This is a genomic window from Paenibacillus sp. FSL R5-0766 (assembly GCF_037971845.1).
Lineage (GTDB): Bacteria > Bacillota > Bacilli > Paenibacillales > Paenibacillaceae > Paenibacillus.
This window is the reverse complement of the sequence record NZ_CP150227.1, coordinates 3,805,964-3,921,306: the sequence shown is the minus strand read 5'-3', so window position 1 is coordinate 3,921,306 and position 115,343 is coordinate 3,805,964. Positions and strand designations below refer to the sequence as shown.

At 43.7% G+C, this 115,343-nt stretch carries 103 protein-coding genes and 2 pseudogenes (2 of these 105 running past the window's edge); 30 read left to right on the top strand and 75 right to left on the bottom strand.

The annotated features are described in order from the left end of the window. The 7 genes from MKY66_RS16760 to MKY66_RS16730 form a co-directional block, all read left to right on the top strand. Window positions 1-1,135 carry the 3' portion of a VWA domain-containing protein gene (locus MKY66_RS16760; RefSeq protein WP_256704320.1) on the top strand. It extends 89 nt beyond the left edge of the window, so the window shows 1,135 of its 1,224 coding nt (coding positions 90-1,224); the start codon falls outside the window, past its left edge; it ends in the stop codon at window positions 1,133-1,135. A 19-nt stretch (window positions 1,136-1,154) separates the two neighbouring features. After that, window positions 1,155-4,712, top strand: a complete 3,558-nt coding sequence (locus MKY66_RS16755; protein ID WP_076215350.1) for a DUF4132 domain-containing protein — start codon at window positions 1,155-1,157, stop codon at window positions 4,710-4,712. 4 nt (window positions 4,713-4,716) lie between these two features. Beyond that, on the top strand, window positions 4,717-6,549 hold the full coding sequence (locus tag MKY66_RS16750; RefSeq protein WP_076215347.1) for a hypothetical protein: 1,833 nt from the start codon (window positions 4,717-4,719) through the stop codon (window positions 6,547-6,549). Next, window positions 6,536-6,814 (top strand): hypothetical protein, encoded by a 279-nt coding sequence (locus MKY66_RS16745; protein WP_076215344.1) that lies wholly within the window; start codon window positions 6,536-6,538, stop codon window positions 6,812-6,814. The genes MKY66_RS16750 and MKY66_RS16745 overlap by 14 nt, the downstream gene beginning before the upstream one ends. A 220-nt stretch (window positions 6,815-7,034) precedes the next feature. Next, window positions 7,035-7,577, top strand: a complete 543-nt coding sequence (locus MKY66_RS16740; protein WP_076215341.1) for a sigma-70 family RNA polymerase sigma factor — start codon at window positions 7,035-7,037, stop codon at window positions 7,575-7,577. 13 nt (window positions 7,578-7,590) lie between these two features. Continuing rightward, window positions 7,591-9,006, top strand: a complete 1,416-nt coding sequence (locus MKY66_RS16735) for a DUF4179 domain-containing protein (RefSeq protein ID WP_076215338.1) — start codon at window positions 7,591-7,593, stop codon at window positions 9,004-9,006. Between the two features lie 97 nt (window positions 9,007-9,103). After that, window positions 9,104-11,611, top strand: coding sequence for a WG repeat-containing protein (locus MKY66_RS16730; protein WP_076215335.1), 2,508 nt, complete (start codon window positions 9,104-9,106; stop codon window positions 11,609-11,611). A gap of 155 nt (window positions 11,612-11,766) precedes the next feature. On the opposite strand, the gene MKY66_RS16725 is transcribed toward MKY66_RS16730, so the two are convergent. Both MKY66_RS16725 and MKY66_RS16720 read right to left on the bottom strand, forming a co-directional pair. Beyond that, complete coding sequence (locus MKY66_RS16725) at window positions 11,767-12,240, bottom strand: YbaK/EbsC family protein (protein WP_076215332.1); 474 nt, start codon at window positions 12,238-12,240, stop codon at window positions 11,767-11,769. A 54-nt stretch (window positions 12,241-12,294) separates the two neighbouring features. Next, window positions 12,295-12,852 carry an XRE family transcriptional regulator gene (locus MKY66_RS16720; RefSeq protein WP_076215329.1) on the bottom strand — a complete coding sequence of 186 codons (558 nt, stop codon included), beginning with the start codon at window positions 12,850-12,852 and terminating at the stop codon, window positions 12,295-12,297. Between the two features lie 424 nt (window positions 12,853-13,276). On the opposite strand from MKY66_RS16720, the gene MKY66_RS16715 reads away from it, so the two are divergent. The 5 genes from MKY66_RS16715 (at window position 13,277) to MKY66_RS16695 (ending at window position 19,167) form a co-directional block, all read left to right on the top strand. Next, window positions 13,277-15,076, top strand: coding sequence for an ABC transporter ATP-binding protein (locus MKY66_RS16715; protein WP_076215327.1), 1,800 nt, complete (start codon window positions 13,277-13,279; stop codon window positions 15,074-15,076). Further along, a complete protein-coding gene (locus tag MKY66_RS16710) occupies window positions 15,073-16,821 on the top strand; it encodes an ABC transporter ATP-binding protein (RefSeq protein ID WP_076215324.1) in 1,749 nt (582 codons plus the stop codon). Before MKY66_RS16715 ends, MKY66_RS16710 begins: the two co-directional genes overlap by 4 nt. Window positions 16,822-16,904: 83 nt before the next feature. Continuing rightward, window positions 16,905-17,867: an ABC transporter substrate-binding protein gene (locus MKY66_RS16705; RefSeq protein WP_256704319.1), complete on the top strand. Its 963-nt coding sequence runs from the start codon at window positions 16,905-16,907 to the stop codon at window positions 17,865-17,867. Between the two features lie 166 nt (window positions 17,868-18,033). Continuing rightward, window positions 18,034-18,483: a hypothetical protein gene (locus MKY66_RS16700; RefSeq protein WP_339805338.1), complete on the top strand. Its 450-nt coding sequence runs from the start codon at window positions 18,034-18,036 to the stop codon at window positions 18,481-18,483. 285 nt (window positions 18,484-18,768) lie between these two features. Beyond that, the gene (locus tag MKY66_RS16695; protein ID WP_083657309.1) at window positions 18,769-19,167 is read left to right on the top strand and encodes an RDD family protein; all 399 of its coding nucleotides are present in this window, start codon (window positions 18,769-18,771) and stop codon (window positions 19,165-19,167) included. 473 nt (window positions 19,168-19,640) lie between these two features. Here MKY66_RS16695 and ilvD read toward each other — a convergent pair whose 3' ends face one another. From ilvD to MKY66_RS16665, 6 genes are all read right to left on the bottom strand, one after another. Further along, window positions 19,641-21,332 carry a dihydroxy-acid dehydratase gene (ilvD, locus tag MKY66_RS16690; protein WP_017688240.1) on the bottom strand — a complete coding sequence of 564 codons (1,692 nt, stop codon included), beginning with the start codon at window positions 21,330-21,332 and terminating at the stop codon, window positions 19,641-19,643. Window positions 21,333-21,347: 15 nt separating this feature from the next. Continuing rightward, window positions 21,348-22,013: a GntR family transcriptional regulator gene (locus MKY66_RS16685; protein WP_076215316.1), complete on the bottom strand. Its 666-nt coding sequence runs from the start codon at window positions 22,011-22,013 to the stop codon at window positions 21,348-21,350. Between the two features lie 423 nt (window positions 22,014-22,436). Continuing rightward, window positions 22,437-24,413 (bottom strand): sigma-70 family RNA polymerase sigma factor, encoded by a 1,977-nt coding sequence (locus tag MKY66_RS16680; RefSeq protein WP_076215313.1) that lies wholly within the window; start codon window positions 24,411-24,413, stop codon window positions 22,437-22,439. Window positions 24,414-24,494: 81 nt separating this feature from the next. After that, window positions 24,495-24,890, bottom strand: a complete 396-nt coding sequence (locus tag MKY66_RS16675) for a hypothetical protein (RefSeq protein ID WP_339805327.1) — start codon at window positions 24,888-24,890, stop codon at window positions 24,495-24,497. A 35-nt stretch (window positions 24,891-24,925) separates the two neighbouring features. Next, window positions 24,926-25,147: a hypothetical protein gene (locus MKY66_RS16670; protein WP_143760380.1), complete on the bottom strand. Its 222-nt coding sequence runs from the start codon at window positions 25,145-25,147 to the stop codon at window positions 24,926-24,928. A gap of 330 nt (window positions 25,148-25,477) precedes the next feature. Beyond that, entirely contained in the window at window positions 25,478-26,023 is a 546-nt protein-coding gene (locus tag MKY66_RS16665; protein ID WP_076215307.1) for an XRE family transcriptional regulator, read from the bottom strand. Window positions 26,024-26,281: 258 nt separating this feature from the next. Here MKY66_RS16665 and MKY66_RS16660 point away from each other — a divergent pair, with 258 nt between their 5' ends. From MKY66_RS16660 to MKY66_RS16650, 3 genes are all read left to right on the top strand, one after another. After that, window positions 26,282-27,175, top strand: coding sequence for an MBL fold metallo-hydrolase (locus tag MKY66_RS16660; protein WP_076215304.1), 894 nt, complete (start codon window positions 26,282-26,284; stop codon window positions 27,173-27,175). A gap of 137 nt (window positions 27,176-27,312) precedes the next feature. Continuing rightward, window positions 27,313-28,203 (top strand): alpha/beta hydrolase, encoded by an 891-nt coding sequence (locus MKY66_RS16655; protein WP_339805318.1) that lies wholly within the window; start codon window positions 27,313-27,315, stop codon window positions 28,201-28,203. A 302-nt stretch (window positions 28,204-28,505) separates the two neighbouring features. Beyond that, window positions 28,506-28,955 carry a MarR family winged helix-turn-helix transcriptional regulator gene (locus MKY66_RS16650; protein WP_024634202.1) on the top strand — a complete coding sequence of 150 codons (450 nt, stop codon included), beginning with the start codon at window positions 28,506-28,508 and terminating at the stop codon, window positions 28,953-28,955. Window positions 28,956-29,064: 109 nt separating this feature from the next. Here MKY66_RS16650 and MKY66_RS16645 read toward each other — a convergent pair whose 3' ends face one another. From MKY66_RS16645 to MKY66_RS16610, 8 genes are read right to left on the bottom strand one after another with little or no spacing between them, the layout of a single operon-like run. After that, window positions 29,065-29,472 (bottom strand): hypothetical protein, encoded by a 408-nt coding sequence (locus MKY66_RS16645; RefSeq protein WP_052016867.1) that lies wholly within the window; start codon window positions 29,470-29,472, stop codon window positions 29,065-29,067. A gap of 15 nt (window positions 29,473-29,487) precedes the next feature. Beyond that, window positions 29,488-30,603: a GTP-binding protein gene (locus MKY66_RS16640; RefSeq protein ID WP_024634200.1), complete on the bottom strand. Its 1,116-nt coding sequence runs from the start codon at window positions 30,601-30,603 to the stop codon at window positions 29,488-29,490. A 31-nt stretch (window positions 30,604-30,634) separates the two neighbouring features. Beyond that, entirely contained in the window at window positions 30,635-31,348 is a 714-nt protein-coding gene (locus MKY66_RS16635; protein ID WP_024634199.1) for an aquaporin, read from the bottom strand. A gap of 16 nt (window positions 31,349-31,364) precedes the next feature. Further along, window positions 31,365-32,639 carry an RCCLKC-tail radical SAM protein gene (locus tag MKY66_RS16630; protein ID WP_076215300.1) on the bottom strand — a complete coding sequence of 425 codons (1,275 nt, stop codon included), beginning with the start codon at window positions 32,637-32,639 and terminating at the stop codon, window positions 31,365-31,367. A gap of 36 nt (window positions 32,640-32,675) precedes the next feature. Further along, complete coding sequence (gene arsM / locus MKY66_RS16625) at window positions 32,676-33,500, bottom strand: putative arsinothricin biosynthesis methyltransferase ArsM (protein WP_024634197.1); 825 nt, start codon at window positions 33,498-33,500, stop codon at window positions 32,676-32,678. Further along, complete coding sequence (locus tag MKY66_RS16620) at window positions 33,493-34,707, bottom strand: MFS transporter (RefSeq protein ID WP_076215297.1); 1,215 nt, start codon at window positions 34,705-34,707, stop codon at window positions 33,493-33,495. Before MKY66_RS16620 ends, arsM begins: the two co-directional genes overlap by 8 nt. Then, complete coding sequence (locus MKY66_RS16615) at window positions 34,704-35,972, bottom strand: ATP-grasp domain-containing protein (protein WP_076215294.1); 1,269 nt, start codon at window positions 35,970-35,972, stop codon at window positions 34,704-34,706. Before MKY66_RS16615 ends, MKY66_RS16620 begins: the two co-directional genes overlap by 4 nt. A 12-nt stretch (window positions 35,973-35,984) precedes the next feature. After that, window positions 35,985-36,287: a carboxymuconolactone decarboxylase family protein gene (locus MKY66_RS16610; protein WP_024634194.1), complete on the bottom strand. Its 303-nt coding sequence runs from the start codon at window positions 36,285-36,287 to the stop codon at window positions 35,985-35,987. Between the two features lie 383 nt (window positions 36,288-36,670). On the opposite strand from MKY66_RS16610, the gene MKY66_RS16605 reads away from it, so the two are divergent. Beyond that, a complete protein-coding gene (locus tag MKY66_RS16605) occupies window positions 36,671-37,186 on the top strand; it encodes an arsinothricin resistance N-acetyltransferase ArsN1 family A (RefSeq protein ID WP_024634514.1) in 516 nt (171 codons plus the stop codon). A 97-nt stretch (window positions 37,187-37,283) separates the two neighbouring features. Here MKY66_RS16605 and MKY66_RS16600 read toward each other — a convergent pair whose 3' ends face one another. From MKY66_RS16600 to MKY66_RS16555, 10 genes are all read right to left on the bottom strand, one after another. Continuing rightward, a complete protein-coding gene (locus MKY66_RS16600) occupies window positions 37,284-37,721 on the bottom strand; it encodes a dual specificity protein phosphatase family protein (RefSeq protein ID WP_076215291.1) in 438 nt (145 codons plus the stop codon). A gap of 27 nt (window positions 37,722-37,748) precedes the next feature. Continuing rightward, a complete protein-coding gene (locus MKY66_RS16595; RefSeq protein WP_076215288.1) occupies window positions 37,749-38,030 on the bottom strand; it encodes an adhesin in 282 nt (93 codons plus the stop codon). Window positions 38,031-38,048: 18 nt separating this feature from the next. Beyond that, window positions 38,049-39,830 (bottom strand): arsenical pump-driving ATPase, encoded by a 1,782-nt coding sequence (gene arsA / locus MKY66_RS16590; protein ID WP_076215286.1) that lies wholly within the window; start codon window positions 39,828-39,830, stop codon window positions 38,049-38,051. Between the two features lie 19 nt (window positions 39,831-39,849). Then, window positions 39,850-40,215 carry an arsenite efflux transporter metallochaperone ArsD gene (arsD, locus tag MKY66_RS16585; protein WP_076215283.1) on the bottom strand — a complete coding sequence of 122 codons (366 nt, stop codon included), beginning with the start codon at window positions 40,213-40,215 and terminating at the stop codon, window positions 39,850-39,852. A 58-nt stretch (window positions 40,216-40,273) separates the two neighbouring features. Next, window positions 40,274-40,693, bottom strand: coding sequence for an arsenate reductase (thioredoxin) (arsC, locus tag MKY66_RS16580; RefSeq protein WP_076215280.1), 420 nt, complete (start codon window positions 40,691-40,693; stop codon window positions 40,274-40,276). Window positions 40,694-40,718: 25 nt separating this feature from the next. Further along, window positions 40,719-42,014, bottom strand: coding sequence for an arsenic transporter (locus tag MKY66_RS16575; protein WP_076215277.1), 1,296 nt, complete (start codon window positions 42,012-42,014; stop codon window positions 40,719-40,721). Window positions 42,015-42,086: 72 nt separating this feature from the next. Then, window positions 42,087-42,413, bottom strand: a complete 327-nt coding sequence (locus MKY66_RS16570) for a metalloregulator ArsR/SmtB family transcription factor (protein WP_076215274.1) — start codon at window positions 42,411-42,413, stop codon at window positions 42,087-42,089. Between the two features lie 546 nt (window positions 42,414-42,959). Next, on the bottom strand, window positions 42,960-43,835 hold the full coding sequence (locus MKY66_RS16565) for an arginase family protein (RefSeq protein ID WP_076215271.1): 876 nt from the start codon (window positions 43,833-43,835) through the stop codon (window positions 42,960-42,962). A 55-nt stretch (window positions 43,836-43,890) separates the two neighbouring features. After that, the gene (locus tag MKY66_RS16560) at window positions 43,891-44,748 is read right to left on the bottom strand and encodes an arginase family protein (RefSeq protein WP_076215268.1); all 858 of its coding nucleotides are present in this window, start codon (window positions 44,746-44,748) and stop codon (window positions 43,891-43,893) included. Window positions 44,749-45,035: 287 nt separating this feature from the next. Next, a complete protein-coding gene (locus tag MKY66_RS16555) occupies window positions 45,036-46,142 on the bottom strand; it encodes an NADH:flavin oxidoreductase (RefSeq protein ID WP_256704317.1) in 1,107 nt (368 codons plus the stop codon). Between the two features lie 153 nt (window positions 46,143-46,295). Between MKY66_RS16555 and MKY66_RS16550 the strand changes: the two genes are divergently transcribed. Both MKY66_RS16550 and MKY66_RS16545 read left to right on the top strand, forming a co-directional pair. Beyond that, window positions 46,296-47,153, top strand: coding sequence for a LysR family transcriptional regulator (locus MKY66_RS16550; RefSeq protein WP_076215263.1), 858 nt, complete (start codon window positions 46,296-46,298; stop codon window positions 47,151-47,153). A gap of 399 nt (window positions 47,154-47,552) precedes the next feature. Further along, on the top strand, window positions 47,553-48,761 hold the full coding sequence (locus MKY66_RS16545; RefSeq protein WP_076215438.1) for an IS110 family transposase: 1,209 nt from the start codon (window positions 47,553-47,555) through the stop codon (window positions 48,759-48,761). A gap of 335 nt (window positions 48,762-49,096) precedes the next feature. On the opposite strand, the gene MKY66_RS16540 is transcribed toward MKY66_RS16545, so the two are convergent. From MKY66_RS16540 to MKY66_RS16530, 3 genes are all read right to left on the bottom strand, one after another. After that, window positions 49,097-50,500, bottom strand: a complete 1,404-nt coding sequence (locus MKY66_RS16540) for an NAD(P)-binding domain-containing protein (protein ID WP_076215260.1) — start codon at window positions 50,498-50,500, stop codon at window positions 49,097-49,099. An 80-nt stretch (window positions 50,501-50,580) separates the two neighbouring features. Beyond that, on the bottom strand, window positions 50,581-51,039 hold the full coding sequence (locus MKY66_RS16535) for a MarR family transcriptional regulator (protein WP_076215257.1): 459 nt from the start codon (window positions 51,037-51,039) through the stop codon (window positions 50,581-50,583). 65 nt (window positions 51,040-51,104) lie between these two features. Next, complete coding sequence (locus MKY66_RS16530; protein ID WP_076215254.1) at window positions 51,105-52,157, bottom strand: NAD(P)-binding domain-containing protein; 1,053 nt, start codon at window positions 52,155-52,157, stop codon at window positions 51,105-51,107. A gap of 240 nt (window positions 52,158-52,397) precedes the next feature. On the opposite strand from MKY66_RS16530, the gene MKY66_RS16525 reads away from it, so the two are divergent. After that, entirely contained in the window at window positions 52,398-52,937 is a 540-nt protein-coding gene (locus MKY66_RS16525; protein ID WP_076215251.1) for a cupin domain-containing protein, read from the top strand. Between the two features lie 91 nt (window positions 52,938-53,028). Here the strand turns inward: MKY66_RS16525 and MKY66_RS16520 are convergent, their stop codons facing one another. Further along, complete coding sequence (locus tag MKY66_RS16520) at window positions 53,029-53,571, bottom strand: recombinase family protein (RefSeq protein WP_076215248.1); 543 nt, start codon at window positions 53,569-53,571, stop codon at window positions 53,029-53,031. A 164-nt stretch (window positions 53,572-53,735) separates the two neighbouring features. On the opposite strand from MKY66_RS16520, the gene MKY66_RS16515 reads away from it, so the two are divergent. From MKY66_RS16515 to MKY66_RS16500, 4 genes are all read left to right on the top strand, one after another. Beyond that, the gene (locus MKY66_RS16515; protein WP_076215245.1) at window positions 53,736-55,199 is read left to right on the top strand and encodes a SulP family inorganic anion transporter; all 1,464 of its coding nucleotides are present in this window, start codon (window positions 53,736-53,738) and stop codon (window positions 55,197-55,199) included. Window positions 55,200-55,215: 16 nt separating this feature from the next. Then, window positions 55,216-55,635, top strand: coding sequence for a universal stress protein (locus MKY66_RS16510; protein WP_024634059.1), 420 nt, complete (start codon window positions 55,216-55,218; stop codon window positions 55,633-55,635). 170 nt (window positions 55,636-55,805) lie between these two features. Then, the gene (locus MKY66_RS16505; protein WP_256704322.1) at window positions 55,806-57,470 is read left to right on the top strand and encodes a ribonuclease J; all 1,665 of its coding nucleotides are present in this window, start codon (window positions 55,806-55,808) and stop codon (window positions 57,468-57,470) included. 3 nt (window positions 57,471-57,473) lie between these two features. Then, window positions 57,474-57,995, top strand: coding sequence for an NUDIX hydrolase (locus MKY66_RS16500; RefSeq protein WP_076215242.1), 522 nt, complete (start codon window positions 57,474-57,476; stop codon window positions 57,993-57,995). A gap of 135 nt (window positions 57,996-58,130) precedes the next feature. Here MKY66_RS16500 and MKY66_RS16495 read toward each other — a convergent pair. The 11 genes and pseudogenes from MKY66_RS16495 to MKY66_RS16445 all read right to left on the bottom strand — a co-directional run. Further along, window positions 58,131-58,778, bottom strand: a pseudogene (locus MKY66_RS16495) (hypothetical protein); the annotation flags it as partial. Between the two features lie 1,215 nt (window positions 58,779-59,993). Further along, on the bottom strand, window positions 59,994-60,572 hold the full coding sequence (locus tag MKY66_RS16490; RefSeq protein WP_076215239.1) for a hypothetical protein: 579 nt from the start codon (window positions 60,570-60,572) through the stop codon (window positions 59,994-59,996). Beyond that, complete coding sequence (locus MKY66_RS16485) at window positions 60,563-61,534, bottom strand: 3-oxoacyl-[acyl-carrier-protein] synthase III C-terminal domain-containing protein (protein ID WP_076215236.1); 972 nt, start codon at window positions 61,532-61,534, stop codon at window positions 60,563-60,565. Before MKY66_RS16485 ends, MKY66_RS16490 begins: the two co-directional genes overlap by 10 nt. Beyond that, the gene (locus tag MKY66_RS16480; protein WP_076215233.1) at window positions 61,527-62,477 is read right to left on the bottom strand and encodes a methyltransferase domain-containing protein; all 951 of its coding nucleotides are present in this window, start codon (window positions 62,475-62,477) and stop codon (window positions 61,527-61,529) included. The genes MKY66_RS16485 and MKY66_RS16480 overlap by 8 nt, the downstream gene beginning before the upstream one ends. 31 nt (window positions 62,478-62,508) lie before the next feature. After that, complete coding sequence (locus MKY66_RS16475) at window positions 62,509-63,321, bottom strand: ABC-2 family transporter protein (RefSeq protein WP_256704316.1); 813 nt, start codon at window positions 63,319-63,321, stop codon at window positions 62,509-62,511. 3 nt (window positions 63,322-63,324) lie between these two features. Beyond that, on the bottom strand, window positions 63,325-64,134 hold the full coding sequence (locus MKY66_RS16470) for an ABC-2 family transporter protein (protein WP_076215230.1): 810 nt from the start codon (window positions 64,132-64,134) through the stop codon (window positions 63,325-63,327). Beyond that, entirely contained in the window at window positions 64,131-65,120 is a 990-nt protein-coding gene (locus MKY66_RS16465) for an ATP-binding cassette domain-containing protein (protein WP_076215227.1), read from the bottom strand. Before MKY66_RS16465 ends, MKY66_RS16470 begins: the two co-directional genes overlap by 4 nt. Before the next feature lie 51 nt (window positions 65,121-65,171). After that, window positions 65,172-66,341, bottom strand: coding sequence for a radical SAM protein (locus MKY66_RS16460; protein WP_076215224.1), 1,170 nt, complete (start codon window positions 66,339-66,341; stop codon window positions 65,172-65,174). Beyond that, on the bottom strand, window positions 66,313-67,422 hold the full coding sequence (locus tag MKY66_RS16455) for a hypothetical protein (protein ID WP_076215221.1): 1,110 nt from the start codon (window positions 67,420-67,422) through the stop codon (window positions 66,313-66,315). The genes MKY66_RS16460 and MKY66_RS16455 overlap by 29 nt, the downstream gene beginning before the upstream one ends. After that, on the bottom strand, window positions 67,415-68,731 hold the full coding sequence (locus MKY66_RS16450) for a hypothetical protein (protein ID WP_076215218.1): 1,317 nt from the start codon (window positions 68,729-68,731) through the stop codon (window positions 67,415-67,417). The genes MKY66_RS16455 and MKY66_RS16450 overlap by 8 nt, the downstream gene beginning before the upstream one ends. A 1-nt stretch (window position 68,732) precedes the next feature. Beyond that, complete coding sequence (locus MKY66_RS16445; RefSeq protein WP_061828348.1) at window positions 68,733-68,981, bottom strand: phosphopantetheine-binding protein; 249 nt, start codon at window positions 68,979-68,981, stop codon at window positions 68,733-68,735. 112 nt (window positions 68,982-69,093) lie between these two features. Between MKY66_RS16445 and MKY66_RS16440 the strand changes: the two genes are divergently transcribed. Continuing rightward, window positions 69,094-69,939: a PIG-L family deacetylase gene (locus MKY66_RS16440; protein WP_076215215.1), complete on the top strand. Its 846-nt coding sequence runs from the start codon at window positions 69,094-69,096 to the stop codon at window positions 69,937-69,939. On the opposite strand, the gene MKY66_RS16435 is transcribed toward MKY66_RS16440, so the two are convergent. The 3 genes from MKY66_RS16435 to MKY66_RS16425 all read right to left on the bottom strand — a co-directional run bounded on the left by MKY66_RS16435 (window position 69,914) and on the right by MKY66_RS16425 (window position 72,907). Beyond that, window positions 69,914-70,051: a hypothetical protein gene (locus MKY66_RS16435; RefSeq protein WP_339805273.1), complete on the bottom strand. Its 138-nt coding sequence runs from the start codon at window positions 70,049-70,051 to the stop codon at window positions 69,914-69,916. The two genes, MKY66_RS16440 and MKY66_RS16435, sit on opposite strands and share 26 nt — an antisense overlap. Before the next feature lie 131 nt (window positions 70,052-70,182). Next, window positions 70,183-71,211 carry a hypothetical protein gene (locus MKY66_RS16430; RefSeq protein ID WP_339805270.1) on the bottom strand — a complete coding sequence of 343 codons (1,029 nt, stop codon included), beginning with the start codon at window positions 71,209-71,211 and terminating at the stop codon, window positions 70,183-70,185. 118 nt (window positions 71,212-71,329) lie between these two features. Further along, on the bottom strand, window positions 71,330-72,907 hold the full coding sequence (locus MKY66_RS16425; protein ID WP_076215206.1) for a glycoside hydrolase family 32 protein: 1,578 nt from the start codon (window positions 72,905-72,907) through the stop codon (window positions 71,330-71,332). Window positions 72,908-73,778: 871 nt separating this feature from the next. Between MKY66_RS16425 and MKY66_RS16420 the strand changes: the two genes are divergently transcribed. Further along, entirely contained in the window at window positions 73,779-74,777 is a 999-nt protein-coding gene (locus MKY66_RS16420; RefSeq protein ID WP_076215203.1) for a methyltransferase domain-containing protein, read from the top strand. A 414-nt stretch (window positions 74,778-75,191) separates the two neighbouring features. On the opposite strand, the gene MKY66_RS16415 is transcribed toward MKY66_RS16420, so the two are convergent. Both MKY66_RS16415 and MKY66_RS16410 read right to left on the bottom strand, forming a co-directional pair. After that, complete coding sequence (locus MKY66_RS16415; protein ID WP_076215198.1) at window positions 75,192-75,389, bottom strand: NAD(P)H-binding protein; 198 nt, start codon at window positions 75,387-75,389, stop codon at window positions 75,192-75,194. Window positions 75,390-75,428: 39 nt separating this feature from the next. Further along, a complete protein-coding gene (locus tag MKY66_RS16410) occupies window positions 75,429-76,118 on the bottom strand; it encodes an SDR family NAD(P)-dependent oxidoreductase (RefSeq protein ID WP_076215195.1) in 690 nt (229 codons plus the stop codon). 157 nt (window positions 76,119-76,275) lie between these two features. Between MKY66_RS16410 and MKY66_RS16405 the strand changes: the two genes are divergently transcribed. Next, complete coding sequence (locus tag MKY66_RS16405; RefSeq protein WP_076215192.1) at window positions 76,276-76,860, top strand: TetR/AcrR family transcriptional regulator; 585 nt, start codon at window positions 76,276-76,278, stop codon at window positions 76,858-76,860. A 704-nt stretch (window positions 76,861-77,564) separates the two neighbouring features. Here MKY66_RS16405 and MKY66_RS16400 read toward each other — a convergent pair. From MKY66_RS16400 to MKY66_RS16390, 3 genes are all read right to left on the bottom strand, one after another. Continuing rightward, window positions 77,565-78,560 carry a glycoside hydrolase family 43 protein gene (locus MKY66_RS16400; protein WP_076215189.1) on the bottom strand — a complete coding sequence of 332 codons (996 nt, stop codon included), beginning with the start codon at window positions 78,558-78,560 and terminating at the stop codon, window positions 77,565-77,567. A gap of 359 nt (window positions 78,561-78,919) precedes the next feature. Next, complete coding sequence (locus tag MKY66_RS16395; protein WP_076215187.1) at window positions 78,920-79,879, bottom strand: NAD-dependent epimerase/dehydratase family protein; 960 nt, start codon at window positions 79,877-79,879, stop codon at window positions 78,920-78,922. 37 nt (window positions 79,880-79,916) lie between these two features. Beyond that, window positions 79,917-81,107: a glycine C-acetyltransferase gene (locus tag MKY66_RS16390; RefSeq protein WP_076215184.1), complete on the bottom strand. Its 1,191-nt coding sequence runs from the start codon at window positions 81,105-81,107 to the stop codon at window positions 79,917-79,919. Between the two features lie 300 nt (window positions 81,108-81,407). Between MKY66_RS16390 and MKY66_RS16385 the strand changes: the two genes are divergently transcribed. Then, complete coding sequence (locus MKY66_RS16385) at window positions 81,408-81,608, top strand: hypothetical protein (RefSeq protein WP_036673648.1); 201 nt, start codon at window positions 81,408-81,410, stop codon at window positions 81,606-81,608. Between the two features lie 536 nt (window positions 81,609-82,144). Here MKY66_RS16385 and MKY66_RS16380 read toward each other — a convergent pair. The 7 genes from MKY66_RS16380 to MKY66_RS16350 all read right to left on the bottom strand — a co-directional run bounded on the left by MKY66_RS16380 (window position 82,145) and on the right by MKY66_RS16350 (window position 91,632). After that, window positions 82,145-82,906 carry an AAA family ATPase gene (locus MKY66_RS16380; protein ID WP_076215430.1) on the bottom strand — a complete coding sequence of 254 codons (762 nt, stop codon included), beginning with the start codon at window positions 82,904-82,906 and terminating at the stop codon, window positions 82,145-82,147. Between the two features lie 522 nt (window positions 82,907-83,428). Further along, window positions 83,429-83,869 (bottom strand): hypothetical protein, encoded by a 441-nt coding sequence (locus MKY66_RS16375; protein WP_076215182.1) that lies wholly within the window; start codon window positions 83,867-83,869, stop codon window positions 83,429-83,431. Continuing rightward, window positions 83,870-84,076 carry a helix-turn-helix transcriptional regulator gene (locus MKY66_RS16370; RefSeq protein WP_076215179.1) on the bottom strand — a complete coding sequence of 69 codons (207 nt, stop codon included), beginning with the start codon at window positions 84,074-84,076 and terminating at the stop codon, window positions 83,870-83,872. A 245-nt stretch (window positions 84,077-84,321) separates the two neighbouring features. After that, window positions 84,322-86,370 (bottom strand): glycoside hydrolase family 16 protein, encoded by a 2,049-nt coding sequence (locus tag MKY66_RS16365; protein ID WP_256704315.1) that lies wholly within the window; start codon window positions 86,368-86,370, stop codon window positions 84,322-84,324. A 153-nt stretch (window positions 86,371-86,523) separates the two neighbouring features. After that, the gene (locus tag MKY66_RS16360; protein ID WP_076215176.1) at window positions 86,524-88,065 is read right to left on the bottom strand and encodes a response regulator; all 1,542 of its coding nucleotides are present in this window, start codon (window positions 88,063-88,065) and stop codon (window positions 86,524-86,526) included. 3 nt (window positions 88,066-88,068) lie between these two features. Continuing rightward, window positions 88,069-89,886 carry a histidine kinase gene (locus MKY66_RS16355; protein ID WP_339805261.1) on the bottom strand — a complete coding sequence of 606 codons (1,818 nt, stop codon included), beginning with the start codon at window positions 89,884-89,886 and terminating at the stop codon, window positions 88,069-88,071. A gap of 93 nt (window positions 89,887-89,979) precedes the next feature. Continuing rightward, window positions 89,980-91,632, bottom strand: coding sequence for an extracellular solute-binding protein (locus MKY66_RS16350; protein ID WP_076215427.1), 1,653 nt, complete (start codon window positions 91,630-91,632; stop codon window positions 89,980-89,982). A 198-nt stretch (window positions 91,633-91,830) separates the two neighbouring features. On the opposite strand from MKY66_RS16350, the gene MKY66_RS16345 reads away from it, so the two are divergent. Continuing rightward, window positions 91,831-92,088: a GlsB/YeaQ/YmgE family stress response membrane protein gene (locus MKY66_RS16345; RefSeq protein ID WP_074095306.1), complete on the top strand. Its 258-nt coding sequence runs from the start codon at window positions 91,831-91,833 to the stop codon at window positions 92,086-92,088. Between the two features lie 214 nt (window positions 92,089-92,302). Here the strand turns inward: MKY66_RS16345 and MKY66_RS16340 are convergent, their stop codons facing one another. Beyond that, window positions 92,303-92,731 (bottom strand): MarR family transcriptional regulator, encoded by a 429-nt coding sequence (locus MKY66_RS16340; protein ID WP_076215171.1) that lies wholly within the window; start codon window positions 92,729-92,731, stop codon window positions 92,303-92,305. Window positions 92,732-93,012: 281 nt separating this feature from the next. Between MKY66_RS16340 and MKY66_RS16335 the strand changes: the two genes are divergently transcribed. Both MKY66_RS16335 and MKY66_RS16330 read left to right on the top strand, forming a co-directional pair. Further along, window positions 93,013-94,299 carry an IS110 family transposase gene (locus tag MKY66_RS16335; RefSeq protein ID WP_339807180.1) on the top strand — a complete coding sequence of 429 codons (1,287 nt, stop codon included), beginning with the start codon at window positions 93,013-93,015 and terminating at the stop codon, window positions 94,297-94,299. A gap of 410 nt (window positions 94,300-94,709) precedes the next feature. Then, window positions 94,710-96,020, top strand: coding sequence for an amidohydrolase family protein (locus MKY66_RS16330; protein WP_076216827.1), 1,311 nt, complete (start codon window positions 94,710-94,712; stop codon window positions 96,018-96,020). A 558-nt stretch (window positions 96,021-96,578) separates the two neighbouring features. On the opposite strand, the gene MKY66_RS16325 is transcribed toward MKY66_RS16330, so the two are convergent. The 18 genes and pseudogenes from MKY66_RS16325 to MKY66_RS16240 all read right to left on the bottom strand — a co-directional run. Further along, complete coding sequence (locus MKY66_RS16325; RefSeq protein ID WP_076216828.1) at window positions 96,579-97,865, bottom strand: diguanylate cyclase; 1,287 nt, start codon at window positions 97,863-97,865, stop codon at window positions 96,579-96,581. A 324-nt stretch (window positions 97,866-98,189) separates the two neighbouring features. Beyond that, window positions 98,190-98,843, bottom strand: coding sequence for a GntR family transcriptional regulator (locus MKY66_RS16320; RefSeq protein WP_047844352.1), 654 nt, complete (start codon window positions 98,841-98,843; stop codon window positions 98,190-98,192). Window positions 98,844-98,999: 156 nt separating this feature from the next. Then, window positions 99,000-100,004, bottom strand: coding sequence for a tyrosine-protein phosphatase (locus tag MKY66_RS16315; protein ID WP_076216829.1), 1,005 nt, complete (start codon window positions 100,002-100,004; stop codon window positions 99,000-99,002). A 47-nt stretch (window positions 100,005-100,051) separates the two neighbouring features. Further along, window positions 100,052-100,891, bottom strand: a complete 840-nt coding sequence (gene phnE, locus MKY66_RS16310; protein ID WP_076216830.1) for a phosphonate ABC transporter, permease protein PhnE — start codon at window positions 100,889-100,891, stop codon at window positions 100,052-100,054. Beyond that, a complete protein-coding gene (gene phnE / locus MKY66_RS16305) occupies window positions 100,888-101,679 on the bottom strand; it encodes a phosphonate ABC transporter, permease protein PhnE (RefSeq protein WP_076216831.1) in 792 nt (263 codons plus the stop codon). The genes phnE (MKY66_RS16310) and phnE (MKY66_RS16305) overlap by 4 nt, the downstream gene beginning before the upstream one ends. A 1-nt stretch (window position 101,680) precedes the next feature. Further along, window positions 101,681-101,947: a hypothetical protein gene (locus MKY66_RS16300; RefSeq protein ID WP_339807185.1), complete on the bottom strand. Its 267-nt coding sequence runs from the start codon at window positions 101,945-101,947 to the stop codon at window positions 101,681-101,683. A 33-nt stretch (window positions 101,948-101,980) separates the two neighbouring features. Next, window positions 101,981-102,447 (bottom strand): annotated as a pseudogene (locus MKY66_RS16295) (ATP-binding cassette domain-containing protein); the annotation flags it as partial. Between the two features lie 30 nt (window positions 102,448-102,477). Continuing rightward, on the bottom strand, window positions 102,478-103,398 hold the full coding sequence (locus MKY66_RS16290; RefSeq protein ID WP_256704378.1) for a phosphate/phosphite/phosphonate ABC transporter substrate-binding protein: 921 nt from the start codon (window positions 103,396-103,398) through the stop codon (window positions 102,478-102,480). A gap of 656 nt (window positions 103,399-104,054) precedes the next feature. Further along, the gene (locus MKY66_RS16285) at window positions 104,055-104,423 is read right to left on the bottom strand and encodes a hypothetical protein (protein ID WP_076216832.1); all 369 of its coding nucleotides are present in this window, start codon (window positions 104,421-104,423) and stop codon (window positions 104,055-104,057) included. 1 nt (window position 104,424) lies between these two features. After that, window positions 104,425-104,772 carry a YolD-like family protein gene (locus MKY66_RS16280; RefSeq protein ID WP_076216833.1) on the bottom strand — a complete coding sequence of 116 codons (348 nt, stop codon included), beginning with the start codon at window positions 104,770-104,772 and terminating at the stop codon, window positions 104,425-104,427. After that, window positions 104,769-106,007 carry a DNA polymerase IV gene (locus tag MKY66_RS16275; RefSeq protein ID WP_256704379.1) on the bottom strand — a complete coding sequence of 413 codons (1,239 nt, stop codon included), beginning with the start codon at window positions 106,005-106,007 and terminating at the stop codon, window positions 104,769-104,771. The genes MKY66_RS16280 and MKY66_RS16275 overlap by 4 nt, the downstream gene beginning before the upstream one ends. A gap of 294 nt (window positions 106,008-106,301) precedes the next feature. Beyond that, on the bottom strand, window positions 106,302-107,753 hold the full coding sequence (locus tag MKY66_RS16270; RefSeq protein ID WP_076216834.1) for a glycoside hydrolase family 1 protein: 1,452 nt from the start codon (window positions 107,751-107,753) through the stop codon (window positions 106,302-106,304). 20 nt (window positions 107,754-107,773) lie between these two features. Then, complete coding sequence (locus tag MKY66_RS16265) at window positions 107,774-109,639, bottom strand: beta-glucoside-specific PTS transporter subunit IIABC (RefSeq protein ID WP_076216835.1); 1,866 nt, start codon at window positions 109,637-109,639, stop codon at window positions 107,774-107,776. Window positions 109,640-109,786: 147 nt separating this feature from the next. Beyond that, complete coding sequence (locus MKY66_RS16260) at window positions 109,787-110,626, bottom strand: PRD domain-containing protein (RefSeq protein WP_076216836.1); 840 nt, start codon at window positions 110,624-110,626, stop codon at window positions 109,787-109,789. 244 nt (window positions 110,627-110,870) lie between these two features. Further along, window positions 110,871-111,410: an antiterminator LoaP gene (gene loaP / locus MKY66_RS16255; RefSeq protein WP_083657405.1), complete on the bottom strand. Its 540-nt coding sequence runs from the start codon at window positions 111,408-111,410 to the stop codon at window positions 110,871-110,873. A gap of 138 nt (window positions 111,411-111,548) precedes the next feature. Then, window positions 111,549-112,748: a cytochrome P450 gene (locus MKY66_RS16250; RefSeq protein ID WP_076216838.1), complete on the bottom strand. Its 1,200-nt coding sequence runs from the start codon at window positions 112,746-112,748 to the stop codon at window positions 111,549-111,551. A gap of 103 nt (window positions 112,749-112,851) precedes the next feature. Beyond that, window positions 112,852-113,367: an isoprenylcysteine carboxylmethyltransferase family protein gene (locus tag MKY66_RS16245; protein WP_083657406.1), complete on the bottom strand. Its 516-nt coding sequence runs from the start codon at window positions 113,365-113,367 to the stop codon at window positions 112,852-112,854. Between the two features lie 26 nt (window positions 113,368-113,393). After that, window positions 113,394-115,343, bottom strand: the final stretch of a protein-coding gene (locus tag MKY66_RS16240; protein ID WP_076216840.1) for an SDR family NAD(P)-dependent oxidoreductase. It continues 5,367 nt past the right edge of the window; only the last 1,950 of its 7,317 coding nucleotides appear in the window; its start codon lies off the right edge, out of view; its stop codon occupies window positions 113,394-113,396.

The window sequence follows — 115,343 nt, the reverse complement described above, 5'->3', positions numbered from 1 at the left end:
GGATCAACAGCCTGCTGAAACTTTAAATCGATGGCGTCTCATTCTCGGTGAATCAGCCGAAGAAGGGTTGTGTAATACAGACCAATACACTTCGGCTGAATTTCAATATACGGAAATCGATGAGATTTTGGGGTATCTCTATAACCGTGAATACGGTGAAGAACAAGGTTACCGAAAAGAGGGAGGACGCGGTGCGTCTAACTTGACTGTACCAAAATGGCTGCACAAAGTCAGGGACCTATTCCCCAAACCAACGGTCGAAATATTGGAGAAACAGGCGCTTGATCGTTATGGGCTGACAGAATTGTTAACGGACAAAAAGCTGCTTGAATCCCTTGAACCCAACATGAATCTGCTCAAGAATATTATGCAGTTCAAAGGACGGATGAAAGGTGAGGTATTAAAGAGCGCCAAGGATATCGTGCGAACCGTGGTTGAAGAGCTGCGTAGTAAGCTGGAATCTCAGACCCGAGCGAGTATCATGGGCAAGCGCAGTCGCTATACCTCGAGTTCAGTACGATCTTTGCGCAATCTGAATTTCAAGCGAACTATCACCAAAAATTTGAAGAATTACGATAAAAACAAGCGCAGGTTTGTAATTGATCGTCTGTATTTCGACGGGAATATCCAGCCCCATAACAAGTGGAACATCATCATTGGTGTGGACGAGAGTGGCAGTATGCTGGATTCAGTCATCTACAGTTCGGTGATGGCCAGCATCTTCTATCGCTTGAATGCGCTACGCACCCAATTATTCATATTTGATACGCAGGTTGTTGATCTGAGCGACAGACTGGAAGACCCCGTAGACGTGCTCATGAATGTACAGCTTGGCGGGGGCACACATATTACGAAAGCGTTGCGTTATGGCGAGACGTTAATCGATAATCCAGGCAAAACCATCTTTATTCTGGTCAGTGATCTGGAGGAAGGGTACCCGATTGCGCAGATGTACAAAGCCTGTAAAGATATCATCGATACAGGATGCAAGCTACTGGTTCTCACCGCGCTCGATTTTAACGGGGATTCAGTCTATAACAAACATGCCGCACAGACGTTAACGAATATGGGCGCACATGTAGCCGCAATTACGCCTAACGAACTCGCGGATTGGATTGGCGAGATCATCACTTAAATTCAAGGAGGAATGTGTAATGCTTACCGCAGACCGCGCAGTTGAAACTTTGGTGGAGAAATTCGCAGTAACTTGTTCAAACGAGTATTCATTAAAAACAGATCGCAGCTCCGAAATTATCGATTACGTCTTGGGAACGACAGACAAGTTCCCGGATATGATGGGAAATTCGAGTCATTATGTGTATCAAACGATTGATCTGCTCATGAAGCTTGCCAAAAAAGACGATGGAGATATCTTTTACCGTGCCGGGGCTATTGTGATATATCTGGAATCCAATTATTCCAAAAGAAATTCATGGAGAACGGATGCCTTTACTGTCTGTATGGGAAATGATTCCGAAGCTTACGGATTAAGCGGGAAGAGCAAAAGCGCTGATCGCATGGATGGATTGTTGTCTCGGTTGGAGAAGATCAAACAGTTTGCAGGCGAGAACGAAATTTTGACTGAATTAAAGAGTAAATTAAAGCGTGCCCAGTGGCTTTTTGATTCCAAAAAAGCGGACAGTCAAGGGGATTACCGGGATGTAATTAATGCATTAATGCTGCTGCAACTATATTCAAGACTCAGTGACACGGCTTCTCATCTTGCAGAGGTTCAATCTTCTGTTCAATCGTTACCAGTGTTGTTTCAACATGTGATGGCTAATGATGCAGATAAGTTGCGAGACGAGCTACATACGTTGATTGAACCTGTAGTGGTCAGTAATATTCAAGGAAAACATAACGGATCTTCCCAAGAATTGAAGGATGAATTCCTCAAGGAGAAGCGTAGTCAGCTCATAGCTGAACTGTATCCCAATACGTCTTTCTCTTCAAAAGAGCAATGTTCAAACACAGTATTCCATCAAACTATGATACTTGTGAGTGGTGCCTTGTTGTACCTGATTAACATTAGTGGAGGTAAACAACGGTTCCTTGATACAAATAGTGAGATTGGGCATGTTTTGCTTCACACAGTACATCAATTACATGAGATTTATCCACTTGAAGTTCGCCGTTACTTGCTGAGTATGGACCCTAGAGCCAAGAGTCCAAATGATCTGCTTGCTGGACTTGTGCCTCTGGATGAACCTTATCAGTTGGTTGAAATGTTGCGGGACGAGCTTAATTCGTACACGGTATCTTGGAACATGTTACAATCCGCGATCGCGAATCGTCCTGAACAAGCGATTCGAGCATACGAGATTATCAAACCGCCATTCCTCAAACTCTGCATTCAGAAATTCATGGAGGATCAAGGATTGACATTGCCTAATGCGGAGGGGTCACTGGAGCAAGCGGTATTTAACGCTCTTCGGCATCCTTTGGACGGGGGACGTCAAGGACTTGCGATTGCACGATACTTAAGTGGGGAAAACACCCTGGAGGAATACTGGGAGGACCCGAGTAGTCGCGGGTTGTTTAATCAATTGAATCGGGATAAGAAGCGTGTTCACAACCTCATTAGTATTAGTTTTCTGCCCTTGGATTCGGAGGCGATGCGCAGGTTCGCAATCCTGACCACTCATCCCGATTGGACACTGGATATTATCTCGGACATGTACAATTCATACGCGTTTAGTGGAGAGCAGCTACTTCAACGTTATGGGCAAGATCCTGAGGTGCAACGTGAGAAATTGCTAACCAGCCTGATCTCACTCAATGGCATGACCGACTACAGATACAAATCGATGCCGCATGACGAATACCGCCGAATCATTCAGCAGAATCTGGACTATGCACTGACACAGTACAAGAAACTGCCAACAGATACACGCATTTTAATTCTGGAGATTACCTTTGAACAGCGTGATGAGTTATCGAAGAAAATATTGGCTGAAGCGATTCGTGCCGGACTGCAGGATTCTTCCAAAAAGGCCAACGGCGTGGCGTTAGCGGAATTCAACCGTATTCCTGATCAGGACTTGTATACGCTCGTATACCTCTCGGAGAAAAAAGTGGCGATCAAAGAGATGGCTTTGACCGCGATCCGCAGTTTGGAAAACAGCAAGGAGCTGTATGGTGAGCTTTTGAAAAAAGAGAAGTCCGATGAGTGGAAGAGCTTGATCCAAATTCTGCTGGATACCGCAGATCTAAGTCCAGAGTATGCCCATGCTGCACTCGCTGATCAGGCGGATGCCAAAAAGTTGTCGAGACTGAGCTGGTTGTCCTTGAAAGATCTCACTTCACTGATACGTATTGAAGACAATCAGCCTTTAGATGACCGGATTAAACAGTATGCTTTGGTCCAATCATTGGATCATACATCCGGTCCTAATGAACGGTTGAATGAATTACGAGATTACGTAAGTGAGGCATCGCTCGCTCGTTTTGCAAGTGAATTGCTTCAGGTCTGGATTCAAGAAGGTGCCCCCGCGAAAGAAAAGTGGGTGATGTATGTTTCAGCACTCTTTGGCGATATTCAGATTGTGAATATTCTGGCTCCGCAAATTAAGGAATGGACAGAGAATAGCCGTGGCGCGATTGCAGCAGATGCTGTAAAAGTGCTCGCTTATCTGAAAGATCCATCCGCTCTTATGGCGATTGATAAAATCAAATGTGGCGTGAAGAACCGTCAGGTGAAAGGTGCAGCAGAAGAAGCGTTGCAGCTTGCAGCCGATAATATGGGGCTTACCTCGGAACAACTCGAAGATCGGTTAGTCACCACGCTTGGTTTTGATGAAAAAGGAACCATGCAGCTGAGTTACGGAGAGCGTTCCTTCCTTGTTAAGGTCAATGGGGACTTACAAGTCGTTGTCTTAAATGAAGAAACAGGCAAATCTGTGAAGAGTCTGCCTGCTCCTGCACAGAAAGATGATCCTGAATTGGCAGCGCAGTCCAAGGCACGTTTCACACAGCTGAAAAAAGATCTCAAATCCATGGTTAACATTCAGGCGCAGCGTCTGGAAGAGTCATTGTCCAAGCAACGTCTGTGGTCTGCCGATGAGTGGAAAGCCCTGTTTGTACAAAATGTAATCATGCAGAAATTTGCTGTTGGTCTGATCTGGGGAACGTATGAGGATGGCGCATTAATCAGCACGTTCCGTTATATGGAGGACGGCACCTTCAATTCCGTGGATGAAGACGAGGTTGATCTGCCTTCAGGTGCACAAGTCGGACTTATACACCCGTTGGAGCTGGATCAGGTGACACTTGAAGGTTGGACAACGCAGTTGGAGGATTACGAGATCAAGCAGCCATTCGAGCAATTAAATCGTGAGATTCACCAGCCAGAAGATGAGGATAAAACGAAGAATGAATACGATCATCTGCCCGAGTCTGATTTTTCACCAACGGCTTTCCCCAAAGCACTGGAGAAATACGGTTGGATCAAAGGACCGGCTCAGGACGGCGGCTGGTATCATGAATTTTATAAAGAGTACGGAGATCTTGTTGCGGAATTGCAGTTCAGTGGTACGAGCATCACGTATTACGAGGGATTGGATGACATTACCCTGGAATCCCTTCATTTCTTCAAACCGAATAACAAGCAATATTATTACTATGGTGACAACAAATCCATTGCTCTAGGCAACGTTCCAGGTCGCGTGTTCAGTGAAACGATCTACGACATTCTGAGAGCAACGGGGCGTTGATGACGTGAGTGGATTCAAGGAAAAATTCCGGATTTTTTCGAAGCTGTGTACGGAGGATTATCTGATCCGGTATGCCAACAAGGGGTTGTACAAAAGGTCTTTGAAGGAGTTGGACAATGGTGTAAGTGTATCGTACACATGGAATGCATCATCTGTGAGTTGTCAGCTCAGTGACGGGACACAATGTACGCTTGAGAATACACTAGATCATTGGGAATGCTCCTGCCCGGCCGATCATATCTGCAAGCATGTGCTGATTGCAATTCTGTATGATCAACGTGAATATACGGCAGAGGATTCAATGAATACAGACGATAAGCATGCGCTGGATAAGGGCTCAGGGATACCGGATAATAATCCGTTGGACGTACCAAAAAACGTATCAGTAACAGAATCAGCATCAAACTTAGTATCAAACGTGGATGATTCAAGCGAAAATCCGCATTCAGTTTCTCGTGAGATCGAGTCTCGCTTCCGCTGGATGACGGAGTCTGACCTTACTGTGTTAATTAAATCGTATAGTTCTTCCATGATTGAGGAAGTTGTTTTCCGACTGAGGTACCCAGAGGAAATTAAGATCATTGAAGATTCACTTCTTACGGTTCATCTGACCACCCAGAATATCGAGGTGTCTTTTACTGAGGAACCGAACCTTGCCAAAGCACTATGTAAGGTGCAGCAGACTGCTGGGAAAATGGCCAAGCTTGAAGCTCTGCTACGGTACCGGAACTTAAAAGGCCTGGATGATACGGATGCATTAAGTGGACGGGTGTACGAGGCCGAGTTCTCTCTTCAGACAGTGCAGGAATGTCGGGTTATGCTGGCAGGATTGTTGAAGACGGGACTGGCCCGCCTTCCTCAGTCCTATATGGCACAACTGGAGACTTTGGCAATTGCAGCTCATAGTGGCAACCTGCCTGATATAGAACGTAGTCTGCGAGGGATTCAAGGAGAACTACAGTTGTTTTTTAACAGACATATACGTTTCTCCATGCAATCCATGTTGGATCGGGTAAGCAAGCTGTATCTTGCACTCCGGGTTCTTGAAGAAGAACAGGTGTCTGTCATTCAGCAGAGTCAGCTCATTGGCAGTTTTCGAAGTAAATACTTTACGGTTCCTTCACTTCACCTGTATGGACTGGGAGCTGATGCGTGGGAGACACGATCCGGTTTCCGTGGAATCACCTATTATTTCTATTGTTTCGATGATGAGGAAATCTACACCTATAGCGATGTACGTGCTGTATATTATGATGATCAGCAGTTCTCATATACAGAGCATTATGGTGCATTCACACCATGGTTGCCTAATCTGACCTTTCGCCAGTTCGTGGGCGAAGAAGTTCAATTCCATTCCGTTAAAGTGAATGAAGAACGCCGGATATCTTCCGGGGAAGGTGCCAAACTTGCTATTTTGCCACGAACGAGTGTGGAAACGTTGAATCTGGGCAAAACCATGCAAGATGTAACGACTGTACTTCAAGAGGAATCGCGATCGTTCGACTTGTTTGCTGCTCCCAAAGAACGATTGGTTGTGATCAAAGTTGCTCGAATCGTGGACCATAACTTTGTCAAACAAACGCAGGAGCTTGTCCTGACGGTTGAGAATACCGAAGGGGAAAGACTGGCACTCACTCTCCCATATTCATCTGACTGGCAGGCGATGATCCAAAGACTGGAGTCAGGATATGGTTCCCAATCGCTTGAACACTTCTATGCCTTTGTGCGTGTGGAACCAAAACGGATTAGCCCAATCAGTTTCCTGAAGGGTCAAACGGTGCTCAGTCTGAAACTGGATATCGGTAATGGGAGGATGGGCAGACTTGGAAGAATATAATCAGTTCATGCAGAGAATTAACGGCTGGTCAGAAGAGTTGCTCCTGCGTGGGTTATCTCAGTTTACGATCCGGGATATTGAGGTACTTGAGCAGCTCACAGCGGAATCCTTGCGGTTGCAGATGAGTTTCCTGCATGAGTTGTTGAATCACCTCATCAAGGAAGGGCGTAGCGTGGCTCTTGGACAAGGTAATGAAGAGTTGCTGTTATTTCAGTATTGTCGTCTCACCCAATATGTACAATTGAGTGTGCAAGAAGAGGCGTAATATTGGTTAGTATTCCAAGCGAAGACCCATGAGAGCGATATGATGTAGTAAATAAGATGTATTATAGAAGATGAGAAGATTTGCAGAAGGCCACAAGGTCACTGCAAATCTTTTTTTATCGTGGAGTAAGTAAAAGTCATTTGTTAAACGAATATAGGTAGGTAGCACGGATCAATACGAGCATTCGTGATATGAGCATGGAAGGGAGGGATACATAATCGTGGAAGAAGAACAAATACGGAAGGCAGTAGTAAATCGTGATCCTGAAGCCATGGAATGGGTGATGAACCACTACGCAGGTTTGTTATGGAAGATTGCTCATTCCATCCTACATCATGCATCGGTAGAAGAGATTGAAGAATGTGTAGCAGATACATTTTTTGCTTTTTGGCAGAATCCGGATGCATTTCAATCTGGGCGAAGCAGCTTGAAAAATTACCTTGCAACGATCACAAAACATAAAGCGATTGATCGCTACCGGAAACTTAATCGAAGAACTGAGCTTACATATGAAGAGGAGATTCATTCGGTGCAAACGGATGATTTGTTGGTTCAGATGATCAGTAAAGAGACATATACGGAACTTAATCAAATGATTGAATCTTTTCCAGAACCTGAACGGGAGATTATGAAACGTCGGTTTTACGAAGGACAGAGACCCCATGAGATATCGGAAGCATTGTCCCTACACGTTAGGCAAGTCCATAACAAGCTTTATCGCTCCAGGCAACGATTGAGGACATGGTGGATGAACAGGAAATAAAGGAGGCGATCCAATGCGAAAATCCGACAAAGAATTCACTGAGCAGAACCTCTTTAATATTAAAAAGTTGTTCTATGATAAATTGGCCATGAATGAACCACCAACCGTTACGAGATCAGATTCATCATTATTACCACCTATATTATATCCATCCGCTCCATCTGCACAGACAAAGAAGTCCATGAATAAAAGAAAAAGGTATCGCAAAGCCATCTATATTCCTGTAACCGCTGCGTTATCGTTATGTCTTGTTACAGGTGCAGCTGCATCGGTGGGCATCATTGACCTGCCTTCTATTCTTCATTTTCTAGGTGCAGATCGGATTGGCATTCTTCAGCCTGTTCATCAGGTGAGTGAAGATCAAGGGATTCGAATGGAGGTTATAGGTGCTGTCAGGGACGGAGATACAACGGAAATCTATGTTTCTTTGTCAGATCTGACGGGTCAACGTATTGACGAGACGCTGGATGTATATGATTACAGGGTCACCGGAGGTAATGCAAACAACGCTCAGATTATTCATTATGATGAAGCTAATAAAACGGCTATTGTCCGATTTCTCATTCAAGGAAAAGTGAGCAAAAATCGAATTACCGTTCAGATTAATACGCTGATGTCCGGTACATCTCTTCAAGATGGTTACAACGTACAAGTGGACTGGGAGCAGTTGTTACATGAAAAGCAAATCAATAGCTATGATATCCTGGATCGAGATCGTATAAGTGGCTGGGGAGGTGAAATTGATATTCAAATGGAAACCGATCCAATTCCGGTATTGCATCAGGATGTAACGAATATCCCTGTTGAGGGTATTAATTGGGTGCATATTTCCAATATGGGTTTTGTGGATGGCAAGTTACACATTCAGATTAATCCGGATAATGAGATTGGCGAGTATAATCATGGATATTTCTACTTCACGGATGAGCAAGGTCAAAAGCTCGATATTCCCCAATATTCCATTAGCTACGGGAGATACATGAAAAATGGAGTAGACATTGGTGGGGATTACATTGAGTATGTGTATAATCTGTCCTCTGTTGACGAATTAGATAAGCTGAGACTTCAAGGCAGCTTTACGAGTATTAGTGAAGTTGTGCGGGGAAATTGGAAAACGACCTTTAACTTGAGTCAAAATGGTCTGAGTAAAACAGGAAACGTTCAGCTTGATGCAAATGGAGCCTCATTGGAAAATGTTACTCTTTCCTCGGTTGGCGTCACACTTACAGGTGAGGCACTTAGCAAGATTCGGATGGAGGATCTGAGTATTGAAGTACACCTGAAGGATGGGACTACATTAACCGCTGCATCAGGTTTCCTCCAGCTGGATCAGGATCTCATTAAGTGGATATCCCCTAAGACCATTCCGGTGAATGATGTGAGCTACCTGCTAATCAATGGAGAGAAAGTGATTTTGCAAGATAGATAATATAAATAGTAAAACTTATATAAAATGAATTACATGTCATATCCCGATTTATGACGCATACCATTAGGCGAATGCGGTCATAAGGGAGGAAACTGAGATGTCCATGAGCGAACCGCTGTTAACGCAAATTGTGAATCAACATATTCCGGCTGGTGCAACGGTCGTCACTATTGATAAACCTGTTCAACATCCAGCGATCTATGCGGCAGATCTTACCGGTGACGGCATGCCGGAGATTGCTGCAGTCTATCAGTTGAATGGTGAGCTATATTTGCTCATTCTGAAATTTGTTCAAGGGCATTGGATCAAGATGGCACTAATTAAGGGATTGGGGTATGGGGTGACTTTAATGACTGCTGCCCCTGTAACTTCAACGGCAAGGAACAATCTCATTATCGGTTGGCGGATTGGTTCTATTTGGTCTAAGCTTGCCGTATATGAGTGGACTGAATCAGGGCTCAAAGATCTGGCGCCTCACGATCTATATTATAGCTATGCAGAGATTATAGATATGCCTGGTACACATGGTCGAGATGGCAAGGTGGAGATTGCACTCTGGATTCATGATACAGGGGAAGCCTATCGTGTGGAGATTATCCGATGGCAGAATGGGAAATGGGTTCCTGCACCGGACGTATATGCAACCTATTATCCCAAAGTGGTGCAATATTACGAGCAACTAACCCAGCAATATCCTGATTATATCTTTTACTGGTATTACCTTGCGGATGCTCAGTACCATGCCGGCCAGTATCCGGCAGCACTCGTTTCCGTTCAGAAGGCACTCAGTTTCCCGGAAGCGTATCCTTCCAGAGAAGTATTACAAGAGCTGGAAAAGAAAATTGAGCAGGCGATGGTCCCTATAAGCCATGCCCGGGTAGCAACATGGTTATATCCAGTCTCCGTTCGAACCACGATTGGGACGCGTTGGGGGTATATGGATGCCCAAGGGCACATTCGGCTTGAGCCTGTACTGGATGACGCGCAAGAGTTTCAGCCCAATGGATTGGCTGTGGTTGTGAAGGATGGTCGTGCCGGCGTTATTAATCTTCAGGGGCAATATGTCGTTCAACCTGTATACGATTCCATCAATTCCTTTTCCGAAGAACGCGCAATAACAATTGATTCTCAAGGATTTAAGATGATTAATGAACAAGGTACGGTTCTGACCAAACGGGCGTACCCGTATATCTCGAATATGAACGACGGCCGAGCGTTGTTTTACGATTCAAATCCTGGTCAGGCAGATGGATCGGTGAGTCGGTATGGTTATTTGGATGCGTCGGGCAATGAGGTGATTCCGGCACAGTTCGATTCGGCGAATGATTTTCAAGATGGCAAAGCAGTTGTGCAGATTAAGGACAATGAATATGCACTCATTAATCGCAATGGACATCGGCTCGCAACATATCCATATGCCTATGTGGGACCACTAGGGGATGGGCTGTTGGCTTTTCAAAAAGAAGTATCGGGCAAATATGGGTACATCGACGAACGGGGTAATATTCGTATTCAGCCTAAGTTTTCATCGGCATTTCCTTTTAACGGCGGCCAAGCGATCGTTAATACAGCTGAGGATTACAAATCGATTTACGGTGTCATTAATACGGAAGGATCGTTTATCATTCAACCCGCGTTTAATGACATCCGCGAACTAGGCGAGCATCGTTATGCGCTGGGGCAAGCAATTAATCCGGAGCAGCCTTATATTGGCTCTGTATACGCGATTGCAGATACTAACGGTAGAAGGCTTACGGAGTTCCTATATCGCGAAGTAGGCAATTACAAAAACGGCCTTGCTTCCGCATCGGATGGAAGACAGACCTATCTGCTGGATCTGAGTGGAAGACCTGCCGCTGGGTATCCCCATGTTGAAGGTTCGGGTACGCTGGAGGTCGTGGCACCAGATCTGATTAAGGCATATGTAGATCAGCGCTTATCGTATGTGAATCGGGCCGGACAGATCATCTGGCGGCAAAATACAATCGTTCCACTTCATCGGCCGTACCGTGTACGCGAAGAGAAGTACAAACCAAACAGGGACTACCTCGTATATTATCCGCAGGTGGAGGGATTAACGAACCAAGCGGAGCAGCTTGCGCTGAATGCCAAGTTGAAGCAGCTCTCTCAGGTTAAACCGATTCCTGAGGATCAGCAGCTGGATTACACGTATACAGGGGATTTTGATATTACGTTTTATCAGCAGCAATTGCTGCAACTGCAACTCACAGGTTATAACTACCCGGCAGGTGCAGCGCATGGTATGCCTACGATGATCTATGCGATCATTAATCTGACGAATGGTCAGTTGTATGAGCTGAAGGATTTATTTAAGCCGAATAGCGACTACGTAAAAGTGTTAAGCCAGATTGTGGGGGATCAGATCAAAAACGATCCTCAATACTCGTATGTGTTTCCGGACACCTATACGGGGATTAGTGCGGATCAGCCGTTTTTTGTCACAGCGGAGGCTCTGCATCTCTACTTCAATCCATATGACATCGCTCCCTATGCGGCAGGGTTTCCAACGTTTACGATTCCTTTTGTCCAGATCAAGGACATCATTAATACAGAAGGTTCGTTCTGGAAAGCTTTCCATGAGTGATTGAGGGTACAGCCAACATTTTAACGAAAATATACGCTAGGGACGTTAAGGCGCAAAGACAGCGAATTTTTCCTGCTTTAAGCAAATGTCCGCTGATGCTTAGTGTATATAACAGTCAAAATGTTGGCGCTACCCCACATAGGAACTACTATAAATCAATCATTCCATCCTTTACATACATCAATCCACTCTGAATAACTAGAGTATTTTTCTAATTGTTTTATTGTAAGTTCAATAGCACTATTGCTACTCCCGCAAGCTGGATAGATTGTCTCAAAACGTTTTAGAGATATGTCTAGATAAACAGAAACATCATTTTTGATAGCAAATGGACAAACACCTCCAATGGCATGACCAACCATATCAATGGCTTCCTCAGGAGAAAGCATTTTTGCTTTTGTTTTGAAATACTCTTTGAATTTTTTGTTATCCACTTTTGCATCCCCGGCGGCAACTACTAAAACAGCTTGTCCATTCACCATAAAAGAAAGTGTTTTTGCGATTCTCTCCGGCTCACAACCTAATGCAGATGCAGCCAAATCCACGGTTGCACTAGATACTTCAAATTCAATAATTTGAGAATCCATACCATATTGTTTAAAAAAATCTTTTACTTTTTCAATTGCCATAATCATCACACCTCATTTTAAAATATTTTCTAGAAGATCATAGATGAAACTTGCCTATGTTCTTGGGTAAAAAATCATGTTGTAAATGACACATGGTTCTTGATAGAGATTATTATAGGAATGAAAAACATTAGCACGAAAGCGGAGTGCTTGATTTTCTTTTAGAACAATTGTTTTTGTGTTGACTACCATTTCTAACATACCTTGTACCACAAAAACATATTCTTCCACACCATCAAGGTGCCTTTCAGATGGATGGTGACATCCAGGATCAAATTCGATATAAAATATTTCAACGTTACGGGTAGGGTCAAAAGGAAAAACAGGAAATGCTCTCATTTTTCCATCATTTTCAATGATAGCGTCTTTGGACCGTGTATCAACCACATTGCACTCATCTTCTAGCTCTTCCAATAATAAAGATAAAGGAACTTTTAAGCCGACTGCGATTTTCCAAAGAGTTGTAATCGTTGGTGAAGACTGTCCTCTTTCAATTTGTCCAAGCATAGGCTTACTTACATCAGTAAGTTTAGAAACATCTTCAAGTGTAAGATTTCTAGTTGCTCGTATTTCTTTTAACCGTTCTCCAATAGTTAATACTGGCGATTGCATTGCATCACTCCTTTTGTATGTTATAACATTTTAAAATATAATATAACATACTAATAGTTGGGTTCAATAGGAGGCAGTTTAATGATGTAAGTAACTCCTTCACATATTTATCCATACTAAATGGAAAATATTACGGGAGTTACAGATCAAAGAAGTCATATTTATCTATACAATCAAAAACGAAAACTTTCTCCAACAACAATTTTTTTGCTTGGCGAGAATGTAACTCCTTCACCAGTCATTCTACGCGACGAGGTCATATGTCCAATAGGGCTTATAAGATGCTGTGAGACAACAATAATCCGTGATGAGGTATTATTGCTCCGTGAAGAGGTAGTGATCATTCAGGGCTCTATGAGATATTAATGTGCGTATATAACACTGTGTTATATTGAGAATGATTATTAATATCAGGAGGGGTGAGATGAACAACACGTCTGAAGTGTCCGAACTAATGCAAGTAACGAAGGAGCGCAAAGGTCTGCTGATTATAGCAAGTATCTTCTCGACCCTGTCGAGTCTGTTGCAGATTGTTCCTTTTGTCGGAGTGTATAAGATCGTTGAGGAACTGCTAACACATGCGGGGCAACCCTCTGCCATGGACAAAGATCTGTTGATCTATTGGGGGATCGTCGCATTCGTAGCCCTGATTGCAGGACTTATTGCACTCTATATCGGGGGGATGTGCTCACACATCGCTGCGTTCAACATTTTGTACCAGCTCAGAGTGAGACTTGCTGAGCATGTTGCCAAAGTACCCATGGGGTATCATACCCGGACGGCAACCGGTGAGCTGAAGAAGATCATCGAAGTTAGTGTGGAGAAAATTGAGAAGTTTATCGCCCATCAGTTGCCGGATCTGGTGAGTGCGATCGTTATTCCGTTAATGCTGCTGGGTTACTTGTTCTGGCTCGATTATCGGATGGCGCTGGCGCTGTTGGTACCAATCGGAATCGGGTTCTGGCTCCAAAGTCGCCTCTTCCGCAGCGAAAAAGGCCGTCAGGCTTATCGTGATTTTCAACTTGCCATCGAAGAGATGAATGCGACGGGTGTTGAATACGTGAGAGGTATGCCGGCAGTGAAAGTATTTGGGATTACAGCCGATTCGTTTCTGACGTTTAAACAGGCGGTGACGCGTTATCGGGATATTTCGTTGAAAATAACAGATTTGTGTAGAACCTCCTACGGGCTGTTTTTTGTAATCATGATCTCGTTATTTACCTTCATCGTTCCGGTGGGTATTCTGCTGTCGAGTGGAAATGCGGGGAATCAGTCGTTTGCGATCACGTTTATTCTGTTTCTGATCATTACCCCGAGTCTATCTGCTCCGTTATTGAAGTTAATGTATCTGGGCAGTGGGATGCGAGAGATTGTGGAAGGACAGAAGCGGATAGAATCGGTGTTTGCCGAGCCAGTTGTACATGAACCTGAGTTGCCCAAAGTTCCGGATACATATGAGGTTGCCTTTCGTCAGGTATCTTTTGCTTATGAACGTAAGGAGAGCGAAGCCTATAAACCTGTACTTGATCAGGTTGATTTTGTAGCCAACGCAGGAGAGATGACCGCACTTGTCGGACCTTCTGGTGGAGGAAAGTCAACCATTGCGAATCTATTACTTCGTTTCTGGGATGTACAGGAAGGTGAGATTACGATTGGTGGAATTCCGATTCAGGAGATGGGTACGGAGAAACTGATGGATACCGTGTCCTTTGTATTTCAGGATGTACATCTGTTCTACGATACGATTGAAGAAAATATTCGGATGGGCAATACATCAGCTTCACGACAGGACGTTATAGCTGCGGCTCAAACTGCTTGCTGTCATGAATTCATTGAGAAACTCGATGCTGGATATGACACCAAAATCGGAGAAGGCGGCACGTACCTGTCCGGCGGCGAAGCACAGCGAATTGCTATTGCACGAGCATTGCTCAAAAATGCTCCCATTCTGGTCCTGGATGAAGCGACGGCCTACGCAGATGCAGAGAATGAGCACAAGATCCAGCAAGGTCTAGCCCAACTGGTTCAAGGCAAAACAGTCCTGATTATTGCTCATCGTCTAACAACGATTCGTGCAGCCGAGCAAATACTCGTGATCCGCAAGGGAACGATTGCCGAGCGTGGGACACATAATCAATTGCGTGCATTAGGCGGAGTATATGAGCACATGTGGCAGGCCCATATCAGTGCGGCTTCCTGGAAGCTTGGGGGTGCAGTACGATGAAAAATTATTTATACAATATATCTGGCGGTAACCCGCGTAGTCTGCTTCCTTCGGTAATTGCAGCGATTCTGGACGGGATTGCAAAGATTGTTCCTGCGGCGCTACTTGTGGATATATTCAATACGATTTATAAGTCTTTCGCTGAACCGGACAAAGGACTGGATATCAACCGAATGTGGATTGTATGCTGCATCCTGTTTGCCTGGCTTCTGGTGGAGTATGCGGCTTACGCTTCACTCTATGATAAGACCTATCGGGCAGCATACAGACTTGCGGCCTCAGGAAGGTTGAAGTTGGCGGAACATATTCGCCATCTGTCGTTAGGATTTTTCGGAAAACGTGATCCTGGCGATCTGACAAATCTGATCTTGAGTGATTATGGTCAGGTCGAGCATACGATCTCTCACAATCTGTCACAGCTGATCAGCGCGATTGTGCTTCCCGTACTCGCTTTTGGCGGACTTCTGTTGGTGGATTGGAGAATGGCCGTAGCCATGTTTATTGCCGTTCCCTTAGGTGTAGCGCTGTTATGGCTTACGGATTCGATTCAGGCACGGCTGAGTGAGAACCATGTTCGGGCTAAAAATGAAGCCGCCAGTCGGCTGCAGGAGTATCTGAGCGGTATTCGTGAGATCAAGGCCCACAATATGGGGGGCAAACGTTTTGAGCGGCTGCGTCGTTATTTTGACGAATTGAAATCAGCTTCCATTCGGTTGGAAGGTATCATGGGACCGATGATTATGGGCGCGATGTTGCTTGCACGATCAGGTATGACGTGGATGATTCTAGTGGGCAGTTATTTGCTTGCAGGCGGTGAGTTGTCGTTACCGGTATTTCTGTTATTTTTGCTGGTAGGTACGAAGATATTTGAACCTTTGACGGTTGTACTGATGAGTTATGGGGAGATGCGGTACTCCGCGTATAGTGCAAGACGCATTATGGATGTGCAGCAGGAGGCCCCGATGGCAGGAAAGGGAGATGTACAGCCTAATCAGGCGATTTCGTTCGACCAGGTGACCTTTGGATATGATGCTCAGCAGCCGGTGTTGAAAGACTTGTCGTTTACGATTGAGCCGCATACGATTACTGCGCTGGTTGGCCCATCCGGTAGTGGTAAGAGTACAGTCACACGTCTCATTGCCCGTTTCTGGGATGTACAGAAAGGAACCATCCGCATTGGTGACAGACCCGTTGATCAGATGAACCCGGAGAAGCTGTTGCAGGATATCTCAGTGGTCTTCCAGGACGTATATCTGTTCCAGGATACAATCGGCAACAACATTCGTGTAGGGAAGAAAGACGCTACGCAATTCGAGATTGAAGAGGCAGCACGCAGAGCTTGTTGTCATGAGTTTATCTCCGGTCTGCCTCAAGGGTACGATACGCTCGTTGGCGAGGGTGGATCGACGTTATCTGGTGGGGAGAAGCAACGGATCTCCATAGCACGTGCTTTGTTGAAAAATGCATCGATCGTTTTGCTTGACGAAGCCACCGCTTCACTTGATCCGGAGAACGAAGCCGCGGTGCAGCAAGCGATTAATGAGCTAGTCGCGGACAAGACGGTTATTTTGATTGCACACCGATTAAAGACCATTCAGAATGCCGATCAGATTATCGTATTGGACCAAGGTCAGCTCGTAGAGCAGGGAACACATGCGCAATTGTTAGATTATTCAGGCATCTACGCTCGTCTGTGGCAATTACAACAGGATGCAGAAGGCTGGCAGGTAAAAGTAAACGGATAATGAGTTCGATGAGATAGATAAAGTAACTGAAGCAAATAAGCCTAATGTGGCTAATGAACTGACATAAAAGGAGAATGACAACGATGTTTAAACGAATTCCTGTATGGATTGCACTATGCTGTATGCTTACCTTGGCGGCCTGTGGAACGACTCAGACCACCAGTGAAGTGGCCAGCTCCTCAGAGGGAACCACACAAGCAACGACCAAATTGATTACTAACCCGAATGGAGAAGAGATTACGATCCCTTTGAATCCAGAGCGCATTGTTGATCTATCCGGCTCTACAGAAGAACTGTTGATCATTGGGAAAACACCTGTGGCCACAATGAGCGCGGATTACGGTAACCCGGAGCAACTCACGCCAACGATTAAGGATCAGCTGAGTGCAGATACCGCTAATCTGGGCTGGTATGGTTCACCGTTCAGCATTGAAGCTATAGCGAGTGCCAATCCGGATCTAATCATATTGGGTAAGGATTTTAACATGGATCAGTATGAAACTTTATCCAAAATTGCGCCTACGATTGCATTGCCATACTCCTACTATGATTGGAGAGAACGCCTGACATTCTTGGCAGATACGTTTGGAGAAGAAAGCAAGAAAGATGAATATCTGGCCAAGTATGATGCGAAATCTGCAGAGTGGAAACAAAAGCTGGAGGCGGCTGTACATGGTGAATCCTTTGCCGTAATTGAGACATATCCAAACAACCTGGTCATCTATTCCAATAAAGGGGCAGCTGAGATGTTATACGGTGAATGGGGCCTGAAGCGCACAGAGGGTATCCCTGATCCAGAGGGCTGGGGAGGTAAACAGATCGCACTGGAGGCTCTGGCTACCGTTAATCCGGATCGTCTGCTATTGATGGAGAATAGTGAGAACAAGATGGTAGACAGCAAGGTGTGGAATAACATGAACGCAGTGAAGAATGGCAAGATCTATAAAATTTCTAATGTCGATAATTATAATTATTCGTACACAGCGATGGGGAGAATGGAGCTTATGGACCGTTTGGGTACGATGATTCTGGAAGGACAGAAGTAGTCGTTGAATTATAACAATTCATGATGGATTAACTTTAACTTTTAACAAAACTTAATAACGCCTATGTGTAATTGTGTAATTTGTTCGAAATCATGTAACTTGAGCGGTTCTGGCTGCGTTTAGACATTGGGGTGATCTGATGTTGGTGAACGCAGTTCAACGGTACATGGTATTAGGACTTATATTTATAGGGATAAGCTTGACTGCATATCTCGTTCTTGAAAGGGGTGAAGGGTACCATATTACAACGACAGAGTATTACGGCTTACGCAATGCAGGGGGAGTAATATATATATTGTCGCTCATCCTGGGATTCGGTCACTATTTAGTCGCTTTTTATGTTGTTATTATTAGCCCGATCTCATGGCTGCTGCGGAAATATGTGTGCTTTCCTATGGTGAGAACTTTCATCTATATGATTGGGTTTGGATGGGGCGGGCTGTGGGTTTTTGATATCATGTACAGTCCATATTTCGTGAAAGGATACTATCTGAACCGAATGACATCGATATGGATATTTGCCATCGCCGGTTTAGTTTATGCCATTGTGGAGAATAAGATTTGGCGAAGAGGGCATGCAGAACGAACAGAAGGCTACTTAACAAATGTTGAGTAGCTTTTTTGGTTTACATAATTATTATGGTGTTTTTATAGGGGACTCAGTTAGAAAGGATTATGTAAGAGTAAGTAGTGAACATGAACAGCGATTAAGTTAATTCGATAGTTTGTTATGAAATTCACAAAGGGTGCAAGTAAAATGAAATAGGAGTTTTATCGTAAAAAGGTAAAATTTTCTGTTATACTATTTGAGTTGTGTACATAAAGTTAGATATTTTAATGAAGGGAGTTCATGAAGTAATTTAGCCGTTTAGTTTAAAATTGTAGTTTGGAGGAAAGCATTTTGTATAAAGCAGGTTTTTGGATTAGATTAGGAGCAGGTGTATTGGATAGTCTTATTATTTCAATTCCGTTAGTGATTATTGCAGGTGTGCTGACGGGTAACTTTGATGCGGATGAGCCGATTGCCAAACTACTTAGTGCGTTATACTCAATTTTATTACCAGTTTACTGGTATGGTCGAACCATAGGAAAACGTATATGTGGAATTCGAATACGCCAATACGATACACACGAACCGCCAAAAATTGGTACAATGCTGATGCGAGTTGTTGTAGCTGGACTTGTGTACGTATTAACTTTGGGTATCGGAGTTATTGTGAGTGCTTTTATGGTCGGTATGCGTGAGGATCGACGTGCAATTCATGACTTTGTAGCAGGAACAGAAGTAGTTTGGGATTAATTCGAAGATTATAAAGAATTGGCTGAACAGGGGTAAAATCACTGTGCAGCTTTTAAAATCATTAGTACTGTTTCACAAAACTCGTATTTTGTACATATGTATATAGGCCTTTCTTACGTCTGGCGATATACGATTAAACGATGTTCCGGTGCAGGAAATTTACTCCATCCAAACATTCCTGCACTAGCCGGAACCTGCCTGCTATTCGTAGCGAACCCAATTAATGAAAGTCGAGAAACGGTACAAGCAAAAATACACCCCCTAGAATTTCATCGGCTAAACTCAGGGGTTTTTCCAATGTCTATTTCTAGGGGGTGCACTTCATTTTCGAATGATGAAACTAAATTCTTCATCTTTTTCTTGCGACATTCTTGATCTCTAAAGCTGGCGTTTTTTTTGTTTAGCACGCTTCATGCATTCGTTGTAGTAGCTTCTCCCCTCCCATTTTATATGTAGCATCAATGTTTAATTGTCTATTCCATCAAATCTGTTACTGCACCTCTTGAAGCAGAGGAAACTAATTTAGCATATTTGGCAAGTACACCGGATTTCACTTTCAGTGGCGGTTGTACCCAAGCTTGCGCTCGAGCGGCCAACTCTTCTTCTGGCACTTCAACCTTAATTTCCTGAATGTCGCTATCAATGGTGATAATATCTCCATTTTGGAGCAAAGAGATCGGTCCACCTACTTGTGCCTCAGGGGATACATGGCCGACTACAAATCCATGCGAGCCACCCGAGAACCTACCATCTGTTATGAGAGCAACTTTTCCCCCGAGACCTTTTCCTACAATGAGTGCTGTAACGGAAAGCATCTCAGGCATACCTGGTCCACCCTTCGGTCCACAATAGCGTATGACCAATACGTCCCCTTCTTGAATTTCATCATTCATGATCGCTTCTGTCGCTTCATCTTCGCTATCGTACACCTTTGTCGGTCCGGAAAACTGTTGTATCTTCATGCCTGACATTTTGGCAACAGCGCCTTCAGGAGCTAGGTTTCCTCGAAGCACAACCAGTGGTCCATTTGGTTTAAGCGGATTATTGAGTGGACGTATAATCTCTTGATCATTCTGTAGTGGAGCAGCTTCCGCTAAATTCTCCGCCAACGTTTTACCAGTTACGGTGAGGCAATCCCCATGAAGTAATCCCTCAGCGAGCAATAGCTTCATTACCCCGGAAACACCACCAATATCATTCAAATCCTGCATGACATACTGACCACTTGGCTTCAGATCTGCCAAATGAGGAACACGCAAGCGAATTCGTTCAAAATCATCCAAGGTTAAATCCACTTCTACGGAGTGCGCAATAGCTAGCAGATGGAGAAATGCGTTGGTTGATCCCCCTAGAGCCATAACAACGGTGATCGCATTCTCAAATGCTTTCTTCGTCATAATGTCTCTTGGGTAGATTTCCTGTTCAAGAAGTGAGATGACCTGCTTACCGGCTGCTTCGCATTCCAATGCTTTATCCGCTGAGATAGCTGATGTCGAAGAAGAACCAGGCAAACACATACCCATTGCTTCTGCAGCTGCGGCCATCGTATTAGCGGTATACATCCCCCCACAAGCCCCTGGACCTGGACAAACACTGCATTCGACCTTATGCAATTGTTCGTCTGTTATTTTTCCATCTTGATATTGCCCAACGGCTTCAAAAGCTGAAACGATATCCACTTTTTTACCGTCGAGATTACCAGGTTGAATGGTTCCTCCATATACATAAACAGAAGGAATATTCATCCGTCCAATAGCCATCAAACATGCAGGCGTATTCTTGTCACACCCACCGATTGCAACAACGCCGTCAAAACGCTCGGCTCCGGTCACAATTTCAATCGAATCAGCTATAGCTTCCCGACTTGGTAGCGAGAACAACATCCCGCCATGCCCCATCGAGATCCCATCAGAAACGGTAATCGTATTAAAAATTAGTGGGGCACCGCCGTTATTACGTGCGCCCCGCTTAGCTTGCACCGCTAAATCATTGATGTGCATATTACACGGTGTTACTTCACTCCACGTACTTGCTATTCCGATCATTGGCTTTTTAAAATCCTCATCTTGAAATCCAACTGCACGCAGCATCGCTCTGTTCGGTACCCGGTTAGCACCTTCACTGATTACCTTGCTTCGAATGCGAAGATCTTTTTTATTTTCCATGTTTCTTCCCTCATTTCAAAGTATTTTGTTCAGTTCCTGCATCGGTCGAATAAAATTTTGTTTCATTAAATTATGGGCATCGTTGCTATTTTTGCCTTCAAAAGCTTTAATAATCTGATCATGTTCTTCAACTGAAGCTAGTGTAGCCGTAATAGGTTGTTTTAAAAATACGTATTTAAATCGCCTAATGTGAATCTGAAGAGATGTATTAAATGTAGCTACATAAGGATTATCTGAGAGCTCCACAATATAATTATGAAATTGCTCATCCACCTCCATAGCCTGATAAACTTGTCCATTTTTAATAGAACTTGCGAATTCCAAATTTATGGATCTTAGTTTCTCGATCTGTTCTGGAACAATAGTTTGGGCGGTGATTTCAGCAGCTAAGGCCTGAAGAGCAGCCATCGTTGAATACATCTTAAAAATATCGTTTTTCTCAATATTCGTTACTTTTGTTTCTTTTCCTGGATGCATGGACACGAGGCCTTGAACTTCGAGTAACTGAAATGCCTCCCGAATCGGTGTCCGGCTGACTCCAAGCGATTCAGCCATTTCCGCATCAATAAGCTTTTCACCTGGTTGCAGTGTTCCATCAATGATCCATCGCTGAATCTGAGAAAACGCTCTTTCTTTTGCGGACATACGGACTGGTAAGGAAAAATCTTTAGGAATTGGCATTGTTTTCATCCTCATTACAATTATTCTTGTATGCAATATATCGCATACACGATCGAGAAGCAATTATTATTTCATTTTTTACTCGCTCCATTAAGTTTATCGAGATCACTACCTGTTTTTATTGAGAGTTTGAGACAAAAAAGAGAACTATAATTTAAAAGTCTTTCTTTGAGAAATGTTACATAAGTAATATATTTTAATGTGAATGTTCTTATATAAAATTATTTGGTACTAATGAGGGCTTATGTACTTTTTATTTAGTACACATCTAATCGGCAATCGGACGATGTTCTTGTCCATTACGGTAATCGGTACAAGTTCTTGTCCCTCGACATGAGTTTGTAGTTTTAACTCCCACCCCTCCGTCGTATAATCTATCTAAAACGCCGAACTCATATTCCGAGTTCGGCGTTTTTAAGTTTGTCAGTAAAAAGTATTTTCGTATAACTTCCCCGTATGTGCATCAAGCACTTCGGGCGTCCGCTCGTGCTCGCTACCAATCATTCGATACACTAGTTCGTACGGGGCCTCTTCCGCCCTAGTATTGTGCATCCGTTCCCATTGCAGACGCAGCTTGGCCTGTGCCGTCCATCGGAGGATGGCTGTCTGGGAATCAAATGAAGGCATGGTCTCCAGCTTCTTTAACTGTTCTGGCCTTATGGAGGGGGACATCAAACTTTTAACCCTCCCATTAGAGCGGTCAACAGCTAGTTGATAGCATTCATCCCTGACAGATACGTCTTGAACATATACACCAAAGCGAATGATTTCCAAACGATCTTTGTCGTCGGTCTCTTCAGTTAGAAGCTTGAGATACGGCAACATTTCGGCTGCTAGTCCTCGGACATAGTCCATAGCTACTTCTATACATGCGTCTCGATCCCAGGTTAATGGAGCTAGTTGATCTGGCTTACCATGCGAAACAAAGTCAATCAGTTGTCCGGTTTGGCTGTCTACTCGCGCCTTGACCGCTCCCTCCATCTGATCAGCCCAATAGGCCTTCCAAGACCGGTCATTCTTGGCTGGACGCTCTTCATTCTGTTGCTTCCACACCATCAACTTGGTGTTCGAGCCAATATTGTCGTCTTGTACTAACTGAAATTGGTCGTTGTCTACGCCAATCCACTCTTCTAGGCTTCGTGCGGGCGGGAACTCACCTGGCCACTCGTCCAGAGTTCTTGGGTCAGAGGGGACAGCTTCTGCCCTATAGGCTGTCGGAACTTCCTCCTGTGATGATGCACTATAGATTAGTCCTCTACTTCGGGGGGCGTAAACCAGATGGACCTGATCGTCACCATCCGTGTACACGGCTTTGTCCAATACGCAATATTCCACATGTAGCAAAAAATTCGCCTTCAGACACGCCATCTGTTCCTCTTCTGGTGTGATCATGGTTGGGAGTGCTTGCCCTGAAACGGTTCCGTAGTACCTAAATCCGACCACGCGACCGCTGGGGTGAACCATAATCAGGCATCCCGTCTCAGGAAGCGGCAGCCCCATCGCCTTCTGCTGTCGTGTGTACCCAAACATCCCTTCCATCCACTCCATCCCACAATACGGAAAATCACGCAGTGCGCCGGGATAATGATCTTCCAGGAATTGCTCTGCCTGCTGTTTGAGCTCCTCCTCAGATATCCGTGTCTCGTTGTCCAATGAGGCCCAGGAAATGGCATAGTCTAGCAAGTTGCCGTCCCTGGAGAGCGTGGCAGAAACGGCGTCATCACTCCCCGTTTTAACCCATAAGAATCCCGCTTCTCCCTTCCTTGTTCCCCTCATGGTGTTCTCTTGATAGTCATTGACGATCAAATCATAATCCGGTGAAACGGCAAACTGGTGCTCTGCCTGTTGTCTTAACTGCAGGCGTAATGTATCCAGGTCTCGTTCGAGAAAATCTTGAGCCATTTCGTTGCGCAAATGTTCCAGCCCCTTCCGTAATTGTGTTTTTACAGTACCTAATGGCATATCCAGGAGATGGGCGATTTGCTGCTGGGTCAGGTCCTTCTTATATTTTAAGAACAGGAGCTGACGCAGCTTCGGATTCAGACTGGCCAATGCACGCTCCAGATCCAGGGTTTGATCGATATCATTAACGACCAATGGCTCTTGCGCCTGCGGGTCTTCGCTCAGGTGAACACGCTTGGATTTCTCCAAATGATTGAGCGCCCGGTTCACCACAATTCTGGTAAGCCAGCTCTCAAACGCTTCGGCTTGCTGCAGCGTTCGCAGTGACTCATAAGCCTTAACCAGGGCATCCTGAACGATATCCTCCGCATCTTTGGACTCCCGTACATAATGGCGAGCCACTCGGTGCAGCTTATCCGTTCGATCCTTTATAAGAGAAACGAAGGCATCGTGATCTCCGTTTTGTGCGGCGTTGATTTGTTGCTGTGCATCGATCATTGTCGTTCACCTCCTGTTATATAGACAGCTAACTCGGGGGTTTGGATTTAATAAATGTAACATTATTCTGGAACTGACCGATCAAGTGACCGTCCGCATGCGGCAAGCGAAGAACTCGCAGTCCTTTCCCCGTTCGATCCCCCGGTAGTCGATGGCCCGAGCGACATGGATTTCTTTCTCAATATCCTCATGGGTTCCACGCCCTTGAACGTACACCAAATCATCAATCTTCCATTGTCCATCTACTAATTTGGCCTTAATGATATAAGCTAACGTACTAATATTGGTTTGGCCTTCCTGATCGGTATTCTCTACCTCGATATCTGCATTCCACCATTGTTCCTTGATTCCTTCCTTCTGCGGCTCCAGCTCTACATTGGTCATTTTGGTTTTGACGATCGTTAGCGTTCCGCGGCGCTGTTTTTGCTCTAATGCTTTATAAAGGTTTTCAGTCAGATACGGCTTTGAATTCTTCAAAAAATCATCTTTATCATTGAACGGTACGTACAACTTCAGAAACTCCGGAATAAACTTTCTGATTGAAGTGGTGCGTTATCGACAAGATCGTTATCAGTATCGGCACTATCCGTGACATCGTTATCCGAAGCATTCAGGCTTTCATTCTCTAATGCTGCTGCGGTACTTGTATCTCTGCCGCTGCTCTCCATACTATCTACAGCTGCTGTTAGTTGGTTGTCCGCCCGAATATATCTCTTGTTTATAGTTGTTCCCAAATAAGTGCATATGCTGATTATTTAGATATACACCTAATCGGCAATCGGTACAAGTTCTTGTCCTTAGCTTGGGACAAGAACCTGTACCGATAAAATAATAAAAAAGCCGCTAATATAGCGACTTCAATGGGAATATGTTCTTGTCCCTCGACAATGTAATTTTATATTCGATTTCTACAACTTCCATTCATAGCTTTCGATGCTTCAACTAACGTTCCCAGTTCGTTCATTTTTATTTCTGAAATTCCTTTCCATTCCCAAGTGTCTATATCTTTGCCATTATGTAAGTGTTTTTAGCAGACTTACTATCTTGACATTGTCGGTTTGGTTTTAAAAAGTTGGAGGCGTCGACACGGCAATCACCAAGGTCTCACCTTTATATATATTCTTATAGCTATGCGGTGTCTTGGCATCGAAATATATACTATCCCCCTCTTCTAACGTATATCGATCATTCCCAAGCATGAACTCCAGGCAACCAGAATGGACATACACAAACTCCTCTCCTTCGCTGTGTCCTACGCCAACATCACCAGAAGTCGCCCCTTCTTCAAGCACCCCCCAGATTGGTCCCATCTTATTTTTACTTCCCTCGCTAAGGGAATACCATGTAATACGTGAGCCTTCAGAATGTACCAACGGTTTACGTTCGTCTTTTCTCACAACGATGCTTTGTTCTTTCTCTCCAAATAGATCAGTAAAATTCACGTTTAACGCATTGGCAATCCTTTTTAGGACACTTATCGACGGATTTGCTTTGTTCCGTTCAATTTCGCTGAGAAAAGAGACTGAGATAGATCCTGCTTTTGCCACTTCTTTAAGAGTTAATTTCTGCTTTTTGCGGGTATTTCTAATGACCTCGCCTATAGAATTCATCTTTCATGTCTCCTTCACATTTGAATTTTTTTCGCTCTCAGCGAAATTTATAATTTGATAATAATTAAAATATCTAGCAATAGCAAGCTTTCTTACGGTGGTTCAATTTCGGTGTAAAAACGTTGATTTAAGAACATTATTGGATTAAGATTTTAACAAGGCTGATGTGCAAATACGTTCCCGGGACATGTACACATAATTCTTTTTAAATATAGAATTTCATTTTCAGCGAAATTTTGAAGGAGGGCGATGAGCTATATGACTAAGCTACCTAAGATTTACACCGTAGGCGATACTACGGTTACCCGAGTCACCGAAATGGTAATCAGTGGTGTTCCACCAGAAATTTATTTCCCAGGTACGTGGGATCCCTCTGTATTAGAAGAGAATCAACAATTCTTCCCTGAGGGCTTGCTTGACGAAAATTCGCAACTCATCGTGAGTATTGGCACCTGGGTCGTGAAGACACCCCATCATACGATTCTTATTGATACAGCTACAGGTAACGATAAAAACCTGCCACTAAATCCGGATCTTGCCAATCTGCAGCTACCTTATCTCGAGCGACTTCAAAAGGCAGGCGTTACTCCAGAAGAAGTCGATTACGTGTTACTAACTCATTTGCATGTGGATCACGTGGGTTGGAATACGAAGCTAGTTGACGGTAAATGGATACCTACATTCCCCAATGCCAAATACGTATTTCCTATTAAAGAACAAGAGTATTACTCCAGCGAAGCGAGCCATAACAAAGAAAATGAAGCAAATTTCAATGTTTATGAAGAGAGTGTACTTCCTATCGTTGAGGCAGGCTTGACGGAAACTATCGGTCCAGAAGGCGGAAAGTTACTAGATATATTTACATTCATTCCGACTCCAGGTCACAGTATCGGACAAATGTCTATTCGTCTTTCATCGGGTGGTGAAGAAGCTTTGTTCGGCGCCGATATCATGCATCACCCATTCCAAGTTATGAGACCGGATTGGAATTCTATGTACTGTGAATTTGGCGATCAGGCCCGAATTTCACGCCGCTGGGCTTTGGAATATGTTGCCGATCGTCCAATTATCTATTTCAGTACGCACTTCCCAGAGAGTTCAGCGGGATACGTCACCCGAAGCGAAGACGGTTTCAACTGGCGCTTTATCTAATACTTTGAAAAGAGGCGAAAAATATAATGTCTAACAACACATTCAACAAATCTATCTCCATCGTATCTGAGAACTTTAACATAGCTAGCGATACGCCTGGTATTGAGCTATCGGTCCTTAATAAACGTCCTGCATCTATGACTGTCTTCTCTAATGAGAAAACGATCGTCATGGTCCACGGTGCTACTTATCCAATTGGCAGCCTATATGATGTTGAGCTAGACGGTTTCACCTTCCTTGATTACCTCGCAAGTCACGGTTATGACGTCTATGCAGTAGATGTTCGTGGCTATGGTGGATCCACAAGACCGCCAGAAATGGAGCAACCTGCTGATCAGAATCCTCCGCTTGTCCGTACAGAAACCGGAGTTCGTGACTTTGGCTCGGCCGTAGACTTCGTCCTAAAGCATCGAAATCTATCGAAGGTCAATGTACTTGGGATGTCTTGGGGCGGTACAGTGGCTGGGGCATATACAAGCCGTAATAATAACAAAGTGAACAAGTTAACCCTTATTGCTCCTCAGTGGCTGAGCAACAAACCAATCCCTATTGATACAGGCGGCCCGCTTGGCTCTTATCGCCTTGTGCCCGCAGGTACTACTAAAGAACGCTGGTTAAGTGCTGCTCCTGAAGGAAAACGTGACAGCTTGCTCCCTGAGGGTTGGTTTGAAAAATGGGTTGAAGCAACGCTGGCCTCTGATCCTAATAACAAGACCGTACACCCTGAGCATATTCGCGCTACCAACGGACCGATTCTAGACATACGTGAATATTGGACGGTTGGCAAAGCCTTCTATGAACCTAAAGATATCACCGTACCCGTACTCCTCATTCATGCGGAGTGGGATATCGATGTACCATTAGATTTGGCACAAAACTTCTTTACTTCCTTAACTGGAGCTGCTTATCGCCGTTGGGTGGAAATCGGAGAAGGTACTCATATGGTACTGCTCGAAAAAAATAGAGTTCAAGCGTTCCAAGCTGTTCAATCATTTCTAAACGAGAACTACACACCAGCGGGTCAATAACGACGCGATTAGCGGATTTTAATACAATCTCACACCCGCAGCTTATTACTGCGGGTTCGTCTCATGAATCTCTAAGTTAAGAAGTCCTAATGCAGTGATTAGTGGGAAAAAAGGGTATTTTCCCTACGGAACTTTTTTTATGTAAAGAAGTTTTATATTTGGGCTCGTTACTATTCAACTCATTTTTGTATATCCGACACGTTGACCTTCCCTCTCCTCAATTTATTCAACTAACGAAAATCCAAATATACAATTGTGATTTTGCATGCGTTAAGATATAACTGAAATGAGGTGAATAAAACATGGAAAATGTACGCGAGTTGTTCCAAATCATGACCAGACGGTTTGGTCTGCTCAATAAGAATTGTTGTACCGTGGGAGCTATTGATGTATCGCCGGCCCAAAGTCATATATTGTATGAGGTAGATCGTCAGCACAATCCCTCCATGCAACAAATTGCCGACACTTTAGGAACAGATATTACAACCTTCAGTAGACAGGTTCAATCCTTGGTGAAGCTTAAGTTACTTAACAAAACACCAGATTCTACAGATAGACGTGTATATCTACTCTCACTTACAACCGAAGGGAAGTTTGTTGCAACCACTATTGATCAGCAAATGAGTGCCTATCTAGATGAAATCTTTTCGCATATGAGTGGATTTGAGAAGGAGATGGTGATTAACTCAATTAAACTGTTGAATAAAGCAATGCTTCAATCTGATAACTGTTGTCAACCTGTGAAGGGATAAACACACAATCTAACTCCTCCTACAGTGACAGATTTTTTAAGATATCTATTATCTGGCTTATGTTACATACAACAAAAGACCACCGAGGTCTCTCGGCGGTCTTCATACATTAATGTAGTGTGTATTTGGAACGTAAAGCTTTCTCGAGATGTTCATATTCAACCTGTTCCGCAAAACTCATAAGCTCACCATTAATGACAACGGCAGGTGTAGCAAACTCGATGAGCTTATCTGACTGTATATGTGCAAAACCTCGCTCTTCGAATAGAGATCTTAACTTCCGTTTTGCAAGCGCTCGATCCATAGGTAGGGAATAATCATACACATGAATAGTTAGCTCGTTTTCAAATGTCTCTTTTAATTTCTGCTTAATCTCAGTATATATACTCAAAGAAGCGGAATAGTCAGGCGCAGAGCAACAATCAGCAGCTTCTACCCCGTCTTCATCGCAACAATCAGTTGTTTGCTGACTATTTATATTTGGAAAGAGTTCGATAGAGTTTTTTGTATTCAACATATGTTCCTCCTCACTTTAAGAAGTTACTTTCATCCGATGAGTCGGTTGTGGAGGCAATGGACTAAAACATTCGTGGTACGTTTGATCCCAAACCGTTCCCAGATTCTGATCAATGGAGGCAATCGCATCCGATACGACTAAGTCCAGAAGTCCCGGTGAAGCTTCAATCCTAATGTTCAGAACGACCCGGTACTGATTACCCATTTGTGAGTAGCTATTGGTGTATATAGGTGCTGCACCTGTTTGAACAACACTTGCTTTGACATAGCCTGTATCATTACCAGCATGTACCTTCAGATGCGCTACGGCCATCTTTTCCCTCAAAAAATGCCCGTTTAATTTACTTAAAAGTCCATCTACCCACTGCTGAGGATCGAATGCTTTTCCATCCGGATGCTTCACGTCACCCAGCATATTCATCCACGCAAGCTTGGCTTCGCCTTCAGCATATACACTGTAATCAATATCCAAAAGTTTGTGACCGCTTGGAATTGTACTATTCCATAAATCGAGTAGAGGGGCTAAGTTAACACCTGTAGTCGCTGAGATCGGCTGTATGATTGAATTCGGATAGCGTTGATGAAGATACGTGACCACTCTATCCATCTCTTCTTCCGTGTATTGATCCAGTTTATTTACAGCAATAATATCTGCCTCGGCCAACTGCTTCTCAAAAATATAACTAACCGATTGAGAAAATAGAAGACGTCCTGCTTCTTCCTCATTTAATTCAGCCAACAATCTAGCCGGATCAACCACAATAGTCAAGGGTACCGTTGTGAACTCGTTAGCATAATTTTGTTTTAAGGGCTGAATGACCGTTGCAGCGAGATCCGTACAACTACCAACGGCTTCACAAATGATGTAATCCGGTTTCTTTTCTAAAGTAAGTTGGTTCAAATGTTCATACAAGTCTTCAAACCGACAGCAGAAACATCCCCCTGTTACTTCTTTGGTTTCCAGTCCACTGATTTGTGCGAGTTCCGTATCAATTAATTCTTTCCCTTGATCGTTAGTAATGATGGCGACCTGCTTCCCCTGCTCTTGTAAAACTTTGGCCATTTGTATCATTGTTGTTGTTTTCCCCGCTCCTAGGAAGCCACCTAACAACACCATTTGGACCTTTTTCATATAAACGCTCCTCCTCTTTCATTCAAAATGGTTATTCGTGAAGTATTCTGTAGACATAAGCAGCCGTGATCGCGCCCATGGTTGTCCATACGATATATATCCATAAAAACTCCAAGTGTCCGGAGGCCAAAGCTGGGCCTAAAGATCGTGCAGGGTTCATAGATGCCCCACTTACAGGACCTCCAAACATCGCTTCTAGAGCGACTGTTCCTCCTATAGCGATTCCAGCGAATGATTTTGATGCTTTTGCATGGACAGCAGAACTTAAAATGACCATCATTAAAATAAAGGATAGAATGAATTCCAAAATGGCACTTTGCAACCAGGGCCCTGAAGGAAGCGTTGCCCCCAATCTCCCTACATTACCAAACATAAATAGTAAGGTAAGGCTGGCTGCATAGGCTCCAACACATTGTATGAAAACATAAGAGAAGGCTTCAATCGCTGTGATTTGTCTTGAGAAATAAAAAGCGAGGGTGACTGCCGGGTTAAAGTGAGCACCTGATACATGTCCAAAAGCATAAATCAAAGCCATGACCACAAGCCCAAACGTTATAGCTACCCCGATATGTGTTAATGTTTTTGTAGTGGTATCTACTACTACCGCACCTGTGCCGGCAAATACTAAGAAGAAGGTTCCAATAAACTCAGCTATCCATTTTTTTCGGAGATCAAGTAGTAAAGAACTGCGACTGGTTTCAAAGCTCAATAATGGAAAACCATCTTTGACTTCTGTCGCATTCAAATGGTTGTCCCCCCTCTTAACATTTTAAACAACAGCGTTTAAAAATACCGTCTTCAGGAACAGTAACGATCTCTTGAAATAGTTCATCCATATCGGGGTTAGGGTGTTTCCATTCGTAATAGAACTCATGTTCAATCAGATCAAGTGTTTGTATAGAGGCTTGTCTCAGTAAAGGGGAGCCCTTATATAGGTACAGTCTTGTTTCATATTGTATGGGGTCAATGATGCTCTTCAGGTCATTATCATCTACAAAAGAGCGGAAAGTTGTTAAATCTTCTGTATTGGTCCAGGGGTTGAACATGATAAAGGTTGGATTGAGTGAAATCTCGATGTGGCGGAGATATGCAATAGCCTGTTCGATATCTTGAATAGAGGTGTCCTTGGCTACGGCATCCAGTACAACTTCCGATGGAAATTCTAACGCGGATGTAATGAACTTAACACCGAGCCCTTTCATTTCAGCTAATGTTTCTTTATTTTCAAGAATATGATCTACTCGGGTAGTGAAGTCGTAAGTGAGATCTGGAAATTCCTCATGTAACTGACGCAATATCTTGATACCGTGGTATTTTGCATTAAAGAAGTCTGCATCAATAAAGGATAAGTGCGTCATTCCCCCTTCGACAAGGTTTCTGACATCCTGTAGTACAATCGATTCAGATACCAGGATGACTTTACCCTCATAGGCAGCATATACCGAGCAATACAGACACTTATGATGACACCCGCGTGCGATTTCAGTGGAGCCCACGATCTGCTCTGTGCCTAATAGTTTGTTGATTTGCTTCTGAGGATACTTGTAGAGCGGCGGAAGCATATGCCGTGTCGGAACGCTTAAATGATCTCTCGACATATACGGATGAATTTCTTTACCCTGCAGAGCATCACGTCCGATGAGAACCCCATCCAGGGTACAATCAGTGTCTCCAGACAGATACTTTGCAAGATTGACCAAAGGTCTCTCCCACTCTCCACAAACGCAGGAATCACTATACTTCCCGGCAAGTCGGCTGGCATTAATAGTTGCATGCTGACCAAAGTACGTAATATGAGCCTTCGGATTAACCTGACGAATGATTTGAGTTAGTTCAGTGGCCGCTTGAACAGCATCAAATAATGGAATGGAAATGGCGATAAGCTCTTGATCCAGAAATCGTCCTTCATCAATTCCTTCGACATAAGTATCAAGCACAGACACATCGAAATCTGCATGTAATAAAGCGGTCAAGGCTGTAGCTACCGTCATCGGTTGATAGCCACCTTCAAAGTTAGAAACCAACAGGACCTTCATGAGCCTTCCTCCCTATCTTTCAAGGTTCTTCTTCGGTTAAACTTTCGTGGCTTTAATCAAGTAATAGCCTACTTTTTCTTCTAAAAAATGATGGGCCTCAGCATGATCCTGCTGAAATTGCAGATATTCATCTTTATACTCTTCACTCGATTCCATCAGCTCACGATATCGTTTGTTTTTGTCATCTGTAAAATTGATAACTTCCAAATCGATATACCCCGCTTCTTCAATTTGGGCAATGTTCTCGCTTAACTGAATACTCCCAGCGCGGCAACCGCTAACCAAGGACAAATCATTCTTGATGGAAGACGGGACGGGTGCATAAGAAACAAAATCCGTGTAGATAAAGGTACCCCCAGGTGCTAACACACGTGTAATTTCCTGGATGGCTTTAATCCGGTCAGGCACCAGATTCAGAACACACTCACTGTATATCAAATCAAACTGGCCATCCATATACGGAAGCGACTGGACATCGGCAACAAAGAAGCCCAACTTTTTACGAAACCCATCTGGAAATTGGGTGCTTTTTTCCCTGGCACGGGCAATCATGTTCTCACTGAAATCTACACCAATAAATTGCTTTCCATCTTCATGTGACTCCACCAAAGAGAGCAGTGTTGTTCCCATGCCACAACCGATATCGAGAATTCGCTGTTTATCTGAAGCAAGAACAAACTCTTTAATACGTTCTGTAGGTCCGGACGGAGAAAATTTATCCGTTCCTTCCGAGTAGTTACCTTCACCTTCAGCTACAGAGTTATAAAAGTCTTTGATTGCTTGCGTTGCTGCATCCAATTCAGCTGGACCAGGTGAGCAGCAGTTTGAAACATTGGAAACTACCAGTTCTTGATTAGACATTTGTTATTTCTCCCTTCGAGATGCTTTGTATTTTTATGGAACGGACATAGGCAGTCCATAATACATAGAAAACAAGAGTGCCTAGAATCCAAAGGAAACCTGAGAAATAGAACGTAGTGTCAATTTGAAAAGTGTCCATTAGAATGCCAGATGTCAGCGGACCCACAATCATTCCCAAGCTTGTCGCAGAACCCAAAAATCCCATCGTCGCCCCCATTCCCGCCTCTCTTCCCAAAACAGTAGACAATGCTGAAGAGGAAGCCAGTGTGACTGCCGACGTTAGTCCGGTTCCAATCATCAGTAAAGCGATCGTCCAAAGCGAATGCATAGAGGGAAACATCATTAAAAGAATCGTGGTCAACATAGCTGAGATAAGAATTAACTTCATTTTATTAAAACGGTCAACCACCCAACCTAGCGGTACCTGTGTTGCACCTATTATGATGTTGTTTAAGGCAATTAAAAAACCGATCATCAGGGCATTAAGCCCTCTGCTTTGGGCGTATAGGGTGAAGAAGGAAATCATGAACATGGAAAGAACAGCTACAATGACATTGACGGAGGACAATGCTAGAATCCCGGGATGTCTCCAGGGAGATCGTTTCAGATGAGTACGCTCTGAATTGGTTTCGTTAAGATCAGCCACATTGGTTTCTTTCTTCGCCCTTGATGAAGGTAAAGCAAAGACAATAACTAAGGCGATGACCGCAAGGCCGAGTAAGGAGAAAAATGCATTCTGTGTCCCGTACTGAACTGATATATATCCACCGAGCAAGGGTCCCAACCCATTTGCCAAGAAAATAGCAGTGTTGTATATCCCCATATACTTGCCTTCTTGCCCTTTAGGGCTGATTTCGCCCATGTAAGCCATAGCCATAGGTAGCATCATGGCTGATGCTACGCCATGAAGTAACCGCGCCCCTAGAAGTCCCGCTATACTACTTGCTAATCCATAACTTAGTGCGATAAAGGGATAAAGTATCAGGCTATAGATTAGGATGGCTTTAGGTCCTTTTTTATCTGCCAATCTCCCGATCGGTGTACCAATTAAAAGACGAACTACGTAAAATCCGCTGTACAACGTTCCGACCCACAAACCGGTTGCCCCTAAGTTTTTTGCATAAGGAGCTAGTAGTGGTGCTACAATCCCGGTACCTACGACTAATATAAAGACAGATAAACACAGGAAAATAATATTCTTTTTCATATGACACCCATACGTTTATCAGTGGACGAAGGCACCTCTCCATCTTGATCCTTTGTTATGAAAAAATGCATGGCTTCTTTTGCGGTATTCAAGACTTGAGATGCATGCTTACCATCTACACCATGAGCTATCATATAGCCCAAACGATTATAGTTGCTCTTAGTCATCGTTACGTAATCACCATTTTGAACAGAGATCTCAACTTGCTTTATTCCTTCAATTGATTGAGCTGCGTTCTTGTTCAATCGAACATTTCCATCTTGATTCGCAAGTAAAAATTGAATTTGGGCTGAATCCGTGATGGGTATGTCCCTAGGAGCACTTGCAAAGGTTCCCCCCGTAACAATATGAAATGCCAACTTACGCAGATCATATCCGGTAACAGCATGAACCAAGTTGTGAATTTGATCTCCGCCCACCCTCGCATTCACCTCGATTACTTTGGGTCCTTGAGGAGAAAGCTTAACTTCAGTGTGGGAGACAATATAATCTACGCCTAGGACCGCCAAAGCCTTAATAACGACCTCTTGAATCAGGGTAGAATCCTGTTCTGATAATAGAGCGGGTACCAAGTGTCCTTCTTCAATTAATGCGGATGTATTTTTAGCGGTAATTGCAATGATATGTGTGGTTCCATTGATCGTACATGACTCAACACTAAATTCAGGTCCATCGATGTATTCCTCTACGAGAATATGCTTCTCTAAAGGTTGTCCAACCCAGTTTAGAGCATTAGTGCTAATAAGTTCAGCAGCACTCCATGCTTCTTCTAACGTATTACATTTTTGTACCATATGACTGCCCGCATCATTAGAAGGTTTTACGATAACGGGTAACTTCATTTCACTAAGGATGTGTAGTATCTCTGCAGGTGTTTGGATTAAAGCGTATTGGATGGGGGATACCTGGTGTTTGGTTAAACATGCGCGGGTTTGTGCTTTGCTGCGGCAATTTAAAGCGGCCTGTGAAGATAAGTGGAATTGCAGACCCAAGGCCTCGGCTATTTTCGCACCTAGAACGATGCGATATTCATTATTCGTATACACAGCAACAATAGAAAGCCGTTTAGATATTTCGATTGCCTTAGCGATTGCCTCTTCTTCCTGATTCAAATCCATTTCAAAAGGGAAATCTGCAATCATGGCATCTTCAAAAGGTATCTTCGTATTCATGAGAACCACCTTATAGCCTTGTTCCTTTATGAAAAGGATCTCCTCAACATCATCTCGCCGACCAATAAGCAGAACTACAGGACGATTCACCATTTTAATCCCTCCTTATCTGCAACACTCGGATTGGGAACTCTGTGGCAAGATACCTTCTTGAGTGGAGGTTTCATTGAATAATTTCTTTGTTTTGGCTACGGCGATGATACCGGCAACTTGTCCAATTTCTTCGTTCGTAATGAACTCTTGCTTAGCAGAAATAAGTGCCTTCCTCAAATCTTCTTGATCTCCGATGATCATCGCACTTGTTAGTTCAACTAATGCTCGATCTCTGGGTGAGAGGTACTCCGCTCTTAGAGCTTCTTCCACAAAATCAGTATACTTCCGATGTAGCTCAGGCAATAATTGGAGCATTTTAAATTCACCTCACGATAGAATGGTTAGTACATTTATATCAATCTATCCTTATGTAAAGACAGACATGATAACTCACTTATAATAGTTGTTTAACGCAAGTAATTACACGCCTTGTTATATATCACATTTAAATGAATAAGAGACACACATTGAATACACTTCATTATTTATGGCTTAATTCACATTAAAATAAGGATACAAAATACATTTACTTGAATAATTTTCCTTTATTATATTCTGATAATTTGCAAATAGCAACTTTATTTTTCGTTGTTCAACATTGAATTTAAGTGTTGATTTCCAAAAACAGTCATGCTAAAGTCTGTTCATGAATTCATTATTTACTTACAATAGATAGTTAAAAAGTGAGGGATTCTTATATGCAAATGGTATCTATCCGCCAAGCCAAAGTGAACGATTTAAATAGTATATTGGGCATCTACAATCAAGGCATTGAAGATCGAATTGCAACGCTAGAAACGGAAACGAAAGATATGATATACATACAAAAATGGTTTAACCAACATCAAGGGAGACATGTCGCATTGGTAGCAGAGGTATCAGAACAAGTTATTGGATGGGCTTCGTTAAATCCGTACTCGCACCGCTGTGCTTATCACGGTGTCGCTGATTTGTCGATATATATTCATAGAGAGTATCGTGGAAAAGGCATTGGAAATGCGCTCCTTTTAGAGTTGGAAAATGAAGCGAGGAAGCATAACTTTCATAAAATTGTGTTGTTTACCTTTCCCTTTAATAAGGCTGGGCAAGGATTATACCAGAAACTGGGGTATCGAACTGTAGGTTTTTTTGAACAGCAAGGTATTATGGATGGCGAACTTATTGATATTATGATTATGGAAAAACTCATTCACCAAGCTGGAATGCACGGATAAAGGGATGAAAACAACGCTCTTCAGCGACTACTAAAAAAAATGATAAAGGGACGTCGTCATTGTGTATGACAACGTCCCTCTATTAAAAGAAATAATATTAACTATTATTTGCTTCATACATATTCTTCAGTACATGACGCATTTCAGGCTTGATTGAAATGTCCGGACGTCTCTCCATTGCGAGTTTTTCAGCTTCTTCAACTGTAGTAGCTTCACCCAAGTTCATCAAAAGAGCTGTAGCTACTGTACCCGTACGGTTCCGGCCACCAGCACAGTGAAAGAATACTTTTTTACCTTCCTGAACAGCTTCAGTCACGGCTTGAATAGCGGACTTGATGGATTCTTCCTGATCATTCCGATTTTCAACAATTGGATAATGATGTCGGTGTGCTGAATCTGGAAATCCTTCTTGTGCCTTACCATCATCTCGGAGATCAAATACCTCAGTTACACCTTGCTCCTTAATCGCACTTAGAGCAGCATCTGCTCCCCCAATATATACTTTACCTTTAACCAGTTCATGATAGTTAGACATCGTTATCCTCCTCTTTTCTAATTGTGCTTAACAGCAACTTGAGCCTCCACTAACGACGAGTCCAAGTCCATCGTCGTATTGTTCCACATCCAGGGTGATTGATTTTACGGTAGCTACTATCTCAGGATCAACAGCTACGCGAATCGCATTTATTTCCTGTACCACATCATTCTCATCAGGATCAGCGAGCCCTAGTTGATAACTGGGCCCACAGCACCCTCCGCTAACCATGGCAAATCGAAGCGTATGCACGCCTGCTTCTCTCATCATTTCTACAATATAGGCTTTTGCTCCATCGGTAATCACCATCGTCGATCAGTCTCCTTTTTATACTTCATTCGGGCTTGCTACTTCAGTCCAGGTCTTTAGACTGTCATAACCAACAATCTCTTTGGATTCCCAAGGAATAATTACGGTGTTTCCCTTCGAAGCTTTATGAATCTGCTGAATCCATTCCTGCTCAGCGATGGCCCGTCCGCTAAGAATGGGGTCCATGGTGTCTGTCACGGCAAAACTTTGATTAATAGTCCACCACCTGGTTGGTATACTGGCCCGCTGCAAGTCCTGTTCCAAACGAAAAGCCTCATAATATGGTGTAGCCTCTGCGAGTGTAACAATCACAACACTTGTTTCATTCGGATCACGAAGTCGTGGTAACAAATGCTGAACCGCAGCGGGTATAGCACCTGCTGAACGTGCAATCTCTTTGTGGTACTCTTCCGTTGCATCGAGAAGAAGTAATGTGTGTCCTGTTGGAGCTGTATCAATAACCACAATCTCATCGCTGCTTCGTTCAACCAGATTGGCAAATGCACGAAAAACTGCAATTTCTTCTGTACAAGGGGATCTTAAATCTTCTTCCAGGTAAGCCAGACCATCCTCATCCAAAGAATCCTTGTTCTGCTCCAGGACTTCCTGTTTATATCGTTCCAGTTCGACCTTCGGATCGATACAACTCACGGTGATGTTGTCCGTCTCTTGTTCGAGCACATGACTCAGATGGGAAGCGGGATCGGTAGTGCTCAGATGTACCTGGTGACCTCTCTCTGCCAGACCAACTGCAATAGCTGATGCAACTGTTGTTTTGCCTACGCCGCCTTTTCCCATGGTGAAGATCACTCGGATCCCCTTGTTCTCCATATCATCTATGAGATGTTGCAAGGGGAAAACCAACGAAGGATTTACATTTTTCTCTTGGACCAGCCTAACCTCCGGGGCATCGAAGAAATGACGCAAATGCTCAATGCCAGTGATGTTAAATGGCGCTAGAGGAATTTGATAGATTGGAAGCTGCTGAACGGCTTCAGGAAGCTTCTCCAATGCACGTACCTGTCGACCGTAAAAAGCAGAAGAAACCGTATCCTGCTCCATAACCGAAGAAAGCATCCCGTTCACGATCAACAACTGATTCTGAATACCGATCTCTCCAAGCTCTTGCGATGCCCGCGCAGCTTCTTTCAGCGGAGAATCATCCGGACGAGTGACCAGTACAAGTGTCGTTTCATTGGAATCAGACAAGGTCTGGACGGCATCCTCATATAATGTTTTTTTCGCTTCCAGACCGGCAAGCGGTCCCAGACAGGAAGCCCCATGTGTACTTTCAGATAAAAACCCGCTCCAGGCGGTTGGCAATTGCAACAAACGCAGCGTGTGCCCTGTCGGAGCCGTATCGAACAAGATGTGATCATACTGCTCTCGCAGTTCTTGATTAGTCAGCATGGAACTGAACTCATTAAAGGCAGCTATTTCAACCGTGCAGGCTCCAGATAATTGCTCTTCCATCGTCGCGATCACTGTGTCTGGAAGCACGCCGCGGTATGGCCCAACCATCTCAGCTTTGTACTCGTTAGCAGCAGTTTCAGGATCGAGATTGGCGGCATCCAGATTGTTCATTCCAATTACAGGTACGGGGTGATTAGAAAGCTCCATACCAAAAACATCCTGTAGGTTAGAAGCCGGATCGGTGCTCACCAGCAAAACACGCTTCCCCGAATCGGCAAGAGATACAGCTGTCGCACAAGCAGTGGACGTCTTCCCTACGCCCCCTTTACCAGTAAAAAACAGATAAGGGGTCAGCGACATGGATTTCGGTTCAAATCGGTTTAACATGTTGAGAGGACCTTCTTTCCTATAGCTCGGATTTAGTTTTGACCTCAAGACGTATTCTCGGCTTAGCCACCAGTTCTTCTTCCGTCAGACCCGTCCATTGAACGAATTCTTCGTTCCTTGGATAACCACTTTCCTTTACCACTTGACCATCTACAATGATAATGGGCAGCACTTGAGGACCCTTTTCAGCCAAAAGCTGTCCTACGAGCGGACTTGCCACAAAAGCATCAGGTTCACTGGATAAGTTATAACGAGATACCTGAAACTGTTTCTTTTGCAAATTATGGACGACAGCAGATACACGAATCAGTTCCGGATCAACACTTGGACCACATACGCCAGAAGAACAACACATCGCAGGATCGTAGATCTCCATTGTTTTCAAACCAAACACCCCTCTCGAAATTAGAAAAGCCGGGAAACATTCTCCCGGCAGGTTTGTATTATTTGCCGGTTTCAGCGAACGTTTTAATGCGCTCCCCAATCTGGTCACGAACCGTTTGGAATACAGCCCATTTCTCTTCATCTGTACCTTGCGCTTTGGCAGGATCATCGAATCCCCAGTGTTCCCGCTTGACATGTGGTGGTGTCATTGGACATTTATCCGCGGCGTCTCCACACAATGTGACTACAAAATCAGCATTGTTCAACAACTCCGAATCAATGATATCGGAAGTTTGAGTGGAAATATCCAGGCCAACTTCCTTCATGGCTTCCACTGCTTTTGGATTCAGACCGTGTGCCTCGATGCCTGCACTATAGATGTTCCAGTCCTCACTTAGATATTTCTTGGCCCAGCCTTCGGCCATTTGGCTCCGGCAAGAATTGCCTGTGCATAGGAAGTACAGTGTTTTTTTACTCATGTTCATCGTCTCCTCGTTGTTTGAATTATATAATGCTTAACCACAGATACAGACCCAATAGCGTAATAAGCAGAGTCGGAACGGTGATAATGATACCTGTCTTAAAGTAAGTGCCCCATGAGATTTTGACGCCTTTCGTGCTAAGCACATGAAGCCAGAGCAGCGTCGCCAGTGAACCGATCGGGGTAATCTTGGGACCCAAGTCTGAACCAATAATATTCGCGTAAATGAGCGCCTCCCGAACCGTTCCTGTAGCCGTTGTTGCATCAATGGCAAGCGCATCAATTAGCACGGTAGGCATATTGTTCATCAGAGATGAAATAATTGCCGCAATAAAGCCCATACCAATCGTTGCCGCAAACAATCCTTGATCCGCCACAGCCTGAATGACTACGGCCAGGAGATCCGTTAAACCCACGTTACGTAGACCATAAACCACGACATACATGCCGATGGAGAAAAATACGATGGCCCACGGCGCTTCTTTGACCACCAATGTAGTCGGTACAGCAGAACTGCGGGAAGCCATGAACAGGAAGAATATAGCGACAACACCTGCTACAAGAGATACGGGAATACCGACGAATTCACTGGTGAAGTATCCAATGAGAAGAACACCCAACACCACCCACGACAACCGAAACATTTTCATATCCTTAATGGCAGTTGCTGGTGGTTTCAATTCGCTCGCATCAAAGCGTTTTGGAATACTTTTTCGGAAGAAGAGATACAATACGCCGATACTCGCCACCAGTGAGAACAGATTCGGAACAAACATCCTTCCTGCGTACTCCATGAACGTAATGCCAAAGAAGTCAGCAGATACGATGTTGACCAGGTTACTTACAACCAGTGGCAAAGAGGTCGTATCCGCAATAAATCCGCTAGCAATAATAAACGGAAACACTTTTTTCTCATCGAAATTCAGTGCACGTACCATGGCTAGAACAATCGGCGTCAGAATCAGTGCGCCTCCGTCATTGGCAAAGAAGGCAGAAACCACAGCACCCAAGATCGAGACGTAAACAAACATCCGGACACCATTTCCGTGAGCAGCCTTGGCCATATGTAAGGCAGCCCACTCGAAAAATCCGATACGATCCAGAATTAACGAAATCAGAATGATTGCTACAAACGCAAGCGTGGCATTCCAAACGATTTGCGTCACATCCCAGACGTCTTGGAGATTGACCACACCCACAAGTAAAGCAAGAATTGCTCCGCCGCAAGCTGACCAACCAATGGACAGGTTTTTAGGCTGCCAGATGACGAGGACTAACGTAATTAAAAAGATAATGCAGGCTAACAGCGTGGAAAACAAAACCCTCCCCCTCTTTCAGTTCCTCTAAATTTATATTTGTATATAACAATATACTTATATAATGAATAAAAATTAATTACAAACGGATGTAAAGTTCTCTTTATTTAAGGACTTAAGGATCGTTGCCGTGTCCGGCATTAGTTCCAAGACAGATTTAATATAGGGTGTATTCTCTACATTTAAAGAATAGTATACCCATTGGCCACGTTTACTTTCTTTAACCAAGCCTTGATCCTTCAGCTTGCGCAAATGCTGACTAATTCCAGGTTGTGACATGTCTAAAATCTCTACAAATTCACACACGCACCATTCACGTTCTTTGAGGAGTGTAAGTATAGTAAGACGTGTTTTATCGCCCAGCAATTTAATCTTATCCGCTGCTTCTTGAATAGAATCCATATCACTTCCTCCTTTCGTTAATATAAGTGCATGCTTATATTATAATATAAAAAAATTGAAGTCAACATTTAATTCGAATTAACCTAAAATGAAACTTAACCCATAAGTTTGCCATTTGGCACGCTTATGCTTCCAAAAACTCATGCCTAACTTATACTTCCAATACACCCCTCTACAAACACACATTCCTATTTCGCTTTGAAAAGTATAAAAGTGCCCGTTTCAGGACCTTTTTGAATGAAAAATCACTAAAAATATCGGTTGCAGGAAGTAGCACCTTCAAAATGTACAATTTGAGTTAGTAAGTTTAAATTATGGTTTTAATGAAATCTTTAAAGTCAAAGAAGCCAACCACTATTACGATTGACTTCACATGAATTTATTGAGCTATCGTTTCCCGTTAGTTGAATGGTCGATTTCAATTAAACCTACTTTTTTGTTAAATACTTCAACGTTTTCTGTTCTTATGAAGCGAAGCCGAAAGTTCTCCTCAAAGGAAATACGATTAAAACAGGAGAACTGCTTTAAACTTCTCTTTCTACCTTCTTACAATTTTTGTTTTTTCAACAATGGCAAGTTATGAAGCATCTTTGAAAGCGAAAGTGCATCCCAAGGTAGATGTTCCGTAATGCCTAGCCCGACAACATCAAATTCATTGTTTACATCTTGTATTAAACGAGTCACGGACTGCATGGATGAACGTTTCAATCCTTTGCGTACATACTCCTCATAACGATCTGGCCTAGCTATGCCTTGGGAACGGAATTCGTGCATATCTAGCACGTCCAAATCAAAATGAATGGCAATTCGGGAAGCGCCCGTTGCACGCAAAGCAGCTATCACTTTTTCGCTAGAAGAAGCAAACTCCTCTGAACTTACATTAGGGAAATTAAATTTTTTATAAACGTAAGGTGATTTTTCCTTCTCATCGTTAATTCCTGCGAAGACTAAACGACTCGGGTCTACTTTGGAAGAAACCAATGAAGCTAGGTCGGTGTCTCCTTCTCCGAGAAGAGTAGCGAGGATCATCGCATGATAATGTGAGTACAATTCTGCCGTTTTAATATCCGGATGGGCATCAATCCACAATATCGCTAAATCTTCTTGATATTTTTCAGCGAGATAAGCGAACGGGGCAAGCTCAACGCTGCAATCTCCCCCTAGAACGACTACTCGTTCAGGATTTCGATTCTGGAGAATAGTTAAAGCTGAAAGGGTCTGTTGCATAATTTGATTTTTTGCTACAATTCCATCCTCTTTTTTATCAATTGTAGGGTCTGTAGAAATTGGAACTTCAATAGTTTCATCATCCGAAACCGGTGCAAGCCATGCGAGAAGCTGAGCTCCAAAGTGATACGAAATGTTATTTCCGCCCTGCCATTGAGGCATGATCAACCGCAACGTTTTTTCTTCATTGTCCATAAAGTGCCTCCAATTTGCATTTTGAGTTTCAAGGTTGCACACGTCGCTGGGTAATTTAATTGAAAATAGATATACCATTCAATAGACTTTTTAAATTCATTGAGTCCCAAGGCATATGTTCGGTAATTCCCAGTCCTACTACCGTTGTTTCTTGGGATACCGTTTGAATCAAATTATTCAGTTGCGGGAAGTGCATTTTTCCCATTGGAAAGTCAATCGGTTCTTTTAAGTCAGGGTTCGCAAAAAGCAAAGACCGGAATATGCTTGGATCAAGAACATCCAAATCAAGATGAATTGCCAGATGCTTAATGCCCTGATCAACTATCCATTCTGTGATAGCCTGAGGCTTGTCCTGCAGTTCTTTTGTACTTGCAGTCTTGATCCCAAGCCTTTGAATCATTTCGGTTTCATGAGCGAACGTTTCTTCCAGTCCTGCAATAAAGATGTTGCCTGGCTTCAAAGGTACTTTGACTTCACCTGCGAATTCCGTGTCTCCTTCTCCTAAGAGATTACCCAACACCATGGTATGACTATTTGCGAATTCCTTCGGAGTCGAAATATCTGGATGGGCATCGATCCAGAGTACACCTAGTTCCCCATTATATCGTTCATTTAAATAAGCAAAAGGAGCTTGCTCAACCAGGCAATCACCACCAAACATAATAATGCTTTCTGGCTGATAGGCAGCGATGATTTGTTGAGCAGACTTCAATTGATTTATAACGTGGGCTCTGCCTCGGATTCCATTCTCAACTTCTAGCCCCATTTCGTCAGGCTCATACACTGGAACTTTAATGAGCGGCTGATCATTTTGTGGTGCCAACCAAGCAAGAAGCTCAGCGCCAAAAGAATAATTTGGGTTATCTCCACCTTGCCATTGCGGCATTAGTAGACGAATAGTATGTGCAGACATGTGTTTACTCCTTTTCTTTAAAACAGAATAGCTCTACGTTATCACGAATAAAAAAGTACTAAAAGTACGCACTTATTAGATAGCTACTATCCTAAAAGGTAGTGTATCTCCTATTAAGCAAAGAAAATCCGATGGTAGTCGAATTTTCTTTGCTTAATTTTTATAGACGCTCACTCTGATATGGTCTGAATATGCATTCTTAATAGGGAAGTCAGTCTATCCACGTTTACAGTTGTCACTTGAGTTTGTCCCTTCCAATAAAAGAATGCTGCTTAAAACAATGTGGGTTACCAGTTAGCAAGTATCTCATAATCTTTAATCGTTGCGTCAGGTCTTAATACTTTGTCCTGATCCAGCTCGGCTATCGACTTTCCTTGTTGGACTCTTTCAACCCAATCATGATTAGCCAAAGCTCCTTTGCCTAATGTTACGAGATCCGCCTGATCATGTCCGATGATTTCGGATGCCTTTGAAGGGCTCTCAAGTTGACCATTAGCAATAATTATCGTTTTTGCATATTTCTTTGCAAGTTCCACCAGTGAAGGTCCTCCCTTCTCAAACGCAGGTTCCCAAGCCTTATATTCGGTTACATGAATGTAGTCCAACCCGGCTTTTCTCAACTGGCCGAAAATGACTTTAGCATCTTCCTCTCCGCCGGCCCATTTATGAGCATAATCATTGACTTTGGCTTGAGATATCCGAATGCCTATTGTAAATTCTGGACCGACTGCTGCTCGAACTGCCGTTGATATCTCAACGAGAATCCGTACTCGATTTTCCGTCGTACCTCCATACTCATCTGTGCGCTGGTTGGTATAATCCGTTAGGAATTGGTCCAATAAATATCCATTTGCTCCATGAATCTCTACTCCATCAAACCCAGCCTGTTTGGCACGCAATGAAGATTCAATAAACCCTTGAATAACCTGCTCAATGTCTTCTTTTGTAGCAGCTCGTGGTGTAGAGAACTTGTCAGAACCGCCATAGAAAGATAACGGCTCCCCTTTAGGGAGTACTTCAGAAGGTGCAAGGTTCTTGGATTTAAATCGATTACCTTGCGAAAGCGCTCCTGCATGCTCTAGCTGAACAATGATTTGAGCACCAGCTTCATGAACAGTATCTACAACTTTTTTCCAGGCATTTGCTTGTTCTTCATTCACTAAACCAGGTTGGTTAAAGTAACACTGACTATATAGCTCATCCGTGTAAGTTCCTTCCGTAATAACAAAACCAAATCCTCCACGAGCAAAAGAAGCATAATATTCAGCCATTTGATCTGTAGCCAAACCTTCTGGTGTTGCACTAGTACGTGTCATCGGAGCTACTCCCACGCGATTCTTTACAATAGAATTCCCGACCTGAACATGTTCTAACAATTTATGATGTTGATTCACTCTTAGCATCCACCTTTACAAAGTTTTGTTGCTTATCTTGATTTATTCTTTTCGAACAAGTAAATTATAAAACAACTAATTTGATCGGTAAAATTGATGTTATCGAATTAAATATTCAATAAAATTGAATCATTATAACGAAAGGATGTAATTATGGAACTTCGTCATCTAATTACCTTAAAGACCATCGTTGAAAAAGGGGGATTTAAGAAAGCAGCTGATCAACTAGGTTATGCTCAGTCTTCTGTCACAACGCATATTAAAGAATTGGAAACTGAACTTGGAAAACCTATCTTTGATCGCTTGGGTAAACAAGTCGTTCTTACTCAGTATGGTCATCAATTCCTGCCGTATGCTTTAAAAATCATTGAGTTGTACACTCAAGCGCTCACTACAAATAATGAGCCAACTGGTAATTTAACACTCGGTATCTCGGAGTCTTTAATGATCTGTCGTATTCCTTCACTTTTAGTGGAATACAGACGAAAATTCCCACAAGTAAACCTCACTCTCAAATCACTTGATTACCAAGACGTTACTCAAGCTGTGCAAAGTGGTGAAATTGACCTCCTCGTCGCTCTAGAGAAAGATGGATGGAATTCGCCAGAATTACATTGCGAGCGCCTGATTCGTGAAAGAATGGTTGTAATTAGTCCACCACAGAAAATGGAATCCGATAAAGGAACCATGTTATACACCGAACGAAGTTGCAGTTATAAATCGGTGTTTAGAAACTATATTGATTACAAAAATATTGATGTTAAAGATAGTTTAGAATTCCAAAGTATTGAGGCCATTAAGCAATGCGTTAAGAGTGGGCTTGGCATATCTATGGTTCCTTATTTCTCTGTCAAAGAAGAATTAAAAAACAATAAACTTCAAGGTGAAGAAGTTGAACCAGATCGTCCCACAATATCCACCTATCTGGCATATCACAAAGATAAATGGATTTCACCGGCAATGGACCAGATGATCCAATTGATTAAAAAACATGCAGAGAATTGGGCATAATTTAGCTCGAACTGAAAAAAGCCAAGCTATCGCTATAGATAGCTGGCAATGTTCTTCTTCAAATAATTTTTTCAAATCAATGCGTAGCAAATACTTTCAAAACTATTTTCGACTTAAACACTCATGATACCACAATAAACTAACCTGCCCGTTCGTATTATGAGATCAACCAGTTCTTTCTGGTTGATCCTTTTTTCATTTGTATAGAGGATTAAGGTAGCCCGGTCGAACGTACCTGCCCGTGGGACTTGATCCCGAGTGCTATAGTGTTCGCCCTACTTGTCATGACCATGATTGAGGCTGGTTGGGACGTAAGATCCCGTATAACAAGCGATGCTATGGAGCGACAAGAAGAACCTTAGGGATGCCGGTGAATCTAAACTTACAGGGAGAGATGAAATGAATCCAGTTGTCGGTCTAGATATTTCAAAAGAAGAAAGTCATGGACAAGCCTTTTTAGCACGCGGAAAGCCTTTCAGAGGGACGTTCCACTTTGAGCACACTCGTGATGGTCTAGCCATTTTACATGAGGTTTTGAAGGATGTTGAGACTGTATCCAAACTTCGTCCTCTGCTTATTCTAGAAGCAACCGGCCATTACCAAAGTCCCGTTGTTCAGTTCTTAGAAGAACATCACTACATTTACATTGTCATTAATCCGCTCATCTCAAATCGGCTTAGAAAGTCTCAACTTCGTAAAGTAAAGACGGATGCTGCGGACGCTTACCTACTAGGAGAGTTGTACTACAAGGAAGAGTTTGAACCTTTTAAGATAAGAGGTGTGCAACTTCTCAATCTGCGCTATCTTACAAGACAGTATGAGTCCCTTTCAAAGATGTGTGTACAGACGAAGCTGCAATTCCAAGCCGTTTTAGATCAGGTTTTCCCAGCTTATAAAGGCGTCTTTGGAGCTATGTATTCCCGTATTTCACTACGGTTTTTAAGTGATTTTCCAACCTCATATTCAGTTTTGCAGACGGATGAAATTACACTCAAAGCTAAGATGAAAGAACTGCTTTCTTCGAAACGGGGGCGTTCTGAGGGCTGGATTAACCAACGGGTTCAGCGACTGCTACACGCGGCAAAGCAAAACCCATTTCAGCAAACCATGTATGCAAGCCACTTAATCAATTTGAAAGTTCTTATTACCCTTATTCTTCAGTACCAAGAGCATCTTGCTGAACTGGAACAGAACATAAATGCTCTGGCTGAAGAAATTGAAGAGTATGAATTAATTCAGTCGATTCCCGGTATTGGGCATAAAATTGCTGCAACAATTTTATCTGAAATTGGAGAAGTCGACCGATTTGATCACCCAAAAAAGCTAGTGGCTTTTGCAGGCATTGACCCGAGTGTCTTTGCTTCGGGTAAATTTACAGCAACTCGAAACCGAATCACGAAACGCGGTTCTAGGCAGTTGCGTTATGCCCTGGTAATGGCTGTCCAGTGTGGGCTTATACGCTCCCGAAATATACGAATCAAAGCGTTCTATGATCGCAAGAGAGCAGAAGGCAAACCACATAAAGTAGCTCTAATCGCATGTGCGAATAAGCTCGTCCATTGGCTCTATGCAATCTTGAGAAACAAAAAGGAATTTCGTCCAATTTAAAAGATTGCTATTGGAATAACCTTCCAATACACGACGGAAATTGGAGGGTTATTTGGCATGCTCGTTTTTACTATACCACATGATTTAGTATCATTTACTGGTAATCTTGACAAGCTATTAGCTGGTATAGTTTAATGAAAAGCCGTCCTAGTAGGGACTCACGGCAACTTTATGCTTCCAAATACATTTAAATATCACGAGTAGACCAAAATTCTAAGCATTTTCTGACATACTTATGGGTAAATATCTGATCCTTTTATGGGTTAAGTCTCATAAAAAAGCGTTGGTTCAAATTAGAACCAACGCTTCGGGTGTTCGTAAACTCTCTTCCATTTTCAATTGGTACAAGAAGGACTGCAATCACCCTTTTCCTCAGCTACCACCTTCACTTGCTGGAGATTGACACTGCATACACCGGTCTCCGGTAGATCCAGCTCTACTTTTGAAGCCGCCTCTAGGTCACCCGCCAGAAAAGCAACCACCGAACGAACCTGTTCGTATCCAGTAGCCATAAGGAAGGTAGGTGCACGTCCATAACTCTTCATACCTACAATATACAACCCTTGTTCCATATGACGAAGCTCTTTCTCACCATGTGGACGAACGGTGCCGCAGCTATGAACATTCGGATCAATTAATGGTGCCAGGGTTTCGACACTTTCGGTAATCTGGTCAATGTTAAGCCTTAACTCTCTTAAGAAGGTAAAATCGGGTCTGCTACCTGTATTCACAATGATCTCATCCACTTGAGCTACTTCATGAATTACACCACGTTGCTCTCCAATGATGGTAACTTGATCGCCATTCTGCTGAAGTTCCTGAATATGAAATGGCGTTATCACGTTGACCTTTCCTGCATCAACGAGTTGATGCATTCGACTTCCTAGCTCACCTCTGGCTTCCAGTTGATCATTCGCTTCTCCACCATAAGCTTCCTCTACTTGATCTCTTCTCATCAACCAGGTCAGTTTTGTACCTGAATCCATTTCTTGCAGACTGGATAGATCAAGTAACGTATTTAAGGCTGAATGGCCGCCACCTACGACAGCAATATGTTTACCCGTATAGCGCACTTGATCGGCCCCAAGTACATCCGGTATACCATAGAATATCTGTTTATGAAGAGATTGCTCCTGAGAAGTCAGTACTCCGCTTGAAAGCACCGGATTTGCTTTTCCCCAGGTTCCCGAAGCGTCAATGACAGCTCTCGCCTCATATTGTTTGGCCTTGCCTTTTTCTTCTACATAGATGACAAAAGGTTGTTGTTCTCTACCGGGTGTTTTCATTTTATCTGTATTTTTGCGACTGATCCCAACAACACGTGTATTCAAATGAAGATCGGAGTTTATCTCGGGTAACTCAACGAGTGGTCGTAAATACAGATCACGCAGCTCATGTCCCGTCGGTAATTCGTCTGGAGATGGGGCAATCCACCCATTCTTCGTCAACAACCTTTCTGCTGCTTTATCTACGTTATACTGCCATGGTGAAAATAGACGAACATGGCCCCACTTGGAGATATTCTCACCTACTTTGCTCCCCGCCTCAAAAATGATAAAGGATTGGCCAGCTTCAAGCAGATGTGCTGCTGCTGCCAGACCAATAGGCCCAGCACCAATGATGGCTACAGGTAAATGAGATAGCTCTCCTTGGTGTACAGGCTCTTGAAGAGAGATCTGGTTTTCCGTGAGCGTAGGTGCACAACAGGACTCGACTTGTTTGAATTCAATGTTTTTCATTTCAAACGACCTCCAGTAGTTAATTGAATATATTTGCAAATTACAAGTATTAGAGAAATGTAACGGGGTAATAATGCTCATTACCCCACTGGCGTACAGCACATTTTCGATTTTAACATACTCTCATTAAGCAGTTTAACAGATTGCATAACGATTGCTTTTTCTGTATCGGTCATGAAAGAAAAAACCTCTTCCAGATGTGTATTCATCCGATGATCTATAGCTGTCGCTACAAACTTCCCCTCTACCGTCAATCTCAGAATGTATACTCTCCGATCTTCAGGATGAGGTGTTTTTAAGACCAGGTTTTTCTTAATCAATGTCTGTATTTGACGACTAAAGGTTGTAATATCCATGGCTAGCGTTTCGGCAATTTGTTGCATAGATGGCTCATGTTGATGGTTAATTTCATATAGGATATGACTTTGGATTAGTGATATTTCCTGCTCTCCAACCGTGCAACAATTTTTATCCAGCAAGCCGAAGCGACGTACCATGATCTGTAATAACTCTCTTGGGTTTTGGTTATCCGGCAACATGATCACCTCTTGGTGTCTATTATAAACATATTATTTGTATATTGCAACTATCGTGCATTCTTCTGCTATTTCACATTGTTTTGAATATGCTTAACGACATAATCAGCATCTGGTCCGACACCCCGAAGGGTCGCTGATGCAAAGGAGCGCTGTCCAGATAAACCTACAAAATAAAGTCCAGGAATCTTCTTGCTGATCCCGTTCTTTTGCTCGGGTTCGCCTTGACCATCCAGTCCACCTAATGCATCAATATAAGAAACGTTAGAGCGATATCCTGTCGCGAAAATGACGGTTTGGACCTCTTCTCGTGATCCATCAGACCAGATCACCCCACTGTCATAAAATGCGGTGAACATTTTCTTTTGTTTCGGGTTTCCCGCTTTAAGTCGCTGCTTATATCCCTCCAAATCCAGAACGGATGACCCGTTTGCAAATGACTTCCCAAATTTCCAAAACGAATCGATCCCCGTTAACTTAAACCAGAAGTGAATATCCTGGCCCAAGAGACGCTGTGGAATTAGTGCTACTGGTTCTCTCACAGCAAGTGTTGTTTCAGCTACTTCGGATAGTTCCATCGCAATCTGAACCGCGGAGTTTCCTCTCCCTACAACAATGACCGATTGATTATGAAAAGGGGCCGGTGTTCGATACGTCGCGGAATGTAAGATTTCCCCCTCAAATTGTTCATCGCTTGGAATCGAAGGGGTATAGGGCCTGCTAAACGATCCTGTTGCCGAAATCAGATTGCGAGCCACGTATTTCTCTCCACTTGAAGTTGTTACTGTAAAAACGCCAGATTCTTTGGATACTTGATCTACACGGTTGTTATAAACCAAAGGCAAGTCAAAATGAGTAGCATAGTCTTTCAAGTATTGAATAACTTCATCACGATGAGGGTATCGATCTCCTGGAGAATCTATCGAAAGCCCAGGCAGAGAAGAGTACTTGGCAGGTGAGAATAACTTCAAATTATCGTAATACTGTGGCCACGCCCCTACCGCTTCTCCTCCTGCCTCCAGAATCAAAAAAGACAGCCCTCTCTTTTTCAAATGATAACCGGAAGCAAGTCCTGCCTGACCTCCACCAATAACAATGACATCCCAGAGTGTTGGTTCCATAACACATCTCCTTCAAATATAGTTAGAGTAATTTCCTTCTTACAAGATATGTACTCGTTTAGTATATTTATTTATTTGCAAAATGCAAGTGTTTTTCTTCGGTGACTAGTTATCTCATCTAAAAACCTACCCTGTGAGTGTTCATGTAGGCTCATGCCCATTATTGCAAATGTTGTATACCTTTATATAGGCGGCTGCATAGGTTGTGAGTAGACATTTCACCAAAGAAGGAGAATGAGCATGTACCCTAAATTATCAAATCGAAATCAATGGCATAATCCAGTGCCTAACATCCGGAATAACAACGGACAGGGCCTCACCCCTCCGTATTGCCATGGAAATGTGAACCTTAGTCACCCTGGTGGAAATTTAGAAATAAAAGATTATGGACAACAACCACTTGTAATCAATATTGATCAAGCCACAAAGTATAATCAAAATTATCGTACGGCTCTATGGACAGGAAAGTATTTTCAAGTGACTCTGATGAGTATCCGTGTTGGCGAAGATATCGGTCTGGAAGTCCACCCGACAACCGATCAATTCATACGGATTGAAGAAGGTCAGGGACTTGTCCAAATGGGAGACGAGAAAGACAAATTGAATTTTCAAACGATGGCCTGTGAGGACTATGCCGTTATGGTGCCTGCTGGAAAATGGCACAATATCACCAACACAGGCAGTATACCACTTAAAGTGTACGTGATCTATGCGCCGCCTGAGCATTCTTATGGGACAGTGCATGAAACGAAAGCCATTGCCATGTCTTCTGAAAGTTAGTTGATCGTATTCTAATGCTAACCAATTTTAATACAAAAGCCTGATTTCTCTTCATTCGTCGTGGAGAAAATCAGGCTATTTCTTAATTTAATTACTTATCGAGATATCGGTACAACGTTGTTTTGCTAATACCTGTTTCTTCACGAATTTCAGCAAGACTGTACTCTTTACTTTCATACATTTGTATCGCCTTCATCACATTGCCATCTAATTTACGAGGACGACCTAACTTCATCCCCTTTTCCTTCGCTTCATCCATTCCTTTTTTCGTGCTTTCACTAGTTAAATCTCCTTGGAAATCAAGTAAAGCCTTCACATGCTCCAGAAAAATACGACCAGAACTGTCTTGGGTATTCAAATTTTCATTCAGAGAATACAGATGAGCCTCTCGCTTTTGAAATTCCTTCAGCAGATCGACAAGATGTTTTGTAGAGTCAGCTAAGGAGAACAATCGAGTAACAACGACGACATCTCCTGCTTCGAGCTGGTTCATCATGGCATTTAGCTGCGTTCTTTGCTTTGCAGATGAATGTTCTTCCTTCAATATTCGATCACAGGATTTCCGCTTTAAAATTTCGTGTTGATTTTGACAATTCGGGTCATCCTGTGAAGGTCTCATATAGCCAATAATCATGTTAAAACTCCTAACTGCAACTGACATTATAAAATTATAACACAAAATAAGAACCAAAATGGTTCCTTTTTGGAACTCCCTGTGATAAGATCAATATACTTCAACCGGATATGACTTTTAGTCGAGTAAGAGTCATAAAAAAAAGATAAGGAGTGGAAGTACACGTGATTGAACGGATTAAGACAGATTGGTTCTCTAATATTCGAGGGGACATATTAGCCGGGATAGTAGTGGCATTGGCACTCATCCCCGAAGCCATTGCATTTTCTATTATTGCTGGTGTAGATCCCATGGTGGGTCTGTATGCATCGTTTTGTATTGCTGTCATCATCTCATTTATTGGTGGCCGACCAGGGATGATTTCTGCTGCTACAGGTGCCATGGCCTTACTAATGGTTCCTTTGGTCAAGGAACATGGCGTTCAATATTTACTGGCTGCCACCATTCTTACTGGCGTTATCCAATTGCTTTTTGGTGTATTCAAAATCGGGAAACTTATGAAATTCATCCCGAGGGCTGTCATGATCGGCTTTGTGAATGCTCTCGCTATTCTGATATTCATGGCACAAGTTCCCCATTTTGTAGGCATATCCACGCTGACCTACATCTTCGTTGCAGTTACCTTACTTATTGTATATGTTTTGCCCCGATTCTTCAAAGCCATTCCAGCACCTCTTATTGCCATTGTGGTTTTAACCGCAACTGCCATTTGGGGTAACCTGGATTTGGGAACGGTTGGAGAGCTAGGTATTATCACACAATCTCTTCCCTCATTCTTTATTCCCGATATTCCTTTTAATATCGAAACATTACAAATTATATTCCCTTATTCTATTTCACTGGCTATTGTCGGATTGGTCGAATCTCTCTTGACCGCTTCCATCGTGGATGATATGACGGGAACGAACAGTAACAAAAACAAAGAAGCTCGCGGACAAGGAATTGCCAACGTCATTACCGGTTTCTTCGGCGGAATGGCAGGCTGCGCCATGATTGGACAGTCTGTGATCAACGTCAAGTCTGGCGGACGAGGAAGGTTATCTACGCTCGTAGCTGGCGTATTCCTCATGTTCCTTATCCTTGTACTTGGCGGTGTCGTTGTTCAGATCCCTATGCCTGTACTCGCCGGGATTATGATCATGGTAGCCGTCGGAACGTTTGACTGGTCTTCCTTCTCTTATCTCCGTAAAGCCCCAAAAAGTGATGCACTTGTTATGCTAGTCACCGTTATTGTCGTTGTAGCGACCGATAATCTTGCATTGGGTGTCATTGTCGGCGTCATTCTTAGTGCGATATTCTTCGCTTCCAAAATCTCAAAGGTTAAAGTGAGGCATCTCTCCACGGAGAAAAACGTAAGATTTGATGTGACGGGTCAATTATTCTTTGCATCAGTGGAAGGGTTTATCGAGGCTTTTGACTTCGAGATTGCGGATTCGGAAATTGTCATTGATTTCTCGAATGCACACATTTGGGATGATTCAGGTGTAGGCGCTGTCGATAAAGTGGTCATAAGATATCGGGAGAATCATAATCGTGTCACGATTAAAGGACTGAATACGTCAAGTGAAAAACTCGTAAATAAGTTAGCGGTTTATCAAGATCCAAATGCACAATTAAAATCACATTAAGGTAGGAGAGATGAACATGTATCAACATATTCTACTTGCTGCAGATGGTTCTAACAATGCCATTCGGGCAGCGAAAGAAGCCGCTTATATTGCGTCCTTAATCCCTGATGCTGAGGTCGAGATTCTATTTGTTGTAGACCTATCCAAGGTCAAAGATGAAGTGCTCCATTCTCAGAATCATGAGGAAATTGAACTGAAACGTAAACAGAAACTTATGCCTGTTCAGCAAGAACTTACAGAGAAACATGTGAACTATCGAGTTACCTTCGTAAATGGAGATCCTGGTCCTACGATTGTTGATTACGCGAATAAGAACAGCGTTGATCTGCTTATTATCGGAAGTCGGGGACTGAACTCCTTACAGGAATTCGTACTTGGAAGTGTGAGTCATAAAGTTGTTAAGAGGGCTCATTGTCCAGTTATGATTGTGAAATAGATGATGGATATGAAGCATGGGGCCTCTGCAATTGCAGAGGTCTCGCTTCTTTTTCTAAAAGGAAATAGATCATTTAAACGTTGACTGGAGGAGAGAATATCTTGGAACACTCCAAATTAAAGACTCAAAAACCACAAAAAACATCACGCTATCTTCCTCCTGCTGTACGTATTTTTGCGCTTGGAGGTCTCGGGGAAATTGGAAAGAACATGTATGGGATCGAATACAAAAATGAAATCATTTTGATTGACGCAGGTTTGAAATTCCCCGATGCCCATATGAATGGTGTAGATTACATTATTCCTGATATACGTTATTTGCTGGACAAGCCTCAACAGATCAAAGCTCTTTTCCTTACCCATGGACATGAAGATCATATTGGTGCTGTCCCCTACTTGCTCAAACATCTTTCCTTTCCAATCTATGGCGGTGCACTAACGATCGGCTTGGTCAAAGCCAAGTTGGAAGAGCACAAGTTAACGAATTCAGTGGATTTTCATATCATTCAGGATCACGAACGCGTGTCATTTCAGCATCTTTCTGTTCATTTTTTCCGAACAATACACAGCATACCCGATGCTTTTGGTATCGTTGTAGATACACCCTATGGTTCTATTGTGCACACAGGTGACTTCAAATTTGATATGACACCTGAAGGAAAGACAGCAGATCTTCATAAAATGATGCAGTTAGGTGAAAAAGGCGTGCTTGCTTTGCTGTCTGATAGTACCAACAGTGAACGTGAAGGTCAGTCCCTTTCAGAACATACAGTGGGTAAATCTGTTTTGGAATTAATCCAGCAATGTGAAGGCCGAGTTTTGTTTGCGACTTTTGCGTCCAATGTTCACAGGTTACAACAAGTTATTCATGCTGCTTCAGAGTGTAATCGGAGAATTTTAATACTGGGCCGCAGCATGGAAAAAATATTCTCCATTGGCCAAGAACTTGGACACCTTCATATACCTCAAGGTATGCTAATGGATATGAAGGAAATCCACACCACTCCACATCATCAAGTCATCATTTTATGCACGGGTAGTCAAGGAGAGCCTAATGCAGCATTAACCCGTATTGCATCCGGCTCCCACCGTCACGTTCAAATATTCCCAGGAGATACGATTGTCTTTTCATCTTCTCCGATTCCTGGTAACGTCATTCAAGTCAATCGAAGCATAGATATGCTGATGCGTTCTGGAGCCGCTGTCCTCTACGGAGCAGAGTATGACATTCATACTTCCGGGCATGGATCACGTGAGGATTTAAAACTGATGATACGGACCATGCGCCCGAAATATTTCATACCGATCCATGGAGAATATCGAATGCTGGTAAGCCATCAAAAACTAGCTGAGCAAGTTGGAATACCCTCCAACAGAATCTATGTATTGAATATTGGAGAGCCTCTCCTCATTACTAAATATCATGCTCGAAAAGGAAGAAATCTCCCTTCGGGATCGTCATTTGTGATACGTGGTAAAGTTGAAAATCATGAGCCTGAACTCATTGATGAACGCAATAGATTGGCTAAGGATGGTGTACTTATTGTCGCACTTGTCTTAAACAATGAGACATGCCAAATGATATCAGGGCCTGACCTCATTAGCCGAGGGTTTGTCTATGTACGAGATGCTAACAAACTGATGAAAACAGCAGAATCACAATTGAAATCCGCACTATATGGACTAGAGCAGAAAAAAGAAGCCAGCTGTGAGATCTGGGAACATAAAATCTCAGAAGTACTCCAGAACTTCTTTTACTCACAATTACAACGTACTCCTGTGATTTTCTCTTCCATTCATAGCGTTTCACATCCTACTCAAGTAAAGGACGACTAAACAATGAGAATGATTCAAAAGTTAATTCATCCCGATACACCCGCCCTAAATGGACGGATTTTTGAACGAAAAGCAGCACGTGGCATTATTATGCGTGGTTCTGAGATTCTTCTACTCTATACCCGTAGATATAACGACTACAGTTTTCCCGGAGGTGGTGTGGAAGCGGATGAGGACCTACTTCGTGGGCTAAGAAGAGAAATTGCTGAAGAAACCGGAGCTACCCAGGTGGAGGTGACAAGCGAGTTCGGCTACATTGAAGAGTATCGTCCCCATTACAAACCCGAATATGATCTGATCCATATGTTATCTTATTATTATGTTTGCAACATTCATGAACAGCTTGGAGAAGCCAAACTCGAAGATTATGAAATGAACAATGGGATGTCTGCCGTCTGGATCGACATTCATCAGGCCATTAAGCATAATCGGCAGGTAATATTGAATAAAGAGGCTTCCATGGGATTTTCCATTGAAAGAGAGACGATTGTGTTGGAGCTTATTGCGTCTGAATTAATCTTTTAGTTTAGAATATTAGATTCGCAATGTAATTTGTAATGGCCCCGTATTCATGTCCTCAACCAGGACAAGCACATGGGGCCATAAAATTAAACTAACCTGTCTATAACGAACTATCTAATGAAAGTCCGATAAAATTATTTAGAGTTGAAGCCATCTAGTTACATCTTCAGATATAAGACCATTCTGACGATGTGTGACAGGCATTTCACTAATTTGTAGCAAAAAATAACTATCGTGTGTACGTAGACACTCAAGAAGGTACTTATCTAACAAATCAATATCATCAGCTGTTTTAATTAAATACACTCTGTCATGAAGATGTTTGACCTCAAACAGATGTTCAAGATGAAAGTTAATACACTCCTCGGTCCATCCTTCATTTTTAGGCTTGTAAGAAAACAAGTAGAGTTTAGATATGATAATCAGCCCCCTTTTACTCTTATAGTCCGCCTTTCTTTTGAAGCAGTTTCCCTTACGTGGCTTAAATAACACCTTTAACATTGGTGGCGCTATTAAAGTTGTAAGTATGACCATTATAAAAACTGAAGTGAAGTATTCAGGTAAAAGAAGCCCTTCTTGTAAACCAGTTGAAGCAATACCGGCAGCAAATGAACCGACTATACCGGCCATCCCCATCAAATCCATAACGCGAGGAACTATAAACACCCCTGCAACAAATACGCCTATGAAAAATAGCACTTTCTTTCCTACTAGGAGTACTAAAGTTACATCCTGACCTGTACCCAAGAAACTCATCATAAATGCCAAAAGGATAACGACTAAAATTGATTAAAGCCAAATACCATTATAAATTCCATTCTATCTACTCCTCAACAACAACAGATCAAACAATGCGAACGCGTTCCCTAACATAATAATAGACCTAAAAACCTAGGTCAATATAGCTTTTAAACCGCCATAAACAGTCCTGTAAACCTTATAATAACCATCATTAATATGTATACGTACTTTTTATATAAACCTTGAAAATAAGCATCAGGGATGTATTTTTGGTATGTAAAAGTAAACATAATAAACGAGGAGAGGATCATATGTAATCAAACTCGTCCTCATGGTACAAATAGCTTCGCTGAAATCCGTCCTTTTGAATGGTGGGTAATCTGGCTATCTTGTTCTGTCTTTATTTGTTTCGATATTATCGATTGCGCTTTTCATCCTCTCCAAACCAATCCATCGTTCTCCCTCCCTTCGAGTTAAATACTATCGTAAATAAAAAAGACTTTCCGTGTATTTCCTGCACCAATCGGTAATCGGCTTAAGTTCTTGTCCATTCCGGGACAAGAACTTAAGCCGATAAAATAAAAAAGCCGCTAAATAGCGACTTCAATGGGACTATGTTTTTGTCCCTCGACAAAGAATGACACAAGAAAATATCAAAAAAACTAGAGTGATAGTGATTTTTGTAACTGTTTTATTGGTGTTTTAATATGCTCAAGCTAGCGCAGGCTTCCCTGGAATTTTTTTCTACTGGTCTCTCATAATAACCTTACTTCAATAGCGAGAACGATGCTCTACCAGAAGATACCACACATTCTTAGTCGGTACTGCTGATTAATATTTTAATCGACATGGTACCATGTTCTTAACCTTTCCAGCAAATACTAAGTTCTTGCGTTAGGTCCGAAAAACCGAAAAACCTATTCTTGATACAGAAAAATCGTTATTCAAGCGAAGTTTTATATTTATGTGGCTTTTATCTCGCCATGGAAGTTCCATCATGATGCTATTTAGATATCTACCTAATCCGAAATGACACAATGTTCAAGTCCTTTTCGGCAGAGGAACCAAGTTCTTGTCCCTCGACATTTGAAGTTAGACGCTGCCGCCGAGATAATTTTCTGAGAAGAGTTTAGTGTAATTCCATCTGTAATACTCTGCGCAATGTAAAATGCCGCCATCATCTCGAGGTCACGATGGAGCCCATGAAAAAAACAAACATTCTCCTATATGGTCTTGGTAAAACTGAGCGGGTGAAGGGAATTATGTCCGTCGCAACTTCAGTTGGCTTGCGCCGAAGACTCCAGCATCGAACGTGACGACTTCCATCTCCGGATCGCTTGTAAACTCCGGGTGGTGCAGCCCAAGCTTTAGAATCGGTTCAACTGCACTTTTCGCTCCAGCTTTAACGCTGGTACCTGGAAGCTTACGGCAGCTTTCAACTCGATAATCCCCGGCCATAGTCGATACACCGATCAATGCGATCATACTCATGTAACTCCCTTGTTTGTCCATATGATCCGGAATGAATGAGTCGGCAATGACGCAAAGAGCATGATTTTTTGTACCGCTATTGAACATCCAGTCTAATAATGTTAATGCATTATATAGAGAAAGGCTACCCGACTGCCCGACGGAAATGGGCATAACCTCATTTAGCCCTAATTCTTGTCTCAGTTTAGCACAGCCATTAACACCAGTTTCCAAGTCCGTCTGATGACAGTAACAGAGCAAGTCAATTCCTTCGGTCCAATTCCTATTCGTTTCAATTAGATCGGTTATCCGTCCCCATGGCATTTCAAATCTCAAAGCTGCCTCAGCATGATGAAATGTCAAATACATAGCTCGTTCACCTTCTTGGAATACCGATGAATCGCACAACCGTAATAGCCTCCGAAGCCAACGGAAATCGTCATATACAAGTCCCCTTCTTTCAAGAAACCTGAACAGATAGCGTGATCGATATTATTTAGGATATCGGTGTTATGAATGTGTCCGTCCTTGGAGAGGGTTAGATTGTAGAAGCGTTCCAGAGACACCCTCAGTACTTGAGCCAGCATACTCCATACGTGTAGCCCCAAATTGGTGCAAAAGATCACGGCGATCTGAGCAATGTGAATACCGGACTCGCTTAATGCTGCTTTTACTGCCTGTCTGACCCCTAAATAAAACGTTGAGTAATATAATTGAATACGATCTGGATCCAGATCGTATACGAGGCCGTCGACTCTCATAACCGAAGCAAGTGTCTGCTGTCCTTGACGCTGCCCCTTCATATATAAAGCAGCACTCGCGCCGTCACCGAACACCATGAACGGATCGCTCCGTTCATAAGAATTCATAGCTCTGTCGGCAGTGATGAACAAGATTCCTTTACCTTGCTGACACGGGGCCATGAAGTAGTTCGACGCCAGACTCAACGATAAGTGCATCGTGGAACAAGAATATTCCTCCAAAGGGATAAATGGGACTGTCTCAAGGGCGAATTCATCTGCTAGGCGATCAAAAAGATTCCGTTCACCGTTTTCATTATTCGTTACACTAGCAAACATGACTGCCGCGATCTGTACATTCATTTGCAGAGCCCGGTGCAAAATTGGCCTACACACGGTAGCAATCATCTGTTCCAATTCAAGTTCCTCTTCTATGGGCACCAGCTCAAAGCCTTTGTTCAAGTATTCGGAATCGCTCATTCGAAATTCAACGCCGTCAGCCTTCACCTGCTGAATCGCTTTCGTGACATGGATACGGGACTTCGGGAGATAGACGGAATAATCGACGATCGTCAAGTGGTTCTCATACATTGTGATGAGGCTGCTTTCGGAAATGCATGATCTTGTACTGGCGTTCCCCGCTCTTCATTTCATCGTACAAGGACGTACCTGGCACACCCATTGTTTTCCAAATCGCAGTATCCATCTGACCTTCAGATCCAAAAGCGGCTATGCGATTTTTTAGAACTTGATCACTTGAAAGCAAAACTTCCCCCGTGATATCACGTGATATAAGCAGCTCGAAGCCCAGTTCAAGCAAATACCGTTCACCATTGTCAAACTTCCAGGTTGGCAAATCGTCCGCATAAACAAAAGTCCCGCCCGGTTTCAGTACCCGGAAGACCTCGTCATAAAAAGACTTAATCGACGGATATAGATCAGACGCTTCCATGTTGAGGACAAAATCACAACATGACGAACCGATAGGAAGCCTCTCGGCGTCCCCAACACAAAAATAGGCATTTGGGAAACGGTTGGTCAATTGGCAAAATGCAATATTGGCTTCGGTCAGATCTAAGCCAACAACGCTTCTCACACCGTAACTTCGACAGAGCTCTCGCACGCCTCCCCCCCTGCCACAGGCTACCTCCAAAATGTTCTTATCCTCGAGATATAAACCATCCAAGCACTCCTGCAGAAGCCGGATGGAGTTTCGATTGACACTTGCTGGTGCCTGGTTGAACTCGGAGGCGAACCCCCAATTGATAAATGTCGAGAAGCGGGAAAAGCCACTCTCGTCCAAGGACCGATTATAGTTAGTGAACATCTTCATGATATCTTTTTTGAGGACTGCAGTTTCCCCGCTTTCCTGCCCTTGCAGATCAGCCAGCATAAACGGAACACCACCATCACCGAAGAGATAACTGACCGCGCACTCCCCGCACACCAACACTTGATCCGATGTGTTTAGCTTTGACTTGCAAAAAGGACATACTAAGGAAATGCCGGTTGCCGGCCAACGAAGCATATGCATGTCATTCCTCCCTCAATTAAGCTGTCAGCCTTTAGCCGCTTGCACTGTTATAATTACGTATTGCCCGATTCCAAACGAAGCGAACGATTACAAGGAGCACGATTGGTGCGATAGCGCCCCATACCGCCAAAGCAGGTGTCAGCTGATTCATCACCATCATAGGCCCAAAATTCGTAATGACGAGAAAAGGCAGCACATACACGCCGATTCGTTGGATGAAACGTGAATAGATCGGCATTGGCATATTGTTGGCGTCCCAAATAGAATAGAAAATTCCCGCCAGTCCTCCCGTATTAACAAGCCAGAAGGATAACAAAGCTGGGATGAACATCAGACAGTAAGTAATGATCAACGCTGTCCCCAAGTAAAACAAAAATGAGAATAAACTCCATGCCGTTACGGGAATATTTAATGCATTCCAACTGATCACAACCATCGTTCCACCCGCGATGAAATTCGGAATTGGCATCCCAAGATCGATGTATCGAAGCGAAACCAAAAACTGTAGTGAAATTGGCTTAACCATGAGTAGATCCAACGTCCCGCTGCGTATATACTCGGATACCCTCACGAAATTAGGGAAAAACAGCCCGGAATAGAGACCGGTCATAATCGTGTATGTGCCGACAAACATCAAGATACCATCAGGCGTGATCGATCCGATATGCAAGTCCGTCTCATAAACTACTACGACGTAAAGCAGCTTGGCAAACAAGTAAGCGATTTCCACAGCAATCCCGAGTATGAAGTTCGTCCTGTATTCCATTTGAGCAATAAAGCAGTTCTTAATGAACAAAAAGTAAATCATTAGGTAGTTGCGAAGCGTTACCAGCCATCCTCTCACCGGTCAGCCCCCCAATCCGAGATACTTCTTCATACCGGCGCGCCATACGATCCGTGAAAAGGCAAGCAGCGCGATCATCCAGAAGAACTGCATCCCGATTCCTTGTACTGCCTCGTCCATTGACAATCTGCCATTAATAACATTCGCTGGAAAATGGATCGTATACTTGAACGGCAAGTAGTCTAAAATCTTATTTATGGTCTTACCAAACACCTCAATCGGAAAAACACCACCACTTAAAATGATGACAAATAAGCCGGTCATTTCAAAAAAATAGGAGATTTCAGACAATATAAATGCAACAGCCGCGAGCGTATAAGAGATAAGAAAGTTTAACAACAAAGACAGGACCATTGACACCATAAAGAGTAGAATATGTGCCAAGGGAATCCGTATACCATAAGTTCCGGTCAAGTAAACGAGTGTAAACAGCAAGATACATAGCATGGCTGAAAAAAAGAAAATCTTTTGCCCCAGCATAGTAAATAGCTTTAGAGCGAAAAAACTGACCGGTTGAACCAAATATTTATTCAACCCACCATCCTTGATCTCGGTGGCCACGTTTTGACCTATATCCGTTGTCACAATTTTTGTCACGATGGCTGCCGTTATCGTGTATAAAATCATTTGGCCGTAGGTATATCCGAAAAATTCCGACGATTCTGATCTTCCATAGACCGCTGTCCAAATATAATATTGGATCAGAATCGGAAAGAATGCACTGATCAAGGAAAAGAGAAAGTCAAGTCGATATTCGAGTGAAGACTGAACGCCTAACTGGAACACGCGTCCGTATTTGGGAAAGGCATTCATCCGGATACCCGATCATCCCGCTGATACAAGGATACAACGACTTCCTCGATAGGAATATCTTCGATCGTAATATCTTCAATCGGGTAGTGTTCAAGCAAATCCCTGGAAGCCATGCTAATGCGCTCCTTACTTATCTCCAGCGTGGCATGAAATCCGTCCGATTGACGCACCTTCCCGTACAACTGCAGCTGTCCAGTCGCTACGTGTTGCTTAAATTTCAACTGTATGATTTTTGTGTCGTTCAAGACATCGTCGATTCGCTTCAGATCCCCGTCGAAGACGAGCCTGCCATCATTGATAATGATCGTCCGCTTGCACAGATCCTCGATGTCCTTCATGTAATGACTTGTCAAAATAATCGTTGTCCTATGCTGTTCGTTGTAATACTTCAAAAACTCCCGCACCTTTTTCTGTGTAACAATATCGAGTCCGATCGTCGGCTCATCCAGGAAAAGCAGTTTCGGTTTATGAATAAGCGCCGCAAGGAGCTCCATCTTCATACGCTCACCTAGCGATAAACGCCTTACCTGAACATTCATAATGTGCTTGACGTCCAACAGTTCGATGAGTTCGTTCAGTGTTTGTTTGTAATGCTGATCGTCAACCTGATAGATATATTTGTTTAGCAAAATGGATTCCGCCGCAGGCAAGTCAACCCATAGTTGACTCTTCTGCCCCATTACAATAGCGAACTGCTTCTTGAATTCCTTATTTCGCTCATAAGGCTTGAAGCCCAGTACAGTAAGTTCGCCGCTAGTTGGATGTAAGATGCCAGAGAGCATCTTTAGCGTCGTCGTTTTGCCTGCCCCATTAGGCCCAAGGAATGCAACCATTTCCCCCTCTTCGATCGAAAAGGAGATATTTTTCACCGCTTCCTTCGTCAAACTTTTCCGATAAAAGAGGTTTTTAATGGAATGAAGCATTCCGACCTCTTTGGTGTAATAGGTGAAGTTTTTAGCTAACTGCACCACTTGGATCGCTGTCAATTGCGCTCCTCCTTAACAATGAAAATCGAACTAGAAGGTGGACGATAACGTTTACCGGCCATAATGATAAAGTAACCCGCATCGGGAACAGACCGGCATCAGTCCGCAAGCTAATACCTCTCGGTGTTTGGCAAAATTTTCTCCCTTCCAAACCTCCTTCACATCCACATCACTAATGTTGCCGACCGCCATCTCAGGAAAGAACTTGCACGGAGTGACGTTTCCGCTCGGCAATACGTCCATTCGGGTGGAGATCGCCAAGCATTCCTTCCGCTTCATCCCGGTTCTCTGCACGCCAGTGACAAAATCCTCTATCTCGTCTTGCTCCAATGCGGGCATAAATCGAACCCGGCTTCCCCATGTTTGCTCGGAGATGCGGAGAACCTCCTCCTTGAGTGCCCCCACCTTCTCGCCGGAGATATGATAAGTGAATGAATTCCAACTGCAGCTACCCTGACGGATTGGATCCAGCCAATCAAACTCTTTGATGAAGAAATGGTCCATCTCCTGAGCAGACTCAGGTGCGATATACCACGGATATACAAAGTAGACCGAATCCACGCCCATCTCCTCGAAAAACTTCATAAAATCAAACATTTTGGGAATCATGAGATCATTCATCGTCAAGCTGACGGATACTCTGCCCTTGAAAATGCCCTGACGCTGCAACTCCAGCAGACGTTCTATGGCACTAACCACCTTTTTGTAGGTCCCTCTGCCCCTAATCGCGTCGTTCTCTGCCTCGAATCCCTCCAGACTGGCTAGTACGACAAGTCCCTCACCAATCTTAAGCAGTGAATCTAACTTTTCCTCCAGAAGAATCGCGTTAGTACAAATCGTCGTCGTACGCTGATCGCGTTCCAGCAGATTCGCAATCTGATCGAACTTGCTATGGTACAGCGGCTCTCCGCCCCAAAGATAAACTTTCGACTTCTTCTCATGGGTGAAGGCAAGGAGCTTATCGACCAACGCGACATCGATTTCTTTACCTTGCTCCTCCTTGGACATGTCCCAGTGAAAGCCGTCCGCGTTCCACTCGTAGCAATGCTTGCAACGCAAGTTGCACCCGTTGTTCAGCTTGATCCCGATATCTTCCGGGATCTCCATCGCATAGCGACTATCGGTCGCTCGAAGCCGACTGACCCGGGACATATTCATAATTGTACGCTTCAGATCGTTAAACACACGCTCATCAAACTTCCGACTCGTTTTGGGTTGCATAATGTACACCTCCATAAGTTTTGCAATGCTCGCGGGCTTGTAGTAGGTTACAATGAGCACGTTCCAATATCTCGATGTTGAATCCCTGCATCTTCCAATCCGTAAAGGACACGCCAAATCCTTGCTTAATCCAATAATCAGCATTGGCGGTTTCGTGTCTTCCAAAGGGTTCAAGAAAAACCATAGGCGTCGCAGCGGCGAACGATTCCATCAAGGAATAGCCACCCGGCTTACTGACAATGGCTGTGCAACGGCGAATTCGTTCAAATAGCAGGGGAACAGTTCCGCTGTCTAAGTAAATGGGAGTCTCTCCATGTTGGATCTGAGCAAATGGAGGAAAACCGAACTCCCCCCGTCTATTCCTCAGCCACGGACTCCACGAGGGGTCGTTCCGATAATAGCAAATGCGTGGATCAGGCTGGATATCCTCGTCAAAATAAGCCAGAACATCCAGCTCCATACCGCCTTCAAGCAGGTCTCTAACAGCCTGCGGGTAGGTCCCAATCCCCCAGCCGCCACCATGGACCACCAACCTCTCTTCTCGCTGGCGAAACGGGATCGGTGCTTCGTCCGTCATCGGAAGTTGTAATTCAAAACGCTTCTTGGTCGGTTCGTAAAACCAAATGTGGTTGTACCGCTCGCTTCGAGATCCATAGACCAAATAAGATGGCGAAAGCGCAGCATCGAGATGAAGCATGTCGACCTCGAGCCGAGTTCCAACAAAGCGTTCATATTGTTCCAAAATCGGGATCCAGAACCCAGTCAACGCAATGAACGACGTCCGGCGCTCACGGGACCAATCTTCCAGCAGCAGCTGTACCTTGGTGGGATCCAGGCAATCTGAAATATCGCGAGCCAACTCCACACTCTTCCGAGCGATAGCGAAATTATCATGAAAGGCTTTACGATAAGCCGGCACTTTGTTCTTTACGCCGTCGACATACACATTTTCGAGCACACAGACTTCGTTTGAAATGCCGGAACGCTCCAGGTAAATGCCTAGCTGTACGGCGGGCATGTACACACCTAGTGAGTTACCGGATCCAAGTATAGTGACACAAGGCTTCAAATGACTATCCATACCACTTGCCTCCCTGGACTTCAAAACGTTCCTTTAGCTTGTCGATTAAACTTTTCTGCTCCTGTACATCTCGCGCGATTACAAACAGATAAAGCCTACCCTTGATGAAACTGCCTTCGCTTAATGTCTGTGGGTAATCTGATTCCCCATAGCCAGCAAACATGCACGCCGGGGAAAGCGGGATGATGCCCCCACCGGTATGATTAGGGTATAAAACGCCGTCATCATCCAGCTGCCGCAGCCACTGCCCGTAATCAAACCGATGGCGACTGCCTACCGTTCGGAACGTAAATGTCCCGTGCTTCCCATTTTCCAGCCGTTCGCCCAGTCGATGACTGACCAGTCCCATCGATTGACGGGCATTGATTTCTACAATCGGCACGATTGTGCCGTCCTTTAGTATCATGGAGTCTACACAAACATGGCCGAAGTACCTGTCCTTGTATAGTGAGGAAGCAAGCTTCTCAATGACATCGAAATAACCGTTCCGTATTAGCGAATGACTGTTCTCCTCCTGCATCACTTGTGACCCCACATAAGCAAACTGTCGATTGATGATTTGCTGCAAGCCGATGATCTGGTACGACCCGCTCTCATCAATTGAAAATTGGCAGGAAAAATCATATTCCACGTCAAGGAACGGCTCGACAAGAAACGCCGTTGAGGAACCAGCTTGCTCTTGTTTGCGCAAATAGCTTACTACACGTTCCAAAGATGATAGGTTTTTAAACAACATATTGCCTTTTCCAGCTACGCCAAAGGGGTCTTTTAACAGGACCCCATTCGACAACCCCATAAGCTCTCGCCCTACTGCAGCCAATTCATCCGCGCTGAACACTGGCTGGCTATAGGAGCTGCCCAGAAGTCTCTTAGCAAGATCGGCAGAATACAACTTAGAATTTACTCGTTTAACATCTTGAAGGGTGGGCAGTTTGTTCGAATAGTTGTACCTGTCGAGAAGCTCGTGAGCGTAAGGTACGACTGAAAAGGGAGTCATTTCACTAAACTGCTTCAGCCTCTCGTCGGTCTCTGGAACTTCGTACAGAGCACGAAACAGATTTGGTTCATGGCTTGGGACATTCGCACTAAGCTGTTTAAAATGAAAGCCGATGTGCGCCAAATAATCCATGTGCGCCTCATCCATCTCAAAGCGGGTCAACAGTGTGTCCTCCGGGCCACATAAGGAAGCCAGCAATTCATCCATAGCCATTACGACCCGCGACCGTGAAGGATCAGGAATAAAAGGCAACCTGCTACTCCCTTCTTCACGCCAATAGGTTTCCGAATCAAAAGTGCTGGCAACCAACATACTACCCGACCTCTTGATTCATGCCTTTTAGGAATGCCATGAAGGCACCGATTGAGCGCAGACAAGCCAAGTCCAGGTCCTCGTAAACGATCTCCACCCCAAAAGCATCTTCAACGCCGAGAATAAACGTTATCATCTGTAGGGAATCTAACTCGACGTCGTTAATCAGGTCGCTCTCCATTGTGAGAGTTTCACGAAGCGAGTCATCCTCGAGCACAGTTGCAATGATATTTTTTAATGTTTCAAACATAAACGTCATCCTTTCAATTTGCAGTCTCGATTTTTATTTAATCCCAAATAGTTAAATAAAAGGTATAATAGTAATATATTTCTTATTGCTGTTAAAGGGAGGTCTTGAAGCCTTGAATCACCACTGTCTGTTTGTCTCCGCCCATCTGGACGATGCTATTATTTCTTGCGGCGATTATATCGATTCGCTTGTTCGTGCTGGCTATCATGTGACCATAGCAACTGTTTTCACTGGTACTGGCACAGATCTATCCTTACTTGCTCGCATCCTGCACAAAAAGTTCGGACTAAGCTCCGACGTGATGAAGGTACGGCGAGAAGAGGACATTAGTGCATGTGATCTTCTCGATGTGGACACGATTCATCTGGACATGCAGGAATGTATCTATCGTAAAGATCGCAGCGGTGCCCCCTCATATGAAAAGCTGGACGATCTGTTCCGTAGTGACTACGAGACCGAGCTGGACGTGATTTCTGAGGCAACAGAAGTACTTTTGACACGACTCTGTCTTACGGACTACGATCATATTTATATTCCGCTTGCAATCGGCAGACATGTGGATCACGGTATCGTGCGGGTTGCGGCCGAACAAGCTGTACGAAGTATTAGTAATCTGGAAGTCTCTGCCCGTTTGATTTACTACGAAGATCTACCGTATCTAAACTATGGTCAAGATATAAAATGGGAAATTGACCTAGCCCGGAATCTACATCCAGTCTACATTTCGCTTCCCAAGTGCAGTTTGAAACAGAAGACTGCGGCCATCCTGGAATACCGCTCCCAGATCCGTCTATTATGGCACTCCCGATGGGAGATGCTTAGACAAGTGATTCAACATTCGCATTCGTCCCGTCCGCCAGAGCATCAGCCTGATCCAAACTCATATTGCTTCAGACTGCATGTTGTGAGTGTGCATGATCAAGTACCGCTTGCTATAAGCATTCCTGGTGACTTTTAATAAGATCAGCCAAGTCGCTAAGGGTTAGATGACTGCCTGTCATATTACCTACCAGTTCGTCCGGGAGCTCTAGACCGAATTCGGCTTCGAGCTCCACGACGAATGTAATCATCTGCATAGAACTCATTTGGATCCATATCTCTTTAAGTAACGAATTAGCGTTTATGCGTTGTTTGTCGTAGTCTGGAATCTTTTGATGAATAAGGTTTTGGATGCGTTCCAAACAGGGTTGTTTTCTCAACATTAGACCTCCTCCTCTACGCCCATTGGAGTTATGTTGGACACAAGGCTCAAGTTGTAGATCATAAGTTCAATAGCCTCGCGCTCACAGGCTTGAATACGCCTAATTAACACTTCCACTGTTTTGAGGTTATCTTCGTTTTTCGTCAGTGAATATTTGATAATCAAATTTCGCGCTAATAGGGCATCGTCGGCAATCGTCTGATAGCGAACCCTGAGCTGATTACTTCCCCTTAGAACACCAGTTTGATTCATGAAGTCAATTCGTTCCAACATCAAGATCTTGTGATCATAGATCACTTGAAACGGGCGATTATCTTCCTCAATTTGTCCACTGCGTATGCGGGTTATATCCAAAATCAGCTCGTCATACACACGAATTCCACATACACATGGATTTGTTATATAACCCAACTCTCTGTATTTGTCGGCGGGATTTTCTCCATTTAAATAGTCCTTAAGGTGCTCAATAACATAGTTTAGATTAAAGTCATAAGCTGCTCGCTCGTTGAACTGTAACAGAGAGAGACCACCCTTCCACGCATACAACCAATCTCCATCGTCATCGATTCCCTCGTAGGCACGTCTCATTTGCTCAAATGTGATTTCGTTAAATGAGTATTTACCCCCCTCGAATGTAAAATCGGCGATATGAAATATGTCCTTCTCCTCGTCATAACCAAAAATAAATGAGTCATGTGAGAAGAAAGTTTCAATATCCAAAAACTGCGCGTGATCAAGAAGCAAATAAATATAATTATTCATGTCTATACAATCCATCAGAAAAGTACATATATCCTTGTTGAAATTTCGGACCAACTGACGACTTAAATGTTGGCGAAGCAGCCAAGGACAAAATTCAAAGGTAGGAGTACGGTAGAAGTCCACGTAGGAACTTCCCTCATTTAAATTTAAGGTGAGCTGGAGCGGAATGAAATGTGTCATAATCCACGGCTTTGCTTGCGGGTAATTGGCTAGGACGGCAAACGTATTTGCCTGCCACTGCCACGAGGTGACGGCCGGATACTGCATCGGTAATATCTTGGATCGCAATTAGGCACCCCCTTGGTAGATTTAATTAGTTTTGGACACCAAGTTCAGATCCAGGTGCCCAAAATCGGGAAGTAACCATTCGTCGATTCAATAAAATCTAAACAGTTCTATTTTCCCAAATGCTTACCAGATCATTGATTTGAAGCGACACGACCTTTAGTTCTCCGCCAAGGGAATAGAGTTCTAACCCTCTACTTTCCAAGTCAGGGAAAATCATGTCTGAAATAATTGTTTCTCCTTTATTTCCGAAGACCTCCACACTAGACCAATCAACGTAAATGCTCAACTGTATCCGATCATGCTCTGGCTTCATAGGAGCCTTATGTTTTGCAGCAAAATCGGGATGAAAATCAGTGGCATTGGACTTCGTCCGATCGACAAACAACTCCTCATTCAAGACATCATATCCGATGATTGTCTCCTGAGTGGAAGAGGAAGACTTTCGCACCTTGAACCCAAATTCCACGGCAGTACCGATTTCAAATTCCGCAATAATTTCCACCTTTGCAGCAGAGATAGCAGACAAAACGTTCATATCTGGTTTAATCGTCAAGTCTTGAAGAGACAACAAAGTTGTTTTTCTTAGCTGACTTAATTCACTTATGGGTGTTTGAATTAAGCGAATTCCCTCCGAAAACTTCCTAAGCTTTATCTCTCGGGGGATTGACATGTGTCCACGCCATTCCTTTGAAGGAAGAGCTGAAGCATAACGCCAGTTGTTCATCCAACCGACCCAAATCTTTCGTCCATCTTCTTTCGGAATACCATCCCAGGTCACGGCCGCGTAAAAGTCAGATCCGTAATCTACCCATCTGATAGCCTCTAAAGATTCCAACGTATCATCTGGTGTGAATGAACTACCATCAAAGTTCCCTATGAAATACATCATGCCAGAACCGCCTGCCGGTGGTTCTGAATCGTTTGGATTCACACCATTTCTATCCCCGACACTTAGCATCAGAACCCACTTAGTGATATTGGGATCCTCATCCACTTGGATTTTAAATACCTCAGGACATTCAAATATCCCTCGATGGATACCCGGAATATCGGAACCGAAATCGCTTGCAAAAGACCATTCCTTCAGATTCGAAGACGTGTAAAATTCGACGCGGTCTCTTACGGCAAGAACCATAACCCACATTGACGATTCTTCATGCCAAAACACCTTCGGATCACGAAAGTCTAGCGTTTTCGTTGGGAACAAAACAGGGTTACCTTCATATTTTATCCAAGTTCGACCTTTATCCCTGCTGTAAGCGATGCTCTGCACCTGTGGTTTGCCGGGCTGAGCCACGTTGCCCTCATTCGTATAAATTGCAACTAATCCTGATCCTTCTTCGCTGAAAAAACCGCTTGTGTTGTTCTTATCAACCACTGCACTTCCCGAAAAGATTGCTCCGTCTTCCCCCGGCGGGATAGCTGGTGGGAGTTCCTCCCAGTGTACCAAATCCTCACTTACCGCATGCCCCCAATGCATATTGCCGAAGTCAGGCTGCGTATCATGTGGGGTATGTTGGTAGAACAGATGGTACTCACCTTCATAGTAAACCATGCCGTTAGGATCATTCATCCAATTCTCCCCAGGTGAATAATGAAATTGGGGCCTATATGTCTCCCTGTAATACAGATTTCCTGATCCTTTTCTGCTGCTAATATCATCTGATAAGTGCATTTCGTTAATGTTGCTCACGCTCCTTTGGGTTTAAATAAGATCCATATTAGACTTGATTCAACTCGTTCGGGACAGATTAAGTCCACCTTTCTAAAGAAGCAACCAAGAAAAACTACAAGAGCACCAAAAACAACATGCCCATATTTAACAAAATAATCCACGTGTGTACAAATGTCAAACTATTTTTTTACATTAACATTATTTTTTAAATAAAAATAAACTTTTTAGTTTACATATGCACAATTTTATAGTGTTTCATCTGAAAAAATCCATTTTTATTTGAGTTGTCCTTTCGCATTTAATTATTCAGTAAATAAAATGTAAACTATTGAATACCCAAATGTACCACCACGTGCGAGGTCTACTAAACAATATGATCCATCATGGTGGACACTTCGCTGATTTTGGAGTTCATCGCGTCTAGGGTAAGGTGATATCGTTGACGAGGTGGCTCACTACAGTCTTAATACAAAAGACACCAAAAACCAAATTACGGTTTCAGGTGCCTTTTGGCTTTATGCGTTTGTGCTTTGTAATGCTTTTATAGCCAGTCCCAACCCTCCGCAATGATTTAGAGGTCATTTTTTTCATTGTTAAAACTCATTATATTTTTATCTATCAAATCCTATCCAATAGTAACTTTAAATGGTGCAATGTTCTTGTCCCTCGACACGTTGGCAGAGATTATTCATCACTATTCTAAATTATAACTGGAAACATATGTATGAAAGTTGTATATTAAATCCATATTCTTGAAATTAAAATGGGGAGTAAAGATTATGCTTCTTCTGGTAAGTGTCCGTTTGATATGGAGTAAGACGATAAATAATTATAGCAGCGATAGCGGCTAAAACGATGAGGAGATGTAGATATGAAAACGACTTGGCCTTTGTCCGGTATTACCCTGGTATGCACTGAATGCAAGAGTGATCTTTATGAAGCGGACAACTGTTTGATCTGCAAGACCTGCGGCCTCGAATACGCCTGGGAAGAGGGTCTCGCAAGTATGTTAATTGACCGTCCTGTAGCGGAGAAGCTTGCCGAAGGCGCGGCGCAAAAGGAAGCGATCATCGGCATGTTTGACTCTATTAACCAATCGCTTGAGGAGAAAAGACTGTCCAGATTTTCCACCTTTATTAACTGGGGTTATGCATCCGATAACGAACTACCGGGCGGCCTTCAAGGTATTAACCACAGCAGTATCCAGCTGCTTCGCGAAATTATTGGCGGCCTGGATGTTTCAGGCAAGGATATCCTGGAAATCGGTTGTGGACGGGGAGGCAACGTGAGCGAGCTATGCAAAAACTATGGGACCGGCAGCGTGGTCGGCATTGATCTGACACCGTCCAATATTCAATTTTGCCAAAGGAATAACCGATATGAGCAGGCTTACTATTGTATTGGCGACGCGGAGCAGCTGCCTGTTAAAACGGAAAGCTGCGACATTGTGCTGAACATCGAGTCCTCGCATTTGTATCCTCATATTGAGCTGTTCTTTACGGAGACCTACCGTGTATTAAAGCCAGGTGGGACATTTTTGTACGCGGATATTATGAGCGCTTCCGACGTGCCACACTATGAAGAGCAGTGGCAAAGACTAGGCTTTCACACCTCTTTGATCCGGGATATTACAGGCAATGTATTACAATCGGGAGACGATGCTCTGGAAACCCGCCTGCACGCGCTTAAAGGCTCCTTAGAAGGGGAAGATCGAGTATGGGAATGGCTGGAGGCACCCGGCACGCAAAATCATACCGATATGGTCGCAGGTAGAAGAGTATTCAAAATTGTCCATTTGGTGAAGATGCCTCCGGCACCGAAGGAGAGCCTAGCTATGGTTGAAGGAGGAGCAGCGGTGAGTAATGCTTGACCATTAACAGACGTTAACTGGGCGTGTCCGCAGTGCAAGCATACGCTTGTAAAGAGGGAGCTCTCATTCGACTGTACGTCATGAGGCGAAAGCTACCTCATGACCGCTGGCTCGATTCTATGGATCTCGTTCAGATAAGCCAATCCGTCGAGTTGATCCTGCGTAAACCCTCCTTGCGAGGCCAGCGTAGCCGAGGCCGCCGATGCGCGTTCTGCCGGATAAACCGGTACGATGACCGTAAGGGCCAGAACCGCGGAGCGCAGACAGGCTGCCCACCTGCGCTCCGATCTCTGGCCTATCCCCCAATTCGGCCTGCCCATTATTGAACAAAAGCAGCCGATCATATTGAACAGCTGCTTCTTTGTATTTTGAGTTATAGTTTCCTGTTAGCTTAATCTCTAGATTGCCTTAGGCTCAAAGTGGAGCTAACCGATTTCTTGCTTTTTCTCGGGATGAATCGAGATCTTTAGCCATTTTCATCTGAAGATGTTCAAGCTTTTGTGGATTGCGAGCATAAGCCGTTACGAAGTGTCCGTGCTCAAGCGCCTGACGGACGATTTCTCGTCCGGTTTTACCCGTACAGCCAAATACTGTGATGTTCTTGTTATCCACCTCCACATCTCTGCAAAGAAGCAGAAATCATCACCAATGTTAAAACAGAATGGTTTCGGGGGTAACACCCTTAGGATACTCTTCTTCCCATACGTTTTTCTCTACATAGGCCTGGTACCACATCTCGGCAATTACATCCGGATCATTAATTGCGCCAGTACCTGACTCCTTGATCAATAAACCTAAAGAGCGGTGGCCCACAAAAATCCCTTGAGCAGACAATGAAGTATGAAGATTAGCAACATAATTGCGTAACCCTGAAAGAGCAATACCGATATTCCCCATCATGGGCACAGGGTACATGGCGGATAATCCTGAGGTAAAGAGCAAGGCTCCCTCTTTCCTGGCGAGCATATCAGGGAGAACAGCATTGACTACATGGATGGCACTAACCACATTCGCCTCAAATGCGTCCCTGGCGTTCTCCGCCGTTAACTCCAATACAGAAGTGGGAGGATAATTGCCTGCTGTTGGACTGAATTCCAACACATCAATCAGACCATACTTTTCTTTCATGTTGGTCATAGCCTGTTCAATCTGTTCCTTGTTAAAAATATCTGCTACGAAATAAGATGCCTCGATACCATCCGCTTTCAGTTCATCCACCATATCTTGCAGCTTTGCAGCATTTCTTGCAACTAATGCCACTTGGAAGCCATGCTTGCCAAAGCTCTTCGCAATAGATAATCCTAGTCCCTTACCTGCACCAATAATCGCCAGTGTTTTCATTTATGATTCTCCTTTTATGAATGAGTTAGTGAGTTCAATTGACAGTTTTAATTGTAAAACGTACACTTAAACGACTCAATGGTTGATATGGTTCAATGTGTTAATTAAACATCACTTTTGATAAATCCGACTATTATTTATGGAGGGGAAGTACGAATTGGGCAAAGATAAAGTGGATCTGCGCATTCTCAAAACGCGGAAAGCCATTAAAGAAGCGTTTCTGAGATTAGTACAAACCAAAGGCTATGAACGAATTACTGTGCAGGACATTGCCGAAGAAGCGATGATAAATCGCAACACATTTTATTTGCACTATGTAGATAAACCTCAATTCATGGAGAAATTATTTCAGGAAAACGTGGAGAGTTTAAATGCTTGCTTAAGCCTGGAAGTGAGTTCAATTCATGAGATGGATAAAGATATGTTTGCTACCATGTTAACAACGATTTTCGACAATATTGAAGCCAATATGATATTTTTTAAGACAATGATCACTCAAAATATTTATCCAAACTTCTCCGTATACTTGAAAGAGGCGTTTAAAACGATCATTTTTTCGGGGATCGGCGATTATCGCCACGATGAGAAGATAAAAATTGGTCTCGAATACATGATATCTGGATTGGTAGGAGTAATTTGTCTCTGGATTGTTGAACCGGAGAACTACAGGGTAGATAACTTTATCGAGCAACTTAGTGAAATTCACTATTCTAACATGGTTGAATTGCTGAAGGATACTTGATAATAAACCAAATTAAATGGTAAACGTATATATCATATCTGTATATGTTTCACTATATTTTGGATGTGTTCGTTTAAATAAATTCGCAGATTGATGTATAAATTCGGTTTGGTCGTTCCTCTCAGAAGAAAAGAACAGTGCACCTTTTGCAGAGAGACTTCAAGAAAAGAATCCCTGGTCTCGCTCTTCTGACGGATATCACCTATTTACCTTATGGCCAGTCCAAGTTGTCCTCTCACCATCGTAAGCCATCTTTGAATGAGAGTAATCATTAAGATACGAAGATAACATTAGTTTTGTGTTAAGTTATTAAGAGCAACTACCTGCCCGTTAACTTAACAAAACAGCCGATCATAATGATCGGCTGTTTTGTTGCTTATATTGTTCTATTATTTTCCGTTAACGTAATCCTCTTTCTTCCTAGTCTCTTCTTTTCCTGCACGTAGATGATGCAGCATTTGGCGAGACGCTAAAAGGTAAAGTACCTGAGCAATTAGCAAGCATGCTAGCAATGACACAAATAGGTATCCGTGAAGGAAAATCAGTCAACAATTCAACGGACTTAGAAATGCTACTTGGTCGTAAACCAATGACGGTAAAAGAAGTATTACAACAATTGTTTGCAAAATATTCTAAGTGATTTCTTATGATTAATGGTCCTCTATAGTTTTACTGTTCTACTCAAAAAAAGCAGCCCCGCCAGTTTACTCGGCACCCGGATAAGGATTGATCTTCTGGATCGTTCCGTCTTCGTTGTATTTCAGCTCGGAATATTTAACGCAGCGCTTGTGGTTGACGCCTTCCGACAGGGAGCTGTCGTGATAGAACAGATACCACTTGTCTTCAACTTGCACAATAGAGTGATGGGTTGTCCAGCCGATAACCGGAGAGAGAATCTCGCCCTTGAACGTGAATGGTCCCGTCGGGTTCTTGCCGATCGCATATACGAGCTTATGCGTGGTTCCTGTAGAGTAGGACAGGTAGTAATAGCCGTTATATTTATGCATCCATGGGCCTTCAAAATATCTCCTGTCCTCATCCCCGGCCAGAATCGGATTCCCGTCTTCATCGACAATCGATATCTCGGCAGGCTTGCCCTGGAAGGACAGCATGTCGTCGCTAAGCAGTGCAACTTGCGGTCCAAGCGCCGGTTGGTCAGGAGCAGGTCCTTCTGCATCTGGCATGAAGCTGCCGGTCTGCCATTTCTCCAGCTGTCCGCCCCAGAGTCCGCCGAAATAGATGTATGACTGATTGTCGTCATCCACCAGTACAGCTGGATCAATACTGAAGCTGCCTTCCATATAATTCGGCTGCGGCTTGAACGGGCCTGCCGGAGACTCTGATGTTGCCACACCCAGACGGAAGATGCCGTCATGGTCCCGTGCCGGGAAGAACAGGTAATAGGTATTGTTTTTATAAGCGGCATCCGGTGCCCAGAGCTGCTTGGAGGCCCACGGAATATCTCTCAGATGCAGCGCTTCGCCGTGATCGACCACAGGGGAGTCAAAGTTGTTCATCGAGAGGACATGATAGTCTTCCATTTTATACTGGTCGCCGTTATCGTTGCTCGGCTCGTCATGATCGAGGTCATGGGAAGGATAGATGTAGATTTTGCCCTCGTAGACATGGGCGGACGGGTCCGCAGTGAAGATGTGGGTTACGAGTGGCTGGTGGGGCTTAGGTAGTTGTTGTTGATTCATAAGGCATCTCCTTTGGTATTGGAATTGTTCTCCTTCAGTTTCGGGCGTGAAGCAAGCGTTTACAATTTCTAATATTATTGTACAAGCCTTGCTTGTTCTTTCCTATACACATACTAAAGATCTTCCCCCGAAAATATGTACAATTCCCGCCTATTCCATTCCAATATACTGGAAATATACACTAATTGCTCGCGTTTTGCTTACCTGGGTGGACATTTAATTTTGATTTCATATTTCTTCTGGCAAGCTGGGGGATGAAAAAAGAAGCTGCTACAAAAGGTCCGGGTAACGCCAAACCTCCTCTTGATGCAGCTTCTTTTGTATTTCTACTCGCTTTGTACAGTAAATTTATAATAACTTTAAGCTTTGCGAAGCATTTGTCTCTCGCTTAGTTGTGAAAGCATATCCTTCGTCATGGCCTTCAGGTCGTAGTGAGCATGAAATCCCCATTCTGTTTTTGCTGCCGTCGCATCAATGGAATGCGGCCAGCTATCGGCAATCGCCTGTCTCTTCGGATCAACGTCATAATCGAGGATAAAGCCGGGAAGCTCATCCCGAATCGCTGCAGCGATCGCCTCCGGATCCACGCTCATTGCGGTGACATTAAATGAATTTCGGTGCATCAACCGGGAAGAATCCGCTTCCATCAAATCGATGATAGCGTTCAGGGCATCCGGCATATACATCATGTCCATGTTTGAGTCCTTAGCGATATAAGATGTATACCGGCCAGCCGTCACGGCTGCGTAATAAATTTCCACAGCGTAATCCGTCGTTCCTCCGCCGGGAGGCGTCATATAAGATATCAAACCCGGGAATCGCAGCCCCCTAGTATCCAGGCCGTATTTGTGAAAGTAATAATCACAAAGCAGTTCGCCGGACACTTTGTTCACGCCGTACATCGTATTGGGTCTCTGGATCGTATCCTGAGGGGTATTGTCTTTCGGAGTCAAAGGACCAAAAGATCCTATGGAGCTTGGAGTAAAAAATTGGCAGCCGAGCTCCCTAGATATTTCAAGTGCATTCATCAATCCGCCCATATTCAAATTCCAGGCAAGCAGCGGTTTCTCCTCTGCGGTAGCCGACAGCAGCGCAGCCAAATGGATGACGGTATCAACTTCGTACCGCTTGGCGATTTCGAACATCGCCTTATCATTCGTCACGTCCAGCAGCTCGAATGGCCCGGATCGGGTAATTTCGTGGGCGGATGACCTGAGATCCGTAGCAACGACGTGATCCGCACCATAAATTTCACGTAATTTAACAACTAACTCAGAACCGATTTGGCCTAGTGCTCCGGTCACCAAAATCTTGTACATAAGACATTCCTCCCGAAATGTACTCCCGCGAATGCAGCTAAATCAGCTTCATTTCCTTGCCAACTTTCTCATAAACGGAGATCACCTGGTCGAGCATCTCCTTGGTATGGGCAGCTGTCGGCATGTTGCGTATTCTTCCGGTTCCTTTCGGAACCGTCGGAAACAGGATTGCCTTGGCGTAAACGCCTTCTTCATAAAGCCGTTTGCTGAACTGTTGGGTGGTTACTTCATCGCCAATGATACAAGGTGTGATCGGCGTTTCGCTTTGGCCTACATCATATCCAAGCCGGCTCAAGCCATTTTTCAAATCATTGCCGTTCTCCCACAGCTTCTCGATCAGCTCTTTGTCATTCATCAAAATGTCGACAGAAGCGCTGCAAGAAGCGATTGCAGACGGAGGTAGCGATGTCGAGAACAGAAACGGACGGCTTCTCAGCTTCAACCATTCAATCAGTTGTTTTTTACCCGCCACATAACCGCCGACAACGCCAATCGCCTTGGAAAGAGTACCAATTTGAAAGTCAATGCGGTCGGACAATCCAAAATGCTTCACGGTTCCCGCACCTGCTCCGAGAACACCCGAACCGTGGGCATCATCCACATAAGTAATCAGATCGAATTCTTCTGCTATTTTCACGATTTCAGGCAGCTTTGCTATATCACCATCCATGGAGAAAACCCCGTCGGTGATGACCATAATTTTATGGTACTGACCGGATTCCTTGGCATCTTTCGCCTGCTGTCTTAAATCATTCATATCCGAATGCTTAAAGCGAATCACCTTGGCTCTCGACAGGCGGCAGCCATCAATAATCGAAGCGTGGTTCAGCTCATCTGATAAAATCGCATCATGCTGGTCCATTACCGCGGATATAGCAGCCATATTGCAGTTAAATCCCGATTGATACACGATAACGGCTTCCGTTTTTTTGAAACGGGCCAGTTTTTCTTCAAGCTCAATATGAAGATCCATCGTACCATTAATTGTTCTCACAGCCCCTGCGCCTGCCCCGTATGTCTGCGACGCCTTAACTGAAGCATCAATCAGGCGGTGATCTGTTGCCAGTCCCAAATAGTTATTAGAAGACAAATTGATTAGGGACTTTCCGTCGATACGAATAACAGGACCATTTGCCCCCTGCAGCGTATCGATGACGTTATATAGACCTTTAGTCTTTAGATCTTCGATGTTCGAACTTAAAAATTGGTCCAATGCTTGACTTGACATTCCATTCCCTCCTCGATATACGCATGTCCTCGTACAGGAGACACAGTATTCTTCAAAAAAACCCTGTTATAATAAGGAAATAAACTAATTTCAATGTATCATCATTTTTATTTTTTGTACACATGTGACGGACAAAAAATAAAAAAATCCGCAAAAAAACATAGCGATTGCTTCCCCATTCTCGGAAGCAATCGCTACTAGATCTTTGCTATACTTTTTGTTACATTCTATACTAATTCATCATGTATTAAACTATTATTATGCAATGAGAAACTCTATTTCAACCTGTGAGGTGATTTGATGAACAAGATTTTAGCGATCTCGATTTTGGGAATGGGTTTAACAGGTGCTGTTTTAATCATCTCAATTGCTCTGTTGTTTAACCCCCCAATAGGAAGTGTGTTGAAGATGGTTACTGTTGCTTCAACATTATCTTTTATTATATTTGCTGTTTCTGCTTTGATATTTCGTCGGCGATTAGATGATGAAAATAGTGAGTAGTATATTTATACTTCCTCGATTTAGGACGAATGCTTCGCAGTAGCAATCCTAACAATGTTTCTGCTTATCTTCAGAAAATAATGAAACATGCATTCCCCCTACAAGCACCCATGCCAGAAAATAGAATCTTCTGTTTTAAAATATATAGAGGCAGTGGCTTTCTATACATTTTTTTCCATAACAATCCAATATGGTTATACATCCCCCCATCTTCTTGCCAATAGGCTTATATAATGGGCATAAACCGTTCTTCAAGTAGTTGAAGTATACCGTACCGTTTTTCCTGTTCGATCCGTTGTTTCTCTGTGTAGAGCGTTTGAATGGTTCTACAAAGTCACTTCTACTAAGCTTACAGCATGTAAGATTGTCTACGGAGGAGCCCTTTTTCGTGATTTAAATACTCATACGTAAACATATACAAAAAAGGATCGTCAACATTTCTGCAACGATCCCTGTTGTCAGTCCGCTAGTTAAAATCAGTAGCTGATCAATTTGATGCCTTATTAAGTTTGATTAAGCTAACGTTTCCCGTTAGCTTAATCTTGAGCTTCTTCGAACAACTCTCTGAGCATCCGATCCTTGTTATTCACAAACTCTTTCATAATCATATAATGGTCGGTTTCTTCCAATACTTGGACTTCAATACCATCCGGCTTTAGATTGTAAATAATCGAATCTGGATATGCCATAAGGATTGGGGAATGGGTCGCAATTATAAATTGAGAGTTTTGCAAAACAAGTTCATGGATTCGTGTCAGCATCGCCATTTGGCGAAGGGGAGACAGTGCAGCCTCAGGCTCATCCAGTATATATAATCCATTCTCCCCGAACCGATGAATGAAAGTGGAAAAGAACGACTCTCCGTGGGATTGCTCATGCAAGGACTTGCCACCATACGATTCTATAATAGGGCGAGCAAATGAAGGTTGGCTGTCCAACTCATCGATCGTCGTGGCTAAATTATAATAACTCTCTGCCCGGAAGAAGAAGCCATCCCTCGGGCGTCGCGGACCTCTGATCAATTGTATATATTCATATAAGTTCGAGTGAGTAGCCTGGGTTGAGAAGGAAAAGTTGATCGTCCCACCCTCCGGGTTAAATCCCCATGCGACTGCAATGGACTCCATCAGTGTTGATTTGCCCATTCCATTTTCACCTACGATATAGGTTATCTTGGGGTGGAAATCAAGAGTATTTAGGTTTCGAATAACCGCCAAATCGAAGGGGTAACGATTATAGGTGGGTACTTTTTGCCGCTTAAGCTGAATTTGTCGTAAATAGGGATGCTGTATATTAATATAGTTCACTCCCTTTTAAGCCTTTGATTGTTATACTTACCTTTTTTGAAAAATACTTACTCATGTTTGTCTCAAGCTTTAGTTTACTCCATCAAACAAATAATACCACATACCGAAACTATTCTGCCCGTTAGCTTAATTAAACAGATAAATGTTCTAATCGACATCGGTACCATGTTCTTAAAATCGTTATTCAAACGAAGTCTTATATTAATGTGGGTTTTATCTCGCCATAGGAGTTCCATCATGCTACTATTTAGATAACTACCTAATCTGAAATGACACAATGTTCTTGTCCTTTTGGCAATGGAACCAAGTTCTTGTCTTCAGCTCGGGACACTGCCATGCTTATTCATATGAAAAGAAGTCCGCAGAATCTGCGGACCTAATTGTGTAATACATGATGTTCCCTCATAGTGTTTCAAATCACGAAAATACCTCACGATTACGGAACGCTCGATATGCACCAAGTACAACTACACCCGTAAACATTCACCTCTTTCCACTGCTTTGATCTAAACCTTAAATTGCTCTCGCATAATACATCCACAGTGCAAAAAATACGATTAAAACAAATAATAAGCAAGTTAGTAAGGTGTAGAATATCAAGGGATTAAAGAAACCGGCGATCACGGAGGCAATGCCCAGACCAATGAGAATGATTGCTGTGCTGAGTGTGCCGGCTCTCTGGAGTATCATCACACTCCGCTCGTCATTCTCCTCAATATACTGCTTCTTCAGCTCGGCTTCATTATTACTGGCTTTTATATACCTGACGAGGAAAAAAGCGACGGCCAATTCAACCCCGATAAAAGCGCCTGTGTGAAATCCCTTTATAAAACTAGGTAAATCGGGTAGTCCACCTCGGTAAAATATAAGTCCTACATAGATCAATAGGGTAGCAGCGGCTACCAGTGACAGTACGTTTTTGCGAGTTTTTACTTTAATCTTGTACTTGTCCATTTACATTTCCTCCACTTCGCTGAAATCAAAAACATCTTCAATGGCGAGTCCAAAAAAATTGGCAATTTTGTAAGCAAGAATAAGGGAAGCCGTATACTTTCCCCTTTCAAGAGAGGTGATGGTTTGCCGGGTAACACCAACAATTCGTCCCAGCTCTTCCTGTGACAGCTTATGCTGCTTACGCAGTTCTGCAATTTTTGTCTTCAAGTGATCACGTCCTTGCAATGTTTACTTTGCATTTTATATGATTTACAAATATTAGCTGGCTCCGCACTATCATTAATTAGAAAAGTATCTCTCACATGATCAAGTCTAAATTTAAACGACCGATTCCCAGGTAGAAATATTGGGAATCGGTCGTAAGCCAATTATAGAGTATGAGATTTCAGGATCTCCGGTTTGCCCAGCATCTGTTCCATCTGATCTTCATTCGCTCTATCCAAAATCGCAAATTACTGTTCTTTATACACGCGTACATAATCCACCTGCATAGTCGCCGGGATATCGGAGGCGTTCGGGGTACGGCCGCCGTCAAAGTTTCCGCCGATTGCCAAGTTCATAATGAGGTAGAACGGCTCATCGAAAGGTGCATTCGGATTATTCGGTGCAGCTGCGGAATACCACTGCTCGTTAGTGACTTTATAGTAAAACTTGCCGTCTACATACCATTTAATGTTGTCCTCTTCCCAGACTACCGAGTATACATGATAATCATTTGCAAAAGTTTGCCCCGCCGGGAAGTGATAATCGCCGCCCGAATACTGGTTTCCAGGCCATTGTCCACCAAAGTGTATGGTACCGCTTACTGATCCAGGTAGACGGCCTCTCGCTTCCATAATATCAATTTCACCTGATGCAGCCCAAGTGCCGTATACCGAATCTTTTGGAAGCATCCACAGTGCTGGCCATACACCATCACCTGTAGGAAGCTTGGCACGAAAATCGACTCTGCCGTACTTCAAGGACAGTTTATCCTTGGTGTTAATCTTTCCCGAAGAATACTGTGCATACCGATTCGGGTCTTGTGGGAAAGATTTGCTGTCGTTCATGGCTTTGATATTCAGCTTCCCGTCCTGTACATATACATTTTGGGTGCTGTTTGTGTAGTGCTGCAGTTCTGCATTTCCCCATCCCCAAGTACCGGGATCGTTATTGAGATAATATCCTGTTTCATAGTTCCATTTACTTGTATCCAGCGTAGTTCCGTTGAATTCATCCTGCCAAATGAGGTTCATGCCCGAGATTGCCGGGTCGGTTGGCGTTCCGATTGAGATATCCTCTTGATCGGATACATCCGGACGCGGAGCATTTGGATTGCCGATGAAAGTATAGTTGACGAAGTTGTTGCCAATATTTCCACCCGCCTCTCCGTTCAGCGGATATCCAATACGGATCTGCATATTTTCTTGGATTGGCTGGAACCAAAGACCATAGATATGATCAGCCCAATAACCCCACTGGTTGGCATCGGACATATTGTTATACCCATTACCGGAGTAGGCAAATTTGCTCTGGCTGGAGTTACTCAAATCAACCCATTGCCCATTCATGTTAATTTGGTATATAAAATTGCCCAGTTCCTTGGCGATTGGCGCGCCCCCATCAATTTTGGGAAGCGGAACCCCAATGGAACCATTCGCATCTGCTGTAAAGGTTGTTCCTTCGTATGGCGTAATGACATATGAATTTCTTGTAGGTTCATTAAACGTAATGGTATAAACAAGATTAGCCGATGAAGTCTTTGATTCCAATTTTACATTGATCGACTCCGTTACGTTAAACCAGTAACCTCCTCCACCGTCGGTGAATTGGCCAAAGTTGTGATCGTAGATCCATCCGCTGGCTGCGTTATTGTCAATATCAATCCAGGTGCTGCTGTTTACAGGTTTGACATACACCTTCAAATCATCCGCAACAGCTTCATAAGTGACCGCAGGATTATTGTTGAACGTTGGATATGTAAAGCCCGAACCGCCTGTGAAACTTGCTGTGATCTGTGGACCTTGTGTTGCATTCATCGCTGTAATGGTTGTTTTGTTGATGTTTTGGAATACAAGTTGATACTCCAGCTTAACACCATTCGCTTTGGAGTACAGTTGAATCTCAGTTGTTGCGGAGAGGGTGAACCAATAACCATTGAAGCCGCCATCGTTCCAGTGCCCCCAGTTTTGGTTATAGATATAACCGCCTGCCTGGTCGATATCAACCCAGTTGTTTCCCACTTTTACATTCACGCCCACATCACTGTGAACATCATTCCATGTCGCAGAGCCTCCATTGAACTTAGGCATAACAAATCCGTAGCTGGCCTTGCCAACCCCAGATTTAGAAATAATAGGCCCGTCTGCTGGTGAGAAGTACTCCATTGAGGTTACGGTAGTTCCCGCTGCCTGAACCTTTGAAGTTGGCAGTATGCCAATACTAGCCAGCATCACAACCACAAGGAACATACCGAGTACCTTTTTCATAAACCGTTTCGCCGTAAAGTGAGATGGTTTCATAATTGCCCTCCTTTAATAGAATAATAGCTTCTCCCAATCCATGCGCATTAAGGAAATCGCTTACATGAAGGGATATCTTTATTCTATCGAATAGATTAATTCGCTGAAAAGGTACAATTGTTTTTGTGGTATCCCATTTTTTTGGCTTTTGATTCAATCTGCCTTCTGCCGCATCATCTGTCGGTACTCTGTGGGTTGGATCTGCATCACAAGTCGGAACGCGCGTGTAAAGCTTTTGTAGCTTTCATATCCAACCATAGCAGCCACCTCCACAATTTTATGATCGGTTTCGGCGAGAAGCCGCCGCGCTTTATCCAGACGCACATCTCGTAGGTATTCAGCAAAACCTTTACCAATATTCTTCTTAAACAGATTTGAAAAATAAGCATAATTAAGCGATACATGATTGGATACCATCGCGAGGTCCAGCGGTTTGTGGTAACTCTCGTGTATAAAACGAATGGCTTCGTTTAGATCCTGCGAATGGCGATAGCTGCACTTATAGTCATAATATAACTGATTCAGCCGAAGCAGCTGCTGTTGCAGTGCTTGTATATAATCACGCATCCCTTGATAATCAAAGAGATTACGCAATGATTTAAGGTCCAGCACTTCTTCCCCCATATAGGGGCGGATAACTCGTTCGTATTCCTCCATCATCTGAACGGTGGCGGCGCAGAGCTGTTGGGTATAGCGAATAGGATAACGTTGCAGCACCTTTTTATGAAATATTGCAGAAATACCCTGAGTAATTGTTCCGCTGTTATCTGTTCCAATCGACTGGAACAGTTCGTATAAGTCTTCATAGGGAAGTTGCCACTGCTGTTCCATATGCTCAATATGTGCTGGGAAGATACTGTACTGATCAGGAAACAGGTAACTGTGGCGATAGAGCTCAAGCACTTGGGTATAGCTGTCGGGTAGTTCTCCTAACCCCTGAATCGGGTTAGTCATGGCCGTTATGACATTGATCTTTCCTTCCTTGAGCGCTGCAGGCAAAACACTTGAATCTATGGACGCATCCACCGCAAGGATCAGGTATGGGCGATGTTGCAGGCAAATACAACCTTGTCTGCCAAACACACGATAAGCAATGGCTTCCATGCTATGGGCGCTGCTGGCTCCGGGCTGGTTCATGCAAACTTCTTCCCGCAGCAGGGCTAGACGATAATTACGCCATAACGCATCATTTTGTTCCTCAATCTGAAGGATCCATGCGTCATCACTTAACGCACCTTGCATAAACATTCTTAATTCTTTACGATCGGTCTCTTGGGCAAGACGGGATACACGCTGCATATTATGCGTAAGTGCCTGCCGTGTCTGGATCTCTTGCCATACATGCTCCAGGGAATGTTGCAGATCCTCTCGCTTCAAAGGTTTGAGCAAGTAACCCTTTGCACCAAGCCCGATCGCTTTTTGGGCATATGTAAAATCACTATAACCGCTGATAATGAGGTATTCCACATCCATGTATTCCTCTTTGGTTTGAGCCATGAGCGTCAACCCATCCATATCGGGCATCATAATATCGGTAATAACGATGTGAATGCAATGTTGCCGCAATAGGGACAGCGCCTCAATCCCACTCGCGGCACAGTATATGTTGTTCAGCTCCAGAGGAAATTGATGCAGCATGGCCTGCAGGCCGTCACGAATGTGTTTTTGATCGTCCACAATCAGGATATTAATCATGCTCTACCACCCTCCAAGATTTACATTTTCCCAAGGCAAGCGTATCGTTACGCAGGTATATGCACCTTGCACACTATCAATCCAAAGACCGCAATTCTTGCCATAATGAAGCTGCAATCGCTTATTCACGTTTTCCAAACCAAGTCCGCTCCTGCTAGTAACCATCGGTGTATCCGATTCGCTCCGCAGTAATGCCTGAAGACGGTGTAACATCTCAGGCTCTAACCCCTTTCCGTCATCTCTTATGTTAATGAAAAGCAGACTGTCATTCTCCACAGAAAAGGTAATCTCTATAGTTACCCTGCCGCCTGAAGGTGCCCCGTGATGAACTACATTTTCAACGATAGGCTGCATACACATCTTGGGAATGGCGTAGCGAAGTATCTCCTGAGGAAGATCCGCCGTCATAACGATACTGCCGCCTTCCATAAAGTTGATAAATTCAATATAACTTTGGATATTGGCAAGCTCCTCACGAAAAGCGACGGTATCGCTGCGCCACTGCATGCTGTAACGTAGCTGGGAGCCCAACGACACCAATGAATTGGCTATAGCAGGCTGCCTCTGTACCTCTGCCTCCATACGGATCGATTCCAGGGCGTTATATAAAAAATGAGAATTAATCTGCGAATGCAGGGAGTGCAACTGTGCGTTTTTGGCAATTAACTGCTTATCCACGACCTGTGTCATTAGACGTTTGACCTCATGTAACATTTTATTGTAATTCACCGCCACCTCATCGATTTCATCCCCTCTTTCGTTCTCATCAAGGCCTATATCAATCATTGCATCCAGCTCGCCTTTCCCTACCTGACGCATGGATACCAGTACGCTGTCCAACCGCCGGAAAATACGCCGCGTCGTTTGGGATACGAGTAACATAATGAGCAGCAAAACACATAATGTAATCGTTACCACAAATGCATACCAACTGCGCGGCCCCTTCATCAATGCCTGATGGGAAGCAATCTCGACCACATAAGTGTTCAACGGAGCGATGTATCGATACAATGCATAGAAGCTCTGATCTCCCACCTTAACCTGAAGCGGGCTTTCCTGCGGCAATATATCCAGCTGGCGATGAATACTGCCAAGGATCTCCTCCATCCCCTGCCCGTATTTCTCAGAAAACTCATGTTGGGGATTGTAAACATATTGGGGAGGATCGCTTGCGTTCATCAACACCGAAAAGAAGTCCCCCTTGCTCTCCTGGAGCAGGTCGCTGAAAAACATGCTGTGCGGGACTCTCACTTCCATAATACTAGGGCGCTTTTGTTCCTGCCCTTGAAGGCGAACCAGACGATAGTAGGATAAAGTGTGTTCACCATCTCTAAAAGAAAATAAACGGTAAGCCGCACCACCTTCGTCCCGAAGCTTTACCCAATAATCCTGCGGCCAAAATTTCTTATAATGATAGATTTCAGGCCAGATTTCATACAAGTTTGGATTATCGACGTAAAAGCTAAGTTCACTGATCATCGCATTGCTTTGAATGATATTAAGCATTTGCTCAAACTGGTTTTGCTTAAACTTCACCAGACGCAGTCCATCCACAAGCATATTGGAATGAATAAAATCTACAAATGACTTTTGAGTAAGGGCTGTATTGGAAACGTTCTCAATCATATCCATTCTTCTGCGCAATTGTTCATTCAGCCATGAAACGTGGCTGTTGCCCGTTGCCATAGCGTCCTTATATAGCTGGGTTTCTTGCATGCGGATATACACAAAGGATATCAAAATAACAGGTATGGCAATCATCAGGCTAAATGCCAGAAACAGCTTTTGGGATATACGGGCATTGCGATAAAGCTTCCTCAATCTCGTTAGCAGGTATTTCATTCTGATATTCACCACCTTTGTTATACCATATATTACTAGTTAGCTGATCGTTAACAATGTAGTAGGGAATGGTTATCTGGCTATCTTGGTTTTCCGCAGTTCCAGTTCAGCCTGGCGATATTCCATCACCTGGTTAAAGCCGTAGTTCACACGACGTATCAGAAAATTTTCAAAAATTTTGTCAAAGGCAACTTCATCCTTCGCTGTAATCAGTTCTGGCAGCACTTCTTCCCAATTCTGAGAAATACGTGACCAGGCTAACGCGATATCGGAATCCCCTATAGGATCTAGTCCCTTATAGATGCCGCTGTCCAGATCGGCCTGTTGGTTGGCGAACTTCTCCATTTGCTTAATGGACTGGGCATTCTCTGGTCTCCACTTGTTAACGTAAGCAGGGTTTCGCAGCATCCAGTAGGTATCCATAATGCCATATTCCTTTTCCAGCCGCTCCCTATCCGTGTCATGCAACTGAACCATTGCCGCCGTCAACTGCGGTTTGCCGTTCTTCATCGCCCAGGTTTCACCTTCTTTGCCCAAAAATAAATCCCTTTGGCCTTCTTCGCTGGCCAGATAGGTCAAAAATCGGATGGCCCGTTCAGGGTTTTCCGTGGATCTGCTAATCATCGTAACCATCCAGCCATCCATGCTGCCGGGAAACAGTTTCGCTGTTTCTCCCCTGCTGCTCCGGGGTCCATCTACAGCAATATAGTATGAACTCTGATTCGTAAGGACTTCCAATTTCGAATTGAGGTCCGATATGTCTGTCCATTCCCGAATCATCATAAAATATTGGGCATGGTTGGTTCTTTCCTGCACCTGTGCACTGGAGTCGACCAGAAAATCAACATTAATCAGGCCCTGCTCGTAAGCGATACGAAATGTTTTCAGCCACTCCATATAATCCGGATCTGTCATTCGGTCGTATACTTTACCGTTCTGTTCATGGGGGATCGCAAGCAGATTCTGCAAATATTCGGTCATCCCATAGGATGCATTCCCCTGTGCCCAAAACGGACTGATCAGCTGGCCTTTATAAACAGAATATTGATTCTTCAGCAGTTGCAATGCATGTAGAAAACCTTTCGGTGTGGTAAGGTCCGGTTTGCCCATCGACTCATACAGATCTTTACGTACGAGAAAGGTTTGGTTCGCTCCCGTCAAGCCGGTTGAACGCATCTGTTCGGGACTGTACGCATCATTGGGAATGACATAGGTATGGCCGTCTTCTTGCCGATACCATTGTAGAGCACCATCACCTGCTACCTTGTAAAAGTAAGGATCATACTTGTTGGCTAGCTCATCCAGGGCATAGATGAGATTACTCTCTCGAAGTTTGTTAACCGCACTCTCCCAGGAACCGATGGTTATCAGATCCGGCAGACTACCGGTCGTCAACATCCGTGATAACATCTCGCTTGGTTCACCAGTGGATACTTCAAATTCGATATTGACCCCTGTTTTTTGGGTGACATATTTGGAAGTCAGGCTCTCACCCCAAGTGTGCCCGTACCATTCGGCTCCAACGAACCACGTTAGATTCACGGGGGTGGTATCCAGCTTCCATGACGGTTCTTCCAGATTCAGATTAAGGCTCTGTATCTGCTCCGTGAAGTCAGCCTTTGTCGAAGCACCCCTATCTTCCGATTGCTCTGACTCAGAACAAGCAGACAAGCCCGACATCAGACACATCATCAATAAGGCTATAATAAAAGGACTTCGAAACATAAACACCTGAGCGCCTCCTTTCTATACTGGCCATCTCCTTCCCCATCTGCACCAGCATTCATACTAGTGGTGGTACAACCGATTTTACTACCCTTGGATTAAAATGGAAATGGTTTAGTGGTCGATTCGCAGATGATCCGCAACATTCCCCCTAACGAAACATAACTTGTAATAAATCAATGGAAGGGAGACCAATTCGTGTATTTAATCTGGATACTTATTGTCGGTGGGCTAATTGGCTGGTTAAGTGGAAATCTGATTGGACGGGACGTGCCGGGAGGCGTACTTGGCAATATCATTGCGGGCTTTGTTGGATCGTGGTTAGGGTATGAACTGTTGGGACCAAGGGGGCCGGTGGTGGGTGGATTTCATATCATACCCGCGATCGTCGGGTCGATCATTGCTCTCTTGATTTTCTATGCTCTGGCGCGCGGTGGAGCGTTCCGAAGACGTTAACAGGCGGAGACGACAAGTTTTTACCCAATTGATTGGGTATTGAAGTAAAGCTTCTTTCGCCACCGTTGCATAATCTTCTTCACAAAGTGTAGTTTCCACCCGCTAGTCGAATAAAGCCGCCGATCCTGTTGATCGGCGGCCTCCTTTGGTTTCTAATCGGGAATGGGAACATGATCTTGTCACATGCCCTCAGTCACCTCTGCCTGTCCGGCTGTTATATGCGTTCATTAATTCTGATCAGTAATTTCTTTAAGATTTGCTTCTCCTCGTCATTTAGGGCTTGAACGATTTCATCCTCTACTTTTTGAAAAGAGTTATTAAAGTCTTCAATCAAGTCAACCGCTTTTGGTAATACATAAATATTTTTTTGCCGTTCATTATTGGCCGGGATTTTCCGTTCGATGAAACCTTTTTGCTCTAGACCTTGAAGCATGCTTGTAATGCTTGCCCCACGCAGATGAAATCGATCTGCAAGATCCTTTTGAATAATATGATTATCTTGATTCTCATAAATATAATCGATTACTTTTCCTTGTTGAGAACTTAATCCTAGCTCTTTTATACTCTCATCCGCTCTTTTCTTTAACTTAAGACCGATAATTTGAAACAATTCCATATAAGGCGTATCTTCTCGGGAATGCATGACCGTCCATCGTCCCCTCTGTAATTGTTAGGAATCTAATTGTAAGTAGCTAAAATATACAGTGATCCCAGTTGACTTGTCAAACAATTATTAGACTATTGACTGTTAGATATCTAACAGTTATACTCCGAAGTGTTCAGTCACAAACACATTAGGAGCCATTCCTGTAATGAAGTAATTTGAGCTTTGAATGAAAAATGCACCTCTAGTATACTGGGAATCGTTGTTCCGGACAAGAACAATACCCACATACGAAAAGAGGCGCACAAATGAAGTATAAGATGAAACAGAAACAGAATCAACGTATTACGCGAATTACGGAAGGTACGCTAGTCATAGGAGCAGACATTGCCAAAAAGATTCACGTAGCTAGAGCGGTAGATTTCCGTGGCATTGAATTAGGAAAAGACTGCGTGTTCTACAACGATCAGGAAGGGTTAACTAGGCTAGTAACATGGATGAAAGAACTTCAGGAGGTTCATCTGAAAACGGACATTGTTTTCGGAATCGAGCCTACCGGGCACTACTGGTTTCCGCTAGCCGCTTTTCTGGAAGCTCGAGATATCAAGATCGTCATTGTGAACCCGCATCACGTAAACAAGAGCAAGGAACTTGAGGATAACTCGCCGACGAAGAGTGACTATAAGGATGCCAAAGTCATTGCAGATCTCATTCGAAACGGGAAGTACTCGGAGCCCAAATTGCCGGCAATGGAATATGCCGAACTACGCATCCTCATGAATTTCCGTGAGAAGGTTATGGTGAGTTTAAACCAAGTCAAGGCACGTGTGCATAATTGGTTCGACCGCTATTTTCCAGAGTATTTGAGCGTGTTTAAAGATTGGGAAGGCAAAACTTCCTTGATGACCATGCGCCAGTTTCCGACACCGGAAGAGATCGTCTCTACAGGCGCCAGAGGCGTTCTCGCACACTGGAAAACGGAAGTGAAGCGCGGAGTCGGTATCAAGAGAGCGGAAAAGCTCTTTGCGACAGCCGGGATATCCATCGGGCTTACCGAAGGGTTACGAGCTGCGAGACTGGAGCTTCTGAGCTTGCTCGACCAGTATGAGCTTTTCTCTAAACAGGTGGAAACGACCATGAAACAGGTCATGGATATCTTGAGTGAGATACCGGGAACGACGCAGATGTTGAATATCCCAGGCGTTGGCGCGGTTACCGTTGCAGGATTTCTGGCTGAGGTTGGCGATCTGAGTCATTACGACCACGGGCAACAAATCATCCGGTTGGCGGGCTTGAATCTAAAAGAAAATAGTTCTGGTAAGCGTAAGGGTAAAACTGGCATTACCAAGCGTGGACGATCTCGACTAAGAGCTCTATTGTTCCGTTGCGTCATGCCAATGGTAGCTAAGAATGAGGAGTTCAAGGCCCTTCACAAGTATTTCACAACACGAAGTCAAAATCCGCTGAAGAAAAAACAGTCGCTCATCGCGCTCTGCGGCAAACTGATACGCGTCCTGCACACGCTGGGGACGAAGGAAATAGAGTACAACGCAAACGAAGTTCTTGGTCCTGTACGACAAGCGCAGTTACAACAGATTGCAGCTTAGTTCAAAGAATCAATAGCCTGAAATCTCGACTCGTTCACAGATGTATAACGAGACAATTGAAGCACCGGAGAAGCCGAAGAATACCATTCCATAAGGGCAACGACCCCGTTTAGGAGCAAGAATCGGCCTCCACCCCTTGGCAGGTAGAACGAAGGAATGTAAGGGCAATGACCCCGCGTGACATGGGAGGGTGAACCCCGAGGGAGATGTGGAGATCCACTGTGCGATCATAAGCATGACCACAGTTTGGATAAAAAATGGAGTCCAAGCTCTGTTCCCGTCACCGGTCATTACAGCAAAATCTGGTTCTGAACCAATATTCCCCCATCAAGCCAAGATGTCGAAGTTGTAAATCTACGAATGGACGAGAAAACAGGCGAAAACATTACTTTATAGTGGGAGGATTTATGATGGAGAAATTAAATCAAAATGCTGGGTTAGAAAAAATTACGGCGATTACAAATGTACGAATCTTTGATGGATATCAAATTATTGCTCCCAGACATATTGTCATTAAAGGGGTGTCCATTATCTCAGTGGGCGGAGACATCCCGAGCGATGCAACAATTATCGATGGTGAAAATGCGACATTAATACCTGGTCTCATTGATGCACATGTTCATACCTCAATTGGCGGATTACGATATGCCTTAAAATTCGGTGTTACAACAGAACTCGAAATGAACGGCGATTTTACGAAAAGAGGGCGCGAAATTCAGCTAAAAAATGTGGATGACATCGCAGACGTTCGATCTGCTGGGACAGCGATTACCGCTCCTGGTGGGCACCCGGATGAATTACTGCCTGATGGAGATGAAATACCTGAATTCGTATTAAAGGAACTAGAGAAGTTATCGGAGGAAGACCGGGAAGCAATGTTGGCCGCCTACGCTCACGATCACGACGAAATACCTCAAGTGACGACGGTTGATGAAGCGATCAAACATGTGCATACCCAAGTGGAGAATGGATCCGATTATATTAAGATCATGATTGAAGAGGGAACGGTTATGGGGGCACCTGGCCTGCCTGTTCTAAGTGACGAGATTCTAAAAACAGCCGTTACTGAAGCCCACAAGTTCGATAAGTTGGTCATTGCCCACGTCTTGACGGCTCTTTCATCGAAAGCAGCCATCGATTTTGGAGTCGACGGTTTGGGCCACTTGTTTATCGACAGACCCGAGTACACGTCCGAATTGGTTAAATCCATAGCTGATTCTGGAGCTTTTGTTACACCGTGCTTGGTGTTAAATTCATCGATTATTGGTAATTCGGCATCGGAATTGGCTAATGATCCACGAGTTCATTCCAAATTAAGTCCGGATTGGATCGATATTTTGAACTCAAGCTTCAATACATTCCCACAAGGTAACATGGAGAACAGCTATAAAAATGTGATGGATCTTCACCGTGCCGGAGTTGATATTCTTGTAGGGACGGATGTCGCACCGGTTCCCGTTCCGAACCTTGGTGGCCTTGCTCATGGGGCCAGTGTTCACCACGAAATGCAGCTGCTGGTGAAGGCTGGGTTCACTCCGATTGAAGCTCTACAGTCGGCTACTTCCAAACCGGCCCGTTGCTTTGGACTACATGATCGTGGCCGGATTACCGAAGGTGCACGTGCTGATCTTATTCTTATAAACGGTGATCCGATCACTAATATTTCAGATACCTTGTCAATCCAATCCGTGTGGTTCAATGGTTCGCAAAAACTAGGCTAAAACTAGTAGATTATATCTTCCTAATTGTAAAATCATTAAGAAGAGGGAGTGCAAAATGCAGTCCCTCTTCGACTTTAATCTATTTTTCCAAATCTTAATTTTTTAGAACGATGCCCAGGTGAGCCATCTACATCTCAGATTTAATGTAACCAGAAACTATTATTTCCCTTACCTATTTAGAGCACTCTTGGACCAATCATGTAACTTATTCAAGTCTACACATCTTTTTTCCATCAGTGGGTTATCCCATCTTCATGATCCAAGATTTCCGGTCCATTGTAAGCAATAATTCCTGGTGAGAAATCTATGTCATCAAACTCATTTGCACAACTACATATTTTGTTTCCTTCCCTAAGTGAGTTCAAACCACGTCATCAAATTCATTATTTTTTACATTTGTCCGTTTCATTTTTTACTATAGTTCCCTGGTCCCTTGGCTTGATACATCAGCGGTTTTATTGTATCAATTTTCGTAGTAGAGGATTTGAATACAACAAACAGCGCCATCACTTTCGATTGAATCAGCGCTGTTATAGCAGGTATATCATTTTTTCAGTTTCAGCGCATTGATAAGTCACGGAATGAGTAGATGCGATATGTATTTTTGCCTTCCGCTTTGGCAAGATAAAGTGCTGCATCTGCTTTTTGAAGCAGTTCTTTTACTGAATCGTCTTCTTCATAAAAGGCAATGCCGATGCTTGAAGTTGTATAGAGCTCCTTCCCGTCGAGTATCCAAGGGAGCTGCAATGTTTCTAAGATGTTTTCCGCCAAAAGGCTGAGTTCTGAGGAGGATTTGACATGAGGAAGTACAAAGACGAATTCGTCACCACCCATTCTGGCCAGGACATCGTGTTCTTGAAGACAAGCTCCTGCTCGCTTTACAAATTGCCGTAGCAATTCATCCCCCGCATCATGACCTAATGTATCATTAATCTGTTTAAAATTGTCTAGATCCGCAAACATGACGGCTAGCTGGCCAACGCTTGTCGTTGCTGCACTTAAAGCATCGCTGAGCATTTTATTGAGATATCTCCGGTTAGGGGCACCGGTAAGTGCATCATGATAACTTAATTGTTCCAGTTGAACTTGGTACTTTTTCCGCTCTGTAATTTCTCTTCCCACGAGCATCATGTTTTTAAAATCACCGTCCTCGTCGAACATTGGTGTCCCTTTCATCTCCAGCCATACAGGATAGCCCTGTTCATGCTGTCGCTTTATTTCGTAGGTAAACGGCTTTCTCAAAAGCAACATACTCATAAATACTGTACGAAACTTATCGTCCACATCTCCATTTGGTTGGTAGAATACCCATTTACCTATATATTCTTTTGGATCGAAGCCAAGCACCATTTTATGAGAAGGAGAGGCATACTCCACAATGCCATCCAGGTTGATCAACTGGATCAGATCGAGGGAGTTATCGGCTAAGAGGCGATAGCGCTCTTCGCTTTCTTTCAATGCCTTAAGCAGCTGCCTGTACTCAGTAATGTTTTTAGCTACTCCAAAGATCCCATTTACCTTACCTTCAAAAAACAAAGGAACTTGCTTAATTTGCAAATAAACAATTTCTCCATTTTTATGATGGGCTTCGGCAACATATTGACAGGATGCACCCTTTAAGACTTCCGAAAAATATTGACTGATCAAATCAAGCTGATGTTGACAAAAGAGATCTTTGTAGGATGAACCCATGATTTCTTTCTTTTGAAACCCTAAACACTCTGTAACCCCTTCATTTACTTCTACGATCGTTCCTTCGTTCGAAACGATAAAAGTGGCATCTGGATTGTGATTTATGATTGATCTAAATGCCTCAATGGACTGCTCGCTCAAAAACTCTTTCATACTTCCCGATCAATCCTCCGCTAAAATGGCTAAATTTGTAGAATAACTATACAATATTTTAGCAAATTTTGTTTTCATTTAATATTACTAAAATTATCCAATCGCACATCTTCTGCTGCTGATCACTCAATTCCTCCAATAAAAAAAGCCGATCCATTAAGGAAAGACTTTGGCTGTTATATGTACAATAATGGGTAATCGTGTGACGGTTTTAAAAAGATTGGCATCCATACCGTCCGCCCTTACAAAATAAGCTGCCCGTTAAGGCAGCAGCTTTTTAGTTCAGCAGAATTGACGTTAGCAATCCACCCACTAACTTCAAAATTAAAATTGCCCTGTAACAAGCATGCGTTCTCTGGTTATAGGAATGAGGGATAACACAACCTCTTGAGCTGCCTTATAATCATTACTGGATAATGCGTGCAGCGTATCCCGATTAATTCCGATCGCACTGTAGTGCTTGATATGCGGAGTTCGCTTGAAGCGGACGATGGAGTACATGTAAAGTTTATCCCGAAAGGAGTCAAATGTGTTCAGCATTACGCCATTGTTCAAGGATTCAACGATCTCACGCATGAAAAGAAAATGATGTTCGGTGTATAAGGCATAGTCATTCCTTTTCTCGGCGGTCCGCTGGACCTCAACATGAGCTGCAAGTGATTCAAGATTTAAGTAGATCTCTCGGTTCGGGTTTTTCATCATTTCGAAAGAGTAAAAAAGCATGGATTGAATCTGTTCAATCAGATCAAGAAATTCTTTACCGCCTACATCCTTGACCAATACGCCACGATTCTTGAGGGAAGTCACATAACCTTCTGATTCAAGGCGAGCAATGGCATGACGGATTGGTGTACGGCTCATTTGATACTCCTCCGCCAATTCGTTCTCTGAAAGCAGGGTTTCGGGCATTAATTCACCGCAAACCATTCGCTCACGAAGCATCATGTATGCTGTATCGACAAGCGATATTTTGTTCATATCATAATCCCTTTCTCTCATTGATGAGGACTTCATTTGAATTTTAATGCGATCTACACATTTCATCCTATATTACCAGTCTTAGGAGAAGTTACGCAACCAGACTGAGACAAGAAGGAGTCCGACACTGTATCCCAGTTTCTGGACTCCATTTTTTTAAATCAGATATTTGTTTTGAAGAGCTGTCCTTTGCTCGTCACTAATGCCCAGTCCCTCTTTAAGATACTGATCAAAAGAACCGTAGTTCTCGTCGATTGCTTCAAGTGCCGCTTGGATAAAGGCCGCTTTCATCATTTCCGGAATCACTCCCTTAAATCCAGGCATTTGATCCATGTATTTTTGATAATCCTTGTTGCTTCCGGAGAGGAAGCGCTGCATGAGTCCGTCCACCGCGAGATTCGTCAGTTCATAGTCTTCAATAACTACATCTCGCGGCACACCCAACGTGAGAAGGATCACTGCACATACGACTCCGGTCCGGTCTTTGCCGGCTGCACAGTGGAACAAGGAGGTATCCCGCTCTTCTTTTAATAGTTCATTTAGGATAAGTGCACATTTATCCGTATTTAAGATCATCGCTTTGTAGCCTGCATGCAGATCATGTCCGATCTTCTGCATTTCCTCAGGACTTGCTTCCGCCATAAAGGGAATATTCGTGTTGATCGCATGGCCAATGGCTGGGCTTGGACGGCTAGCTACTTCAAAATCACTGCGCAGATCACAAATCCAGTCAATACCGAGCGCAGTGGCCGTATGCAGGTCCTGCTCACTAAGCTCATGCAGATCAGCAGACCGCAGCAGCATTCCCCATCGAGTCGTACGACCATCTTCTGTGAGATAACCGCCCATATCACGGAAATTAATTACTCCATCGGTGTAAATCATGCGATCGCTAATGGTTGATATCGACCCATTCGTGAACTTCACATGATAATAGTTTCGGCCTGGAGACACCGTTCTCGTAAATACTGCTCCTGCCGGGTCGATTTGTATATCAAGCAGTGTGCTGTTGGATTCAATCAATTCCGGTAGAACAGAATGGTAAACTGCCTCCGCCTCCATGTTCTCTTCCATATTCCAGGCTAACGTAATCCCGTTATTATCGCTATACCTTACCTGTACCTGAGGGCCTTGTTTCATAAGTGAATTAGATGTTGACATTGATATTCCTCCTCAAAGTGATATTCATCGTTATGCACATGAATGAATTAGTTTTGACGTATTTTTAGCTTCATTTTGTATCGGTTTGCCACAAATTCCACGCTGAATACCATGACGAAAACGACCAATCCGACAAACAAAGCAGCCGCAAAGTTATAGGATTTCATGGCATGAGTCATCTCATATCCAATACCTCCCGCGCCAACCGCACCGAGAATAGTGGATTCGGCAATACCGCCTTCCAGTTGCAGTACGCACCAGGCAATAAAGGCTGTCTTCACGGTAGGCATAATACCTTGCATGACAATCTGCAGCCAGCTGGCACCCGTAGACTGCATCGCTTCGAGTACGCCCTTGTCGATTTCCTCCAGTGACTGGGCAAATACTTTGACAAGCATGCCTGCCGCAGAGACGGCAATCGCAAGCACGCCGGGAAGCGGTCCTAGACCAACGGATACGATAAAAATCAGGGCCCACACGATCGTAGGAATCGCACGAAGCAAGGAAGCCGCGCTTCGAATGATCCAGGCAACGAACGGATGAGGTGTCAAATTGCTTGCAGCCAAAAAGGAGAGAAAGAACGCTACGACGATCCCCAGCACCGATCCAAGAATGGCAACTTGCAATGATTCTACAGCAGCGAGCAGGACATGGCGCCAGGCCGAGAAATCAGGTGGAAACATGGTTCCCATGTAACCGCCGAGTTTCGTAAAGCCTTGGGCCATCTTAGAATAGTCGAACTGCAGCTGAACGAGACTGAACACAAAAAGCACAGCAATAAGCGGCAAACCGATCACGAACAGCTTGTTTCTTTTCGGCTTGGGTGGCTCTGGTATGGAAGTATACAGCGTAAAAGATGGCTTCGCTTCGTTCATTCGCATACTCATATGATTCGCTCCCTTACGCGATTGGTGATCATTTCCACAACAAGAACGATAACGAGCACAAGCAGCACGGCCATGCTGGCTTCCTGATACTGAAACAACTTCAATTTGGATTGCAAAATAAATCCGAGACCACCGCCTCCAACCATACCTACAATTGTAGAAGCGCGTACGTTGATTTCGAAGTTGTACAAGCTCCAACCGATAAACCCGGGTAAGAATTGTGGAAACACGGCTTGGGACAACACTTGTAAATAACTCCCGCCAGCAGCTCGAACCGCTTCTACTTGTCCCATGTCAATTTCTTCAAGCACCTCGGCAAAGGAACGAGTCAACATACCAATGGAGATCAGGATCAGCGACATTGTACCGACTACAGCCCCCAGTCCAAACGCAGCAACAAGCAGAATCGTCCAGATAATTACCGGAATGTTACGAAACAGGGATGTAGCTGCACGAACAAATACCTGAAGGTAAGGGTGAGGGCTTGTCGTGGCCGCGGCTAAAAAGGATAACATTCCTGCTACAACCGACCCGATGACCATCGCCACCACACTCATATAAAGGGTCTGCATGGCAGGTTCAATGAGCTGGGAAAGTGAAGATAAATCAGGTGGAAGAAAATCAAAAAAGATAAATCGGAAGCTCTCCCCTACCCCTGCGAACAAAGCTCCAAATGAAAACTCTGCGCCGATGGAAGACCAGATGATGAGAGCCAGCAGCACGATAAAAAACAATATCGTCTGTGTGCGTTTCATTTTTCGGGCAGATTGTAACTGAGCCGCATTCATGTCAGGCTGTCTCCTTCACTTTGGGATTGGTCTGGTTGTATATGAGCCGGATCATATCTTCCGTCAGTTCATCAGGTGTCCCGTCAAACACCTTGGACCCTTTATGGATACCGATGATACGGGTTGCGTATTTCTTCGCGATATCTACCTGATGCAGATTGCACAGGCAGGCAATGCCTTCCTCTTTGCAGATCGTATACAAGTAATGCATAATCGTCTCTGAGGAAGCAGGGTCGAGACTGGCTATGGGTTCATCTGCCAATATCAAATCCGGCTTTTGAGAAAGTGCACGTGCAATACCCACTCTCTGCTGCTGACCTCCACTGAGTTCACTGCCCTCTTATACATCTGTTCATGTAAACCAACACGGTGAAGCATAAACTTGGCGGCTTCTGTATCTGCTTTTGAGTAAAGACCTAGTGCCCCTTTCAGCGGATTCATGTAGCCTAATCGTCCATGCAGAACGTTATTAAGAACGGACACGCGGGTGACCAGGTTATAACCCTGAAAGATCATGCCCATATGGCGGCGGAGTTCACGGAGCTTTTTACCCTTGATGCCCATAGTTTCACTGCCTTTAAACTGAATCTTTCCGTTTGTCGGCTCGATCATTCGGTTCAGGCTGCGCAGCAAGGTGCTCTTCCCCGCTCCGCTCGGTCCAATGACGACAACGAACTCTCCAGCATTAATTGTTAAGTTCAAGTTATCAAGAGCTTTTGTTCCGTCGGAATATACCTTGGACAACCCTTCCACCTGTAAAAGTGTCATTTTAATTTCTCCTCCTCTCAAGTTTGAATTCTACTTCTTCAGCAGTTCTTCAGGGGACATATCCAGTGCTTTGGCGACTTCGTGGATTGGATCAAAGTCACTGTCACTGCCTTCTACAAAACGGGCTGCGCCGACACTTTCCAGGAATTTAGGATTTTTCGTATCGTAATCCAGCATAAGATCACGCAGCTGTGTAACCAATTCCTCTGGCAAGTCTTGACGATAAAGCAGTGGAGCCCCACCGACGATCGGATCGGATTCGGCAATTACGCGGAAATCTTCCTCTTTAATAAGTCCTGATTCTGCCATCATCGGCACCATGAGACTTGACGTCCCAATCCCATCTGCATTACCGTTTGCCAGTGCAAGCAGTGATTTGTCATGTCCACCGGAGAACGCTACACTACCGAAAAAGGAATCCAGTTCCTTATTGGAAAGACCTAGCTCTTTCATTAATGTGGCACGTGGGTACAGATTGCCAGATGTTGATGCCGGATCGGCAAACAAAAAATCTTTTCCTTTTAGGTCCTGTACACTTTGATATGGAGAGTCCTTACGAACAAGGATGACTGTATTCGATTGTTGATCACTTTCGGAACGGACAAGCAGTTTGGCATTGGCTCTTTCCGTAGCGATGATGTAACCAAATGGCCCGATCAGTCCAACTTCAATTTTGCCTGCACGCAGGGCTTCGATAACCATGTTATAATCTTCAGCTACAAAAATTTCCGCAGGAATGCCGGTTACTTCAGTAATGTCTGTTGCAAGCTGTTCCTGAGAACGGTTCATCTCGCCCTCTTCGCTTGGCATAATACCGATTCGGATTACTTCTGGCATTCCGCCTTCACTGGAGCTTGAACTTGCTGATGCGCCGCATCCAGACAGGATGACAAGCATAAAAACAAGCGACAGGATCAAGCTTTGATAACCTTTACGTTTACTATTTTTCACAATGTATACCCCCTGAAATTTGGTTGCTTCCATACCGGATTATCTGGTACACAAGTAGGATACAAGTTGAATGTAAGAAGAATGATTTGGTGAATCACCGAATTTGTAAAACATTTACCGGACTATGTTTTGTCAATTTAGGCAATCAGTACAAGTTCTTCTTCTTGGCTCGGGACACGAAACTTTTACCGATAAACAAAAAAAGCCGCTAATATAGCGACTTTCAATGGGAATATCTTCTTGTCCCTCGACAGATATGAAGAGTGACACAATCTACCCAAAGGATAACATTCTGCCACTATAATTGAATGTTACATCGCTTTCTAAGTAACATTCAAAAAATATAATTTGCTCTTCACTGACAGATTTTTATTTTTTTTATTCTTTATTTTCATCTACAGACTTTTCAGAAACTCAACAGATATTTTCGCGGATTTATTCATATATGTAGAGGTTGCATAGCTAATTTTGTTTTAAAATGAGATCCACTGTTTCTATTCTTTTCTTCTAAGTATAGTTATAACATAGAGACAAAAAATACCGACCCTTCAACTTCAAAGGTCGGTTTACCCATTTGGGAGAAGAAAACAATGGTTTTAAATGCATTATATCCACCCGATGTGGTTATATACCTTATTCTGCTTGAACTTTCATGTTCATTTGAGCAATTCTGTAATATCAACGTTCATATGTTCAGTAAGCATTAAGGTTACATCTACTTTCACTTTGCTCCATAATAATGTCATTTTATGAATGTAACCTCTCACCGAATAATCTACCGTTAAACTCAGCTCGGATCTCACTTCATCTATGATTTTAATATGATGTTCCTCTAGCCTTTGTTTTGATTTGTACATCTCTAAAGCAATTTTCTTTTGGGTACCGTCTAGATAGTCAACATACACAGATTTCATTTTGAAGTTTGAAGCGTATATTTTATGCTTATCTACCTCCAGAGCACCTAAAAGATAAGGGAGCTCCACCACCCTCTTCACGAGCGAAAGTTCCTCGAAAGTCTGACGCACTTTACACGCCTCCTTCCTCAAGTTTCACAGCGACCAATTGATCAAAATCGACCCATTCAAATCCATTCTCCATTTCAATTTTGATTTTCTTTCCAAAGGTACTGACTGAAGTGACGATCCCATGTATATACCGATTGCCCCACTCATGAAAAACTTCAAAGGTGGCTTGCAACGTATAATTGAGCGACATATCTATATTTTGAGTAATAATCTCCCACTCATCTTCATGGATCAGCGGTTTCGTTAGATAATGAATTTGAGTACGATGCTGTATAATTCGTTCTTTATGTTGTGGAAGCATCATTCGGCTCGATTCCCATAATCCATTGGCCTCCAGTTTTTTGCTCATTTATAATGCCCCCCGATTTTAGATGCTCGATCGATCGCTTGACCCGCAGCCGTAATGGAGCTCGCTCGTAGAATGGCAATGTCGCCAAATCGATCTTTAATATCGTCCATCACCTGATCAATGGCCCGTTTCTGCTCTTGATCATCAAAAAAAGATAATTGATATGTATCCGCGTTGGATAATTGAGACAGGGATACGCCTACACGGCGCACAGGTTGCCCATCCCAGTGTTGATGGAATATGCGTTTGGCTATCTTGCATACATCAACGGTTATGTTTGTAGGATCAGACAGTTTAACCTGCCTGTGAAAACCAGTGGGGTGGTCAAAATCCGCTCCAGATACACTTACGGATACGACACTACTCATCAATCCCTTTTGGCGGGCTCTTCTGCATACTTCTGTGCAGATATCGAGAATAACCACTTCGATCTCCCAAGCCTCTGTGAAATCTCTAGGCAGGGTCATTCCGTTTCCGATATCTTTTTGTGTACTGTGCGTATTGACGGTTACCGGCGAATTATCGAGTCCATTTGCGACTCGCCAGATGACTTCTCCATTAACCCCCCACTTACTTCTTAATTTGGAAAGAGGCGTATTCGCCAGGTCTCTAATGGTTCGGATGCCCATCTTCCACAGATGTTTTTCCATTCTTGAGCCTATTCCCCACATATCGCGGATGGGCTTATCTCCAATATGGAGGTGTAACTCCTCTTTCTTTAAGTGGAAAATACCCCCCTCTGCTTTTTTAGCGATCATATCGCAGCATAATTTACTGATGATTTTGTTTTCACCAATGCCAGCTCTTGCGTAAACGCCTGTTTCATTATAGATTTTGTCTTGAATTTGCTTGGCCAAATCGACTGGATCATTACCAAATAGATGCATAGACCCTGTAAAATCAGCGAATAATTCGTCTATACTGTACGGTTCGACCAGATCGGTGAACTCCTCAATAATGGACATGATTTGAGTGGATACTTCGATGTATTCTTGCATGTGTGGTCTCACAATGATCAGTTCAGGGCACTTCTGAAGAGACTGCCAGAGTGGTTCCGCGGTAGATACACCCTTCGCTTTGGCTAGTGGACAAGCGGCAAGGATAATTCCAGAACGTCTTTCGGGGTCTCCCGCGACAGCTAAAGGTCTAATTTTGTATTGAGGCATTTTTACCTTTTCGACTGAAGCATAAAAGCTCTGCATATCAATGAGCATAATGGTTCGTTGCTTAGTCAACACTGTAATCACTCCTGTACTTTTAAGAACGTATGTTTGTATATATTATAGACCGAACACACGTTCTTTATGCAAGAGGTAAATATTTATATTTAGCTTTTGAAAACCCTTGGACACCATAATGAACTGTAGACTGGATATTGTCAGCCACTTTAGCATCATCAAAATTAATTCTTAGTTTTATTATTGATGCACAAAAAACCAAGTACTTGTCTCACAAAGTGATAAGTACTTGGTCTATTTGATAGAATTTAAAGATTGGATCATCTTTCGTTCGATTGCAAATTATATTTCCTAATTCAATCTTTCCCCGTTGGATTCAATCACCTTTTTATACCAGTGGAAACTGTCCTTTTTACTTCTTTTCAGGGTACCTCTACCCTCGTTATCCTTATCTACATAAATGAATCCGTAGCGTTTCTCCATTTCGCCAGTTGAGGCACTAACGATATCGATGCAACCCCAAGCCGTGTAGCCGATAAGATTAACGCCATCGAGGATAGCTTCTCTCATTTGTTCAATGTGGTCTCGCAGGAAATTGATCCTATACGTATCATGGATAGAGCCATCCTCTTCGATGACATCAACCGCTCCCAGACCATTTTCAACGATCATTACAGGGATTCTATACCGATCGTACACATGATTGAGTACGTAACGAAGTCCAACTGGATCGATTTGCCAACCCCAATCATTTGCCTTCAAATAAGGATTTTTGAATCCACCAAAGACATTCCCCTGGGTCTCATCACCCTCTGGGCGGGTACCCACTACATGAGACTTGTAGTAGCTGAAGCTATAGAAATCAACACAGCCTTGTTTTAGCACTTCTACGTCTTCTTCTGCCATCTCAATCTGAATATTGTTCTCATTAAAATATCTCTTGGCAAAGTCAGGGTATTCCCCTCTAACTTGCACGTCACTGCTCAGCATATTGTTAATCTGATCCATTCTCAGAGCCTTCAACATATCTTCCGGTTTACATGTACTTCCGTAACCATGACTATAATTAATCATACAACCGATTTGGAACGCCGGACTAATCTCGTGAGCAAGCTTGACCGCTTTTGCACTTGCTATAAATTGATGATGTAAAGCCTGGAATCTTAATTGCGTACTATCCACAACCGTATTGTTAAATACCCCACTATCATCAACTAATAATGCCCCTGCTATATATGCACCTGCTGGAACAATTAAACTATTGATCTCATTAAATGTAATCCAGTACTTCACGAGATCCTTGTAACGGGTGAAAATGGTCTCACAATACCGTACGTAGCAGTCGATCATCTCTCTGGAAGCCCAGGCATTGAATTTCTCTGTTAGCGCAAACGGAGCTTCGTAATGTGAGATCGTAACGATGGGTTCAATATTATACTTTTTCAATTCACTGAATACCTTGTCGTAAAATTGAAGTCCTGCTTCATTTGGCGTTACATCGTCCCCGTTGGGGAATATTCTGGACCAAGCAATGGACATTCTGAAGCATCGAAAGCCCATCTCTGCAAATAGACGGATATCTTCTTTGTAATGATGGTAAAAGTCTACTGCCTCATGGGAAGGATAGTTTACGCCCTCCTCAATGTGTTTGGTGATCCGTCTTGGAATAGTATGCGTTCCACCCGTCATCATATCTGCTGTACTTGCCTTTTTACCATCAATGTTCCAGGCACCTTCGTATTGATTCGCCGCTGTTGCGCCGCCCCACATAAAAGAGTCCGGGAATACGGTTGTGTTCTTCATTGGAATTCCTCCTTGTATTCTTATATGATCTTCATTAGTTTTTCACCGATCATAATCGATGGTTTGTCTATACCAATTACATCTGTAAAGTCATCTGAATTCGTAACAATAATAGGTGTAGTCAGATCATAACCTTTGGCGGCTATTGCATCTGTATCGAATTCGATAAGTAAATCCCCAGCTTTTACTTCATCGCCTTCTTGTACATGCACCTTGAAATGTTCACCTTTCAGCTTCACCGTGTTCATGCCGATATGAACGAGGAGCTCAGCGCCATTATTCGAGCTAATACCGATTGCGTGGAAGGTAGGGAATACCGCGGATATTACACCATCGGCTGGTGAAACAAGCTTTCCAACTGTAGGTTCAATGGCGATCCCTTTTCCCATAGCTCCAGTTGCAAAGGCTTCGTCCTTTATTGTTGATAACTCTAGAACTCGACCAGTCATTGGTGCTTTGAGCACATGCTCAGAAACACTAACAACAGGCACGCGGTTTGATGAAGAGGAATTGGCTGTTGCTCGTTGATCCTCTCCATCCTCAGGCACATCTTCAAATCCTAAAATAAGCGTCATCAAAAAGGTAACAACAAAGCCAATGACCAGACCAATGGCTGCATGGATTAGGTTCCATGGATTATCTGTGATAAATGCTGGCAACGTAGCCAAGCCGGCAATGCCTAGAGCAGATCGAGCTACTCCGAACAAGCCAACGTATATTCCGCCTACAATACCACCAATGACAACAGCGATCAGCGGTTTTTTCAACCGTAGATTTACACCAAACAATGCAGGTTCGCTAATACCTAATAGCGCAGTTACACTTGTAGAGTATGCAACTTGTTTAAATGCCTTATTTTTGGTTCTTAATGCGACCGCGAGCGCAGCTGCACCTTGAGCAATATTGTGTACGAGCATACCTGGGCCAACAATGCCATCGGTTTTTGTCTGTGCATAAGCAGTGAGGACAACGGGTCCCAAACTATAGTGCATTCCCGTCAGAATCAGGAAAGGGAACGCACCGCCAATAATACCAGACACTAACCATCCTGCGTGTGTATTGACATAGGATACAGCAGAAGCAAGATAGTTACCGGCAATTGCACCCAATGGTCCTAGAATAATTAATGTTAGAGGCGCCATAACAAGGATTACAACTAAAGGTTTCAAAATGGATTTGATCACGGAAGGAGAATACTTTTCAGCAAATCGTTCCACATATGACAGGATCCATACTGCTAAAATAATTGGAATAACGGAAGAAGAATACGTTGCTTGTGTAACAGGTAGACCGAAGAACGTAACAGGCTCACCTGCAGACATCAACGCCGAAAAGCTAGGATGTAACAAGATACCCGCAATGGTTAACGCAAAACCCACATTAGCTTTAAGTTTAACAGCAGCACTCCAGGCGAGTAGCATTGGCAAGAAGTAATAAGCCGCATCCCCGACGAAAGTCATAATCGTATTAAATTGACCGTCAAGGTCAACGAGATCAAAGGTTTTCAAAATGAGAAGAACTGCCTTAATCATGGCGCAACCGATCATCGCCGGTAGGATGGGTGTAAATATTCCGGCAATCGTGTCCAGAACAGTAGAGACTTTTCCTTTTTTCACAGCTGGAGCATCGTTCTTGCTTGTAAAGTTCCCTAGTTGCGCAAGGGCTTTATAGACGTTGTTGACCTCATTACCGATAATGACCTGATACTGTCCTCCACTACTGGCAACACCCACAACTCCTTGTACGTTTTTCAGTGCTTCGTTGTTTGCAATCGACTCGTCTTTCAAATTAAAGCGCAGCCTGGTAGCACAGTGTGTAACACTTTCAATGTTTTTTTCACCACCAACAAGTTTTAGAATGTCGGTAGCCGTTTGTTCATGTTTCATTTTTTGTTCCCCCTTCAATGTATTTTTTCACAAAAAAAGACCTAGAGTTCTATCGAATATAGATATGCTCTATACACGATGGAACTCTAGGTCTTGCCTGCATCACCAGTAACAATCCTAGTATAGTCATTATGGAGCGATGATGGGTCAATCCCTTTCTTCATCAGTCACCCTTTTGATATGAACAGTTAAATATACCAATTCGTCTTCGGTTAATTCTTTCCCATAGTCTACCCGAATCAACTGCGCAATTCTTAGACTACATTGGTACTCTAGCTTATATTTTTCTTTAATAATATGGAGGAAATCGTTATCATTACTTTTCATCACCGTATTGTTAAACAGACGATAGGCAAAAAACTTTAGATGCGTGATCAGTCTGGAGTAGTGAAGGGAACTTTCGTTAAAGTGAATTTTGAACTGATAACGAATAATATTTAAGACCTTTTGAATCAATTGCGTGATCTTCATGGTATCTTCCATTTCAGATCCGAGTTCTGCATTGACGATATGAAGCGCAATAAAGCCGGCCTCATCTTCAGGCAACGTAATGTTGAATTCTTGATTAATCATATCCAAAGCCTTCAAAGCCACTCGATACTCATTGGCGTAGAATGCTTTAATTTCAGACAATAACGCATTGTTGAAGTTCATTCCCTGTTTATAGCGAGATACGGCGAAGTTAATATGGTCTGTTAGCGTCAAATATATATTTTCATTCAGCTCTTTATCCAAGGACTGCTTGGCATATTGAATAATACTATCGGACACACGGATGTACTCCATCGGAATCTGCGCGAGCAGGGCATATAATTTGCCAGTTACATTTTTGGACTTCAGGAAAAATTCTTTCTCAATCTTCTCTGTGTCCACATCGTCTCCTTTTTTCTTCTGAAAACCAATGCCACTTCCTAGAAGCATCATTTCCTGACGTCTTTCATTTACAGCGCAGACGACATTATTATTAATAATTCGCGTGATTTTCATACGAATCTCCTTTTAAAATGAAACGTTAACAGAATTTAGCAAATAAAAAAGACCATTAATAGTGCACACATGGTAATTATACTCTACATGTTTGCATATTAATCGGTCTTGCCTGCTGATCAGTAACAATCCTGATTATATTCATTATTTACTTGTACGATTATCTTAGTGGAAGGCGTTAAATTTGTCAATATAGTCATTTAGAGTACTTTCTATAACTCAAAACGATGTTATATCACCTAACTCAAGCAAGTAAGACATTGATGCCAACATCGATCAATTTGACCTCGTTCAGCAACTGTACCTCAATTTTGGCCCTAGACTTGCGTTTATCAATTTTCCGTATCATCGCTTCTTTGCCTAGGAGTGGTCCGGACGTTACTTTGATTTGGTTCCCGCCGATAATGATGTCCGAGTATCCCATGGTTCCGTTGACACCGCATAGCTGGATGAGCCAGTCCATCTGTTCCTTGGGAATCGGAGTGAAAAAATTGGCAGCCTGATCATGCTTGTGAATGCCGCCATTGACCATATACAAAATATATGGTGTTTTTTTGATGTTGTAATATAAATCGTGAATCTGTCCGGTTCGGATAAAAATATAGCCTGGAAACAATACTTTGGTGCAATGACGAGTCTTTCCCTGCTTTCGTTCCGGAATCATTCGTTTGGGTACTAGACAACTCAAGTGCTGTAGCGCATAAAATCGATCCATAAAAAGTTTGATTTCTTCTTCTTTCCCACTCTGTACAAAAAAGCTGTACCAGTTCATAGATCCTCCCATGATCTTTTTTTATGGACAATTTTAAACCCATTCATTATGTATTATTATAATAAATTACATTTAAGTAAATAAAAAGAGCCTAGAGTCACGGTTCACCCTAGGCACTTTTTACGTCTTTTCACCTAACTAACAGATCGATCAGCCTTGAAGCAGAAGGGATAAACTTTTCAGCCCGTATACATTGCTGGGATTGACGTCGACCTCATATTCGGGATGCACTTGAAGGCCGGGATAGGTAGTCAACATCGCTGTCAGCGCCGCTTTGGCTTCCATTCTGGCCAGATGGGAGCCCATGCAAAAATGGATGCCTTTACCCAAAGCCAAATGGGGGTTATTCTTTCTACCAAGAATGAACTTATCGCCCTCTTCAAATATGTCCTCATCCCGGTTCGCCGAACCGATCCAATTGACAACATAGTCGCCGGGCTCCAGTACTTTGCCGCCAATCTCTGTGCGTTTGAGCACTTTGCGAATCGCGCGCTGCAACGGAGAACGGTAACGTAACATCTCCTCGACAGCCGATGGGATCATTTGCGGATGCTGCGCCAGTTCCTTAATCAGTTTATGATCATTGAATGTGTAAATGGAGTTGGTGATGAGACTGGTGGTGGTTTCATTTCCTGCGATAAGCAGCATGACACAGCTTGCAATCAGCGACTCGGAAGACAGCTTTTCTCCATCTTCCTCTGCCTGTGTCAAGTCAGAAATGATATCATCTGCTGGATTAAGGCGTTTCAGTTCAATGATGTCCTGAAAATAGGCCACAAGCTGTTCACTCGCCTGAGCCTGCAGCTGATAAATGCGTATATATTCTTCGGGCGTATTCTCCTGGGGAGCCAGCGTCAGTGTGTTTGCCCAGTCCCGGAACTGCTCACGGTCGCTTGTAGGAACGCCAAGTAACTCGGAAATAACAATCATTGGCAGCGGGGAGGCAAAATCCTGCACCATATCTATTTCGATGCGTCCTTCAATCGATTCCATCAGCTCCTGGACAATCATATCAATTCTGGACGCCCAGGAGGACATCGCTTTTGGGGTGAATGCTTTGGCTAACAGCGCGCGGCTGATGGTATGCTTGGGTTGATCCTGAAAAATGATCGTATCCTGAATAATCGGTGGAGCGAGCACCATATTGGAGAAGTATTCCTTATCCTCAGCAACCCGTTTGACATCCTCGTATTTGAATACACTCCAGACATCCTCGGCTTCGTTATAATGAACCGGATCTTCCTGGCGCATTTTTTTGTACCAGGCAAATGGCTCATATTTCTCCACGTTGGTCTTAAAACCTGTGACCAAGTTCAAATCGGGAAAACTGCTTCTTTCCTTGATATTCATGCCAATCGCTCTCCTTTATCTCATATGTGCAGAAGGGATGCAGCCCGTTTGGTCCAAAAGCCATTGGAAAGAGCCAGTAGCTACCTAAGGTTACAACCAGTTCCTAGTACTGAGTGAACGTTTGTTTCATCACTTTTTCCTCCAGATTAATCCGGTTGAACAGTGTAATGAGATGAAGGATAAACAAAGGCACAAATACAGGCCAGGCTTGAGAAATCAGTGCAAAACCGATAAGCTCGGGAATGATGTTCAGGTAATAATTGGGATGGCGCACCAGCCGAAACAGTGAGCTTTGCACCAGTTTGTGGTCTCTGGCAATGTATAGCTTGTATGTCCAAAAAGGGCTGAGTTTGCGAATAACATAGATGAGACAGCAAAGGGCAAACACATATACGACAAGACCAATCACGGTTAATGCATTAAACTGCACATCGTAAATAAAGGCGTATACAATGCAGCTCAGATAAATCAGGTTTTGCAGCACAAATAACACTTTGCTGTTCAGGTTGCCATATTCTGTGCCGCCTCCTGCAACGATCTTTTTCTCGTTACGCATGGCAATAACAACCGATGGTATACGAATGAGTGAGATGATAATTAACAAAAATCCAATCCACATGGTGATCCGCTCCTTCTTCTCGCTTTTTATATTGGCAAGTATGGATTACATGCATTTCCTCGCCGAGACTTTATCACGCTGATGACATCCTGCAGGGTATGGCATTTATTCAGATCCTCCATACCAATTTCAGAGGAAATCTGAAATTGGAGATGATGAAGAAGCTGAAGCGCCAGTACAGAGTCCATTCCGTAATCCTCCAGCGAACGATGCTCGTCCATGTCGTCTGGTGGGATCCCCAGCAGAGCTGCCATGATGCTTCTGACATCACTTTCAACCGAAGGATTCGGGGCTGTTGATCCGATAACTTCAGCTATGGCAACGGGTGCGGTTTCCATCTCTTCGTTACTTGCTTCGAATGAATCTTCCGTCCCAGTATTCTTCATTCCAACCCAGTATTTCTCGGGTGTAAACGGATAGGTTGGAAGGGATATCCGCTCAGGACGATCCTCTGTATATAACAGCTCCCACTGGATCTCTACGCCTTGCACCCACAGTTCAAGCAATTTATGGTATTTGCAACGTTTAATCCATTTTTGCAGCGCTTCGCCGAGTTCTTCATCCTCTCTGAATAGTGCTGCCGTCCGTTTGTGAGGTGCAATGGAGCCAATATGAAGCTTGTGACCGTTCACAGATTCCGATGAACGCTGCGCATGTACGGATTCATCCGAATCGGTCCACAGGTGCGCTTCCTGAACATAGCCGTCCAGCAAGGATTTTAGCTCTGTAATCGATGCGGCTATGAAGCCTGCACGGTATTCCATCGCTTGTCTTCCTGTCTGAAGTGTACAGGCAATGCGGCGAAGCTGTTGAGAAGTATCCTCCTCCTCATTGCGAAGCAGGGCAGCCGACAACTGGATCATTTGTTCCTTGAGCCGCTCCTTGCTCTTGGCCGACAGCACGATCGCAACAGGAGCCAGCTCGGATTCAGAACCGGTCACCTCATCATGCTGTCGTGGTGGTATATATTCCTCCAGAATAACGTGGGCATTCGAACCCCCAAAACCAAAGGAGCTTACTCCTGCCCTACGAGGAATTTCGCTACCATTGCCGTCTTTGAGTCTCTCCCATTCCTGCGTCTGTCTGACAACATAGAACGGGCTGTTCTCAAGCTGGACATACGGACTAAGCTGCTCCGCATGCAGGCTGGGAACAAGCTTGCGGTGTTTCATCTGCAATAACACCTTAATTACTCCGGCAATGCCGGAAGCCAGCTCCAGGTGACCGATATTTGTTTTGACAGAGCCGACGCCGCAGTATTCGATTGACTGTCCTGGAGTGGAAGTCTGCCCTGCGGTTGATAAGTCTGCCCTCGTATCCTGAAATACTGTCTTGAGCGCATTGATCTCAATTGGATCACCAAGCGGTGTGCCTGTGCCATGTGCTTCAATATAATTTATAGTGGAAGGATCAATTCCTGCCCGGGCATACACGGATTTCAGCAGGGCTGTTTGTGCCTTAGGGTTGGGAGCAGTAAGTGAGCCTGCCTTTCCGCCGTGATTTTCCCCGCTACCGCGGATCAAGCCGTAAATGTGGTCATGGTCGCGCTGAGCATCACTCAATTTCTTCAGAAAAATCATTCCTACCCCTTCGCCACGGCCGTAACCGTTTGCCTCGCTTGAAAAGGTTTTGCAACGCCCGTCCGCGCTAAGCATGCCCGCTTTGGTCAGACTGATATGAGCATCTACGGACAGGATCGTATTTACCCCCCCGGCTACAGCCGTCTCGCAATCCCCATTTCGAATGGCTTGAACGGCCCGATGAATGGCGACCAGGGAGCTGGAGCAGGACGTTTCGACAGGCTGGCTAGGACCATGTATGTTCAGTGTGTAGCTCATCCGATTAGGGCCGACCGAAGGAACGGTGGCTGTGACGGAGTATGCCTCGACCGCTTCATTCGACTGGGCCAGCATGACATTATATCCGCTGCTGCCTGTGCCAATGAACAGTCCCATGGCCGACCCTGACAGGTCTGA

Coding starts and splice junctions, on each gene's coding strand:
- MKY66_RS16755 (WP_076215350.1), top strand. CDS start 1,155: ATGCTTACCGCAGACCGCGCAGTTGAAACTTTGGTGGAGAAATTCGCA.
- MKY66_RS16735 (WP_076215338.1), top strand. CDS start 7,591: ATGCGAAAATCCGACAAAGAATTCACTGAGCAGAACCTCTTTAATATT.
- MKY66_RS16730 (WP_076215335.1), top strand. CDS start 9,104: ATGTCCATGAGCGAACCGCTGTTAACGCAAATTGTGAATCAACATATT.
- MKY66_RS16725 (WP_076215332.1), bottom strand. CDS start 12,240: ATGGCAATTGAAAAAGTAAAAGATTTTTTTAAACAATATGGTATGGAT.
- MKY66_RS16720 (WP_076215329.1), bottom strand. CDS start 12,852: ATGCAATCGCCAGTATTAACTATTGGAGAACGGTTAAAAGAAATACGA.
- MKY66_RS16715 (WP_076215327.1), top strand. CDS start 13,277: ATGAACAACACGTCTGAAGTGTCCGAACTAATGCAAGTAACGAAGGAG.
- MKY66_RS16710 (WP_076215324.1), top strand. CDS start 15,073: ATGAAAAATTATTTATACAATATATCTGGCGGTAACCCGCGTAGTCTG.
- MKY66_RS16705 (WP_256704319.1), top strand. CDS start 16,905: ATGTTTAAACGAATTCCTGTATGGATTGCACTATGCTGTATGCTTACC.
- MKY66_RS16700 (WP_339805338.1), top strand. CDS start 18,034: ATGGTATTAGGACTTATATTTATAGGGATAAGCTTGACTGCATATCTC.
- ilvD (WP_017688240.1), bottom strand. CDS start 21,332: ATGGAAAATAAAAAAGATCTTCGCATTCGAAGCAAGGTAATCAGTGAA.
- MKY66_RS16685 (WP_076215316.1), bottom strand. CDS start 22,013: ATGCCAATTCCTAAAGATTTTTCCTTACCAGTCCGTATGTCCGCAAAA.
- MKY66_RS16680 (WP_076215313.1), bottom strand. CDS start 24,413: ATGATCGATGCACAGCAACAAATCAACGCCGCACAAAACGGAGATCAC.
- MKY66_RS16665 (WP_076215307.1), bottom strand. CDS start 26,023: ATGAATTCTATAGGCGAGGTCATTAGAAATACCCGCAAAAAGCAGAAA.
- MKY66_RS16660 (WP_076215304.1), top strand. CDS start 26,282: ATGACTAAGCTACCTAAGATTTACACCGTAGGCGATACTACGGTTACC.
- MKY66_RS16655 (WP_339805318.1), top strand. CDS start 27,313: ATGACTGTCTTCTCTAATGAGAAAACGATCGTCATGGTCCACGGTGCT.
- MKY66_RS16650 (WP_024634202.1), top strand. CDS start 28,506: ATGGAAAATGTACGCGAGTTGTTCCAAATCATGACCAGACGGTTTGGT.
- MKY66_RS16645 (WP_052016867.1), bottom strand. CDS start 29,472: ATGTTGAATACAAAAAACTCTATCGAACTCTTTCCAAATATAAATAGT.
- MKY66_RS16640 (WP_024634200.1), bottom strand. CDS start 30,603: ATGAAAAAGGTCCAAATGGTGTTGTTAGGTGGCTTCCTAGGAGCGGGG.
- MKY66_RS16630 (WP_076215300.1), bottom strand. CDS start 32,639: ATGAAGGTCCTGTTGGTTTCTAACTTTGAAGGTGGCTATCAACCGATG.
- arsM (WP_024634197.1), bottom strand. CDS start 33,500: ATGTCTAATCAAGAACTGGTAGTTTCCAATGTTTCAAACTGCTGCTCA.
- MKY66_RS16620 (WP_076215297.1), bottom strand. CDS start 34,707: ATGAAAAAGAATATTATTTTCCTGTGTTTATCTGTCTTTATATTAGTC.
- MKY66_RS16615 (WP_076215294.1), bottom strand. CDS start 35,972: ATGGTGAATCGTCCTGTAGTTCTGCTTATTGGTCGGCGAGATGATGTT.
- MKY66_RS16610 (WP_024634194.1), bottom strand. CDS start 36,287: ATGCTCCAATTATTGCCTGAGCTACATCGGAAGTATACTGATTTTGTG.
- MKY66_RS16605 (WP_024634514.1), top strand. CDS start 36,671: ATGCAAATGGTATCTATCCGCCAAGCCAAAGTGAACGATTTAAATAGT.
- MKY66_RS16600 (WP_076215291.1), bottom strand. CDS start 37,721: ATGTCTAACTATCATGAACTGGTTAAAGGTAAAGTATATATTGGGGGA.
- MKY66_RS16595 (WP_076215288.1), bottom strand. CDS start 38,030: ATGGTGATTACCGATGGAGCAAAAGCCTATATTGTAGAAATGATGAGA.
- arsA (WP_076215286.1), bottom strand. CDS start 39,830: ATGTTAAACCGATTTGAACCGAAATCCATGTCGCTGACCCCTTATCTG.
- arsC (WP_076215280.1), bottom strand. CDS start 40,693: ATGAGTAAAAAAACACTGTACTTCCTATGCACAGGCAATTCTTGCCGG.
- MKY66_RS16570 (WP_076215274.1), bottom strand. CDS start 42,413: ATGGATTCTATTCAAGAAGCAGCGGATAAGATTAAATTGCTGGGCGAT.
- MKY66_RS16565 (WP_076215271.1), bottom strand. CDS start 43,835: ATGGACAATGAAGAAAAAACGTTGCGGTTGATCATGCCTCAATGGCAG.
- MKY66_RS16560 (WP_076215268.1), bottom strand. CDS start 44,748: ATGTCTGCACATACTATTCGTCTACTAATGCCGCAATGGCAAGGTGGA.
- MKY66_RS16550 (WP_076215263.1), top strand. CDS start 46,296: ATGGAACTTCGTCATCTAATTACCTTAAAGACCATCGTTGAAAAAGGG.
- MKY66_RS16545 (WP_076215438.1), top strand. CDS start 47,553: ATGAATCCAGTTGTCGGTCTAGATATTTCAAAAGAAGAAAGTCATGGA.
- MKY66_RS16540 (WP_076215260.1), bottom strand. CDS start 50,500: ATGAAAAACATTGAATTCAAACAAGTCGAGTCCTGTTGTGCACCTACG.
- MKY66_RS16535 (WP_076215257.1), bottom strand. CDS start 51,039: ATGTTGCCGGATAACCAAAACCCAAGAGAGTTATTACAGATCATGGTA.
- MKY66_RS16530 (WP_076215254.1), bottom strand. CDS start 52,157: ATGGAACCAACACTCTGGGATGTCATTGTTATTGGTGGAGGTCAGGCA.
- MKY66_RS16525 (WP_076215251.1), top strand. CDS start 52,398: ATGTACCCTAAATTATCAAATCGAAATCAATGGCATAATCCAGTGCCT.
- MKY66_RS16520 (WP_076215248.1), bottom strand. CDS start 53,571: ATGATTATTGGCTATATGAGACCTTCACAGGATGACCCGAATTGTCAA.
- MKY66_RS16510 (WP_024634059.1), top strand. CDS start 55,216: ATGTATCAACATATTCTACTTGCTGCAGATGGTTCTAACAATGCCATT.
- MKY66_RS16500 (WP_076215242.1), top strand. CDS start 57,474: ATGAGAATGATTCAAAAGTTAATTCATCCCGATACACCCGCCCTAAAT.
- MKY66_RS16490 (WP_076215239.1), bottom strand. CDS start 60,572: ATGTATTTGACATTTCATCATGCTGAGGCAGCTTTGAGATTTGAAATG.
- MKY66_RS16485 (WP_076215236.1), bottom strand. CDS start 61,534: ATGTATGAGAACCACTTGACGATCGTCGATTATTCCGTCTATCTCCCG.
- MKY66_RS16480 (WP_076215233.1), bottom strand. CDS start 62,477: ATGCATATGCTTCGTTGGCCGGCAACCGGCATTTCCTTAGTATGTCCT.
- MKY66_RS16470 (WP_076215230.1), bottom strand. CDS start 64,134: ATGAATGCCTTTCCCAAATACGGACGCGTGTTCCAGTTAGGCGTTCAG.
- MKY66_RS16460 (WP_076215224.1), bottom strand. CDS start 66,341: ATGCAACCCAAAACGAGTCGGAAGTTTGATGAGCGTGTGTTTAACGAT.
- MKY66_RS16455 (WP_076215221.1), bottom strand. CDS start 67,422: ATGGATAGTCATTTGAAGCCTTGTGTCACTATACTTGGATCCGGTAAC.
- MKY66_RS16450 (WP_076215218.1), bottom strand. CDS start 68,731: ATGTTGGTTGCCAGCACTTTTGATTCGGAAACCTATTGGCGTGAAGAA.
- MKY66_RS16445 (WP_061828348.1), bottom strand. CDS start 68,981: ATGTTTGAAACATTAAAAAATATCATTGCAACTGTGCTCGAGGATGAC.
- MKY66_RS16435 (WP_339805273.1), bottom strand. CDS start 70,051: ATGATTACATTCGTCGTGGAGCTCGAAGCCGAATTCGGTCTAGAGCTC.
- MKY66_RS16430 (WP_339805270.1), bottom strand. CDS start 71,211: ATGCAGTATCCGGCCGTCACCTCGTGGCAGTGGCAGGCAAATACGTTT.
- MKY66_RS16425 (WP_076215206.1), bottom strand. CDS start 72,907: ATGCACTTATCAGATGATATTAGCAGCAGAAAAGGATCAGGAAATCTG.
- MKY66_RS16420 (WP_076215203.1), top strand. CDS start 73,779: ATGAAAACGACTTGGCCTTTGTCCGGTATTACCCTGGTATGCACTGAA.
- MKY66_RS16410 (WP_076215195.1), bottom strand. CDS start 76,118: ATGAAAACACTGGCGATTATTGGTGCAGGTAAGGGACTAGGATTATCT.
- MKY66_RS16400 (WP_076215189.1), bottom strand. CDS start 78,560: ATGAATCAACAACAACTACCTAAGCCCCACCAGCCACTCGTAACCCAC.
- MKY66_RS16395 (WP_076215187.1), bottom strand. CDS start 79,879: ATGTACAAGATTTTGGTGACCGGAGCACTAGGCCAAATCGGTTCTGAG.
- MKY66_RS16390 (WP_076215184.1), bottom strand. CDS start 81,107: ATGTCAAGTCAAGCATTGGACCAATTTTTAAGTTCGAACATCGAAGAT.
- MKY66_RS16385 (WP_036673648.1), top strand. CDS start 81,408: ATGAACAAGATTTTAGCGATCTCGATTTTGGGAATGGGTTTAACAGGT.
- MKY66_RS16375 (WP_076215182.1), bottom strand. CDS start 83,869: ATGGACAAGTACAAGATTAAAGTAAAAACTCGCAAAAACGTACTGTCA.
- MKY66_RS16365 (WP_256704315.1), bottom strand. CDS start 86,370: ATGAAACCATCTCACTTTACGGCGAAACGGTTTATGAAAAAGGTACTC.
- MKY66_RS16360 (WP_076215176.1), bottom strand. CDS start 88,065: ATGATTAATATCCTGATTGTGGACGATCAAAAACACATTCGTGACGGC.
- MKY66_RS16350 (WP_076215427.1), bottom strand. CDS start 91,632: ATGTTTCGAAGTCCTTTTATTATAGCCTTATTGATGATGTGTCTGATG.
- MKY66_RS16340 (WP_076215171.1), bottom strand. CDS start 92,731: ATGCATTCCCGAGAAGATACGCCTTATATGGAATTGTTTCAAATTATC.
- MKY66_RS16335 (WP_339807180.1), top strand. CDS start 93,013: ATGAAACAGAAACAGAATCAACGTATTACGCGAATTACGGAAGGTACG.
- MKY66_RS16330 (WP_076216827.1), top strand. CDS start 94,710: ATGGAGAAATTAAATCAAAATGCTGGGTTAGAAAAAATTACGGCGATT.
- MKY66_RS16325 (WP_076216828.1), bottom strand. CDS start 97,865: ATGAAAGAGTTTTTGAGCGAGCAGTCCATTGAGGCATTTAGATCAATC.
- MKY66_RS16320 (WP_047844352.1), bottom strand. CDS start 98,843: ATGAACAAAATATCGCTTGTCGATACAGCATACATGATGCTTCGTGAG.
- MKY66_RS16315 (WP_076216829.1), bottom strand. CDS start 100,004: ATGTCAACATCTAATTCACTTATGAAACAAGGCCCTCAGGTACAGGTA.
- phnE (WP_076216830.1), bottom strand. CDS start 100,891: ATGAGTATGCGAATGAACGAAGCGAAGCCATCTTTTACGCTGTATACT.
- phnE (WP_076216831.1), bottom strand. CDS start 101,679: ATGAATGCGGCTCAGTTACAATCTGCCCGAAAAATGAAACGCACACAG.
- MKY66_RS16280 (WP_076216833.1), bottom strand. CDS start 104,772: ATGAGCAAAAAACTGGAGGCCAATGGATTATGGGAATCGAGCCGAATG.
- MKY66_RS16270 (WP_076216834.1), bottom strand. CDS start 107,753: ATGAAGAACACAACCGTATTCCCGGACTCTTTTATGTGGGGCGGCGCA.
- MKY66_RS16265 (WP_076216835.1), bottom strand. CDS start 109,639: ATGAAACATGAACAAACGGCTACCGACATTCTAAAACTTGTTGGTGGT.
- MKY66_RS16260 (WP_076216836.1), bottom strand. CDS start 110,626: ATGAAAATCACGCGAATTATTAATAATAATGTCGTCTGCGCTGTAAAT.
- loaP (WP_083657405.1), bottom strand. CDS start 111,410: ATGGGAGGATCTATGAACTGGTACAGCTTTTTTGTACAGAGTGGGAAA.
- MKY66_RS16250 (WP_076216838.1), bottom strand. CDS start 112,748: ATGAATATCAAGGAAAGAAGCAGTTTTCCCGATTTGAACTTGGTCACA.
- MKY66_RS16245 (WP_083657406.1), bottom strand. CDS start 113,367: ATGTGGATTGGATTTTTGTTAATTATCATCTCACTCATTCGTATACCA.